The organism is Streptomyces sp. NPDC058796, assembly GCF_042745235.1.
GTDB lineage: Bacteria > Actinomycetota > Actinomycetes > Streptomycetales > Streptomycetaceae > Streptomyces.
Genome location: NZ_JBHYOP010000005.1, coordinates 365001 through 480343, shown reverse-complemented (window position 1 = coordinate 480343; position 115343 = coordinate 365001). Strand labels below are relative to the sequence as shown.

General features: G+C 73.3%; 93 protein-coding genes and 2 pseudogenes (2 of these 95 cut by a window edge). 63 read left to right on the top strand and 32 right to left on the bottom strand.

The annotated features are described in order from the left end of the window. The 9 genes from ACFW47_RS16270 to ACFW47_RS16230 form a co-directional block, all read left to right on the top strand. Nucleotides 1-316, top strand: partial view of a cation:proton antiporter gene (locus tag ACFW47_RS16270; protein ID WP_386306099.1) — the end only. The gene continues 944 nt to the left of window position 1, outside the view; 316 of the gene's 1260 nt are visible here — the last part of the coding sequence; its start codon lies off the left edge, out of view; it ends in the stop codon at nt 314-316. 23 nt (nt 317-339) lie between these two features. Further along, nucleotides 340-3141 carry an AAA family ATPase gene (locus ACFW47_RS16265; RefSeq protein ID WP_386306098.1) on the top strand — a complete coding sequence of 934 codons (2802 nt, stop codon included), beginning with the start codon at nt 340-342 and terminating at the stop codon, nt 3139-3141. A gap of 47 nt (nt 3142-3188) precedes the next feature. Continuing rightward, the gene (locus tag ACFW47_RS16260) at nt 3189-4868 is read left to right on the top strand and encodes a tryptophan 7-halogenase (RefSeq protein WP_386306097.1); all 1680 of its coding nucleotides are present in this window, start codon (nt 3189-3191) and stop codon (nt 4866-4868) included. 171 nt (nt 4869-5039) lie between these two features. Further along, the gene (locus ACFW47_RS16255; RefSeq protein ID WP_386306096.1) at nt 5040-11348 is read left to right on the top strand and encodes an SDR family NAD(P)-dependent oxidoreductase; all 6309 of its coding nucleotides are present in this window, start codon (nt 5040-5042) and stop codon (nt 11346-11348) included. A 60-nt stretch (nt 11349-11408) separates the two neighbouring features. Continuing rightward, nucleotides 11409-20768, top strand: coding sequence for an SDR family NAD(P)-dependent oxidoreductase (locus ACFW47_RS16250; protein ID WP_386306095.1), 9360 nt, complete (start codon nt 11409-11411; stop codon nt 20766-20768). A 3-nt stretch (nt 20769-20771) separates the two neighbouring features. Then, nucleotides 20772-23249 (top strand): beta-ketoacyl synthase N-terminal-like domain-containing protein, encoded by a 2478-nt coding sequence (locus tag ACFW47_RS16245; RefSeq protein WP_386306094.1) that lies wholly within the window; start codon nt 20772-20774, stop codon nt 23247-23249. Beyond that, nucleotides 23246-24040 (top strand): thioesterase II family protein, encoded by a 795-nt coding sequence (locus tag ACFW47_RS16240; protein ID WP_386306093.1) that lies wholly within the window; start codon nt 23246-23248, stop codon nt 24038-24040. Before ACFW47_RS16245 ends, ACFW47_RS16240 begins: the two co-directional genes overlap by 4 nt. Nucleotides 24041-24099: 59 nt before the next feature. After that, a complete protein-coding gene (locus tag ACFW47_RS16235) occupies nt 24100-24669 on the top strand; it encodes a flavin reductase family protein (RefSeq protein WP_386306092.1) in 570 nt (189 codons plus the stop codon). Nucleotides 24670-24709: 40 nt separating this feature from the next. Continuing rightward, the gene (locus ACFW47_RS16230) at nt 24710-26014 is read left to right on the top strand and encodes an AMP-binding protein (protein ID WP_386306091.1); all 1305 of its coding nucleotides are present in this window, start codon (nt 24710-24712) and stop codon (nt 26012-26014) included. 957 nt (nt 26015-26971) lie between these two features. Here ACFW47_RS16230 and ACFW47_RS16225 read toward each other — a convergent pair. From ACFW47_RS16225 to ACFW47_RS16215, 3 genes and pseudogenes are all read right to left on the bottom strand, one after another. Next, nucleotides 26972-27340 (bottom strand): hypothetical protein, encoded by a 369-nt coding sequence (locus tag ACFW47_RS16225; RefSeq protein ID WP_386306090.1) that lies wholly within the window; start codon nt 27338-27340, stop codon nt 26972-26974. Then, on the bottom strand, nt 27253-27696 hold the full coding sequence (locus ACFW47_RS16220; RefSeq protein WP_386306089.1) for a recombinase family protein: 444 nt from the start codon (nt 27694-27696) through the stop codon (nt 27253-27255). The genes ACFW47_RS16225 and ACFW47_RS16220 overlap by 88 nt, the downstream gene beginning before the upstream one ends. Nucleotides 27697-27809: 113 nt before the next feature. Further along, nucleotides 27810-28349: pseudogene (locus tag ACFW47_RS16215) on the bottom strand (biotin/lipoate A/B protein ligase family protein); the annotation flags it as partial. A gap of 122 nt (nt 28350-28471) precedes the next feature. On the opposite strand from ACFW47_RS16215, the gene ACFW47_RS16210 reads away from it, so the two are divergent. The 9 genes from ACFW47_RS16210 (at nt 28472) to ACFW47_RS16170 (ending at nt 38609) form a co-directional block, all read left to right on the top strand. Then, nucleotides 28472-29242: an AraC family transcriptional regulator gene (locus ACFW47_RS16210; protein WP_386287467.1), complete on the top strand. Its 771-nt coding sequence runs from the start codon at nt 28472-28474 to the stop codon at nt 29240-29242. Nucleotides 29243-29466: 224 nt separating this feature from the next. Continuing rightward, the gene (locus ACFW47_RS16205) at nt 29467-30516 is read left to right on the top strand and encodes an iron-siderophore ABC transporter substrate-binding protein (RefSeq protein WP_386287469.1); all 1050 of its coding nucleotides are present in this window, start codon (nt 29467-29469) and stop codon (nt 30514-30516) included. Next, on the top strand, nt 30513-31556 hold the full coding sequence (locus ACFW47_RS16200; RefSeq protein ID WP_386287471.1) for a FecCD family ABC transporter permease: 1044 nt from the start codon (nt 30513-30515) through the stop codon (nt 31554-31556). Before ACFW47_RS16205 ends, ACFW47_RS16200 begins: the two co-directional genes overlap by 4 nt. Further along, nucleotides 31553-32605: a FecCD family ABC transporter permease gene (locus ACFW47_RS16195; protein ID WP_386287473.1), complete on the top strand. Its 1053-nt coding sequence runs from the start codon at nt 31553-31555 to the stop codon at nt 32603-32605. Before ACFW47_RS16200 ends, ACFW47_RS16195 begins: the two co-directional genes overlap by 4 nt. After that, complete coding sequence (locus ACFW47_RS16190; RefSeq protein ID WP_386306088.1) at nt 32602-33468, top strand: ABC transporter ATP-binding protein; 867 nt, start codon at nt 32602-32604, stop codon at nt 33466-33468. The genes ACFW47_RS16195 and ACFW47_RS16190 overlap by 4 nt, the downstream gene beginning before the upstream one ends. Before the next feature lie 3 nt (nt 33469-33471). Beyond that, on the top strand, nt 33472-34761 hold the full coding sequence (locus ACFW47_RS16185; protein ID WP_386287477.1) for an MFS transporter: 1290 nt from the start codon (nt 33472-33474) through the stop codon (nt 34759-34761). Nucleotides 34762-34832: 71 nt separating this feature from the next. Further along, entirely contained in the window at nt 34833-36671 is a 1839-nt protein-coding gene (locus tag ACFW47_RS16180; protein WP_386306087.1) for a gamma-glutamyltransferase family protein, read from the top strand. 84 nt (nt 36672-36755) lie between these two features. Beyond that, complete coding sequence (locus tag ACFW47_RS16175; RefSeq protein WP_386306086.1) at nt 36756-37601, top strand: inositol monophosphatase family protein; 846 nt, start codon at nt 36756-36758, stop codon at nt 37599-37601. Nucleotides 37602-37718: 117 nt separating this feature from the next. Beyond that, a complete protein-coding gene (locus tag ACFW47_RS16170; protein ID WP_386287482.1) occupies nt 37719-38609 on the top strand; it encodes a GNAT family N-acetyltransferase in 891 nt (296 codons plus the stop codon). Between the two features lie 43 nt (nt 38610-38652). Here the strand turns inward: ACFW47_RS16170 and ACFW47_RS16165 are convergent, their stop codons facing one another. Next, the gene (locus ACFW47_RS16165) at nt 38653-39333 is read right to left on the bottom strand and encodes an NAD(P)H oxidoreductase (RefSeq protein ID WP_386306085.1); all 681 of its coding nucleotides are present in this window, start codon (nt 39331-39333) and stop codon (nt 38653-38655) included. Between the two features lie 119 nt (nt 39334-39452). Here ACFW47_RS16165 and ACFW47_RS16160 point away from each other — a divergent pair, with 119 nt between their 5' ends. The 3 genes from ACFW47_RS16160 to ACFW47_RS16150 all read left to right on the top strand — a co-directional run bounded on the left by ACFW47_RS16160 (nt 39453) and on the right by ACFW47_RS16150 (nt 42450). Continuing rightward, nucleotides 39453-40394: an AraC family transcriptional regulator gene (locus tag ACFW47_RS16160; protein WP_386306084.1), complete on the top strand. Its 942-nt coding sequence runs from the start codon at nt 39453-39455 to the stop codon at nt 40392-40394. Nucleotides 40395-40483: 89 nt separating this feature from the next. After that, entirely contained in the window at nt 40484-41893 is a 1410-nt protein-coding gene (locus tag ACFW47_RS16155; RefSeq protein ID WP_386306083.1) for a phytoene desaturase family protein, read from the top strand. A 47-nt stretch (nt 41894-41940) separates the two neighbouring features. Then, the gene (locus tag ACFW47_RS16150) at nt 41941-42450 is read left to right on the top strand and encodes an O-acetyl-ADP-ribose deacetylase (protein ID WP_386306082.1); all 510 of its coding nucleotides are present in this window, start codon (nt 41941-41943) and stop codon (nt 42448-42450) included. Nucleotides 42451-42556: 106 nt separating this feature from the next. Here the strand turns inward: ACFW47_RS16150 and ACFW47_RS16145 are convergent, their stop codons facing one another. Beyond that, complete coding sequence (locus tag ACFW47_RS16145) at nt 42557-43390, bottom strand: hypothetical protein (protein ID WP_386306081.1); 834 nt, start codon at nt 43388-43390, stop codon at nt 42557-42559. A gap of 9 nt (nt 43391-43399) precedes the next feature. Between ACFW47_RS16145 and ACFW47_RS16140 the strand changes: the two genes are divergently transcribed. Next, entirely contained in the window at nt 43400-43810 is a 411-nt protein-coding gene (locus tag ACFW47_RS16140) for a hypothetical protein (RefSeq protein ID WP_386287494.1), read from the top strand. Between the two features lie 153 nt (nt 43811-43963). Next, nucleotides 43964-44187, top strand: a pseudogene (locus tag ACFW47_RS16135) (hypothetical protein); the annotation flags it as partial. Nucleotides 44188-44196: 9 nt separating this feature from the next. Here ACFW47_RS16135 and ACFW47_RS16130 read toward each other — a convergent pair. Beyond that, entirely contained in the window at nt 44197-45327 is a 1131-nt protein-coding gene (locus tag ACFW47_RS16130; RefSeq protein WP_386306080.1) for a hypothetical protein, read from the bottom strand. 505 nt (nt 45328-45832) lie between these two features. Between ACFW47_RS16130 and ACFW47_RS16125 the strand changes: the two genes are divergently transcribed. From ACFW47_RS16125 to ACFW47_RS16085, 9 genes are all read left to right on the top strand, one after another. Continuing rightward, a complete protein-coding gene (locus ACFW47_RS16125; protein WP_386306115.1) occupies nt 45833-46021 on the top strand; it encodes a hypothetical protein in 189 nt (62 codons plus the stop codon). 106 nt (nt 46022-46127) lie between these two features. Then, complete coding sequence (locus ACFW47_RS16120; protein ID WP_386306079.1) at nt 46128-47720, top strand: ABC transporter substrate-binding protein; 1593 nt, start codon at nt 46128-46130, stop codon at nt 47718-47720. 32 nt (nt 47721-47752) lie between these two features. Then, nucleotides 47753-48721 carry an ABC transporter permease gene (locus ACFW47_RS16115; RefSeq protein ID WP_386306114.1) on the top strand — a complete coding sequence of 323 codons (969 nt, stop codon included), beginning with the start codon at nt 47753-47755 and terminating at the stop codon, nt 48719-48721. 5 nt (nt 48722-48726) lie between these two features. Beyond that, nucleotides 48727-49623, top strand: a complete 897-nt coding sequence (locus ACFW47_RS16110) for an ABC transporter permease (RefSeq protein ID WP_386287498.1) — start codon at nt 48727-48729, stop codon at nt 49621-49623. Then, nucleotides 49620-50606: an ABC transporter ATP-binding protein gene (locus ACFW47_RS16105; protein WP_386306078.1), complete on the top strand. Its 987-nt coding sequence runs from the start codon at nt 49620-49622 to the stop codon at nt 50604-50606. Before ACFW47_RS16110 ends, ACFW47_RS16105 begins: the two co-directional genes overlap by 4 nt. Next, nucleotides 50599-51258, top strand: a complete 660-nt coding sequence (locus ACFW47_RS16100) for an ABC transporter ATP-binding protein (RefSeq protein ID WP_386306077.1) — start codon at nt 50599-50601, stop codon at nt 51256-51258. The genes ACFW47_RS16105 and ACFW47_RS16100 overlap by 8 nt, the downstream gene beginning before the upstream one ends. Nucleotides 51259-51391: 133 nt before the next feature. Next, entirely contained in the window at nt 51392-52987 is a 1596-nt protein-coding gene (locus ACFW47_RS16095; protein ID WP_386287503.1) for an alkaline phosphatase D family protein, read from the top strand. Between the two features lie 185 nt (nt 52988-53172). After that, complete coding sequence (locus ACFW47_RS16090; RefSeq protein WP_386306076.1) at nt 53173-57090, top strand: glycoside hydrolase family 2 TIM barrel-domain containing protein; 3918 nt, start codon at nt 53173-53175, stop codon at nt 57088-57090. A 38-nt stretch (nt 57091-57128) separates the two neighbouring features. After that, on the top strand, nt 57129-58007 hold the full coding sequence (locus ACFW47_RS16085) for a DUF72 domain-containing protein (protein ID WP_386287507.1): 879 nt from the start codon (nt 57129-57131) through the stop codon (nt 58005-58007). On the opposite strand, the gene ACFW47_RS16080 is transcribed toward ACFW47_RS16085, so the two are convergent. Continuing rightward, nucleotides 57988-58350, bottom strand: coding sequence for a metalloregulator ArsR/SmtB family transcription factor (locus ACFW47_RS16080; protein WP_019328613.1), 363 nt, complete (start codon nt 58348-58350; stop codon nt 57988-57990). The two genes, ACFW47_RS16085 and ACFW47_RS16080, sit on opposite strands and share 20 nt — an antisense overlap. 56 nt (nt 58351-58406) lie before the next feature. Between ACFW47_RS16080 and ACFW47_RS16075 the strand changes: the two genes are divergently transcribed. From ACFW47_RS16075 to ACFW47_RS16065, 3 genes are read left to right on the top strand one after another with little or no spacing between them, the layout of a single operon-like run. After that, nucleotides 58407-60341, top strand: a complete 1935-nt coding sequence (locus ACFW47_RS16075; RefSeq protein ID WP_386306075.1) for a heavy metal translocating P-type ATPase — start codon at nt 58407-58409, stop codon at nt 60339-60341. A gap of 55 nt (nt 60342-60396) precedes the next feature. Then, on the top strand, nt 60397-61881 hold the full coding sequence (locus tag ACFW47_RS16070) for an AlkA N-terminal domain-containing protein (RefSeq protein ID WP_386306074.1): 1485 nt from the start codon (nt 60397-60399) through the stop codon (nt 61879-61881). A gap of 29 nt (nt 61882-61910) precedes the next feature. Beyond that, entirely contained in the window at nt 61911-62393 is a 483-nt protein-coding gene (locus tag ACFW47_RS16065; RefSeq protein WP_386306073.1) for a methylated-DNA--[protein]-cysteine S-methyltransferase, read from the top strand. On the opposite strand, the gene ACFW47_RS16060 is transcribed toward ACFW47_RS16065, so the two are convergent. The 4 genes from ACFW47_RS16060 to ACFW47_RS16045 all read right to left on the bottom strand — a co-directional run bounded on the left by ACFW47_RS16060 (nt 62390) and on the right by ACFW47_RS16045 (nt 64523). Beyond that, nucleotides 62390-62866: an SAM-dependent methyltransferase gene (locus ACFW47_RS16060; protein WP_386287515.1), complete on the bottom strand. Its 477-nt coding sequence runs from the start codon at nt 62864-62866 to the stop codon at nt 62390-62392. The genes ACFW47_RS16065 and ACFW47_RS16060 overlap by 4 nt on opposite strands. Before the next feature lie 11 nt (nt 62867-62877). After that, nucleotides 62878-63210 (bottom strand): glyoxalase superfamily protein, encoded by a 333-nt coding sequence (locus ACFW47_RS16055; protein WP_386306113.1) that lies wholly within the window; start codon nt 63208-63210, stop codon nt 62878-62880. Between the two features lie 4 nt (nt 63211-63214). Continuing rightward, nucleotides 63215-63964 carry an NAD-dependent deacetylase gene (locus ACFW47_RS16050; RefSeq protein ID WP_386306072.1) on the bottom strand — a complete coding sequence of 250 codons (750 nt, stop codon included), beginning with the start codon at nt 63962-63964 and terminating at the stop codon, nt 63215-63217. A 64-nt stretch (nt 63965-64028) separates the two neighbouring features. After that, nucleotides 64029-64523, bottom strand: coding sequence for an NUDIX domain-containing protein (locus ACFW47_RS16045; RefSeq protein ID WP_386306071.1), 495 nt, complete (start codon nt 64521-64523; stop codon nt 64029-64031). 142 nt (nt 64524-64665) lie between these two features. On the opposite strand from ACFW47_RS16045, the gene ACFW47_RS16040 reads away from it, so the two are divergent. Beyond that, on the top strand, nt 64666-65808 hold the full coding sequence (locus ACFW47_RS16040; protein WP_386287557.1) for a glycerate kinase: 1143 nt from the start codon (nt 64666-64668) through the stop codon (nt 65806-65808). 178 nt (nt 65809-65986) lie between these two features. On the opposite strand, the gene pssA is transcribed toward ACFW47_RS16040, so the two are convergent. The 9 genes from pssA to ACFW47_RS15995 all read right to left on the bottom strand — a co-directional run bounded on the left by pssA (nt 65987) and on the right by ACFW47_RS15995 (nt 76836). Next, nucleotides 65987-66769, bottom strand: coding sequence for a CDP-diacylglycerol--serine O-phosphatidyltransferase (gene pssA / locus ACFW47_RS16035; protein WP_386287559.1), 783 nt, complete (start codon nt 66767-66769; stop codon nt 65987-65989). Nucleotides 66770-66827: 58 nt separating this feature from the next. Next, on the bottom strand, nt 66828-67484 hold the full coding sequence (locus ACFW47_RS16030) for a phosphatidylserine decarboxylase (RefSeq protein WP_383421876.1): 657 nt from the start codon (nt 67482-67484) through the stop codon (nt 66828-66830). A gap of 170 nt (nt 67485-67654) precedes the next feature. Continuing rightward, entirely contained in the window at nt 67655-68860 is a 1206-nt protein-coding gene (locus ACFW47_RS16025) for an acyl-CoA dehydrogenase family protein (protein WP_386287519.1), read from the bottom strand. Continuing rightward, the gene (locus ACFW47_RS16020; protein ID WP_073730559.1) at nt 68861-69373 is read right to left on the bottom strand and encodes a MaoC family dehydratase; all 513 of its coding nucleotides are present in this window, start codon (nt 69371-69373) and stop codon (nt 68861-68863) included. It lies immediately after the preceding gene. A 5-nt stretch (nt 69374-69378) separates the two neighbouring features. Next, on the bottom strand, nt 69379-70341 hold the full coding sequence (locus ACFW47_RS16015) for an HpcH/HpaI aldolase/citrate lyase family protein (protein ID WP_386306070.1): 963 nt from the start codon (nt 70339-70341) through the stop codon (nt 69379-69381). Further along, a complete protein-coding gene (locus ACFW47_RS16010; protein ID WP_386287523.1) occupies nt 70338-72365 on the bottom strand; it encodes a protein meaA in 2028 nt (675 codons plus the stop codon). The genes ACFW47_RS16015 and ACFW47_RS16010 overlap by 4 nt, the downstream gene beginning before the upstream one ends. A gap of 18 nt (nt 72366-72383) precedes the next feature. Beyond that, the gene (ccrA, locus tag ACFW47_RS16005) at nt 72384-73727 is read right to left on the bottom strand and encodes a crotonyl-CoA carboxylase/reductase (RefSeq protein WP_386287524.1); all 1344 of its coding nucleotides are present in this window, start codon (nt 73725-73727) and stop codon (nt 72384-72386) included. A 327-nt stretch (nt 73728-74054) separates the two neighbouring features. Next, nucleotides 74055-74870 (bottom strand): TetR family transcriptional regulator, encoded by an 816-nt coding sequence (locus tag ACFW47_RS16000; protein ID WP_386287525.1) that lies wholly within the window; start codon nt 74868-74870, stop codon nt 74055-74057. Nucleotides 74871-75030: 160 nt separating this feature from the next. After that, entirely contained in the window at nt 75031-76836 is a 1806-nt protein-coding gene (locus ACFW47_RS15995) for a 3-hydroxyacyl-CoA dehydrogenase family protein (protein ID WP_386287526.1), read from the bottom strand. 387 nt (nt 76837-77223) lie between these two features. Here ACFW47_RS15995 and ACFW47_RS15990 point away from each other — a divergent pair, with 387 nt between their 5' ends. Next, nucleotides 77224-77817 (top strand): adenylosuccinate lyase, encoded by a 594-nt coding sequence (locus ACFW47_RS15990; RefSeq protein ID WP_386287527.1) that lies wholly within the window; start codon nt 77224-77226, stop codon nt 77815-77817. Between the two features lie 60 nt (nt 77818-77877). Here the strand turns inward: ACFW47_RS15990 and ACFW47_RS15985 are convergent, their stop codons facing one another. The 4 genes from ACFW47_RS15985 to ACFW47_RS15970 form a co-directional block, all read right to left on the bottom strand. Then, on the bottom strand, nt 77878-78381 hold the full coding sequence (locus ACFW47_RS15985; protein ID WP_386287561.1) for a GNAT family N-acetyltransferase: 504 nt from the start codon (nt 78379-78381) through the stop codon (nt 77878-77880). A 26-nt stretch (nt 78382-78407) separates the two neighbouring features. Continuing rightward, complete coding sequence (locus ACFW47_RS15980; RefSeq protein WP_386306069.1) at nt 78408-78806, bottom strand: RidA family protein; 399 nt, start codon at nt 78804-78806, stop codon at nt 78408-78410. A gap of 39 nt (nt 78807-78845) precedes the next feature. Next, on the bottom strand, nt 78846-80429 hold the full coding sequence (locus ACFW47_RS15975) for an alpha/beta hydrolase (RefSeq protein ID WP_386306068.1): 1584 nt from the start codon (nt 80427-80429) through the stop codon (nt 78846-78848). Nucleotides 80430-80508: 79 nt separating this feature from the next. Next, nucleotides 80509-81543, bottom strand: coding sequence for an Rv2578c family radical SAM protein (locus ACFW47_RS15970; protein WP_386306067.1), 1035 nt, complete (start codon nt 81541-81543; stop codon nt 80509-80511). Nucleotides 81544-81739: 196 nt separating this feature from the next. On the opposite strand from ACFW47_RS15970, the gene ACFW47_RS15965 reads away from it, so the two are divergent. The 10 genes from ACFW47_RS15965 (at nt 81740) to ACFW47_RS15920 (ending at nt 96221) form a co-directional block, all read left to right on the top strand. Further along, a complete protein-coding gene (locus ACFW47_RS15965) occupies nt 81740-82183 on the top strand; it encodes an SRPBCC family protein (RefSeq protein WP_073730570.1) in 444 nt (147 codons plus the stop codon). A 150-nt stretch (nt 82184-82333) separates the two neighbouring features. Continuing rightward, nucleotides 82334-84742: an MFS transporter gene (locus tag ACFW47_RS15960; RefSeq protein WP_386306066.1), complete on the top strand. Its 2409-nt coding sequence runs from the start codon at nt 82334-82336 to the stop codon at nt 84740-84742. A 145-nt stretch (nt 84743-84887) separates the two neighbouring features. Beyond that, nucleotides 84888-87386, top strand: coding sequence for a SpoIIE family protein phosphatase (locus ACFW47_RS15955; protein WP_386306065.1), 2499 nt, complete (start codon nt 84888-84890; stop codon nt 87384-87386). A gap of 165 nt (nt 87387-87551) precedes the next feature. Then, the gene (locus ACFW47_RS15950; RefSeq protein ID WP_386287536.1) at nt 87552-88277 is read left to right on the top strand and encodes a methyltransferase domain-containing protein; all 726 of its coding nucleotides are present in this window, start codon (nt 87552-87554) and stop codon (nt 88275-88277) included. A 98-nt stretch (nt 88278-88375) separates the two neighbouring features. Continuing rightward, complete coding sequence (locus ACFW47_RS15945) at nt 88376-89209, top strand: M55 family metallopeptidase (RefSeq protein ID WP_386287538.1); 834 nt, start codon at nt 88376-88378, stop codon at nt 89207-89209. Beyond that, nucleotides 89202-90527, top strand: a complete 1326-nt coding sequence (locus tag ACFW47_RS15940) for a M20/M25/M40 family metallo-hydrolase (RefSeq protein ID WP_386287539.1) — start codon at nt 89202-89204, stop codon at nt 90525-90527. Before ACFW47_RS15945 ends, ACFW47_RS15940 begins: the two co-directional genes overlap by 8 nt. A 42-nt stretch (nt 90528-90569) precedes the next feature. Continuing rightward, entirely contained in the window at nt 90570-92537 is a 1968-nt protein-coding gene (locus ACFW47_RS15935) for a prolyl oligopeptidase family serine peptidase (protein ID WP_386306064.1), read from the top strand. Beyond that, the gene (locus ACFW47_RS15930; RefSeq protein ID WP_386287543.1) at nt 92534-93457 is read left to right on the top strand and encodes an LD-carboxypeptidase; all 924 of its coding nucleotides are present in this window, start codon (nt 92534-92536) and stop codon (nt 93455-93457) included. The genes ACFW47_RS15935 and ACFW47_RS15930 overlap by 4 nt, the downstream gene beginning before the upstream one ends. Nucleotides 93458-93493: 36 nt before the next feature. Next, nucleotides 93494-94060 (top strand): GNAT family N-acetyltransferase, encoded by a 567-nt coding sequence (locus ACFW47_RS15925; protein WP_386306063.1) that lies wholly within the window; start codon nt 93494-93496, stop codon nt 94058-94060. Nucleotides 94061-94127: 67 nt separating this feature from the next. Then, nucleotides 94128-96221 carry a DUF5107 domain-containing protein gene (locus tag ACFW47_RS15920; RefSeq protein ID WP_386306062.1) on the top strand — a complete coding sequence of 698 codons (2094 nt, stop codon included), beginning with the start codon at nt 94128-94130 and terminating at the stop codon, nt 96219-96221. An 18-nt stretch (nt 96222-96239) separates the two neighbouring features. On the opposite strand, the gene ACFW47_RS15915 is transcribed toward ACFW47_RS15920, so the two are convergent. Further along, nucleotides 96240-96587 (bottom strand): VOC family protein, encoded by a 348-nt coding sequence (locus ACFW47_RS15915; protein WP_386287549.1) that lies wholly within the window; start codon nt 96585-96587, stop codon nt 96240-96242. Between the two features lie 82 nt (nt 96588-96669). On the opposite strand from ACFW47_RS15915, the gene ACFW47_RS15910 reads away from it, so the two are divergent. Next, nucleotides 96670-97185 carry a phage holin family protein gene (locus tag ACFW47_RS15910; protein WP_386306061.1) on the top strand — a complete coding sequence of 172 codons (516 nt, stop codon included), beginning with the start codon at nt 96670-96672 and terminating at the stop codon, nt 97183-97185. A 71-nt stretch (nt 97186-97256) separates the two neighbouring features. Here ACFW47_RS15910 and ACFW47_RS15905 read toward each other — a convergent pair whose 3' ends face one another. Next, on the bottom strand, nt 97257-98219 hold the full coding sequence (locus tag ACFW47_RS15905; RefSeq protein WP_386278561.1) for an LLM class F420-dependent oxidoreductase: 963 nt from the start codon (nt 98217-98219) through the stop codon (nt 97257-97259). Nucleotides 98220-98378: 159 nt separating this feature from the next. Here ACFW47_RS15905 and ACFW47_RS15900 point away from each other — a divergent pair, with 159 nt between their 5' ends. The 13 genes from ACFW47_RS15900 (at nt 98379) to ACFW47_RS15840 (ending at nt 108446) form a co-directional block, all read left to right on the top strand. Further along, entirely contained in the window at nt 98379-100274 is a 1896-nt protein-coding gene (locus ACFW47_RS15900; RefSeq protein ID WP_386278559.1) for an FAD-dependent oxidoreductase, read from the top strand. Further along, nucleotides 100271-102118 (top strand): transketolase, encoded by a 1848-nt coding sequence (locus ACFW47_RS15895; RefSeq protein WP_386278557.1) that lies wholly within the window; start codon nt 100271-100273, stop codon nt 102116-102118. Before ACFW47_RS15900 ends, ACFW47_RS15895 begins: the two co-directional genes overlap by 4 nt. Then, nucleotides 102115-103044: a non-homologous end-joining DNA ligase gene (gene ligD / locus ACFW47_RS15890; protein WP_386278555.1), complete on the top strand. Its 930-nt coding sequence runs from the start codon at nt 102115-102117 to the stop codon at nt 103042-103044. The genes ACFW47_RS15895 and ligD overlap by 4 nt, the downstream gene beginning before the upstream one ends. Nucleotides 103045-103147: 103 nt before the next feature. After that, nucleotides 103148-103576, top strand: coding sequence for a gas vesicle protein (locus ACFW47_RS15885; RefSeq protein WP_386306060.1), 429 nt, complete (start codon nt 103148-103150; stop codon nt 103574-103576). 64 nt (nt 103577-103640) lie between these two features. Then, entirely contained in the window at nt 103641-104078 is a 438-nt protein-coding gene (locus ACFW47_RS15880; protein WP_073730585.1) for a gas vesicle structural protein GvpA, read from the top strand. Further along, the gene (locus tag ACFW47_RS15875; protein ID WP_386278550.1) at nt 104075-104848 is read left to right on the top strand and encodes a GvpL/GvpF family gas vesicle protein; all 774 of its coding nucleotides are present in this window, start codon (nt 104075-104077) and stop codon (nt 104846-104848) included. The genes ACFW47_RS15880 and ACFW47_RS15875 overlap by 4 nt, the downstream gene beginning before the upstream one ends. Before the next feature lie 4 nt (nt 104849-104852). Then, a complete protein-coding gene (locus ACFW47_RS15870; protein WP_073730587.1) occupies nt 104853-105116 on the top strand; it encodes a gas vesicle protein GvpG in 264 nt (87 codons plus the stop codon). Beyond that, the gene (locus ACFW47_RS15865; protein ID WP_386278548.1) at nt 105113-105772 is read left to right on the top strand and encodes a DNA primase; all 660 of its coding nucleotides are present in this window, start codon (nt 105113-105115) and stop codon (nt 105770-105772) included. Before ACFW47_RS15870 ends, ACFW47_RS15865 begins: the two co-directional genes overlap by 4 nt. Continuing rightward, entirely contained in the window at nt 105769-106878 is a 1110-nt protein-coding gene (locus ACFW47_RS15860; protein WP_386278546.1) for an SRPBCC family protein, read from the top strand. Before ACFW47_RS15865 ends, ACFW47_RS15860 begins: the two co-directional genes overlap by 4 nt. Then, entirely contained in the window at nt 106875-107201 is a 327-nt protein-coding gene (locus ACFW47_RS15855) for a gas vesicle protein (RefSeq protein WP_386278544.1), read from the top strand. The genes ACFW47_RS15860 and ACFW47_RS15855 overlap by 4 nt, the downstream gene beginning before the upstream one ends. Beyond that, a complete protein-coding gene (locus tag ACFW47_RS15850) occupies nt 107198-107977 on the top strand; it encodes a GvpL/GvpF family gas vesicle protein (protein ID WP_386278542.1) in 780 nt (259 codons plus the stop codon). The genes ACFW47_RS15855 and ACFW47_RS15850 overlap by 4 nt, the downstream gene beginning before the upstream one ends. After that, nucleotides 107974-108156 (top strand): gas vesicle protein, encoded by a 183-nt coding sequence (locus tag ACFW47_RS15845; RefSeq protein ID WP_003972471.1) that lies wholly within the window; start codon nt 107974-107976, stop codon nt 108154-108156. The genes ACFW47_RS15850 and ACFW47_RS15845 overlap by 4 nt, the downstream gene beginning before the upstream one ends. Before the next feature lie 5 nt (nt 108157-108161). Further along, nucleotides 108162-108446, top strand: a complete 285-nt coding sequence (locus tag ACFW47_RS15840; protein ID WP_241847091.1) for a gas vesicle protein K — start codon at nt 108162-108164, stop codon at nt 108444-108446. 33 nt (nt 108447-108479) lie between these two features. Here ACFW47_RS15840 and ACFW47_RS15835 read toward each other — a convergent pair whose 3' ends face one another. From ACFW47_RS15835 to ACFW47_RS15825, 3 genes are all read right to left on the bottom strand, one after another. Further along, a complete protein-coding gene (locus ACFW47_RS15835) occupies nt 108480-108650 on the bottom strand; it encodes a hydrophobic protein (RefSeq protein WP_073730593.1) in 171 nt (56 codons plus the stop codon). Between the two features lie 60 nt (nt 108651-108710). Next, nucleotides 108711-109526: a methyltransferase domain-containing protein gene (locus ACFW47_RS15830; RefSeq protein ID WP_386278538.1), complete on the bottom strand. Its 816-nt coding sequence runs from the start codon at nt 109524-109526 to the stop codon at nt 108711-108713. A gap of 106 nt (nt 109527-109632) precedes the next feature. Then, the gene (locus tag ACFW47_RS15825; RefSeq protein WP_386278536.1) at nt 109633-111138 is read right to left on the bottom strand and encodes a bifunctional phosphatase PAP2/diacylglycerol kinase family protein; all 1506 of its coding nucleotides are present in this window, start codon (nt 111136-111138) and stop codon (nt 109633-109635) included. Nucleotides 111139-111248: 110 nt separating this feature from the next. Between ACFW47_RS15825 and ACFW47_RS15820 the strand changes: the two genes are divergently transcribed. Continuing rightward, complete coding sequence (locus ACFW47_RS15820; protein WP_386278534.1) at nt 111249-112868, top strand: ABC-F family ATP-binding cassette domain-containing protein; 1620 nt, start codon at nt 111249-111251, stop codon at nt 112866-112868. An 84-nt stretch (nt 112869-112952) separates the two neighbouring features. On the opposite strand, the gene ACFW47_RS15815 is transcribed toward ACFW47_RS15820, so the two are convergent. Then, the gene (locus tag ACFW47_RS15815; protein WP_386278532.1) at nt 112953-114074 is read right to left on the bottom strand and encodes a Vms1/Ankzf1 family peptidyl-tRNA hydrolase; all 1122 of its coding nucleotides are present in this window, start codon (nt 114072-114074) and stop codon (nt 112953-112955) included. Nucleotides 114075-114136: 62 nt separating this feature from the next. On the opposite strand from ACFW47_RS15815, the gene ACFW47_RS15810 reads away from it, so the two are divergent. After that, nucleotides 114137-114415, top strand: a complete 279-nt coding sequence (locus tag ACFW47_RS15810) for a DUF6158 family protein (protein WP_217253986.1) — start codon at nt 114137-114139, stop codon at nt 114413-114415. A gap of 105 nt (nt 114416-114520) precedes the next feature. Here the strand turns inward: ACFW47_RS15810 and ACFW47_RS15805 are convergent, their stop codons facing one another. Continuing rightward, nucleotides 114521-115063: a type 1 glutamine amidotransferase domain-containing protein gene (locus tag ACFW47_RS15805; protein ID WP_386278530.1), complete on the bottom strand. Its 543-nt coding sequence runs from the start codon at nt 115061-115063 to the stop codon at nt 114521-114523. A gap of 58 nt (nt 115064-115121) precedes the next feature. Beyond that, nucleotides 115122-115343, bottom strand: the 3' portion of a protein-coding gene (locus ACFW47_RS15800) for a CBS domain-containing protein (RefSeq protein WP_386278528.1). The gene runs 231 nt beyond the window's last position; 222 of the gene's 453 nt are visible here — the last part of the coding sequence; the start codon falls outside the window, past its right edge — the gene reads right to left on this strand; its stop codon occupies nt 115122-115124.

Genomic DNA, 115343 nt, shown 5'->3' with positions numbered 1-115343 from the left:
GATCCTGCTGGTCGCCATCGCCGGCAAGTTCGGCGGCACCTACCTGGGCGCGCGCACCCAGGGCCTGCCGGCCCGCCCCTCCGCTGCCCTGGCCGCGCTCATGAACACCCGCGGCCTGACGGAGCTGGTCATCCTCGGCGTCGGCCTCCAACTCGGCCTGCTGGACGACTCCCTGTACTCGCTGATGGTCGTCATGGCCGTCGTGACGACCGCCATGACCGGGCCGCTGCTGGCCCGGATCTACACCAAGCCCGTGGAGGTACCCGCGGCCGGCCGGCGGCAGGCCGCGGACAGCTCGGCCGCCTCGTCCGTCTAGGACGCGCAGGAGGAGACACACAGATGCACCTGGTCGAACGCGACGGAGAACTCGCCGCCCTGCTAGGCATGCTCGACGACCGCTCGACCGGCGGCGGATCCACCGCCCTGATCAGCGGCGGCATCGGCTGCGGCAAGACGGAACTGATGCGCAGGGTGCTCAGCGGCGCCGAGCAGTCGGGCTGGACCGTGCTCAGCGCCGTCGGCACCCGAGCCGAGCGGCACTCGCCGGGCAGCGTCCTCGGCCAGCTGCTGCGCTATGCCGACGTGACCCTGGAGGACGGCAGCTCGGCCGCCGAGCTGCTGGAGGGCCTGGTCGGGGCCGGCCGCAGCGCCGGCGACGGCCCGACGCCGGACTACGACGACAGCGCGCTGGACGCGGCCGCCACGACGGCCCTGCACCGGCTGTGCACGGCCGTGCTGCAGCGCACCGAGCACACCCCGGTGCTGGTGTGCGTGGACGACGTCCAGTTCACCGACCCGCTCAGCCTGCACTGGCTGCTGCACCTGCTGCACCGCCTGCCGGACAGCCGCCTCACCGTCGTACTCGCCGAGTGCACCCTGTCCGGGCCGGCCCACCCCCGGCTGCACGCGGAACTGCTGCGCCGGGCCGATCACCGCCGCATCACGCTGGGCACGCTCTCCCCACCGGGCGTCGAGACGCTGCTCGCCGAGCAGCTCGGCGCCGGCCCGGCCGCGCGCCTGGCCGCCGGGGTCCACGCGATCAGCGGCGGCAATCCGCTGATCGTCCGGGCGCTGGCGGAGGACTCCCGCCCGGCCGTGGACGCGGCGGCCGCGACCGACGAGCCCACCGTCGGCGACGCCTACGGCGACACGGTCCTCAGCTGTCTGCACAGCGGCCGCCCGCTGCTGCTGCGCCTGGCCCAGGTCCTCGCCGAACTCGACGACGGCACCGCCGTCGCCGCGCGGGCCGCACGAGTGCTGGAGCAGGAACCCGCCCGGGTCGAACGCGCCGTACGCGCCCTGGAGACCGCGGGACTCACCCATGACGGCCGGCTGCGCCACCCGGTGGCGCGACAGGCCGTACGGGACGGCATGAGCCCGCGGCGGCGCTCCGACCTGAACCGGCGCATCGCCGAGCTGCTGTACGCACAGGGCGCGCCCGCCACGCAGGTGGCCCGGCACCTGTCGGCCGTCGAAGGGCCGGTGCCCGCCTGGGCGGTTCCCCTGCTGCGCGAGGCCGCGGAACGCTTCCTCGCCGCCAACCGGGCCGCGGAGGCCCACGAGTGCGTGGTGACCGCCCTGCGGCACTGCACCGACGACTGCGACCGCGTCGGCCTGAAGGCGCTGCTCGCCGGCACCGCCTGGCTGCTCAACCCGTCGATCAGCGCCCGCCACCTCGGCGAGCTGGCGTCCGCCCTGCACCAGGGCCGGCTGCCGGAGCGGCACGCCCTGATGCTGGCCAAGTACCTGATGTGGCACGGGCGGTTCGACGAGGCGGTGGTGGCCCTGGACCGCATCGGCGCGCGGGCCGGCCGGCTGGAGCGGCGCGAGGCCGCCGAGATTCACGCCACCCGGGAGCTGCTGTCCGCCACCTACCCCGGGCTGGTGCGGCGCGCAGGCGACACGACGGCGGCGCCCGGGCGCGCCGGGGCCGCCGCCGATCCGCGCGTCAGGGGAGTGGCCGCCCTGTCCAGGATCCTCACGCACGGGCCGGACGGCGAGGCGGCCGCCGCCGCGGAGGCTGCCATGCGCGGCATGCAGCTGACCAAGCACACCCAGGAGTGGCTCACCTGCGCCGTGGCCGCGCTCTTCTTCGCCGACCGGCTGGAGGAGGCGAGCACCTGGTGCGACCACTGGCTCGCCGAAGCCCGGCACCGCAACGTGCCGTTGTGGACGGCCGAGTTCGCCTCCCTGCGCGCCGGCATCGCGGTGCGCAGGGGCGACCTGGCCGAGGCCCGCCGGCTGGCCGAGTCCGCGCTGGCCCTGGTGCCCGCGGAGAGCTGGGGCGTGTGCCTGGGCGGACCGCTCGCGCACTTGGTCCACGCCGGCACCGAGGCCGGCGACCTCGCCGCGGCCGCCGCCTACCTGGACGTGCCCGTGCCGGAGGGGATGTTCGAGAGCCGCTTCGGGCTGTACTACCTGCACGCCAGGGGCCGTTACCGGCTCGCGGCGGGACAGCCGCACGCCGCCCTGGGCGACTTCCTCGCCTGCGGCGATCTGGTGCGGCGGTGGCACTTCGACCAGCCCACCCTGGTGCCCTGGCGCTCGGAGGCGGCCCACGCCCACCTGGCGCTGGGCGACACCGACCGGGCGCGCGCCCTGGCCCGGGAGCAGCTGGCGCTCGCGGGGGAGCACCCGAGCTGGGCCCGCGCCGTGTCGCTGCGCGCCGTCGCGGCGGCCAGTGCGTGGCAGGAGCGCCCGGCGCTGCTGACGGAGGCCGTGGAACTGCTGGAGGGCATCGGGGACCGGGTGCAGCTGGCCGGGGCGCTCGCCGACCTGGGCCTCGCCTACGGCAGGATCCGGCGCCTGGGACGCATGCGGCCGGTGCTGGACCTGGCCGCGCGGATGGCGGAGGAGACCGGCGCCCTGCCCCTGCTGCGGACCGTCCGGGAGGCCGGCGGCACGAGCGGACGGCGCCCGTACGCGGGCCAGGGCACCGCCGGTGAGGCCTGCGGGGTGCTGACGCGGCTGAGCGCCGCCGAACGCCGGGTCGCCGCCCTCGCGGCCCGTGGCCACACCAACCGGGAGATCGCCGAGAAACTCACGATCACCACGAGCACGGTCGAACAGCACCTCACCCGGGTCTTCCGGAAGCTGGGGGTGCGGGCGCGCAAGGAATTGCCCGCCGCGAGTCTTCTCTGACCGCCCGGAATTCTCCGGACGGACCCGGGACGTTCATTTCGGAAGGAATGGTGAGTGGTTTGCCGCAAAAGAAGAGCACTACACCGCGTCGGGGCGAGCAGTACGACGTCGCGATACTCGGCAGCGGCATGGCAGGAGGAATGCTCGGCGCCGTGCTCGCACGAAACGGGGTGCGCGTCCTGTTGCTGGACGCGGGCACCCATCCGCGGTTTGCGGTCGGCGAGTCCACGATTCCCTACACATCGGGAATGACACGGGTCATCGCCGACCGCTACAACGTGCCTGAACTACTGGCTCTTTCCAGCCACAAGGGCATCATGGCCAAGGTGTCCAGGAACTGCGGCCAGAAGCAGAACTTCGGGTTCGTCTACCACCGCGAGGGACGCGCGCAGGACCCCCGCGAGATCAACCAGCTGGTCGTGCCCTCCGCCATCCGTACCGAGACCCACCTGTTCCGGCAGGACACCGATTCCTACCTGTTCAACGTGGCGGTGAGGTACGGGGCGCACCCGCAGCTGAACACCCGGGTCACCGACATCGACATCGACCCCGACAGCGGCGCCGTGCTGCGCACCGACAAGGGCGAGGAGTTCCGGGCCCACTACGTCGTGGACGGCAGCGGGTTCCGCTCGCCGCTGGCGGAGAAGTTCGAACTGCGGGAGACGCCCACGCGGGCCGCCACCCACTCCCGCACCCTGTTCACACACATGATCGGGGTGCGCCCCTTCGACCGGGCGCCGGGCGCCCGTCGGCACGACCAGCCCAACCCCTGGCACCACGGCACCCTGCACCACGTCTTCGACGGCGGCTGGCTGTGGGTCATCCCCTTCGACAACCATCCCGACTCGATCAACCCGCTGTGCAGCGTCGGCCTCACTCTCGACCCGCGCAAGTTCCCCAAGGACGACACCCCGCCGCAGCGGGAGTTCGACGACTTCCTGGCGCGGTTCCCGGAGATCGCCTGGCAGTTCCAGCAGGCCACCCCGGTACGCCCCTGGGTGTCGACGGGCCGGTTGCAGTACTCCGCCAAGCAGGTCGTGGGTGAGCGGTTCTGCCTCACCTCGCACGCGGCCGGGTTCATCGACGCGCTCTACTCACGGGGCCTGACCAACACCATGGAAGTGGTCAACGCCCTCGGCTGGCGGCTCATCGCCGCCTCCCGCGACGGCAACTGGTCCAGCGAGCGCTTCTCCTACGTCGAGGCGCTGCAGCAGGGGCTGTTCGACTTCCACGACGACCTCGTGTACAGCTCCTTCGTCGGGTTCGGCGACTACGAGCTGTGGAACGCGGTCAACCGCACCTGGATGCTCGGCACCATGCTCGGCAACGTCATGCTGGAGGACGCCCACTTCCGGTTCCGGCGCAGCGGCTCCGAACAGGTCTTCCGCGAACTGGAGGACTCACCGCTGCCCGGCTCGCCCCTGCCGGTGAGCGACGGGTTCAACGCCATGAGCGCCCTCACTCGCGACCTGTGCCGGCAGGTGGAGGCCGGCACGACCAGCCCGAAGGACGCGGCGGACAGGATCCTCGGCCACATCCGGAACGCGGACTTCATCGCCCCGTCCTTCCGTCTCGGAGAGCGCGACACCCGCTGCTTCAACATGTCCCCCGGCAAGATGGCGCGAAATGCTGTCTGGTGCCGCCGGGAAGCGCCGCCGGAAATCGGACCGCGCATGATCAACGCCAGCAAGGGTCTGGTGCGTATGCGGCTGAGCAGCCGGATATGAGGAAGCACCGGACTGCACCCCCTACCGTGCGATAGGGGGCCCAGGGCGGGAACGCCCCCGAAAAATAGGGGGTGTTCCCGCAAAATGTGTCCCCCATAGGATCCGAATGGCCCGGAGTTCGACACATCAGGGTTTTGGTTCAGTATTCGCGTCCAACGGGGAAGGCGGGATATGAACGCGATGGATGCTCACGGCCATGGGGAACCGATCGCCGTTGTCGGCATGGCGGGCCGCTTCCCCGGCGCACCCGACGCCGACGCCCTGTGGTCCCTGCTGATCGAGGGCAAGGACGCCATCGGGCCGGTGCCCGAGGACCGCTGGGACACCACGGCCCCGCTCGACCCCGAGCGCGAGATCCAGGCCGTGGGCGGCTTCCTGGACGGAGTCGACCTGTTCGACGCGGAATTCTTCGGAGTGTCGCCCCGGGAGGCCGCCGCCATCGACCCCCAGCAGCGGCTGCTGCTGGAGGTCGCCTGGCGCGCCCTGGAGGACGCGGGGCAGCCGGCCGCGGCGCTCGCCGGCAGCAGGACGGGGGTGTACGTCGGAGCCTCCTGGCACGACTACGAACTGCTGCGCATGGCGCACGGAGCCCGCCCCACCCCGCACAGCCTCCCGGGCAACGCCCTGGACGTGATCGCCGCCCGCCTGTCGTACTTCCTCGGGCTGCGCGGCCCCAGCATGACCGTCGAGACGGGCTGCTCCTCCTCCCTCGTCGCCCTCCACCTCGCGGTGCAGGCACTGCGGCAGGGCGAGATAGACGCCGCCGTCGTCGGCGGCACCAACCTCATGCTCGACCCCCATGTCACCGTCGGACTCACCCACTTCGGGGCCCTGTCGCCCGACGGCCGGTGCGCCACCTTCTCCGCGCGCGCCAACGGATTCGTGCGCGGCGAGTGCGTGGCCGCGCTCCACCTCAAGACACTCGGCCGGGCCCTGGCCGACGGCGACCGCATCCACGGGCTCGTCCTGCGCACCGTCGTCAACAACGACGGCGGCGGCGACAGCCTGGTCACCCCCAGCCTCGACGGCCAGATCGACCTGCTCGACCGCGCCTACGGCGACGGCATCGTGCCGGCCGGCGCACTCTCCTACATCGAGGCGCACGGCACCGGCACCGGACGCGGCGACCCCATCGAGACCACGGCGATCGGCCGGGTCCTGGGCCGGGACCGCACCGGCGACCCGCTGCTGATCGGCTCGGTGAAGACCAACATCGGCCACCTGGAGGCCGGCGCAGGCCTCGCCGGGCTCTTCAAGCTGCTGCTCGCCCTGCGCCACCGGGCCGTGCCGCCGAGCCTGCACAGCGAGGAGCTCAACCCCGAGATCCCCTTCGGTGACCTGGGCCTGAGCGTCGTACGCGAACCGGTCGAGCTGCCCGCCGACGGCCCGCTCTACATGGGCGTCAACTCCTTCGGCTGGGGCGGGACCAACGCCCACACCGTCGTCACCGGCCCGCCGCCCGCCCAGCTGCCCGAGGAACCCCGGCCGGCCCGCCGTACCGGGCTGCCGCTGGTGGTGCCGCTCTCGGCCAAGCAGGCGCCGGCCCTCGCGCGACGCGCCGCCGAACTCGCCGACGCGCTCGCCGCGCCCGCGGACCACGCCCGCACCCCGGCGCACCCGCGCGACGACGACGCCCGGCTCCCGGCCGTCGCAGGCACCCTGGCCTGGCGCCGCGACCACTTCCCCGTACGGGCCGCGCTCCCCGCCTCACGGACCGGCGAACTGCAAGCCGCCCTGGAAGCCGTCGCGGCCGCCTCCGACCCGGAGCAGGAGATAGCGGGAGCCGTCACGGGACGGGCCGTCCCGCGCGGCCGGACCGTGTTCGTCTTCCCCGGGCAGGGCTCCCAGTGGAGCGGCATGGGCCGCGACCTGTACCGGCACAGCCCGCACTTCGCCGACGTCATCGGCCGCTGCGCGAACGCCCTGCGGCCGCACGTCGACTGGGACCTGCGCGCCATCTTCGCCGGCGAGGCCGACGACACCTGGATGACCCGCATCGACATGCTCCAGCCGACCCTGTGGGCGATGTCCCTCGGCCTGGCCGAGCTGTGGCGGGCCTCGGGCGTCGAACCGGACGTCGTCCTCGGCCACAGCCAGGGCGAGATCACCGCGGCCACCCTCGCCGGAATCCTGTCGTACGAGGACGCGGCCCTGGTCATGGCCCGGCGCAGCGCCATCGCCCGCAAGACCTCCGGGCGCGGGCGGATGCTCGCCGTCGACCTGGACCGCGACGCGGCCCTGGAGGCCCTGGCGGGCTTCGAGGACACCGTCGCGCTGGCCGTGCACAACGGCCCCCGCTCCTGCGTGCTCTCCGGCGACGAGCAGGACGTGCTGGATCTGAAGGAACTGCTGGAGGCCGAGGACGTCTACTGCCGACTGGTCAACGTCGACTACGCCTCGCACAGCCCCCAGATGGATCCGCTGCGCGACGACCTGCTCACCGCGCTCGCCCCCGCCCGGCCCCGCGCCGGATCCATCCCGCTGATGTCCACGGTCCGCGTGGCGCCGGTCGACGGCCCCGAGATGGACGCCGCCTACTGGACGGAGAACCTGCGCCGGCCGGTCCTGTTCGCCGACGCCATGAGCAGGCTGTTCGACGAGGGCGTCACCCACGTCGTCGAGATCAGCCCGCACCCCGTCCTGGCCCCGGCGGTCGAACAGCTCGCCGCGGCCCGGCCCGAACCCCCGGTCGTCCTGCCCACGCTCCGCCGCCACCACGGCACCCCCGACGACATGGCCCGCGCCCTGGCCCGCGCCTACGTCACCGGGCTCGAACCCTTCGGCGAACTGCCCCGCCACCACACCACCACCGTGCCCGGCTATCCGCTGCGCCCCGACCGCCACTGGATCCCGCCGCGCACCGGCCGCAGCGGCGCCGCCCCCGGCTTCGCACCGCAGCTCACCCCGGCCCCCGGCGAACGCGGCAGCTGGACGGGCCAGGTCGAGCTGTCCGTCACCGACCTGCCCTGGCTCGCCGACCACGAGGTGTACGGCACGGCCGTGCTGCCCGGCGCCGCGATGCTGACGCTGGCCGTCAACGCCGTACTGGCCCGGACCGGCAGCACACCCGCCCGCCTGCACGACATCGCCTTCCGCAAGGAGATCGCGCTCACCGGGAACGGCACCCGGCTGACCGCCGAGTGGCGCGACTACGGCAGCGGCCCGGCCGCCGCCCGGACCGGCACCTTCCGGCTGCTGGCGCTGCCCGAGGGCGCCACCGACTGGGAGACCAGCATGACCGCCCAGGCCGACGCCACGGCGGAGCGCCGCGCCACGGCACCGGCCGCCCCGCCGTTCCCCGACTGGCACACCGGCACCGACCCGGTGCCCGCCGACACCTTCTACCGCGCCTGCGCCGAGCGCGGCCTCGACTACGGGCCCGCCTTCCAGGGCGTACGGCGGCTGTACACCCACCCGTCCGGGCGGCAGACCCTCGGCGAGGTCGTCCTGGACGACCGGCTGCACGCCGGCAACCGGCCCCATGTCCTGCACCCCGCCCTGTGGGACGGCGCCCTGCAGGTGTCCCTCCCGCTGCACGACGGTCCGCGCGCCGTGGTGCCCACCGGGGTGCGCCAGGTGTGGCTGCCGGCCACACCCGAGGAACCGGTCACCACCGTGTGGTCGCACGCGGTGCGCCGCGACGACGGGCTGGTCGACCTGTGCCTCTACGACGCCGGCCGGCGGCCGCTCGCGCTGATGGAAGGGCTCGAACTCCGGCAGCTGCCCGGGGCCGCCGGCACCGGCCCCGACGACGCCCGCCTGCACCATCTCGCCTGGACGGACATCACCGCTCCGGACCAGGCCGGACAGGCCGCGGAAACCGCGGACGCCGGGCACTGGCTGGTGTGCGGCCCGGGCGGGCGCCGGACCGAGGCACTCGTGGCGGCCCTTACCGCGGCCGGGGCCCGGCCGGAGCACCACGACACCGGCGGCTGGGACGAACCCGCCGCCGTGACCCCCGCGTTGGACGGCACCGCGGCGCCGGACGGCGTGCTTTTCCTCGCCCCGCCCGCGGACACCCCAGACGCCGCGCGGCGCGGCCTGCTCGCCCTCTCCCACCTCGCGCGGGCCTGCGCCGACCTCGGCACGACACCCCGCCTGTGCGTGCTGACCCGGCTCGCCCAGGCCGCGACCGCCGACGACCTGCCCGACTCCGACGCCGCCCTCTACTGGGGCTTCACCCGGACCCTGCGCCGCGAGCACGGCGAACTCGAGCCCCGGCTCGTCGACGTCGACGACTCCGACCCCGACTGGGCCACGGCCTGCGCCGGGCTCCTGTTGCACGGGCCCGGCACCGAGGACCAGCTGGCGCTGCGCCGGGGACGGCTGTTCGCGGCCCGCCTGACCCGCGGCCTGCCGGCCGAGGAGGCGGGCGGCACCCTGCCCGTGCCGCGCACCCCGCGCCAGCCGTTCCGCGTGGCGCGCGCGTCCCGGCCCGGACGCGCCGGGGACGTGCGCTGCATACCGCTGACCCGCAGGGACCCCGGACCCGGCGAGATCGAGATCGAGGTCGCCGCCGGTGCCCTCGCCGACCCCGAACTGGCCGGGCCCGACCGGCTTGCGGCCGAGTGCGCCGGACGCGTCACCGCCGTAGGACCCGGGGTGAGCGGACTGTCGGTGGGAGACCGGGTGGCGGCCTGTGCGCCGGACGCGCTCGCCAGCCACGTCACGGTGCGCGCCGACCACGCGCGGCCCGTCCCGGACGACCTCGACGACGCGCGGGCGGCCACCCTGCCAGTGACCATGGCGGCCGCCTGGTACGCGCTGCACGACCTCGCCCATGTCGAGCCCGAGGACACCGTGCTGATCCACGCCGCGGCCGGCGGCATCGGCCACGCCGCGCTCGGGATCGCCCGCGCCCTCGGGGCCCGCGTGCTCGTCACCGCGGACAGCGAGGCCGGACGCCGGCTGCTGCGCGACCGCGGACTGACCGACGTGTTCGACTGCGCCGACCCGTCCTGGGCGTCCGAGGTCCGTGCCGCGACCGCCGGGCGGGGCGTCGACCTCGTCCTCAACACCCTCCCCGGGGACGCCGTCACCCTCGGCCTGGGCGTACTCGCCGAGGGCGGCCGGTTCGTCCACGTCGGCCGGGCCGACGCACAGGCCGGACGCCGCCTCGGCCTGGAGGCGCTCGGCCGCGGCGTGAGCCTGCTCGCCGTCGAGCCGCTCGACCTGCCCCGAAGCCGGCCCGAACGGTTCGCGCGCGCCCTCCGCGCCGTGTGGGAGCTCGTCATCGCCGACAAACTCGAGGCCCAAGAGGTCCAGGGCATGCCATTCGCCGCGGCCGGCGAGGCCCTGCGCCTGCTCACCGACGGGGACCGCACCGGCCGGATCTGCCTGACCGACCCGCACACCGTGCACCAGGTCGCCGCCGAACCGCTGCCCGGAGGCCGGCTGCGGCCGGACGGCACCTACCTCGTCACCGGCGGCCTGGGCGCCCTCGGCCTGTCCCTGGCCGAGTACTTCGCCGAGCACGGCGCCCGCACCCTGGTGCTCCTCGGACGCTCCGGGCCGCGCCCCGAGGCCGAACCGAGGCTCGCCGCGCTGCGCGAGCGGGGCGTCACGGTGCACACGCCCGCCTGCGACGTCAGCGACGCCGCCGCCCTGCACGCCGCCCTGGACGCCGTACGCGCCGAACTGCCGCCGCTGCGCGGCGTCGTGCACGCAGCCGGTCTGCTCGCCGACGCCACGGTGCGCAACCTCACCGGGCAGCAGCTCGCCGCCGTCCTGGCGCCCAAGACGACCGGCGCCCGCCTGCTGGACGCCGCGACCGAGCAGGACCCGCTCGACTTCTTCGTCCTGTTCTCCTCGGCCGCCGCGCTCGTCGGCAACGCCGGACAGGCCGCGTACGCCGCGGCCAACGCCGGTCTGGACGCGCTTGCCGAGTCCCGCAGGCGGCGCGGACTGCCCGCGCTGAGCGTCCAGTGGGGCCCGTTCAGCGACGTCGGACTGGCCGCCACCGACGAACGCCGCGGCGCCCGGCTCGAAGAGCGGGGCATGGGCGGCTTCCCCACCCACGAGGCGTGGCAGGCGCTGCTGCGCCTGCTGGAACGCGACACGCCCGTCGCCGGATACGTGCCGATCAACGCCCGCCAGTGGTTCGACGCCTACCCCGACACCGCGGCGCTCGGCAGCTGGCAGCGGCTGCGCGCGGCCGCCGAGGACGCGGGCGCGGCGCAGGGCGGCGAATTCCTCGCCCGGCTGCTCGACACCCCGGCCGAGGAGCGCGCGGAGCTGGTCGAGGGCAGGGTGCGCGAACTGTCCGGACGCGTGCTCAGGCTCGACGCCGCACGCATCGACCGCGACACCCCGTTCAAGGCCCTGGGACTGGACTCGCTGATGAGCCTGGAACTGCGCAACCGGCTGGAGGCGGTGTTCGGCCTGCGGCTGTCGCCGACCGTGCTGTGGGCCTACGGCAGCCCGAAGGCGCTCTCCGCATACCTGTGCGAACAGCTCGCCCCCGCGCCGGACGGCACCTGACCGCACCACGCCGACCGCATCCCCGTACCCGCCATCCCCGGAACGCGAGGACCCCTGTACATGGAACAGACCAGCACCAGCCAGCAGGAAGGGCAGGAAGGGACGACCGCGCCCGCGGCGAGGAACACCCGGCTCAGCCGTGCCATGGACACCATCCGCGCCCTGCGGCAGCAACTCGCCGAGGCGCGCGGCGACCAGCCGATCGCCGTGATCGGCGTCGGCCTCCGGCTGCCCGGCGGCATCGACACGCTGGACGCCTACTGGGACGCGCTGGCCGCCGGCCGCGACCTGGTCCGCACCCTGCCCGAAGAACGCAAGGGCCCCTTCCGGGACGCCTGGCGGGGATTGCCCCAGCGCGGCGGCTTCCTGGACGAGGTACTCGACTTCGACGCCGCGTTCTTCGGCATCAGCCCCCGCGAGGCACGCCACCTCGACCCACAGCACCGCCTGCTGCTCGAAGTGGCCTGGGAGGCACTGGAGAACGCGGCCCTGCCCGCCGCCGGCCTCGGCACCGCCCGCACCGGGCTGTACCTGGGCATCATGTGGCAGGACTACCGCGACTGGCTGGCCGGCGAACCCGACGCGTACTGGACGACCGGCAACGGCCACAACTTCGCCGCCGGCCGCATCGCCTACGCACTCGGCCTGACCGGACCCACCCTCGCGGTCGACACCGCCTGCTCCTCGTCCCTGGTCGCCGTGCACCTCGCGGCCCAGGCGCTGCGCCGCGACGAGTGCGACGTCGCCTTCGCCGCGGGCGCCAACCTCATCATGTCCCCCCGGTCGATGCGGCTGGTCCAGGAGACCCGGTCGCTGGCACCCGACGGCCTGTGCAAGACCTTCGACGCCCGCGCCAACGGCTTCACCCGCGGTGAAGGGGTCGGCGTCGTCGTGCTCAAACGGCTCGACCGGGCCCTGGCGGACGGCGACCGCATCCACGGCGTCATCCGCGGCACCGCCGTCAACCAGGACGGACGCTCCGGTGGCTTCACCGCCCCCAACGTCCTGTCCCAGGCCGCGCTCATCGAGACCGCGCTCGCCGAGGCCGGCCTGGAGCCCGCCGACATCGGCTACGTGGAAGCCCACGGCACCGGCACCGCGCTCGGCGACCCCATCGAGATGGAGGCGCTGGCCACCGTCCTCGGCCGGCGCAACGGTGACGCCCCGCTGCCGGTCGGCGCCGTCAAGACCAACGTCGGGCACCTGGAGGGCGCGGCCGGCGTCGCCGGCCTGATCAAGGCGATGCTGTGCGTACGGCACCGCAAGATCCCGCCCGTGGTGCACTTCCGCACCCTCAACCCCCGCATCGACCTGTCCGGCACCCGCATCCTGGTCCCCACCGAGCTGCAGGACTGGGACCCGGCCGGCGGCCGCTGGGCCGGGGTGAGCTCCTTCGGCATGAGCGGCACCAACGCGCACGTCATCCTCGGCCTGCCGGACGAGGTCCGGCGGGAGGCGAGGAACAGCGACGGATCCGCCGCCCGCGCCGAGGGCTTCGAGATCTCGGCCAGGAGCCCGCAGGCGCTGCGGGAACTGGCCGCGCGCCACGCCGACGCCCTCGACCGCCTCGACACCGACCGCTACCCGGCGTTCTGCTACACCGTCAGCCGGGGCCGGGACCGGCACGAGACCGGGGCGCGCGTGCGGGCCGCCGATCCGCGCGCGGCCCGCGCGGCGCTGCGCGCCCTGGCCTCCGGCGTCCCCGCACCCGAGGTGACGGTGTGGGACGGCCCGGACGGGGCCCCGGCAGCGGAGGCCGGGCCCGCCGACGCGCTGCCCCGCGAGGTCGTCGACCTGCCGTCGTATCCGTGGCAGCGGGTGCGGTTCGCGCCGGAGACGCTGCCCGACGCCCCGCCGCCCGGCACGGCCGCGGCCACCGCCGACGGGGCGGCGCGGGGTGCCGGGGCCGGGCCGGACGCCGTCGGCCAGGCCCCGGACGGCCAGGCCCATGTCCCCACCGCGGGCCCCGCCCTGCCGGTCGACCACGAGATCGTCTGGGAGCAGCTGCCGGCACCCGCGGTACGCGCCGACGGCCCCCTCGTCCTGGCGGGCGACGACGTCGCGCTGCTGGCCCGGCTGTGCGCGCAGGCCGCCGCCCTGGGGCTGCGCGGCACCGTGCTCACCCCGGAGCCGCCGACCCCGTCGCCCGACGGCTGGTCCACCGCCGCCCTGCCCGCCGACTCCGCGGCCTGGGACCGCTTCTGGGCCGGACAGGACACCGCCGAACCCGCCACCGTGCTGCTGGCGTTCGCCGCCGGACCGCTGCCCGCGACCCTGGACGCCGCCCTGGCCGGAGGGCGCGATCCGGCCGCCGAGGGCGCCTCGCTGTGCACCGCCGTCTGCCGGGCCGTGGCCGCGCTGCCGACGGCGGGCCGCCCGGGCAGCCGGGCCTTCGCCCTCACCCGTGCCGCCCGCCGCACCGCCGAGGACGACCCTGTCGCCCCCACCGTGCACGGCGCCCTGCACGGCCTGGCCGCCGTGCTCGGCCTGGAACTCGGCACCGCCTGGGGCGGAGTCGTCGACCTGCCGGACCAGGCCTCGCCCGCGGACCTCCGGACGCTCCTGGCCTTCTGCACGGCGCAGCGGCACGCCGCCACCGACTCCACCGCCACCGTCGAGGACAGCGCCGCCGTGCGCAACGCGACGGTCAGGGTGGCTCGGCTCCGACCCGCGCCGCGGCCGGGCGGCGGGACGACCGTACGGGCCGACGGCACCTATCTCGTCACCGGCGGCCTCGGCGCCGTCGGCCGCGAGCTGAGCGCCGAACTCGTGGCGCGCGGCGCCCGCCATCTGATGATCGTGGGACGCCGGCCGCATGCCGAACTCGGCACCGCGGCGCTGGCCGCGCTCGACGCGCTGCGCGCGGCCGGCGCGGAGGTCGTTTACCGGGGCGGCGGCTGCGAGACCTCCGAGGCAGTGACCGCGCTCACCGCCGCGCTGGCGGACCTGCCGCCCGTCCGGGGCGTCCTGCACCTGGCCGGCACGGTGGAGCGCGCCCCGGCCGCCGAGGCGGGACAGGAGCGGTTCGCCGCCGCGCTCGCCGCCAAGCCCGCCGCCGCGTGGTGGCTCCACCTGGCCGCCGCCGACTGGCCGCTGGACTTCTTCGTCCTGGCCTCGTCGGTCTCCGCGCTCTGGGGCACCGACGGGCACGCGGCCTACTCCGCGGCCAACGGCGCGCTCGACACCGTCGCCGCCCACCGCCGCGGCCTCGGCCTGCCCGCGGTGAGCCTGGCGTACGGCCCCTGGGCCCTGGAGGGGGAGGGGATGGCCGACGACGCCTCCCGCGCCCGCTTCAGCCGCCTGGGCGTCCGGGCCCTGGACGCGCGGACCGGGCGTGCGGCCCTGACCGCGCACGTCTCCTCGCCCGCGGGGCACGTCGTGGCCTGCCCGCTGGACACCTCCCGCCTGGCCCAGGTGATGGCGGGGGTGCGCCGCCGTGGGCTGTTCACCGGTGCCGCCGACGCGGCCGCCGCGCCGGGCCCCACGACCGCCGGGCCGGCCGCCGTCGAGCCGTCCGTGGCCGGGGAGTTGAGCCGGCTGCCGGAGCGGGCCCGGCCCGCCGCTGCGCGCGCCCATGTCCGGCGCGTCGTCGCCGACCTGCTCGGGCACGACGACGCCGGGGCGGTCCGCGAGGACGCCGGGTTCCTGAGCCTGGGCCTCGACTCGATCATGGCGGTCGACCTCGCGGCCCGGCTGACGTCCGCCTTCGGCGTGACGGTCCAGTCGGCCGACGTCTTCGACCATCCCACGGTCGCGGAACTGGCCGCCGTCCTGCTGACCAGGCCCTCCGCACACCCCGCACCGGCCGCCACGACACCGGCACCCGCACCGCAGCCGGGCCCGGCCGAGGCCGCGTCGCAGGGTGCCCCCGCGTCCGCGTCCCCGGCCGACGCCGCGTCGTACGACGTCCCCGCGTCCCCGGCCGACGCCGCGTCGTACGCCGACCCCGCGTCCCCGGCCGAGCCGGTGTCCTTCCCGGCCGGCGCCTCGGGGCCGGACGCGACCGCGACACCCCCCGCCGCCGTCCACGAGCCGATCGCGATCGTCGGGCTCGCCGGACGGTTCCCGCAGGCGGACACCGTGGAGGAGCTGTGGGACCTGCTCATCTCCGGCCGCGACGGCGTCGGTCCCGTCCCCGAGGACCGCTGGGACACCACCGCGTTCCACGGTGCCGACGGCACCGCGCGCATCACCACGGACCAGGGCGGCTTCCTGCGCGACATCGCCTCGTTCGACGCCTCCTTCTTCGGCATCCCGGCCCGCGAGGCCGACCACCTCGACCCGCAGCAGCGGCTGCTGCTGGAGACGGCGTGGCACGCCCTGGAGGACAGCGGCACCGACCCGCACGCGCTGCGCAACTCCCGTACCGGCGTCTTCGTCGGCATCAGCTCCACCGACTACGCGCACCTCCTCGCCCAGGCGGGCCCCGACGGCATCGACGCCTACTACGGCACCGGCACGGCACTGAACGCCGCCGCCGGACGCCTCGCCTACACCCTGGGCCTGACCGGCCCCGCCGTGGCCGTGGACACCGCCTGCTCCTCGTCACTGGTGGCCGTGCACCTCGCGGTGCGGTCGCTGCGCAGCGGGGAGAGCGACACGGTGCTCGCGGGCGGCGTCAACGTCCTGCTGGATCCCTCCTCGTCGATCGCCGTGAGCCGGGCACACATGCTCTCGCCCGACGGCAGGTGCCGTACCTTCTCCGCCGACGCCAACGGGTTCGTCCGCGCCGAGGGCTGCGGTGTGCTGGTGCTGAAGCGGCTCAGCGACGCGCGGCGCGACGGGGACCGCGTGCACGCCGTCATCCGGGGGTCCGCCGTCAACCAGGACGGCGCCTCCTCCGGGCTGACGGCGCCCAGCGGCCGGGCCCAGGCGGCGATGCTGCAGGACGCGCTGCGTGACGCCGGCGTCGCGGGCCACGAGGTGTCCTACCTGGAGGCGCACGGCACCGGCACCGTGCTCGGCGACCCGGTCGAACTCGGTGCCGCCTGGCGGGTGCTGGGCCCCGGCAGGCGCCCCGGCGAGCCGCTGCTCGTCGGCGCGGTCAAGAGCAACATCGGCCACTGCGAGTCGGCGGCCGGCATGGCCGGGATCATCAAGACCGTGCTGGCGCTGCGCCACGGCACCGTCCCGGCCAACCTGCACTACACCGAGCCCAACCCGCACGTGGCCTGGGCCGACATGAACATCCGGGTGGCGGACGCGCCGGTCCGCTGGCGGCGCGGCGACACACCACGGATCGCCGGTGTGTCCGGCTTCGGCTTCACCGGCACCAACGCCCATGCGGTGCTCGCCGATCCGCCCCCGGACCCGCGTCCCCCGGCCGCCGGCTCCAGACCCGCCGACACCTGCCTCGTCCCGCTGTCGGCCCCGGACGCCGCGGGGCTGGAACGGCTCTGCGCGGCCTGGGAGCAGCGGCTGGCCGGTGCCGCCGAGGACGAACTGGCCTCGCTCGCCGCCGTGTCCGGGCGGGGCCGCGCCCACCACGCGCACCGCCGCGCCCTGCTCGGCCGGACCCGCGAGGAACTGCTGGCCGGCCTGACCGAACCGGCGTCCGGCCCCGCCTCGGCGCCGCCGCGCATCGCCTTCCTCTTCGCCGGACAGGGCAGCCAGTTCTTCGGCATGGGCCGGGAGCTGTACGAGACGCAGCCCGTCTTCCGGGAGATGTTCGACCGCTGCGACCGGGTCCTGGCCCCCGCCCTGGGCGCCTCCCTGGCCGACCTGGTCTTCCGCGGGGACGACCGGGACGCCGTGCACGAGACCCGCGTCACCCAGCCGGCCCTGGTCACCCTCGAGGTCTGTCTGGCCGCGCTGTGGCAGTCGTGGGGCGTCGAACCCGCCGTCGTCATGGGGCACAGCGTCGGTGAGATCGCCGCCGCGCTGCACGCCGGGGTGATGGACCTGGAGGCCGGCCTCACGCTCGTCGCCGAACGGGCCCGGCTGATGCAGGGCACCGAGCGGGGCGCGATGCTCTCCGTCGTCGCGCCGGAGGACGCCGTCACCGAGTGGATCACCGGCCGGGCCCTCGACATCGCCGCCGTCAACGGGCCGGAGGCCACCGTCGTCGCGGGCGCCCCCGAGGAGGTCGACGCGCTCGCCGCCCTCCTTGCCGAGCGGAAGGTGCGGCACCGCCGGCTGACCGTCTCACACGCCTTCCACTCCCGGCTGCTCGACCCGGTCCTCGACGAGTTCGCCGGCACCGCCGCCGCCCTGCGGTTCCACGCCCCGCAGATTCCGGTCGTCTCCAACCTCACCGGCCGGCCGGCCCAGCCGGACACCTACGACGCCGACTACTGGCGGCGGCACGCCCGGCACGCGGTGCGGTTCCACGACGGCGCCCGGCGGCTGGCCGACCTCGGCGTCGACCTGTGCCTGGAGATCGGGCCCGACCGCACCCTCGTCAACCTGGTCCGGGCCGCTGGACTCGAGCCGGCCGGCGGGGTCGCCACGTCCCTGCGCCGGGGCACCGGCGACCGGGCCGCGCTGCTGGCCGCGGCACGCCGGCTCTACCTGCTCGGCCAGGACCTCGACTGGCGGCAGGTGCCGACGGCGCATCCCGTGCCGCGTGCCGACGCGCCCCGCTACCCCTTCGCCCGGGAACGGCACTGGGCCCCCGACCACGCGCGCCCGCGCACCGCCCCCGTCGCCCTCGCGGCGGTACACGACGCGCCCGCCTGGGGCACACCACTGCACTCCCCGGCCCTGCGCGGCCGCGTGTTCGTCACGGAACGCAGCACCGAGTTCCCCGCCCACCTCACCGACCACCGGCTCTTCGGCACCGTCTCCGTCCCGGGCGCCTCCCAGACCGCCACCGTGCTGTCCGCGCTCGGCCGGGGCGGACGCCCCGTCGCCCTGGCGGACCTGCACTTCCCGCGCGCCTTGGTGCTGCGGGAGGGCGAGCGGTACGAGGTGCAGATCATCGAGTCCGAACAGGACCACGGCACCCGCACCGTCACCGTGCAGAGCCTCCTCGACCCGGAGCGCGGCACCTGGCAGGAGCACCTCGCCGCCCGGGTCGTGGACGACACCGGCGCAACCGCTCAGCCGGCGCCGCCCGACCCGGACGCCTTCGTCGCCGCGAGCGAACACCACCTGACCGGTGCGGACTTCTACCGGCATCTGCGCGCGCTCGGCTACCACCTCGGCCCGTCCTTCCGCTGGATCGGCGACATCTGGCTGCGCGGTGACGAGGCACTCGTCCGCTTCCGCGAGCCGCTGGAGATGAACGAGAGCCCGGACGGCTACGAGATCCACCCCGGCCTGCTCGACTCGTGCCTGCAGAGCACGGTCGCCTTCGCGGTGGCCGCGGCCGGCGCGGCGGACCCGGCGGAGGCGACGGCGCTGGCGGTGCCCTTCGCGGCCGCCCGGGTGTCCTTCCCGGGCCGTCCGGCCCGGCACGGGGGACTGTGGGGGCACGTGCGTGCCCAGGTCGCCGACGCGGCCTCGCCCGGCGACTTCGCCCGGGTGCGCTCGGCCGACCTGCGCCTGTTCGACGACGGCGGCGCCACCGTGCTGGCGGTCGACGACTTCCGCTTCCGCAGCGCGCCGCGCGCACTGCTCGAGGCGTCCCTGCGCGAAGGCGTGCCGCACGCCCACGAACTGGCCTGGACCGAGCTGCCCGAGGCGGCAGCGGCCCATGACCGGACGCCACAGCAGCGGCACCTGGTCCTCGTCGGGCCGGAGGGCGACCTGACCGCCGCCGTCCGCAAGGCCTGCGAGGCATTCGGCCACCGCGTCACCGAGGCGGGCGCCGGCGACCCGGTCCCGGCCGAGGCCGACCTGGTCGTCGACACCCGGTTCTCCGCCGCGCCGGCCGGCCCCGCGCACGAGGACGCGCTCACCGCCGTACTCACCCTCACCGACACCCTCAGGCCGACCGCCCCGCACGTCCCCTACGCGGTGCTGTGTCCCACCGGCCCGGCCGCCGCCCCGCGGCGCGAGGCCCTGTGGGGACTGGTCGCCGCGCTGGAGGCCGAACAGCCGCAGCGGCGGCTGCTGCGGATCGAGCTCGACCGGGACTGGGCCGCCGACACCCTGGTGCACACCCTGACCCGGGCCCTGGCCGAGGACCGGCCCGGCCACCGCTTCCGGCTCACGGGCGGCCACGTGCGCACCGCGCGCCTCGTGCCGTACACCGGCACAGGCATCGGCACCGGTCTGCCCGGCGGGTCCCGCCGGACGCGGGGCGCCGCGCTGATCACCGGCGGCCTCGGGGCGCTCGGCCTCAGCGCGGCCGAGTTCCTCGGCCGCGAAGGCATCGAGGACATCACCCTGATGGCCCGGTCCGAGCCGGACGACGTCGCCCGCGCGGCCATCGCCGACCTCACCGCCGGCGGCATCCGCGTCCGGGTGGTACGGGGCGATGTCACGCGAGGCGACGACTGCCGTCGCGCCGTCGCCGAGGCCGGCGCCGACCGGCCGTTGACCACCGTGCTGCACCTCGCGGGCAGCAACCAGGACGGCCCGTTCGAGGAGTTGACGCGCGCCTCCTTCGACGCGGTGTTCGCGGCGAAGGCCCAGGGGGCGGAGAACCTGGCGGCCGCCGTGCGCGGCCGGGACCTGGACGCCTTCGTGCTCTTCTCCTCCGCCTCCAGCGTCATCGGTGCCGCCGGCCAGAGCAACTACGCGGCCGCCAACGGCTTCCTGGCCGGGCTCGCCCAGGCGCTGCGCGCCCAGGCCATCCCCGCCGTCGGCGTCGACTGGGGCCCCTGGCGGCCGCGCCGCCGCGCCGGGCTGGCCGGCACCGAGACGGTCGCCCGGGCCGCGGAGCGGAGGGGCGTGCGGCTGCTGACGGACGAGCAGGCCGAACCGCTGCTGCGGCTGGCCCTCACGGACCGGCCCGAACGCTTGGTGGCCCTCGCGCTGGACCCCGCCCCCACCGGAGGGCAGTCCGCCGGACACCCCCTCGGGGCGCTGCTGCGGGACGGTCCCGGCCGCACCGCTCCCGGCGGCGCCACCGCGGCCCCCGCCGCGCCGCGCGGCTGGCTGCGCGACCTCCTCGCCGGCCTGGACCCCGACGAGCGGCATGACCGGATGTGCGCGAAGGTGCGCGAGGTCGTGGGCGAGACCCTCGGCGATCCGGCGGCCGTCGACGACGAACTCGGCTTCGGCGACCTGGGCCTGGACTCGATCATGGTGATCGATCTGCGCACCCGCCTGTCCCACGCGCTCGGCGTCGATCTGCCCGCCACCGTCGCCCTGGACCACCCCACCGTCGTCCGGATCTCCGACCACCTCCTGCACCGGCTGTTCCGGCAGGAGCCGGCCCCCGTGGACGACGCCCCACCACGGCCGCCCGCCGCGCCGGCCGCCGAGCCCGCACCGGCCGCCGAGCCCGCGCCGGACGCCGCCGACCCGGCGGACCTGTCGTTCGAGGAACTGATCGAAGCCGTGCGCAACGACGTCGCGGCCGAGAAGTGAGAGATGAGGACGGACACCATGGACCCCGCGGAGATACGGACGTTGATGGAGGAGCAGCTGCGGCTGTCCCGTCAACTGCGCGAGCGCATCAGGGAACTGGAGGAGGAAAAGCACGCGCCGCTGGCCGTCGTGGGCATGGGCCTGCGCCTGCCCGGGGGTCTCGACACACCGGAGTCGTACTGGGATTTCCTGCGCGGCGAGGGCATCGCGCTGTCCGGACTCCCGCCCGAGCGGCCCGGACTGCGCGCCGTCTACGACCCCACACCCGGCACACCCGGCCGCTCCTACGTCGACCGGGCCGGATTCCTGCGCGACATCGCCCACTTCGACGCCGCCTTCTTCGGCATCTCCCAGCGCGAGGCCAGGATGCTCGACCCGCAGCAGCGCCTGCTGCTGGAGACCGCGTGGGAGGCGCTGGAGCGGGCCGGGATCGCCGTGCGCAGGTCCGACCGGCTCGACGTCGGCGTCTACCTGGGGATGATGGCCTCCGAGTACAGCGAACGGCTGGAGGACCGGCTCGACACCAGCCGCATCGACCCCTATTACACCACCGGCGGCGGCCTGTGCTTCGGAGCCGGCCGGATCAGCTACGTCATGGGCTTCTCCGGCCCCGTCGTCAGTGTGGACACCGCCTGTTCCTCGTCCATGTCCGCGCTGCACCTCGCCGTGCAGGGACTGCGCCGGGGCGAGTGCCGCTACGCCCTGGTCTGCGGCTCCAACCTGCTGCTGTCGGCGAACCTCATGGTCTCGCTCTGCCAGACCCGCGCCCTGTCGCCCGACGGCCGCTCCAAGTCGTTCCTGGCCACCGCCGACGGATACGGCCGGGGCGAGGGCGTGGGTGCCGTCGCGCTGATGCGGCTCGCCGACGCCGAACGCGAGGGGCGGCCCGTCCTCGCGGTGGTGCGCGGCTCCGCGCTCAACCACGACGGCGCCGCCTCCGGGCTCACCGCGCCCAACGGCCCCGCCCAGCAGGAGGTCATCCGCGCCGCCCTGGCCGACGCCGGTGTCACCGCCGAGGAGATCGGCTGGGTCGAGGCGCACGGCACCGGCACCGTGCTCGGCGACCCCATCGAGATCGGCGCGCTGGACGCCGTGCTCGGCGAGGCGGTCCGCCGACGCGGTGTCCCGCTGGGCGTCGGCAGCGTCAAGTCCCGTATCGGGCACCTGGAGGCCGCCTCCGGTATCGCCGCCCTGATCAAGGCCGTACTGATGCTCCGGCACGGGGAGATCCCCGCCGCCGCCTCCGACAGCGACGGCGAGCTCAACCCGCACATCCCCTGGGACGACCTGTCGTTCACCGTGCCGCGCCGCAACCGGCTTTGGCCCGCGCAGCTGGCGCGCCGGATCGTGGGCATCAACTCCTTCGGCATGAGCGGCACCAACGCGCACGCCGTCCTGGAGGCCTACCGGCCGGCGGCCTCCACCGCACCGGCGGACGTGCCCCCGCGCCGGGAACTGCTCACCCTCTCGGCCCGGGACCCGCAGGCCCTGGCCGAACTCACGGCCCGGGTCGCGGACCGCCTCCGCAAGGCGGACCCGGCCGAACTCCCCTCGCTCTGCCACACCCTGCGCGTCGGCCGGGCCCCCTTCGCCCACCGCGTCGCGGTCACCGGCACCAGCCCCGAGCAGCTGGCCGACGCCCTCACCGAGGCCCTGGACGAGGCGCGCCGCGCGCCCGCCGGCACCGCCGTACGGTCGGTCACCCTGAGCGCCGGCAGCGGCGGGGACGACGGCCTGGCCGCCGCCGTCACCGCGCTCACCGGCGCCTTCCCCGGCCTGGCCCGGAGCGCACCGGACCCGGCCGAACCGCCCGCCCGGTGGCTGGCCGGGCTGCTGCGCGGCCTCGGCCTGCGCGTCGACATCACCACCCCCGAGCCGCACGACCGCCCCGCGGCCGGCGCCACCACCCCCGCCGTCCTGACCTGGCAGGCGCACGGGCGGACCCGTACCGCGCCGCTGGTGGCTGCGGAGCCGGGCCGCGCCCCCGGCCTGCTGCAGGACGCGCTCGCGGCGCTCTACCGGGACGGCGCCGACCCGCGCATGGACGGCCTGTGCCCGCCCGGCACCCGGCTCACCGGAGACCTGCCCACCTACCCCTTCCAGCGCCGCCGCCACTGGGTCGACGAACCCGACGCGGGCGCAGTCGGCGAACCCGGCACGACCACGGGCGGCGCGGCCCGCGCGCGGGTGCCCGTCCCGGCCTCCCGCACCAGGCAGGACATCGCGGCCTACCTGGAGGCCGAACTGAAGGACGCCCTGCAGGCCCCCCAGGACCAGTCCCTCGACCACGAGCAGTCGCTGCTCGACGCCGGCGGCGACTCCTTCATCTCCACCCTGTTCATCACCCGGGTCGAGGAGAACTTCGCCGTCGGCCTGAGCCCCGAGGACCTCCCCGTGGACCTGCCCATGGGCGAGCTGATCGGCAGGCTGGCCGACGACATCGCCGGTTCCGCCGGCACCGACCAGGAGGCATCCGCATGAACACCGGCCCCTTCGTGCGGCCCCGCCGCGTGACCGCCCCGCCCGTACGCCTGGTCGTGATCCCGCACGCCGGCGCCTCCGGAGTCGCCTACCACTCGCTCGGCCGCGGCCTCCCGGAGACCTGGGACCTGCTGTTGCTCGACCTGCCGGGCCGCGGCCGGCGCCACACCCGGCCCGCGCTGGAGAACATGGCCGACGTCGTCGCCCTGGTCACCGATGACGTCGCGGCCTGGGCCGACGGCACTCCGCTGGCCCTGTTCGGGCACAGCCTCGGCGGCGCGGTCGCCTTCGAGGTGGCCAGGGAGCTGGAGCGGCGGGGGCTGCCCCCGGTGTGGACCGGCGTGTCCGGCCGGGTGGCACCCGACCGCCGTGCCGCCCCCGGCCGGCTGCGCCCCGAACTGCCCGACGAGGAGCTGATGGCGGAACTCGCGGCGATGGGCGGGCTGCCGCAGCGGATCCACGAACTGCCCGACTTTCAGGACAGGTTCCTCGGCGTGCTCCGCAGCGACCTGCGCGTCCTTGCCGACTACCGGCCCGCCCCCGCCCGGCCGCCCCTGAACGGGCCGCTCACCGTGTTCGGCGGCACCGAGGACCCGCTCGCCCCGCCGTACGCCCTGGAGGGCTGGGCCCGGCTGACCCGCGGCGACCACCGCAGGATCCTGTGCCGGGGAGGCCACTTCCACTTCCTCGGCCCCGCCTTCGAGCCCTTCGCGCGGACGCTCGCCCAGGAGATCCAGCGCGCCCTGCGCGCGTCGGACCTCGCACGCGAGCCGGTCCCCGAGGCGGGATGAAGGCCCACACCGGCCTGGCACCGGCCCATCGGACGGACAACGAAGGGAAGAGGCACCTCATGCCCGACCGGACCGACACACCGCACACCGGAGGAACCCCCGGCACCGCACCCCCGCCGGTCGACATGCGGCCCCTCATGGCGGGGTTCCCCACCGGCGTCTCCATCGTCACCGCCACCGCGCCGGACGGACAGCCCTGGGGGATGACCTGCACCTCGCTGTGCAGCGTCTCCCTCGACCCGCCCACCCTCCTGGTCTGTCTGCGCCGGGGCAGCCCCACCCTCGACGCCATCACGGCCGGCGGCGCCTTCGCGCTGAACCTGCTGCACGACGCGGCACGGCAAACCGCCGAGCTGTTCGCCTCCGGGGACGCCGACCGGTTCCGGCGCGTGGTGTGGCAGGACGGCGTGGACCAGGCCGGACCGCATCTGACGGAGGCCGCCCACAGCATCGCCGACTGCGCGGTGGTGGACGCCTCCGACGTGGGCACGCACACGGTCGTCATGGGCCGGGTGCAACGGGTGCGCCGACTGCGCCCCCAAGAGCCCCTGCTGTACGGGATGCGGCGCTTCGCATCCTGGACGGAGGTGGCCGAGGACGGCCACCTGTTCTACGACTTCATTTCCTGAGGCACCGCACCGACGACGGCCGCGACGACGGGGGAGTGGCATGACCACGGATCAGCTGACACGCACGGGCGCGGCCCGCCCGCCGCGGCCTGCCGCGCGCCCCCTGGCCGCCGGCACACTCGACGGCCTGTTCACGGCCACGGCACGGCACCGCCCGGGCGCCGTCGCGGTCCACGAGGGACAGCAGCACCTCACCTACGCCCGCGCCGACGCCCGCTCGGCCCAGCTGGCGACGGCGCTGCTGCGCGAGGGCCTCCAGCTCGGAGACCCGGTGATCGTGCACTGCTCCGACCACCGCCAGTCCGTGGTGGCCCAGTTGGCCGTGCTCAAGGCGGGCGGGGTGTGCGTCCCCGTCGGCCGGGACGCCTCACCCCGGCAGCGGGAGGGCACAGCTCTGCTCAGCGGCGCCCACATGGTGCTGTGCAGCCTCGCGACCCGGGACCGCTGGCAGGGCCGCGGGCCGCGGCTCGTCCTGGACGCCCCCGCGCTGTGGCGGTGGGTCGGCGCGCTGCGCGCCGACCGCTCGCTGCCCCTGTCCGGACCCACCGACGCGGCCTACCTGCTGACCGCCGCCGAGGGGGACGGCGAGCCCGTGGGCCATCTGGTCGACCACCGGGCCTGGTGCCTCGCGCTGGCCGCGCGCACCGCGCAGGCCGGAAGCGCGCCACCGGCGGTATCCCTGGCGGAGAAGGCCACCGGCACCCGGACCCTGTCGGCCATGTGGTGGGCCTTCGCGGCCGGCAGCACCCTGTCCGCACGGCCGTCCGCGACGGCCCTGTTCGACGCCACCACCGGGCACGGTCCGGGGGCGATCGTGTGCGGCCCCGAGGAGTACGCGCGCGCCCTGGACCACCTCGGCCGCACGGAGTCCTACCACCGGCCCCGGATGACCCTGCTCGTCGGCGGGCCCTGCTCGGCCGGGCTCGCCGCCCGCCACCTGGAACTGCTGCCGAACACCCGGCTGCGCGCGGAGTTCGTCCCGGTCGACGGCGTACTGCCCTGGACCGTACGGGAGTTCACCCAGGAGTCTGTCGCCGAGCCCGAGGGAGCGGTGGGCGCGCCGCTGCCCGACGTGCGGCTGACGGTGATGGACGCGCTGGGGCGGCCCCTGGGCACCGGACGGACGGGCGAGATCTGCGCGACGGGCCGACCGCTGCCCTTCGACGTCATCGGCGGCCGGGGCCGCATCGTGCCCGGCGGCGACGGCGCGGCTCTGCTGCGATCGGGTCTGACCGGCCGATGGAGGCTCGACGGCACCCTGGAGATCACCCCCCGCACCTCCCGCGGCCGCCGCCACACCATCCTGCACCCACTCGACACGGTGGCCGCTCCGAACGCCCTGTGACTGGGGGCCCGGTCGGTGACCGAACGCCCTGTGACGGGACAGCGGTTCGCCGGAGTCGCCCGGGCGCTTGAAAGTGGATCAGGTCTCGCGTCCCGCATGAGGTCATCGGTGTGACCGGCGACAGCAGGATCGGCCGGGGCGTCATCGCTGCCTCGCTGCGCGGGTGGCCCTGTTGGAGGCGGTGGCTGTAGCCGCGTCGCGTGGGTACGTGTGCAGGGCTCGCAGCCCCAGCAGCCCAGCTGCGGTGACCGGGGCGAGGCCGAGGAGGAGGGTCCATCTGAGGCCGTTGCTGGGAAAAACCCTGGCCGACATGTACCCGAAGAGCAGAGGAGCCGCTAGTTCTCCCAGCGTGCGCATCGTGGTGCGGGCTGATTCAGACGTTCCCCACAAGCCGAATGGGACCACATCGAGGCGGGCGGCGTCCAGCGGTGGGTTGGCGGCCGTCACCGTTATGCCGCCCAGGAACAGCAGAGGGACCGCTGTCAGGGGTGAGGTGGCGAGAAGCGCGGGCGCGAGTATTAGCGGCGATACGAGCAGCCATACCAGGGGGACAAGGATGCGTCCATTCAAGTTGTCGGCTCCCAGCAACCGGGCCGCCCCGTGACCGCCGAGATACAGGCCGATGATGCCCCCCCCGCTCCGATGACGATGGCCATCGCGCTGGCTGCCGATCGAGGGATGCATATTGCTGGGTGGCGAAGAGAACGCCGAACGTCCGTACGCCTGCACAGAAGAAGTAGCCCAATGACGATGCCGTGATCATGATCAGGACGGTGGGGATCCGGAGCACATACACGAAGGCCCGGCTCACCGGCATGTGGCGTGGGTCCTGCCGGAGAACCCCCTTGGGCCGTGGAGGGGTCTCGTGCTCGAGGACGAGGCTCCCGGCTTTGTCGCCGGGAGGGGACTCACCCGTTCGCTTAGCGAGCGAGTCCTGTGCGGGAGATCCGTTGTCAGTCAGATCGGCCGGCGTTCCGCACAGTGACTGCTGGCTGCCACGCTGCGGCTCCCGAGGAGCTGGGCCAACACGGGGCCGGTCACCGGATCGACCTTCAGGATCCCGTTGCGGCACTTCGGGCACGTCTCCAGCTTCTCGCCGAACTCCCACTTGGGGCAGGTCTCGCAGCGGTAGTACCCGAACCGGCCGCGGTTGGAGTGGGGGAGCCCCTTGTTCCGCCGGCGCTCGAAGGTGTCGCGCCAGGAGTCGGCCTTCTGGTTTGACTCCAGCTCGGCGATGTTCAGCATCTGGGCGATGGCGAAGCGGCCGATGGTGGTCTTGCCGTCGAAGTCCTCCTTGGCGGCCCGTACTTCGACGCCGTAGTCCATGAGCGCGTCGAGGTGCTGGAAGGATCGCGGAGGTTGCGTCCGAAGCGGGACCAGATCCACAGGATGAGCACGTCGAACTGCTTGTCGCGCGCCATCTGTTTGATCTCTTCGATCCGGCGCTCTTCGAACTGGCGGCCCGACTCGCCGAGGTCCATGATGGGGTCGGCGATGACGTCGATGTTCTCCGACCTGGCGAGGGCCAGGGCGTGGCCGACCTGGAGTTCGGGACTGATCATGTCGTCACGGGCCTTTGAGACCCGGATGTAGATCAGGCCGCGCCTGCGGCGGCAGACGGAGGCGGGCTGCTCCTCCAAGGGACGCAGCCGGAGTGGTGCGGTTGTCACGGTGGTGCTCACAATCGCGCAGAGTAGGTCGCTTTTCCGGCCGACCTTTGTCGCGATTGCCGCACTTGTGGTGCTTGAGTGCCGTGTGGGGGCTAGGCAGCGAGGCAGTAGTGCCTTCGCGTTGCGACGAACATCGCGCCGCCGCCGGAGATCCGGCGCGCCACCTCGATGCCGTGACGGGCGGCGCCCTCGGCGTCCACCTCGTTGCGCAGCGACTGGAAGCTGCCGATGATCACCGCCGGTGCGCCCCACTCCCACACCCGCAGCGTCGGCGGACGCCGGCCCGCGGCGACCTCGGCGGTCAGCACCTCGTCCAGCGCCATGTGCAGGGCGGGCGGCTGCGGGCCCTCGTGGATCAGCTGCCAGTCGTAGTCCGTCCAGTCGGTGGCGTGCGCGAGCGCGCGGCGCACGGCGATCCCGACGCCCTCCGAGGTCAGCCCGTACATCACGGTGCCCTCGGGCAGCGCCGCGTCGATCCGGGCGGCCAGTCCCGCCGCGTCGGTGTCGGCCGGGGCGCCCTCCAGCGCACGGTTCACGGCGTCCAGCGCCTCGTCCGGCTCGAGGAAGAAGTCGCCCGCCACGCGCACGTGCCGCAGCACACCCTTCTCGGCCTCCACGTCCACGACGACCAGCTTGCCGCCGGGGATCTTGTATTCACCGTGCACCGATCTGCCTCCGTTTCCGTACCTCGGGGCAACAGCGGCACGGGCCGTGCTGTTCCCCGGGGGGCGGGCGCGGCCCCGGAACGGGCGGCCGGCCGCGGACCCGCTCCGGCTAGCCTGACCGCATGCGTGTCACCAGGGACCTGCCGACGCTCGCCGCGGGCGAGGTGGCCGTGTCCTTCGTGATCAAGGCGTACGAGGAGGTCGTCACCACCGACACGGCGTGGAACGAGCACTCCCACCCGTGGCACGAGCTCCTCTGGAACGAGCACGGCACCTCGACGGCCGTGGTGGGCTCCCAGGTGTGGTGCATCACGCCGACCCTCGGGCTGTGGATGCCGGCCGGGCAGCTGCACTCCGCCTCCGCGGTAGCCGGCACCGCCTATCGCGCCCACTTCTTCCGCCACGGCACGGTCTCGGCCCTGCCCGACGTGCCGGTGGCCGTGGAGATCACTCCGCTGCTCCGGCTCCTCATGGAGCGGCTCGAGGAGCCGGACCTGTCGACGGCCTCCCGGGCGGTGACCGAGGCGATGGTCCTCGACGTGCTGCGGCCGTCGCCCCGGGCGCTGCTGGTGCAGCTGCCCACCTCGTCGTTGCTGCGGCCCATCGTGGACGTGGTGCGTGCCGACCCCGCCGACCAGCGGACGCTGACCGGCTGGGCGACCGCGCTCGGGTGCAGCACGCGCACGCTGACCCGTGCGTTCCGGGCGGAGACCGGCACGACCTTCGCCCGCTGGGTCGCCTCGGTACGCGCCCAGCACGCCGTCCGGCTCCTGGCCCGGGGTTTCGAAGTCGACGTGGTGGCCGAAGCGGTCGGATACCGCTCGGCGAGTGCCTTCGGCGCCGCCTTCCGGCGGACGACCGGCATGACGCCCGGCAGGTTCCGGGCGCTCTGAAGAAGGCGAGTGGCGGGAAGGAACGGGGACGGGTGCTCCCTGGCTGTCCCGATCGCTACAAGGGCTGTCAAAAAGCCTCGATTGATCCGGTCGACCCTGCTCCATACGCTATACAGGCAAGCCTTACCTAACTGCCGTAGCAGTCCGGTGTCCTGCCCCACGCCCCGTCCCCGCGTTCCCGGGCGTGCGGGCCCGGCACCCCGACCGAAAGTGGAACAGGGTCGATGAGAACCCCACGCCTGCGTGTACTCGCCCTCGCGGCGACCCTCCTGTTCGGACTCACCGCGTGCGGCGGTGAGTCCGGTGACAAGGACGCCGGCGCCGCCGCCGGCGCGGGCGCCGACGGCACCGGCCAGTTCCCCGTGACGATCGAGCACGCGCTCGGGACCACCGTCATCCCCGAGAAGCCCGAACGCGTCGCCGCCGTCAACTGGGCCAACGACGAGGTGCCGCTCGCCCTCGGCGTCGTCCCCGTCGGCATGGCCAAGGCCAACTTCGGCGACGACGACGGGGACGGCGTGCTCCCCTGGGTGGAGAAGCGCCTCGAGGAACTCGACGCCAAGACGCCGGTCCTCTTCGACGAGACCGACGGCATCGACTTCGAGGCGGTCGCCGACACCAGGCCGGACGTCATCCTCGCCTCGTACTCGGGACTGACCGAGCAGGACTACGAGACCCTCAGCCAGATCGCCCCCGTGGTCGCCTACCCCGAGGCCGCCTGGGCGACCCCGTGGCGCGACATCATCCGCCTCAACAGCAAGGCCATCGGACTCGCCGAAGAGGGCGACAAGCTGATCACCGACCTGGAGGGGCGGATCGAGCAGGCCGTCGCCGAACGTCCCCTGCTCAAGGGGAAGTCGGCGATGTTCATGACGCACGTGTCGGCGAAGGACGTCAGCCAGGTCGGCTTCTACACCACCCACGACACCCGCACCCAGTTCTTCACCGACCTCGGCATGAGGATCCCCGCCAGCGTCTCCGAGCCGTCCGAGTCGACGAAGAAGTTCGTCCTCACCAAGAGCGCCGAGCGCATCGACGACTTCAACGACGTCGACATCATCGTCGGCTACGGGGACGGCAAGGGCGAACTGCTCAAGGCGCTCAAGAACGACCCGCTCACCTCCAAGCTGGCCGCCGTGAAGCGGGACTCCGTGTACCTCCTGCCCGGAAGCACTCCGCTCGCCACCGCCGCCAACCCGACCCCGCTGTCCATCCCGTACGTCCTGGACGACTACGTGACGGCGCTCGCCGAGGCCGCGGACAAGGTCAAGTGACCCTCACCGAAACCCCGCCCGCGCCGGACGCCGCCCCCGTACGGCGTCCGGCGGGCACGCGGGTGACCTGGCTCCTCGTGGTCATCGCGGTCCTGGCCGCCGCCATGACGGCCTCCCTCGCCTTCGGCTCCCGCGACGTCGCCTGGGCCGACGTGTGGTCGGCGCTCGGCGGGGCCGAGGACACGCTGGCCGAGGCGGCGGTCGCCAAGCGCATCCCGCGCACCCTCCTGGCCGTCGTCGTGGGCGCCGCCCTCGGGCTCTCCGGCGCGGTCATGCAGGGGGTGACCCGCAACCCGCTGGCCGACCCCGGCATCCTCGGCGTCAACATGGGCGCCTCCCTGGCCGTGGTCGCCGCCATCGCGTACTTCGGCCTGTCGTCGGCGTCCGGATACATCTGGGTGGCGATGGCCGGAGCGGCCCTGACCGCAGGGTTCGTGTACGCCGTCGGCTCGCTGGGACGCGGCGGCGCCACGCCGCTGAAGCTGGCCCTGGCCGGGGCCGCCATCTCGGCCGCCCTCGCCTCCCTGGTCAGCGCCGTGGTCCTGCCGCGCAACGACATCTCCGACACTTTCCGGCTGTGGCAGATCGGCGGTGTCGGAGGCGCCACCTACGCGCAGCTCGGCAGCGTCGTACCGTTCCTCGCCGCCGGGTTCCTGATCTGCCTGGCCGCCGCCCGCGCGCTCAACTCGCTGGCCCTCGGCGACGACCTCGCCGCCGGGCTCGGTGAACGGGTGGCCCTCGTCCGGGCCGGCGCCGCGCTCGGCGCGGTCGTCCTGTGCGGCGCGTCCACCGCAGTCGCCGGACCGGTCGTCTTCGTCGGACTCGTCGTGCCCCACACCTTCCGGCTGCTGGTCGGCGTGGACCACCGCTGGCTGCTGCCGTTCTCCGCGCTGGGCGGCGCCGTCCTGCTGACGGCCGCGGACGTGGCGGGCCGGGTCGTGGCCCGGCCGGCGGAGATCGACGTGGGCATCGTGACCGCCATCGTCGGCGCGCCCTTCTTCATCCACATCGTCCGCCGGCAGAAGGTCAGATCCCTGTGAGCGCCCCCGTCGTCCCCGCCGCGCCCACCCTGCGCGCCGTCACGCGCGCCCGGGTCCGCCGCGCGTACCGGCGGCGGCTGCTCGTGCTGACGCTGCTGCTCCTCGTCGTCGCCGCCTTCGTCACGACCCTCATGGCCGGGCACACCTTCTACCCGCCCGAAGACGTGCTGCGGGTCGTGATGGGCGAGCAGGTGCCCGGCGCGTCGTTCACCGTCGGCACGCTGCGGCTGCCGCGGGCGGTGCTCGCGCTCACCGCCGGGTTCAGCTTCGGCATGGCCGGCGTGACCTTCCAGACAATGCTCCGCAACCCGCTCGCCAGCCCCGACATCATCGGCATCAGCGCGGGGGCGAGCGCGGCGGCGGCCATCGGCATCGTGACCTTCTCGCTGAGCGGGACGGAGGTGTCCGCCCTGGCGATCGCCGCCGCGCTCGGGGTGGCCCTGCTCGTCTACACCCTCGCCTTCCGCGACGGGGTCGCCGGCACCCGGCTCATCCTGATCGGCATCGGCGTCGCCGCCCTGCTCGACAGCGTCACCTCCTACGTCCTGTCGCAGGCCGCCGAATGGGACCTCCAGGAGGCGATGCGCTGGCTCACCGGCAGCCTCAACGGCACCACCTGGGAGGAGACCGTGCCCGCCGTCCTGGCCGTGCTCGTCCTCGCCCCGGTACTGCTGTCCAAGGGACGCGACCTGAGCGCGCTCGGCCTCGGCGACGACACGGCATCCGCGCTCGGCGTCCGCGTCGAACGCACCCGCGTCACGGTCATCGTGGCGGCCGTAGGCCTGATCGCCTTCGCCACGGCGGCCGCCGGACCGATCGCCTTCGTCGCGTTCCTCTCCGGCCCGATCGCCGCCCGGCTCACCGGAACCGGCGGCTCCCTGCTGGTCCCCGCCGGCCTGGTCGGCGCCCTGCTCGTCCTGGTCGCCGACTTCACCGGCCAGTACGCCTTCGACACCCGCTACCCGGTCGGCGTCGTCACCGGCGTCCTCGGCGCCCCCTACCTCGTCTACCTGATCGTCCGCACCAACCGGGCCGGAGGCTCACTGTGACCGCGTCCCACACCCTCGCCACCGAGGCCCTGACCCTCGGCTACGGCGACCGTGCCGTCATCGAGGGCCTGGACCTGACCCTGACGGCCGGGAGCATCACCGTGATCGTCGGCGCCAACGCCTGCGGCAAGTCGACGCTGCTGCGCTCGATGTCCCGGCTGCTCGTCCCGCGCGCCGGCCGGGTGGTCCTGGACGGCAAGGAGGTGCACCGCACCCCCGCCAAGGAACTCGCCCGCACCCTGGGCCTGTTGCCGCAGTCACCGGTCACCCCCGAGGGCATCACCGTCCTCGACCTGGTCGGCCGGGGCCGCCACCCCCACCAGCGCGCCTTCGCCCGCTGGACGGCCAAGGACGACGCCGCGGTCGCCGCCGCGCTGGAGGCCACCCGCACGACGGACCTGGTGGACCGGTCGGTCGACGAACTCTCCGGCGGCCAGCGCCAGCGCGTGTGGATCGCGATGGCCCTGGCCCAGCAGACCGACCTGCTGCTGCTCGACGAGCCCACGACGTTCCTCGACGTCAGCCACCAGATCGAGGTCCTCGACCTGCTGACCGACCTCAACCGGGCCCGCGGCACCACGATCGTCATGGTCCTGCACGACCTCAACCTGGCCGCCCGCTACGCGGACCGCCTCGTCGCCCTGGCGTCCGGACGCCTGCACGCCGCCGGCACGCCCGCCGAGGTGATGACCGAGGACACCGTACGGGCCGTGTACGGGATGGACAGCCGTGTCATCGAGGACCCGGTGTCGGGCAAACCCCTCGTCCTGCCGATCGGCCGCCACCACTCGTCCGCCCACGAAGCCGGGGCGGCCGCACAGCCGGTGCGGTCGCCCGCGTTCCGGCCCGCAGGGAGCCGCTGAACCATGACCGCCAAGCTCGCCGCGGTGCTGCCCGACCTCGCACCCTGGCGCTCCTCCCGCGGCTTCCGCCTCCTGTGGGTGCAGGGCCTGGTCACCTACCTCGGCAGCGTGATGGCGCTGATCGCGCTGCCGCTCCAGATCAAGGACCTGACCGGTTCCCCGCTCGCCGTGGGCGCCATGGGAGCCGTCGAACTCGTCCCGCTCGTGGTCTTCGGCCTGTACGGCGGCGCGCTCGCGGACGCGGTGGACCGCCGCAAGGTCATCGTCCTGACCGAGGCGGGACTCGGCCTGCTCGCCGTCATCCTGCTGCTGAACACCCTGCTGCCGAACCCCATGCTCTGGCCGCTGTACGTGGTCGCCGCCGGCGTCGCCGCACTCGCCGGACTCCAACGGCCCGCCATGGACTCACTGCTGGCCCGCATCGTCCCGCACGACCAGCTCGCCGCGGCCGCCGCGCTGAACGCCCTGCGCTGGCAGGCCGGCGCCATCGCCGGACCCGCGCTGGCCGGGCTGGTCGTGGCGTACGCGGGCAACGGCCCCGCGTACGCCACCACCGTGGTCTGCTTCGCCGCGTCGGTCCTGATGTGCCGCCGCCTCTCACCCGTGCCGCCCCTCCAGAAGGCGGCCCGCCCCTCCCTGCGCGGCATCGTCGAAGGCGCCCGCTACGCCTGGTCCAGGCCGGTGCTGCTGGGCACGTACGCCATCGACCTCGCCGCGATGTTCTTCGCCTTCCCCAACACCATCTTCCCGTTCCTCGCCGACGAACTGGACGCCGACTGGTCGCTGGGCCTGATGTACGCGGCGGGCTCCGTCGGCTCCCTGCTGGTCAGCCTGACCAGCGGCTGGGTGTCCCGCACCCGGCGGCACGGCCTGCTCGTGGTGTTCGGCGCCGCCGGCTGGGGCCTGGCCATGGCGGCGGCCGGCTGGACGTCGGACGTGTGGCTGGTGCTGGCGTGCCTCGGCCTCGCGGGCGCGGGGGACATGCTGAGCGGACTGGGCCGCTCCACCATCTGGAACCAGACCATCCCGGACCGGCTGCGCGGCCGGCTCGCCGGCATCGAGGTCCTCTCCTACAGCGTCGGTCCGCAGCTCGGCCAGGTCCGCGCCGGAGCCATGGCCGGCTGGACCGGTGCCCGCCCGGCGATCTGGAGCGGCGGACTCGCCTGCGTCGCCGCGGTGGGCCTGCTCACCGCCGCCCTGCCCCGGCTCGTCGCCTACGACGCGCGCACCGACGAGGACGCCCTCCGCCGCGCCGCCGAGGCCGTCCCGGGGGAGGAACCGTCACGATCCTGACCCGGCCGGTGTTCGGACTCCCGAGTGGGTACGGAAGACCAGTGCGACCCGACGACGCCCCGAGGTGAGAAATGCAGCACACGACCCGCCCGACCCTCCAGGGCACCTTCGGCATGGTCTCCTCCACCCACTGGCTGGCCTCGCAGTCGGCCATGGCGGTGCTGGAGGACGGCGGCAACGCCTACGACGCCGCCGTGGCCGGTGCCTTCGTGCTGCATGTCGTCGAGCCGCACCTGAACGGGCCCGCCGGGGAGGTGCCGGTCCTGCTCGCGCCGGCGGGCGGCGAGGTGCGGGTGCTGTGCGGGCAGGGCGTGGCACCGGCCGGGGCGACGGTCGCGCACTACAAGGGGCTCGGCCTCGACCTCGTCCCCGGCACCGGCCCGCTCGCCGCCGCGGTTCCCGGCGCCTTCGACGCCTGGATGACGCTGCTGCGCGACCACGGCACCAAGCCGCTCGCCGACGTGCTGAAGTACGCCATCGGGTACGCCGAACACGGGCACCCGCCCGTGGAGCGGATGACGGAGACCGTCGAGACCGTGCGGGAGCTGTTCGGGACGGAGTGGACGTCCTCGGCCGAGATCTACCTCCCGGACGGCCGTCCGCCCCGCCCCGGCGTGCCCTTCCGCAACCCCGCCCTCGCCGCCACCTGGAAGCGGCTGCTCGCCGAGACCGCCGGTGCGGGGGACCGCGAGGCGCGGATCGACGCGGCCCGGGAGGTCTGGCGCAGCGGGTTCGTCGCCGAGGCCCTCGTACGGCAGGCCGACCGGCCCACCATGGACACCAGCGGCGTCCGCCACACCGGCACCCTCACGGCCGCCGACCTCGCCGGCTGGTCCGCGCGCTACGAGGCTCCGGCCACCTACGACTGGAACGGCTGGACCCTGTGCAAGGCCGGGCCCTGGAGCCAGGGCCCCGTCCTGCTCCAGCAACTGGCGCTGCTCCCGTCCGAGCTGCCGCGGTACGGCTCAGCCGACTACGTCCACCTGCTGATCGAGGGCTGCAAGCTCGCCATGGCCGACCGGGAGGCCTGGTACGGGGACGCGGCCGGCGCGGACGGGGTGCCGCTCGACGACCTGCTCTCGCCCGAGTACAACGCGGCACGGCGGGCGCTCGTCGGTGAGAAGGCCTCCTTCGAGCTGCGGCCCGGCAGCCCGGGCGGGCGCGTTCCGCGGCTCAGCGCGCACGCGCGCGTGGCGGCCGTGGAGGGGGAGGGCCTCGACGCCCTGGGCGTCGGTGAGCCGACGGTGGCCAAGAGCCCGACGTCGCCAGTGCCGGGCGAACCGGACGTCGCCGCCGACGGGGGCACCCGTGGCGACACCTGCCACCTGGACATAGTCGACCGCTGGGGCAACATGGTCTCGGCCACCCCCAGCGGCGGCTGGCTCCAGTCCAACCCGGTCGTGCCCGAACTGGGCTTCCCGCTCGGCACCCGGCTGCAGATGACCTGGCTGGAGGAAGGCCTGCCCAACTCCCTCACGCCGGGCCGCCGGCCGCGCACCACGCTCACGCCCTCCGTCGCGCTGCGCGACGGGGTGCCGGTCATGGCCTTCGGTACCCCCGGCGGAGACCAGCAGGACCAGTGGCAGACGCACTTCTTCCTGGCGGTCGCCCTGCGCGCGCACGTGCGCGGCGGCCTCGACCTCCAGGGCGCCATCGACGCCCCGAACTGGCACAACGACAGTTTCCCCGGTTCCTTCTTCCCGCGCGGCATGCGGGCGGGCAGCGTCACGGTGGAGTCCCGTATGCCGGCGGAGGTCGTCGAGGAGCTGCGGCGGCGCGGGCACGACGTGACGGTCGGCGAGGCCTGGTCGGAGGGCCGGCTGTGCGCCGTCGCCCGGGACCCCGGGACGGGCGTGCTCGCGGCGGCGGCGAACCCGCGCGGCATGCAGGGGTACGCGGTGGGGCGCTGACCCCGCACCGCCTGTTCGCGCCGATTCCACCCGGAGTACACCACCCGGGTGGGGATTGTCAGTGGCGCGTGCTCTCATGGAGCCATGATCGAGAACAACGAAACCATCGACGAGTTTCTCGCCCGGCACGCCGACGACGTGGCGGAGGCCGTCCGCAAGGCGGCCGCCCAGGAGATCATGCCGCGCCGGCGCCGGCTGGCGGCCCACGAGATCGACGAGAAGGCCGGCCCGCACGACCTGGTCACGGACGCCGACCGCCAGGCCGAGCTCTTCCTCACCGACGCCCTGTCCGCACTGCTGCCCGGCTCCGTGGTGGTCGGGGAGGAGGCGGTGCACGCCAACCCGGCCTCGTACGAGGCGATACGCGGCCAGGCGCCGGTCTGGATCGTCGACCCGGTCGACGGGACGCGGCAGTTCGTGCACGGCGACCCCGGCTTCTGCACCCTGGTCGCCCTCGCCCACCACGGGGTCGTGCGGGCCTCGTGGACCTACGCCCCGGTCCACGACCAGCTGGCCACGGCGGTACGCGGCCAGGGCGCCTTCCTGGACGGCGAGCGCCTGCACGCCGGACCGCCCGAGCCCGGCCGCGAGCTGAACGTCGCCACCTCCCACCCGGACTACACGACCGACGAGCAGAAGCACGCCCTGCTCGGCCTGCGCACCCCGGGCGTGGCCCCCCGCCCCTGTGGCTCGGCGGGCCTGGAGTACCTGGCCGTGGCCCGCGGCGAGCTGGACGCCACGGCGTTCAGCTGGGAAGCGGCGTGGGACCACGCGGCCGGCCTGCTCCTGGTGGAAGAGGCGGGCGGCACCCACCTCACCCGCACCGGCGAGCCCTTCCGCATCACGGGCGGCAACGAGCTGCCGTTCACCGCGGCCCGCGACGCGGCCACGGCCCGCCGGGTGGTGGCACTGCTGGCGGGCGAGGCCTGACCGCCCGGGCAAGGGGCGCCCCTCCGCCCGGCAGATCGGCGAATCCCCGTGCCCCGGTGATCCGTCGCGTGATCGACTGTCGGCCCAGCAGTCATCACCGGACGGACCGGAGTCACCTTGCCCATACACGTCACCGCTCTCACCGACCCCGACCGCACCCCGTCCAGCCGTCGCCTCGCGTGGCTGGCCTGCGGGGACGACGGCGACCCACTCGGTTACGCGTTCCTGCGCCTGTTCACCAAGGAAGGTCAGGAACACCTGGCCGAGCTGACGCTGCACGTGCACCCCGCCGAGCGGCGCAGAGGGGCCGGTACGCGGCTCCTCGACACGGCGGTGGCCGCCGCGCGGGAGGACGGCCGACGGTCGGTGGTCGCGCAGGCCGACGCTGAAACGCCCGGCGACCACTTCCTCGCCGCAAGCGGATTCCGCGCGGTGCTGGGACTGACCTACGCCCGGCTCGCCCTGGACGAGCTCGACACCGGCCGGTCCGACGAGATCGACGCGATCGCCGGCCGGCCGCACCCCGGCTACCGCCTCGTGTCCTGGCGCGGCACCGTCCCCGACGAGCTCGCGCGGACCTTCGCCGCCTCACGCCGCGCGCTGGACGACATGCCGATGGGGGGCACCGACTACGGCGTCGTGGTCTGGGACGTCGAACGGGTCCTGGCCGCCGCCCGGGCCGTCGCGGACCGCGGCGACCTGCTCACCACGGTGGTCGCCGTCGACGAGGCGGACGGCTCGATCGCCGGCTTCTCGGAGCTCGTCGTGCCGGGCGACGGCAAGGGCGACGGACTCCACTACGGCACCGGCGTACTGCCCGAGCACCGCGGCCACGGCCTCGCCCGCTGGATGAAGGCCGAGTCGATCCGCCTCGCCCGCACCCGGCACCCCGAACTCGCCGGCCTGGTCACCGACACGGCCGACGACAACACCCGCATGCGGCGCGTCAACGACGCCCTGGGATACGTCCCCACCCACAAGGCCCTGGAGTACCAGCTCGACCTGTGACGGCCTGAGCCGGTACCCGGTCCGCCTCCCGGGTGCCGGCCCGTCAGGCCGCCACCGCCTCCTCGGCGAGGAACTTCTCCACGTACTCCCGAGCGCGACGGTCGAAGTCGGCGTACTGCGCCTCACGCTCGGCCCCCGTGACCGCGTCGCCGACCAGCAGGTTGCCCTCGGCGTCCACGCGCTGCGGGCGCTCCTCCGCGTCGGTGAGCAGGCCGACGGCGGAGTGGGAGAAGCCGCAGTAGTAGGCGATGCCTTCACTGAGGTTGGTCTCCAGGACCGACCGCATGCCCTCCACGACGGCGTCCTCGGCGGTGGCGCCGGCCAGACCCAGCCACAGGATGCGCTTGCCCGCGAGAGGGGGCTTGCTGCGGCCGTAGGCGAACCCGTAGTTCCACACGCGGTCGATCCACCCCTTGAGGATGGCGGGCACGCTCTGCCAGTACACGGGGAAGACGGCGACGACGACCTCGGCGGCGAGGATGCGCCGCATGTGGGCGTGCGTCTCGTCCGAGTACGGCTTCTCCCGGTTGCCCCAGTCCGGCTGGTCCGCCACGTTCATCCGCGGGTCGAACCCCTCGGCGTGCAGGTCGAGCAGGTCGACCCGGTACCCGGCGGCCTCCAGCCGGTCGGCGGTGCGACGGGCGGTGTGCGCGGTGAGGGAGTCGGTGCGGTGGTGGGCGACGACCACGAGGGCCGTCCGGGCGTCGCTGCTGTGCTGCGTCACGGTGTCTCCCGGCTGTTTGCGATCAGTTCGTTCTCGATCGGTTCGACGAGTCCAGTACAGCCGTGGTCACGTGGATGATCCATGGTGGAAACTCTCCGAAACATAGGAGATCGTCTACGATGTCTTCCGTGGATCCCCTGAGTTCGCTGCTGAGCGGCATCCGGGCCGAGGGCTCGGTCGTCAGCCACGCCGTACTGGCGGCGCCCTGGACCGTCCGCTTCGCCGACGGCGCGCCGCTCACCATGGTCAGTGTGCTGCGCGGCGGCGGCACCCTGCTGCTGCCCGACGGCACCGAGCGGACCGTCGGCGTGGGCGACACGGCCGTCGTGCGCGGTCCCGCACCGTTCTGCCTCGCGGACCGTGCCGACACCGTCCACCGCCCGCGCGCCGAGTACGAGATCGCCTGCTTCACCCCGGAAGCCGAATGCACGGCCCGGGAACTCGGCGGCATCCGCTGGGGCACCGACCCGGACGGGGCGACCGCGCTGATCGTGGGCGCCTACCGAGCCTCCGGCCACCGCCACGAACGGCTCCTGCGCGCCCTGCCGCCGGTCCTGGTGATCAACGAGGACGTCGAGGTCTGCGCCTGGCTGGAGACGGCCGCCGCCGACGCCGCCCAGCGCTCGGCCGGCTCCCAGGCGCTGATGGACCGGCTCCTGGACTGGGCTCTGGTGTGCACCCTGCGGAACTGGTTCGACCAGGCCGGCGCCGCCGCGCCCAGCTGGTACCGCGGCCTCGCCGACCCGGTCCTCGCCCCCGCCCTCCAGGCCTTCCACGACCGGCCCGCCGAGCCCTGGACGGTGGCGTCGCTGGCCGCGCGGGCCGGCGTCTCCCGGGCGCTGTTCGCCAAGCGCTTCACCCAGGTGATGGACCGGCCGCCCCTCGCCTACCTCACCGAATGCCGCATGGCCGACGCCGAGGCGCTGCTGGCCGACACCGACCTCGGCATCGCCGAGATCGCCAAGTCCGTCGGCTACGCCGACGCCTTCGGCTTCAGCGCCGCCTTCAAACGCCACCGGGGACTGAGCCCCAGCGGGTTCCGGGCCGCCGCGGCGGCGTGAGCCCACCCGCGGCCGCGGGCTGTCGGACCCCGGGCATATCCTGATCCCCAGTGGCCATCGGCTGACGAAGGGGTCCGAAGGTGCCGTCGATGCTCGATGCGGTCGTGGTGGGAGCGGGGCCGAACGGGCTGACCGCTGCCGTGGAGCTGGCCCGCCGCGGCTTCTCGGTGGCCGTGTTCGAGGCCCAGGGCGCCGTGGGCGGTGGAGCTCGCACCGAGGAGCTGACCCTGCCGGGCTTCCGGCACGACCCGTGCTCCGCAGCGCACCCGCTCGGGATCAACTCACCCGCCTTCCGCGACCTGCCCCTGGAGCGGTACGGGCTCCAGTGGCTGCACGCCGCGCTGCCCATGGCGCACCCCTTCCCGGACGGTTCGGCGGCCGTGCTCTCCCGGTCGGTCGGCGAGACCGCCGCCTCCTTCGGGGCGCGCGACGCCGGCGCCTACCGCAGGCTCGTCGAGCGCTTCCTGCCCCACTGGGACACCCTGGCCCGCGACTTCATGTCCCTGCCGCTCACCGCGCTGCCCCGCGACCCCGTCACCCTCGCCCGCTTCGGCCTGGTCGGCCTGCCACCGTCCACGTGGCTGATGCGCCGCTTCCGCGACGACAAGGCCAAGACCCTCTTCGCCGGGCTCGTCGCGCACGTCATGGCCCCGCTCGGCGGCTTCGCCACCAGCGCCATAGGCATGGTCTTCGCCCTCGCCGCGCACGCCCGCGGCTGGCCCGTGGCCCGCGGCGGCTCCCAGGCCATCTCGGACGCCCTCGCCGCCTATCTCATGGACTTGGGCGGTACCGTCCACACCGACTACGAGGTCAAGCGCCTCGACGACCTGCCGCCCGCCCGCGCCTACGTCTTCGACACCTCGCCCACCGCCCTGGCCCGCATCGCCGGCCTCGGCGACCACTACGCCGGCTACCGGTACGGGCCCGGCGTCTTCAAGATCGACTACGCGCTCGACGGCCCCGTCCCCTGGACCGCCGAGGAGCCCCGCACCGCCGGCACCGTGCAGATCGGCGCCGACAGCGCGGAGGTCGGCGCCGCACTGAACGCCGCCTCCCGCGAGGACCGCGCCCCCGACACGCCGTTCCTCATCACCACGCAGCCCAGCGTCGCCGACCCCACCCGGGCCCCGGAGGGCAAGCACGTCTTCTGGGCGTACGGACACGTTCCCAACGGCTGGACCGGCGACCTCACCGACGCCATCGAACGCCAACTGGAGCGCTTCGCACCCGGCTTCCGCGACCGGATCCTGGCCCGCGCCACCGCCGGCCCGCCCCAACTGGCCGCCCGCAACGCCAACTACGTCGGCGGGGACATCGCGGCCGGCGCTGTCTCCGGCCTCCAGCTCCTGCTGCGCCCCAAGCTGTCCCTGTTCCCGTACGCCACCCCGCACCCGGCCGTCTACATCTGCTCGTCGGCCACGCCGCCGGGCCCCGGCGTGCACGGCATGTCGGGGCACAACGCGGCGAAGGCCGTCTGGCGCAGGCTGCGGCAGACCTGACCGCGGACCGGAGCCGATGGGAGACCGCCAATGACCGGGGACCGGACATGACCACCATCACCCTCGTACAGGGCGACATCACCCGCGAGAGCGCCGACGCGATCGTCAACGCGGCCAACTCCTCGCTCCTCGGCGGAGGCGGCGTCGACGGCGCCATCCACCGGCGCGGCGGCCCCTCCGTCCTCGCGGAGTGCCGCAGACTCCGCGCCTCGCACTACGGCAAGGGCCTCCCCACCGGCCAGGCGGTCGCCACCACCGCGGGCGACCTGGACGCCCGCTGGGTGATCCACACGGTCGGGCCGGTGCACCAGGCCTCGGGCGGCGACCCCGAGCTGCTCGCCTCCTGCTACCGGGAGTCGCTGCGTGTGGCCGACGAGCTGGGCGCCCGTACGGTCGCGTTCCCGGCGATCTCCACCGGCGTGTACCGGTGGCCGATGGACGTCGCGGCCCGCATCGCCGTCGATACGGTGCGGCACACGCCGACCGCCGTCGAAGAGGTGAGATTCGTGCTCTTCGACGACCGGGCGTACGAGGCGTTCTCCCGGCAACTCGGCTGAGGGGGGGGCGACGACTCGGAACACGCGCCGAGCGCTCGGAAGGCGCTGGGCCGGACCTCCACACGCCATTCGGCGGGAGGCGCAGGCCGACCACTGCCGTGGCGTACTACTCGCTCAGTCCCACGACGCACCACCCTCGCTGCACCGCTTCGGTCAGGACCTGTCCCCACTGTGTCAGCAGGTCCAGGAATGCGTCGAAGTCATGAACCCATCCGTCGGGGACCGCGGCGTGCTCGGCGAAGGGCCCCCGCACCCCGCCCAGGTGAGGAAGCGCTCGATCCCAGGCCGCAGCCAGTTCCCGGACGCGCTCTGGTGACCGTGCGAGCAACACGCCGTAACCGTCCGCGCCGAAGAAGGCCGTATCGGTGTGCGGGGCCTCGCCGTCCGGTCCGTCCCAGATGAGCCCGCGAAGCAACGCGTCCAACTCGGCGCGCAGCAAGGGGTCAACATGGCCGCGGACGCGTTCCCACCGCTGCCCGGCCCAGAAGTGCGCCTTGAAGGAGCCGCAGGTGCGCAAGAAGTCGTACACGGCGAAGAAGGAGCCGTTCGGTCCCAGCGGCCACGCCCAACCTTCCTCGCCCGTCACTGCTTCGTGGTCCCACAGTCCCGTCTCGTCGGCGTACCAGGCGTCCCTCAGCCGCGGCAGCCGCTCGCACGGCGGGACCTGTGCCAGCCATGAACGGTCGGCGATCATCACGGTGATGTCGAGCCCCATGACGGGGAGGGTACCTACCGTGCGCAGCAGGAGGTGCTCGGTCGACTGCTGACGGGCTTCGACCGTCACCCATACGATGACGCTCGCGGGGGCCGACGCCACCAGCGCTGCCAGCGAGCCCTGCTGGGCCGAACGACGGGAAAGGGGTTCATGGAAAGGTTCGAGACGGAGAGTCTGGCGCTCATGCCCGGCCAGAAGGTGCGGGCCAGGGTCCTCGGTCATCATCCATGGGGTGTGACCGTTGAAATCGTCGGTTACGAGAACGCCGGTCTGTCGGCCTCTGTCGACATGATCCAGCAGTTCTCCCGGACCACGAGCAGTTACGACGAACTGCTCGCGCTCTTTCCGCCCACCGGTTCACAGATCGACGCGGTGATCGAGCAGATCGGCCGCTGGCACCCGCCGGTATCGGTACGGCTCAGCATCCGGGCTGCCGACCTGGAGTCGTTCGTCTGGAGCTGTGACTTCTGTGGCGAACCCGTCACGTTGAGCCCAGGCGGAGACGCCCTCGTCCTGGACTCGCGGAGCAACGACGGCCCGGGAAGCCACACCCTCGTTTCCCACCGGCACTGCCTGGCCGAGCGAATCCACCCGGAGAACGGCGGAGAGCGGGCACGAGCGCTGACGATCGGGAAGACGCACTGAGGAGACGTCAGGCCCGTGCCTGACGGCATCACGGCCGGGCGGCGGCGGAGTGTGCCTGGACCAGCACGACCACCGGTTCGGGGTGGAGCGGCGGCTCACCGAGGCCGACGTCCGCCGCCGTTCCACGGCCCGCAGGCGGGCCTCTGGCGCGGCCGGGCCTGCCCGGGCGCCCCGGCCCTCGTCGACGGCGGCTACCGAGGCACTGGTCGCCACGTCCCGCACCGCAAACGACGAGGCCGGAGCCACCTCAGCCCATCGCAGCAGGCAGGGAACGCTGTCCATCGCGACGAGTTCACCAGGCCGTGCTCGGCATCGCCCGGCTGCACTACCTGGCCCGAGGCCGAGTAGATCCTCCTGGCGGGGGATCAGACGCGTGAGGTGCTGAGTCAGTCATTGGGCACCAGCATGAAGGCGCGTACCGGAGCCGTCTTGTCGGAGGGGCAGTTATGGCTGCACGTGGTCCCGACGACGGTTCCGTCGTTGCTGATCGCCCGTGCGTCACTCAGCAGGACACCGGTGGGCAGGTTCGCCACCCGCTCGTTCAGGTCGATCATCCTGTCGCCGTTCCACAGGAACGCCCGCGCCGGGCCCGTGAGCGTCTGCCCGGACTGGCCGACCACCTGGCCGCGGTCGTTGATCCCGAAGGCGTAACTGCTGTTCTCCTTGCCGCCGAGCGCCCCCAGGTCACGCATCACGCCCTCCTTCCACAGAAAAGCGTGCATGCGGCCGTCAACGGTCTGGGAGTTGCCGACGATCTGACCGGCGGTGTTGATGTCACGCGCCTCGGTGGCCTCAGCGTTGCCCCCCAGGGTCCCGAGGTCCCGCATGACGCCGTTCTCCCACACGAAGCCGTGCAGCGGGTGCCCGGACTCCGGCAGCGCCGCCCCGACGACCTGGCCGCCGTCGTTGACGGCGTAGGCGACGCTCTCCGTGTCGTAGGGACTCCCGGTCCGGCCGCCGAGAGTGCCGAGGTCACGTATGGTCCCGTTCTCCCAGAGGACCGCCCGCCGGGGCGCCTCCGGGGCAGCCGACCGGACCCCGACGACCTGGCCGGCGGAGTTGATGTCCTCCGCACTGCTCATGCTGCCCGGCCCGTACCCCGTCCCCAGGTCGATCGTCGAGCCGTCGCGGCGGAGGAACGCGTGGGACGGGTCGGTGGAGGTGACGCTCGTGTGTCCGACGACGTGGCCGGCGTCATTGAGGCCGTTGGCGGAACTTCCGGCGTACGGATCGTCCAGGATCGGTGCGAGGTCGCTCATGGTCCCGGCCTTCCACGTGAACCCGTGGCGGGACGGCCCCGCGGTGGTGGAATGGCCGATGGCCTGTCGTGAGTCGTTGACGTCCACGCCGACACTGATACTGACGCCGTACCTGTTGGTGCCCAGCACTCCGAGGTCGACGTACGTGTACGTCGTGACGTCCGAGGGCACCGGGAGCGCCGCGTGAGCGGCCGGGGCCGTGGCGAGCGTCGCCGACGCCACCGTGAGCAGGGCAAGGAATCGAGATCTCCGTCGCATGACCCCAGCCTTCAGCAACGCTGCCGGTGCGCACAGGGGTTGATCCCTTACGAAACGCTTACCGATCACGTGCGAATACCGGGCAGTTTCCGTCTGCCCGCGGAAAAGCGGCTGCTGCGGCTGCGTGGGGCCCCGGTGCGCCGATCCACTTCGGCCGTGTTCCGCCGAACAGCGCCTACTCGTCAGGTGCTCGCGGGCCTGCGCGCGCGACGCCAGCCTGCTGTGCTCCCACCACCGTGCTGCACCCGTCACCCCGCTGCTGCTGCCCTTCGACAACCACCACCAGGAGCAGCGAAGGTCCCTGCTGCGCATCCTCGCCGCGCGGGTGCCGTTCGCATGGCCGACCGCCGACGAAGCGTACGGCCAGGTCAAGGGCTTGCGGTACTGGCTCCAGGGTGTCCCCACGCGCGAGGAGGGGGCCGCCGGTGCGGCGGCAGGCGTCCGAGCGGCGGGAACCGTGCGACCGGGGCGCGTGGCGTTGGGGTGCCAGACGGTCGATGCGGCCATGGCGTTCGGACCGGAGGGTGACCTCAGGGGCGAGGACTGGCTCGCCGTCGAGCACCCTGAGCGGGGCGCCGGAGTGCTGTTCGTCCCCAATGGCCGGTTCTACGCCGGTCAGACCTGCGAAGACGACATAAAGGACGGCGGCGGGCCGCATCCGCCGGAACCGGCCCGCGTGGGGGACCAGTTGTAGGGGGGGCGAGGTGCCCGTACGCCCCGCACGCTTCCCCACCTGGCTTGACGCTTCTCTTGCGACTGATGTGCAATAACCCCGCACCAACAACAAGCGTGGGGGAGACATGGCAACCCGTCGGATACGAAGTGCCGCCGCCGTGGCGGCGTTTGCCGCGGGCGTCACCGCCTGCTCCGCGCCCGGGGGCGGCGGGGCGGGCGGCGACGCCAAGGCGGCCGAGTCCGTGGTGATCGGGGTGGCCTCCGAGCCGGACACCCTCAGCCCGCTGCTCGGCTACGGCAAGGACGGAAACTCCAAGATCTTCGACGGGCTGCTGGCCCGCGACACCGACCTGAAACTGAAGCCCGCGCTCGCGACCGCGCTGCCGGAGATCTCCGACGGCGGCAGGACGTACACGTACACCCTGCGCGACGGCGTGAAGTTCAGCGACGGCGAACCGCTGACGGCCCAGGACGTGGTCTACACGTACCGCACCGTCCTCGACGAGAAGACCAACAACACCGCCCGCAGCGAGCTGGACGCCGTCAAGGAGGTCCGCGCCGAGGGCGACGACACCGTCGTCTTCTCCCTCAAGTACCCGTACGCGGCCTTCGCCGCCCGCACGGTGCTGCCCATCGTCCCCGAGCACGTCGCGGGCGGTCAGGACCCCAACACCGGTGACTTCAACACCGAGCCGGTCGGCACCGGGCCGTACGTCCTCGCCGACTGGAGCAAGGGCGAGAAGCTCACCTTCAAGGCCAACCCGCACTACTGGGGCGGCAAGCCCGCGGTGAAGTCGTTCACCATGGCGATCATCGCCGACGACAACGTGCGCGCCACCCGGCTGCGTTCCGGCGACCTCGACGGCGCCGTCCTGCCGCCCAACCTCGCCGCCACCTTCGACAAGGACGACGGCAGGCGCACCTACCGGGCGCGGTCGTACGACTTCCGGGCCGTCACCCTGCCCACCGCCGGCAAGGTCACCGGCGACCGCGCGATCCGGCGGGCCCTGGACGCGGCCGTGGACCGCCAGGCCATGGTCGACAAGATCCTCGACGGCGCCGGCCGGCCGGCGTACGGACCGCTGCCCGTCGACGACCCCTGGTACGAGCGCGGCATCGAGCGCCCGCACGACCTCGCCGAGGCCAAGCGCATCCTGGACGAGGCCGGCTGGAAGGCAGGCTCCGACGGCGTCCGCGCCAAGGACGGACAGCGGGCCTCCTTCACCCTCTACTACCCCTCGGGCGACAAGGTCCGCCAGGACCACGCCCTCGCCTACGCCTCCGACGCCAAGAAGGCCGGCATCGAGGTGAAGGTGGAGGGCGCCACCTGGGAGGTCATCGAGCCGCGGATGAAGAACGACGCCGTCCTCGCGGGTTTCGGCAGCGTCGGCGACCCGGACTTCGGCCTCTACACCCTGCTGCACTCCTCCCTGGCGGGCGACGGCTTCAACAACATGGCCGGCTACGACAACCCGGCGGTGGACGAGGCGCTGGACGCCGGCCGCCGCAGCCAGGACCCGGAGCAGCGCGCGGCCGCGTACGACAAGATCCAGCAGGCCCTGGTCGACGACCCCGGCTACACCTTCCTCACCCACATCGACCACCTCTACGTCCTCGCCGACCGCTGGGACGGGCTGACCACGCAGCTGGAGCCGCACGAACACGGCTTCGCCAGCGGTCCCTGGTGGAACATCGAGGACTGGCAGCCGAAGAAGTGACCCGATCCGCCCGCAGGCTGCCCTGGGGAGCGATGGCACGGCTGGCGGGGCGGCGGGCGCTGTTCGCGGTCCCCGTCGTCCTCGTGGTCACCTTCGGCGTCTTCGCCATCGCCGCCGCCTCCCCGTTCGACCCCGTCAAGGCCTACGCCGGCACCGCCGCGCTCGGCGCCGACCAGGAGACCCTGGACCGGCTGCGCGACAACCTCGGCGTGGACCAGTCGTTCGTCGTGCGCTGGTGGGACTGGCTGACCGCCGCCCTCACCGGCGACCTCGGCCACTCCCCGGTGATGCGCCAGCCGGTGGCCGAGGTGATCGGTGAACGGCTCGTCTGGTCCGCGCTGCTGTGCGCCGTCGCCTTCGCTGTCGCCGTCCTGGCCGGCACGCTCCTCGGTGTGCTGGCCGCCCGCCGCCCCGGCTCGATGCTCGACCGGGCGGTCACCTCCCTCGCGTACGTCCTGGAGGCGGCACCGGTCTTCTGGATCGCGCTGCTCGCGGTGTGGCTGTTCGCCCTGCAGTGGGACGTCCTGCCGGCGGGCGGACTCACGGACACGGCCAGCGAACAGGTCACCCCGGGACAGGTCGCGAGCCACATCGTGCTGCCCGCCGGCGTGCTGGCCGTGTCCCAACTGCCGTGGTTCACGCTCTACGTGCGCCAAGGGGTCGGCGACGCCCTCGCCGAGGACCCGGTGCGCGGCGCGCGGGCCCGCGGCATCGGAGAGGGCACCGTCCTGTTCGGGCACGCCCTGCGCTCCGGGCTGCTGCCGGTGCTCACCCTGATCGGCTCCCGCGTCCCCGAACTCATCACCGGGGCCCTGCTGGTGGAGACCGTCTTCAGCTGGCCGGGCATCGCCGCGGCCACCGTCGAGGCGGCCACCGCCGTCGACTTCCCGCTGCTGGCCGCCCTGACCGTCCTCGCCACCGCCGCCGTCCTCGCCGGCAACCTGCTCGCCGACCTGCTCTACGGACTGTTCGACCCGAGGGTGAAGCTCAGTGAAATGTGACTCCCATGGCTGACATCGCCGCGCAGAAGGCCGAGAAGACCGGCACCGTGTGGCGCGCCCACGGCACCGACCGGCGCTCCACCCGCACCCTGCGCCTGCGCTTTTCCGCCGCCGTGCTCACCCTGACGGTCCTCGCCGTGCTGCTCGTGCCGCCGCTGGCGCAGCTCGACCAGCAGGCCGTCGACCTCGCCGCCAAGCTCCAGGCGCCCAGCTGGGCCCATCCCTTCGGCACCGACGACGTCGGCCGGGACCTGCTGCTGCGCTGCGTCTACGGCCTGCGCGTCTCGCTGCTCGTCGGGGTCGCCGCGGCCCTGACGGCGACGGTCGTCGGCACCGCCGTGGGCGCCACCGCGGGGGCGCTGGGCGGCTGGGTCGACCGCGCCGTCATGCGGGTCGTCGACACCATCTCCTCCGTGCCCCACCTGCTCCTCGGCATCTTCATCGTCGCGATGTTCCGGCCGGGCGTGTGGCCGGTGGTGATCTCCGTGGCCCTCACCCACTGGCTCTCCACCGCCCGCATCGTCCGCGCCGAGGTGCTGTCCCTGCGCTCGCGCCCCTACGTCGACGCGGCCGTCTCGGGCGGCGCCTCCCGGTGGCGGGTGGCCGTACGGCACCTGCTGCCGGGCGTGCTGCCCCAGGCCGCGCTGGCCGCCGTACTGATGGTGCCGCACGCCATGTGGCACGAGTCGGCGCTGTCCTTCCTCGGGCTCGGCCTGCCCACCCACACCGCGAGCCTCGGCAACCTCATCCAGGAGGCGCGCGGTTCGCTGCTCGCCGGGCAGTGGTGGCCGACCCTCTTCCCGGGCCTGTTCCTCATCGTCCCCACCCTCGCCGTCGCCGGTCTCGCGGGCGCCTGGCGGGAGCGGATCAACCCCCGTCGCCGATCGGAGCTGATGCTGTGACCGAGCGAGCCCCCGTGCTGTCGGTGCGCGGTCTGTCGGTGCGCTTCCTGATGCCGGGCGGGCGCTCCGTCGCCGCCGTCACCGACGCGCACTTCGACGTGGCGGCCGGCGAGTGCCTGGCCCTGATCGGCGAGAGCGGCTGCGGCAAGTCCGTCCTCGCCTCCGCCCTGCTGGGCCTGCTGCCCGGCAACGCCCGGACCGCGGGCGCAGCCCACCTCGGCGACCTCGACCTGCTCACCGCCGACGAGCGCACCTTCGCCCGCACCGTACGGGGCCGGCTGATCGGCCTCGTCCCGCAGAGCCCGGCCGCCCACCTCACCCCCGTGCGCACCGTCCGCTCCCAACTGGAGGAGACGGTCGCGGAGCTCACCGGCGTCCGCGGCCGCGGCGCCCTGCGGGCCGCCGCCGAGGCCGCCGCCGAGCGCGCCGCCTTCCCGGTGGACCACCTCGGCCACCACCCGCACGAACTCTCCGGCGGCCTTGCCCAGCGCGCCGCCACCGCCCTGGCCCTCGTCGGCGACGCCCCGCTGCTGCTCGCCGACGAACCGACCACCGGACTCGACCGGGACCTGGTGGACCGCACCGTCGACGAGCTGAGGCGACATGTCGACAAGAAGACGGATGACCAGAGCCGTGCCCTGCTGATGATCACCCACGACCTCGCCGCCGCCGAACGCATCGCCGACCGGATCGCCGTGATGTACGCCGGCCGCATCGTCGAACTCGCCGACGCGGCCGACTTCTTCGGCACCCCCGGCCCCCGCCACCCCTACAGCCGGGGTCTGCTCGACGCCCTGCCCGACCGCGCCTTCACCCCCATCCCCGGCCTGCCGCCGGAACTCGGCGCCCTTCCCGACGGCTGCGCCTTCGCCGCCCGCTGCGACCGCGCCACCGACGCCTGCGCCGCGCTGCCCCCGCTGACCGCCACGGTCGCCTGCCACCACCCGCACGCCGCGCTCACGGAGGCCGCCGACCGTGCTTGAACTGAACGCCATCACCGCCGGATACGCACGGAACAACCCCGTGTTCCGGGACGTGTCCCTGTCCGTCGAGCCTGGCGAGGCCGTCGGGCTGCTCGGCCCCAGCGGCTGCGGCAAGTCCACCCTCGCCCGCGTCGCGGCCCTGCTGCACCACCCCGACTCCGGTGCCCTGGTGGTCGACGGCACCCCCGTGCGCCGCTGGCGCTACCGCGCCCCGCGTGCCCAGCGCACCGCCTTCGGCGTCGTCTTCCAGCAGGCGAGGCTCTCCGCCGACCCCCGCCTCACGCTCACCGACCTGATCGCCGAGCCGCTGCGGGCCACCGGCCGGCGCGAGGAGGCCGCCGGCCGGGTCGCCGAACTCGCCGCCACCGTGGGGCTCACCGCCGACCTCCTCGGCAGGCGCCCGCACGAGGTCAGCGACGGCCAGTTGCAGCGCGCCTGTCTCGCCCGCGCCCTCGTGCTGCGCCCGCGCTGGCTGGTGTGCGACGAGATGACGGCGATGCTCGACGCCTCGACCACCGCCGCGCTGGTCCGCGCCGTGGAGGACTACCGCGCCGAGACCGGCGCGGGACTGCTCGCCGTCGGCCACGACCGCGTCCTCCTCGACCGCTGGTGCGACCGCACCGCCGAGTGGGGCACCCTGACGCTCCCCTGACCCGCCCCTGAGCCCGAATCCGAGCCTCCGCTCGTCATGCATCGGTCAAGCGCGGTCCACGAGCACAGCAGCCGGGGTTCACCCGGCGCCGTTTGCCTGGTTGTCGTCCGGCCGTCCGTCCACTGGAGGTTCGATGACCCCGCCGCGCACCAGCTCCCCGAACTCGTTGAAGAGAAGGGGCTTCCTCGGCATCGCGGGTGCCGCCGGCGCCGGTGCGGTGCTGCTCGGCACCGGTGCCGCGCCCGTCGCTTCCGCCGCACCGGGACGCGTCCCCGGCGACCCGTTCCAGCTCGGCGTAGCATCCGGCGACCCGCTCCCCGACGGCGTGGTGCTGTGGACCCGCCTCGCCCCCAGGCCGCTCGACGAGGACGGCGGCATGCCCCGGCGTCCCGTCGCCGTGCGCTGGGAGATCGCTCTCGACGAGCGGTTCCGCAAGGTCGTCCGGCGCGGCGTCGAGCACGCCGTGCCCGCCGAGGCGCACACCGTCCACGCCGACGTACGGGGCCTGCGCCCGCACCACGAGTACTACTACCGCTTCCGCGTCGGAAACGCCCTCTCGCCCGTCGGCCGCACCCGCACCGCACCGGCCCCCGGCACCTCGCCCACCGTCGACTTCGCCTTCGCCTCCTGCGCCAACTGGGAACAGGGTCACTTCACGGCGTACCGGCACATGGCCGAGGAGCGCCCCGACGTGGTCTTCCACCTCGGCGACTACCTCTACGAGTACGCCGCCGGCGTCAACGGCAAGGTGCGCACCCACCACGGCGACGAGATGAACACCCTCGCCGAGTACCGCGCGCGCCACGCCCAGTACAAGACCGACCCCGACCTCAGGCTGCTGCACGCCACCGCACCCTTCGTCGTCACCTGGGACGACCACGAGACCGACAACAACTACGCCGACCTGAGCCCGGAGAACAACGACGCCGGCCAGGGCAACGACACCACCGCGCACTTCGCCGCCCGCCGCCGGGCCGCCTACCAGGCGTACTGGGAGCACATGCCGCTGCGCCGCTTCCGCAAGCCGGTGGACACGGCGCTGCCGCTGTACCGGCGCCTGGAGTACGGGTCCACCGCGACCTTCAGCGTGCTGGACACCCGCCAGTACCGCACCAACCAGCCCTATGGCGACAAGTGGCAGGTCTCCGGCCCGGACCAGTGGGACCCGAAGGCCACCATCCTCGGCGACGAGCAGCACGCCTGGCTGGAGCGGAGCCTCGCCCGGTCGCGCTCCACCTGGAACGTGGTCCCGCAGCAGATCTACTTCGCCAACTGGGACGCCGTCGCCGGCCCGGACGACGGCGGCTACAACGACGGCTGGGACGGCTACCGTGCCTCCCGCGACCGGGTCCTCGGCTACGTCGACGAACGCCGGATCGACAACTTCGTGGTCCTCACCGGCGACGTGCACAACAACTGGACCAACGACCTGCGCCGCGACTTCGAGCGCCCCGAGACCCGGCTGCTGGGCAGCGAGTTCGTCACCACCTCGATCACCTCGGGCGGCGACGGCTCGGCCACCCACGACCCCGGCCAGGTGTACTGGGACGAGAACCCGCACACCAAGTACTACAGCAGCCGCCGGGGCTACGTCCGCTGCTCCGTCTCCAAGCGGCAGTACACGGCCGACTACCGCGTGGTCGACTACGTCACCCGGCCCGGCGCCCCGGTCCGCACCGACAAGTCGTTCGTGATCGAGGCGGGCGTGCCCGGCGTCCAGGACGCCTGAACGCCGACCCCCCATCAGGAACCAACAAAGTCCGACGGGGTAATTGATTCGGTTGTGTTCGGGTCCTAGGGTGTGCCTGACTCAGTAGCCGCTGCGTCACCGGCAGTTGTGAACCATCCCCATGCCAACTGCTCTCACAGCACCGTGCGTTGAGCCGCCCCCTGAGCCCACGGAAGGCCACGGTCATGCCGCACTCGCCCGTGTCACCCGCCGGACTCCCGGCCCCCCGCCCCCGGCCGCTCGTCAGCCGCCGCCGCCTCCTGGAGGGCGGTGCCGCCGTCCTCGGCGCGTTCGCCCTGTCCGCAGCCCCCGTCGCGACCCGGGCGGCCGGCCGGCGGGCGGCGGCCGAGGGGACCCCGGAGTGGAACGACTTCGGCGTCTTCCGCGTCGGCACCGAGCCGCCGCACACCACGCTCATGCCGTACGCCGACGTGCGGCAGGCCCTCGCCGCCGACCGCACCCGCTCGCCGTACCGGCTCAGCCTCGACGGCAAGTGGAAGTTCGCCTACGCCGACCGCCCCGAGGACCGGGACGCCGACTTCCACCGCACCGACCTGGACGACGGCGACTGGGGGACCATCCCCGTGCCGTCCGTCTGGCAGCTGCACGGCCACGACTACCCGATCTACCTCAACATCACCTACCCGTACTGGGGTCCCAACGGCCGCGGCGAGGACCCGCAGCCGCCCGCCGCACCGACCCGCTACAGCCCGGTCGGCCAGTACCGGCGCACGTTCACCGTGCCCCGCGGCTGGAAGGGCCGCCGCACCTTCCTCCACTTCGAGGGCGTCAAGTCCGCCCACTACGTGTGGATCAACGGCGAGCTGGTCGGCTATGACGAGGACTCGTTCACCCCGTCCGAGTACGACATCACCGACCACCTGAAGCCCGGCACCAACCAGATCGCCGTGGAGGTCTACCGGTACGCCGACGGCGACTGGCTGGAGGACCAGGACATGATCCGGCTGAGCGGCATCTTCCGCTCGGTCCACCTCTACTCCACCCCGGCCGTGCACCTGCGCGACTTCAAGCTGGACACCCCGCTGAACGGCACGTACACGGCCGCCGAGCTGGCGGTCACCGCGAGCGTGCGGGCCTACGGTGACGCGGTGCAGGACGCCGGGCGGTACACCGTCGAGACCCAGCTGTACGACGCCCGCGGCCACGCCGTCTGGTCCCGGCCGCTGGAGCAGCCCGCCGACCTCACCGGGGCGGGCGCCGGCCAGGACGTCACCGTACGGGCGGCGAAAGCCGTGCCGGAGCCGAAGCTGTGGTCGGCGGAGCACCCGCACCTCTACACGGCCGTCCTGCGCCTGCGCGACCCGGCCGGCAAGGTGATCGAGACCCTGTCCCACCGGGTCGGCATCCGCGAGTTCGCCCTGAAGGACGGGCTGATGCGGATCAACGGCAAACCCGTCTCCTTGCGCGGCACCAACCGCCACGAGATGCACCCGGACCGCGGCATCGCGCTCACCCGCGAGGACATGATCGAGGACATCGAGATCATCAAGCGGCTGAACATGAACAGCGTCCGCACCTCCCACTACCCGAACAACCCGCTGTGGTACGAGCTCGCCGACGCGTACGGCCTCTACCTCGTCGACGAGACCAATCTGGAGACCCACGGCATCCGCGACGAGTACCCCGGCGACCACCCGGAGTGGACGAAGGCCTGCGTGGCCCGCGCTCAGAACATGGTCCACCGGGACAAGAACCACGCCTCGGTCGTCATCTGGTCGCTGGGCAACGAGGCGGGCGGCGGCTCCACCTTCACCGCCATGCACGACTGGATCCGCTCCTACGACCCGACCCGCGTCATCCAGTACGAGGGCGACGACCGCCCGGGCGTCAGCGACATCCGCTCCGAGATGTACGACAGCCCGCAGCGCGTCGAGCAGCGGGCCGGGGACACCTCCGACACGCGGCCGTACGTGATGATCGAGTACGCCCACGCGATGGGGAACTCCAACGGCAACTTCAAGAAGTACTGGGACCTGATCCGCCGCTACGACGTGCTCCAGGGCGGCTGGATCTGGGACTTCGTCGACCAGTCGCTGACCTGGCCCGTCCCGCGGCGCACCCTGCTGACCGAGGAGGGGCCCGCCGGGCTGCGCGGTGAGATCCTCGCCGCCTCCGGCACGTTCGAGCGCGGCAGGGGCCTGTCCGGCGGCACGGTCTTCGCCCGCGACGAGAGCCTGGACCTCACCGGCTCGCTGACCCTGGAGGCCTGGGCCACCCCGCACTTCACCGGCTACCACCAGCCGATCATCGCCAAGGGCGACACGCAGTACGCCCTGAAGCAGAACGACCGCACCCTGGAGTTCTTCATCCACTCCGGCGGCCAGTGGATCACCGCCACCTGGACCGTGCCCGACGACTGGACCGGCCGCGAACACCACGTCGCGGGCGTCTTCGACGCGGACTCCGGCACCCTCACCCTGTACGTCGACGGCGAACGCCGGGCGACCCGTACCACCGACAGGCGGCCCGCCAGCAACACGGCCTCCCTGTCCCTGGCGACCGACTCGGACAACCAGGTCCGCGAGTTCAGCGGCACCATCCGCCGGGCCCGCGTCTACGCCCGCGCGCTGACCGCCGGCGAACTGGCCGACGCGGACCGGGAGCCCGACGACGACGGGGTGCGGTTCTGGTTCGACGCGGAGACCGTCGAGGTCGAGAGGAAGCGGACGAAGGAGAAGAACTTCCTCGCGTACGGCGGCGACTGGGGCGACAACCCCAACGACGGCAACTTCGTCGCCGACGGCGTCGTCCTCGCCGACCGCGGCCACACCGGCAAGGCCGCCGAGGTCAAGCGCGTGTACCAGGCGGTCGGCGTCGAGCGGCGGTCCGGCGGCGCGGGCGCGGTCACCCTCGTCAACGAGTACCTGTTCACCAACCTCCGCGAGTTCGACGGCCACTGGGAACTCGTCGCCGACGGCAAGTCCGTGCGGCGCGGGCGGCTCACCCGCGACCAGCTGGACGTGGAGCCGCTGTCCCGGAAGGACGTCACCCTGCCCGTACGGCTGCCGGGCGACCCGGCGCCGGGCACCGAGTACTTCCTGGAGCTGTCCTTCACCACCAAGGACGACACCCCCTGGGCGAAGGCGGGCTTCGAGGTCGCCCGGCAGCAGCTCGCCCTCGACACGGACGTCCCCGCCGTGACCCCCGTGCCCCTGGACCGGGTGCCGTCCCTGCGCCACCGGGAGCGCGACGACGAGGTCGACGTCGACGGCCGCGACTTCTCGGTCACCGTCCACAAGCGCACCGGCACCATCACCTCGTACGAGGCGCACGGCAGGCGGCTGATCACCTCCGGCCCGGTGCCCAACTTCTGGCGGGCGCCCACCGACAACGACCGCGGCAACGGTCAGCACACCCGCAACCGGACCTGGCGCGACGCGGGCACCCGGCGCCGGGTCACGGACGTCACCGTGCGGGCCCTGGACGACCGGGCGGTCGAGATCAAGGTCGAGGGCACCCTGCCCACCACGGTGGAGTCGGCGTACACCACCACGTACACGGTGTTCGGCAACGGCGAGATCAAGGTCGGCAACACCCTGCGCCCCGGCGCCGCGAGCCTGCCCTACCTCCCCGAGGTCGGGACGATGCTGTTCCTGCCGCGCGGTCTGGACCGGATGCACTGGTACGGCCGCGGGCCCGAGGAGAACCACTGGGACCGCAACACCGGGACCGACGTAGGCCTCCACTCCGGGACCGTCGCCGAGCAGTGGACGCCCTACATCCGCCCGCAGGAGAACGGCAACAAGACCGACGTCCGCTGGGTCGCCCTCACCGACCGGCACGGCGTGGGCCTGCTCGCCTCCGGTGAGCCGCTGCTGGAGGTCAACGCCTCGCACTTCACCCCGGAGGACCTGTCCGGCGGGGTGCGGCACGACTACCAGCTCACGCCGAGGGACGCGGTCGTACTGCGGCTCAGCCACCGGCAGATGGGGGTGGGCGGTGACAACAGCTGGGGCGCGCACACGCACGACGAGTTCAAGCTCTTCGCCGACCGGGACTACTCCTATACCTACCGGCTGCGCCCGCTGACGGACGTCAAGGAGGCGATGGCGGCCTCGCGGCGGCCCACGGCGACCGAATAGCGGTTCCGTCGGCCCGGGGCCCGGGTAACCGGGCCCTCATGGGTGACGTACTGGTCGGAGCGTGTTCCTGGACGGACCGGCAACTTGTCGCGAGCGGCTGGTACCCGCGCGGACGGCGGGACGCCGAGGGGCGATTGCGGCACTACGCCTCACGGCTGCCCGTCGTCGAGGTGGACGCCGGGTACTACGCGCTGCCGAGCCGGCGCAACAGCGAACTGTGGCTGGAGCGCACCCCCGAGGGCTTCCGCTTCGACGTCAAGGCCTTCTCCCTGCTGACCGGCCACCCCACCCGCCCCGAGGCGCTCCCCGCCGACCTGCGCGGGGCCGACTTGGGCCGGCTGCGGCGCGGGCAGGCGGGTGACGGCCTGCTGGACGAGGTGTGGGGACGTTTCGCCGAGGCGGTCGAGCCGCTGCGCAAGGACGGGCGGCTCGGCACCGTGCTGTTCCAGTTCCCGCCGTGGTTCGCACCGGGTTCCCCGGCCGAGGCGGCGCTCGAAGCGTGCGCCGGGCGCACGGAGGGCTGGCCGATCGCCGTGGAGTTCCGGCACCCCGGGTGGTGGGAGGCGGAACGGGCGGACACCACCCATGCCCTGCTGTGCGCACTGGGCGTCTCGGCCGTCGGCACCGACATGGCCCAGGGGCTGCCGTCGTCGCTGCCGCCCGTCGCGCCGGTCACCCGGCGGTCCCTCGCCGTGGTCCGCTTCCACGGGCGCAGCCCGGCGTGGGGCAGGGGGACCAAGGAGGACCGCTTCCGGTACGACTACTCAGCCGCCGAACTGGGCGCCCGGGTGCCCCGCTTGCGACGCGCCGCCGAACAGACTGACGAGCTGCACGTGCTCTTCAACAACTGCTGCGCCGACGCCGCCGTGCGCGCGGCCGAGACCATGGGGGAGCTGCTCACTCCGCCGCGTCGCTGATCCCCAGCCGCAGGTGCTCCACGTGGTACACGGCCTGGTCGAGCAGCCCGGCGACATGGTCGTCGTGCAGCGCGTACACCACCGAACGGCCGCGCCGCTCACCCACCACCAGGCCGAGGTTGCGCAGCAGCCGCAACTGGTGCGAGCAGGCAGACTGCTCCATCCCGACCTCCGCCGCCAACTCGGTCGCGGGCAGCGGGCCTTCGCGCAGGCGGGCCAGGATCAGCAGCCGGGAGGGCGTGGACAGGGCCTGGAGCGTGGTGGCGACCTTGGCGACGTTGTCCGCGTCCAGCCGCACGCGTGCGGCGGCGTCCTGCGCGGTGGTGGCGGCTCCGTGACCCATGCGCTCATCCTACTCACCACACATGAACGCATGAATGAGTCTTCATCTGTTCCTGTATGGTGTGCCGCGTGTCCACCACGCTCGCCCCCGCACCCGCCCCCGCGCCCGTCAGCCGGGCGCCCCGCCGCCGCACCCGCGTCCTCGCCCTGCCCGAGGCCCGCTGGGCGCTCGTCTCGCTCGTCGCGTTCCTGCTCGCGCTGCCCCTCGACCTCGGCGGCGCCTCCGCCTGGACGTACGGACCGCTGTACGCGGTCGCCTACGCCGCCGGCGGCTGGGAGCCCGCCCTGGAGGGCCTGCGGGCGCTGCGCGAGAAGACCCTGGACGTCGACCTGCTGATGATCGTCGCGGCGCTCGGCGCGGCCTCCATCGGACAGGTCCTCGACGGAGCCCTGCTGATCGTCATCTTCGCCACCTCCGGCGCCCTGGAAGCCCTGGCCACCGCGCGCACCGCCGACTCCGTGCGCGGCCTGCTCGACCTCGCGCCCACCACGGCGACCCGGGTGACGGGCGAGCGCGAGGAGACCGTCCCCACCGCCGACCTCGCCGTGGGCGACGTCCTCCTGGTCAGGCCGGGGGAGCGGATCGGCGCCGACGGCACGGTCCTCGCCGGCGAGGGCGAGGTCGACCAGGCCACCATCACCGGCGAGTCCGTCCCCGTCCTCAAGCGCTCCGGCGACGACGTCTTCGCCGGCACCCTCAACGGCACCGGTTCCCTGCGTGTCCGCGTCGACCGCGACCCCGCCGACTCGGTCATCGCCCGCATCGTCACCCTCGTCGAGGAGGCGTCCCGCACCAAGGCGCCGACGCAGCTGTTCATCGAGAAGATCGAGCAGCGCTACGCGGTCGGCATCGTCGCCGCCACCCTCGCGGTCTTCGGCATCCCGCTCGCCTTCGGGGCAGACCTCACGAACGCCCTGCTGCGCGCGATGACCTTCATGATCGTCGCGTCCCCCTGCGCGGTCGTCCTCGCGACCATGCCGCCCCTGCTCTCCGCCATCGCCAACGCCGGCCGGCACGGCGTCCTGGTGAAATCGGCGGTCGCGATGGAACGCCTCGGCGAGACCGACGCCGCCGCCCTCGACAAGACCGGCACCCTCACCGAAGGCACCCCCGAGGTCACCGCCGTACGCCCGCTGCCCGGCACCGGCCTGGACGAGGACGCCCTCCTCGCCCTCGCCGCGGCGGCCGAGCACCCCAGCGAGCACCCGCTGGCCCGCGCGATCGTGGCCGCCGCCCGCGCCCGTGACCTGCCCGTCGCCCCCGCCGAGGACTTCACGGCGACCCCGGGCCGCGGCGTCACCGCCGTCGTCGACGGCCACGAGGTGCGCGTCGGCCGCGCCGAGGCCCCCGAGGGCGCCGAGACCGCCGTCCAGGTCACCCGCGACGGCACCCCGGTGGGCACCCTCGCCCTCACCGACCGCCTGCGCGCCGACGCCGCCGGGGCCACCGCCGCGCTCACCGCCCTCACCGGCACCCCTCCCACCCTCCTCACGGGCGACAACGCGCCCGCCGCCGCCCGCGTCGCCGACGCGACCGGCATCACGGACGTCCGCGCCGGCCTGCTGCCCGAGGGCAAGGTCGAGGCCGTACGGGAACTGGAGCGGACCGGCCGCAGGGTGCTCTTCGTCGGCGACGGCGTCAACGACGCACCCGCCCTCGCCGCCGCGCACGCCGGCGTCGCCATGGGCCGGGCCGGCTCCGACCTCGCCCTGGAGACGGCGGACGCGGTCGTGGTGCGCGACGAGCTGACGGCCGTACCCGCCGTCGTGGACCTCTCCCGCCGTGCGCGCAGACTGGTCGTCCAGAACCTGGTCATCGCCGGTACGTTCATCACCGTCCTCGTCCTGTGGGACCTGATCGGACACCTCCCGCTGCCGCTCGGCGTCGCCGGCCACGAGGGATCGACCGTGCTGGTCGGCCTCAACGGGCTGCGGCTGCTGCGCGAGTCGGCCTGGCGGCCCGGGCGATCCGCGGGAGCCCTGGAAGCGTGACGTCCATGTCGGATACCCGCCAGCCCTCACCCGGCCGGTGGGCCATCCTGGACCCATGCAGACGGGAATGCACACCGACACCGAGCGCTGCGTGCGCGCCGTGCGGTCGAAGGACGCGCGGTTCGACGGCTGGTTCTTCACCGCCGTACTGACGACCCGCATCTACTGCCGGCCCAGCTGCCCGGTGGTGCCGCCCAAGCCCGCCAACATGACCTTCTACCCGAGCGCGGCGGCCTGCCAGCAGGCCGGGTTCCGGGCGTGCAAGCGCTGCCGCCCGGACACCAGCCCCGGCTCCCCGCAGTGGAACGAGCGCGCCGACCTCACCGCCCGCGCCATGCGCCTGATCGCCGACGGCGTCGTGGACCGCGAGGGCGTGCCCGGCCTCGCCGCCCGCCTCGGCTACAGCACCCGGCAGGTCGAGCGCCAGCTCCTCGCCGAACTGGGCGCGGGCCCGCTCGCCCTCGCCCGCGCCCAGCGCGCCCAGACCGCCCGGCTGCTCATCGAGACCACCACGCTGCCGATGGCGGACATCGCCTTCGCGGCCGGCTTCTCCTCCGTCCGCACCTTCAACGACACGGTCCGCGAGGTCTACGCCCTCTCGCCGAGCGAACTGCGCACCCGCGCCCCGAAGAGCCGGCCCGCAGACCACGCGCCCGGCACACTGACCCTCCGGCTCCCCTTCCGCACCCCCCTCAACCCCGACAACCTCTTCGGCCACCTCGCCGCCACCGCCGTGCCCGGTGTGGAGGAGTGGAGGGGCGGCGCGTACCGGCGCACCCTGCGCCTCCCGTACGGTCACGGCATCGTGGCCCTCACCCCGACCCCCGACCACATCGCCTGCCGCCTCACCCTCAGCGACCCGCGCGACCTGACCGTCGCCATCAGCCGCTGCCGCCGCCTGCTCGACCTGGACGCCGACCCGACGGCCATCGACGGCCAGCTGCGCGCCGACCCGCTGCTCGCGCCCCTCGTCGACAAGGCCCCCGGACGGCGCGTGCCGCGCACGGTCGACGAGGCGGAGTTCGCCGTACGGGCCGTGCTCGGCCAGCAGGTCTCCACCGCCGCCGCCCGCACCCACGCCGCCCGCCTGGTCACCGCACACGGCGACCCGGTCGACGACCCCGAGGGCGGCCTGACCCACCTCTTCCCGTCACCGGCGGCGCTGGCCTCGGTGGACCCCGAGGCCCTGGCCATGCCCCGCAGCCGCCGCACGACCCTCACCACCCTCGTCTCCCACCTGGCCGACGGCTCGCTCAACCTGGGTGTCGAGACCGACTGGACCGAGACCCGCGCCCAGCTCCTCGCCCTGCCCGGCTTCGGTCCCTGGACCGCCGACGTCATCGCCATGCGCGCCCTCGGCGACCCCGACGCCTTCCTCCCCACCGACCTCGGCATCCGCCGCGCCGCCGGGCAACTGGGCCTGCCCTCGACGCCGGCGGCGCTCACCGCCCGCGCGGCGGCCTGGCGGCCCTGGCGGGCGTACGCCGTCCAGTACCTGTGGGCGACCGACGACCACCCGATCAACTTCCTGCCCGTGTAAGCCGCCGCGAGCCCGTACGAGGAACCGACGTGAAACAGCACACCGTGATCGACAGCCCCTACGGCGCCCTCACCCTCGTCGCCGAGGACGGCGCCCTGTGCGGCCTCTACATGACCGACCAGCGCCACCGCCCGCCGGAGGAGACCTTCGGCCCGGCCGACGACGGACCGTTCGCGCAGGCGGAGGAGCAACTGACGGCGTACTTCGCCGGCGAACTGAAGGACTTCACCCTCGACCTGCGCCTCAACGGCACCCCGTTCCAGCGCACGGTCTGGGACCAGCTCCGGAAGATCCCCTACGGCGAGACCCGCACCTACGGCGAACTCGCCGACGCCCTCGGCAACCCGGCCGCCTCCCGCGCGGTGGGCCTCGCCAACGGCCGCAACCCGATCGGCATCATCGTCCCCTGCCATCGCGTCATCGGCGCGAGCGGCAGCCTGACCGGCTACGGCGGCGGCCTGGAACGCAAGCGGCGGCTGCTGGACTTCGAACGGGGGACGGCGCTGTTCTAGCCACGAGGCGTCCCGAGGGCCCCGTCCGGCTCAGTGGGCGGGCGGGGCCGGACGGCGATCTCCCGCAGCGGGTCCCCGCCGTCGACGAACAGCCGGCCGCCCGGCGCCAGCGCGGCTGCGACCCGCTCCAGCACGCGCCGTCCGGCCTCCGGATGACGACCGTCGAGCGCCCCGACGCGGACGGCGAACACCAGGTCGAACGGCCCCTCACCGGGCTCCCGTACGAAGTCCTCCGCCGCGACGCACCGCACACTCATCCGGCCCGAGGCGATCTCGCGGGCCGAACCGGCCTGTGCCTGCGCGACCGCCCGCGCCGAACGGTCGACGGCCACGACGTGCCCCGTCACCAGCCGCGCGGCGACGGCCCGCGCGGTGGCCCCGGGCCCGCACCCGATCTCCAGCACCCGCGCCCCGGGCGTCAGCGGCAGCGCCTCCACGATCGCCGCGAGGCGGGGCGAGAGCTCCGACGGCACGGCCGGTCACCTCATCCGCTCGGGGTGCCGACGCGGAGGCGGTTGCCGTCCGGGTCGCGCAACTCGACCTCGCGCGCCCAGGGCGCCTCCTCGATCCGCACGCCGAACTCGGCGGCGACCGCGTCGACGTCGGTCACCCGCAGATACACCAGCGTGTCCGGCCGGGCGTCCCCGGCGTGCTCCGACAGGAACAGCCGCACCCGCCCGCGCGCCACCTCCACAAAGGCGGGCAGCCCCGGCTCGAAGCGGTGCTCCCACCGCAGGGCGAAGCCCAGCCGCGCGTACCAGCGCACGGCCGCGGCGGCGTCGGCCACGCGCAGGACCGGGATCGCCCCCTCGCCCACGTGATCAGTCACCCGTCCCGTCCTCTCCGGCAACCAGCCCGCGCAGCAGCGCGGGCAGGGCCGTGCCGATGGGCTCCCGGACGACCTCGTCCGCGAGGTCGTCGTACGGCGTCGGCTCGGCGTTGACGACGATCAGCCGGGCACCGTGGTCGGCGGCCACGCCGGCCAGTCCGGCGGCGGGCTGGACCTGGAGGCTGGTGCCGACGGCGACGAACACCTGGCACGCCTTGGTGATGGCGACCGCCTCGGCGAGCACGGCCGGGTCGAGCCGCTCGCCGAACATCACGGTCGCCGGCTTCAGGATGCCGCCGCACTCCAGGCACGGCGGATCGTCCTTGCCCGCGTCGAGGCGGGCCAGCGTGTCCTCCATCGGCCCCCGCACGTGGCAGCCGGTGCACACGCAGCTCCGCGCGGTGCCGTGCAGTTCCAGCACCTTGCGGGCGGGCAGCCCGGCGAGCTGGTGCAGCCCGTCCACGTTCTGCGTGATCACCCGCACCGGCACCCCGGACCGCTCCAGCTCGGCCACCGCGCGGTGCGCGGCGTTCGGCTCGGCCCGCAGCGCCCCGGACTCCCGCCGCATCCGCCAGGAGCGGCGCCGGATGTCCGGGTCGCCCATGTAGTACTCGTACGTGACGAGCTTCTCGGCCTCCGGGTCGCTCCGCCACAGTCCCTTGGGCCCGCGGTAGTCGGGGATGCCGGAGTCGGTCGAGACGCCGGCACCGCTGAGGATGGCGACGAGGGGCTTGCCGGTCATGCGGTCGAGGGTAGGACGCGCGGGTCCGGCGGGCGAGCGGATTGTTCCGGCACGGTACGCGCCGTCACACGTCGACCCGGCGGCCGTTCTCCAGCTCGGCGGTGCCCGCCCCCTGCGCCAGCACGTCCAGTGCGGCGAGGACCCGGCCGCGCAGGGAACCGAGCAGGTGGTCGCCGAGCTCCTCGCGCGGCACCAGCCGCCAGGACAGCAGCTCCTCCTCCTGCAACCGGATCGCCTTGAGGTCGTCATCGGTCAGGACGCCGCCGTCGTACAGGTACGCCACGATCGGCGGCCGGTCCGGGCCGTGCGACCAGTCCACCACGAGCAGCCGTCCGAGCCGGACGTCCAGCCCGATCTCCTCGGCGGTCTCGCGCCGCGCTCCCTGCCGCGGTGTCTCCCCGTCCTCCGACTCGATCGTCCCGCCGGGCAGCGTCCAGCCCTCGCGGTAGTTCGGCTCGACGAGCAGCACCCGTCCCTCGGCGTCCCGGAAGACCGCGGCGGCGCCCGCCAGGACGCGGGGGAGGCCGGCGATGTAGGTGGCGTAGTCAGGAGTGGTCATCGATGAAGGGTAACGAGCCGTTCCATGTGGTGGGCGGGGCATGACGGCGCGGGTGTCCTCCGGTTAAGGTCGCAGCGGCGCGACTGCCTTGACGTGCGCAAGGCTCGGAGAGCAAGGGGAGATCAAGGTGGCTGACGCTGCAGTGGACGGGGCCCGCCGGGTGCTCGTCGCCGCGGACAAGTTCAAGGGTTCGCTGACGGCCGTCGAGGTCGCCGAGCGGGTGACGGCCGGTCTGCGCCGGGTCGTGCCGGACCTCGCCGTGGAGGCGCTGCCCGTCGCCGACGGCGGTGACGGCACGGTGGCCGCGGCGGTCGCGGCCGGGTTCGAGCGCCGCCAGGTGCGGGTCGCCGGGCCCCTCGGTGACGAGGTGACGGCGGCCTACGCGCTGCGCGACGGCACCGCGGTGGTGGAGATGGCCGAGGCCAGTGGGCTCCAGCGGCTCCCGGAGGGTGTCCTCGCGCCGCTGACGTCGTCCACGTACGGCTCCGGCGAGCTGCTGCGGGCCGCGCTGGACGCGGGGGCGCGGACGATCGTGTTCGGGGTCGGCGGCAGCGCGACCACGGACGGCGGCGCCGGGATGCTGTCCGCGCTGGGCGCGCGGTTCCTGGACGGGGACGGGGAGCCGGTCGCCCCGGGCGGGGGCGGTCTCGCCGAGGTGGCCTCGGCCGACCTGTCGGGCCTGGACGCGAGGCTTTCCGACGTCGAGCTGGTGCTCGCGAGCGACGTCGACAATCCGCTGACCGGGCCGAAGGGCGCGCCCGCCGTGTACGGCCCGCAGAAGGGCGCCTCGCCGCAGGACGTGGAGGCCCTGGACGCGGCCCTCGCGCACTTCGCGAAGGTCCTGGAGGGCACGGAGACCGTGGGCGCGCGGGCCGCCGGGTACGCCGCCTCCGCGGGGGCCGGTGCGGCGGGCGGCATCGGGTTCGGCGCGATGCTGCTGGGGGCGCGGTTCCGCCCCGGCATCGAGGTGATGCTGGACGTGCTGGGCTTCGCGCCGGCGCTGGAGCGGGCGGACCTCGTGATCACGGGCGAGGGCTCGCTGGACGAGCAGACCCTGCACGGCAAGGCACCGGCGGGTGTCGCCGCGGCCGCGCGGGCGGCGGGCAAGGACGTCGTCGCGGTGTGCGGGCGGCTGGCGCTGGCGCCGGAGGTGCTGGGGCGGGCCGGGATCCGGCGGGCGTATCCGCTGACGGATGTGGAGCCGGACGTGGCGAAGTGCATCGCGGACGCGGGGCCGATCCTGGAGCGGGTCGCGGAGCGCATCGCGCGGGACTTCGTGGCGTAGGGGAGTCCCACCCCCGGACCTGAACGGCACCTCTCGGCCCACCGAGTCGTGTGGCGGGCGGGCACAGGCCCGGAGGTCTGGGGGCGGAGCCCCCAGCGAGGCCCGCACCGACGCCGGGCACGCACAAAGGAAAGGGCCCCGAACCCTTACCCGGGTCCGGGGCCCACTCAGCGGAGCGCTACGGCAGCTGCGCCGCCCGCGCCTCCCGCCGGTTGTCACGGAAATTGTTCACCCGGCGAGCCGTGGCGAACAGCGGAATCACCGCCCCCATCACCAGCTGCAGCGCACACCCCGTCTGCAGCAGCAGCTGCCCGCTCGGCGCGTCGAACGCCCACGCGGCCAGCAGCCCCATCGACAGGACGATCCACGAAAGCATCGCCACCGCGAGACGCCCCCGCGGCTTCGGGTACTCGACCCGGCTCACCATCAGCCAGGCGGTACCGATGATCGCCAGCAGCGTCGCCACGAAGGGCAGCTCCAGCAGCACGATCGACACCACCGTCAGCGCCCCGAAGGGCGACGGCATGCCCTGGAAGGTGCCGTCCTTGACGGTGACGCAGGAGAACCGGGCAAGCCGCAGCACCACCGCCAGCAGCACCACGATCGCCCCCACCGCCGCCACCCGCTGGTAGGCGTCGTCGGCGACCATGCCGTAGACGAGGACGAAGTACGCCGGCGCCAGCCCGAAGCTGATCAGGTCGGACAGGTTGTCCAGCTCCGCCCCCATGGGGGACGAGCGCAGCTTGCGGGCGACCAGGCCGTCGAACAGGTCGAAGACCGCCGCGCACAGCATCAGGATGACCGCCGTGGCCGCGCTGTGGCGGGCCATGCCGGACTCCTCGCTGCCCGTGAGGTGCGGGATGAGGATGCCGGTGGTGGTGAAGTACACCGCCATGAAGCCGCACGTGGCGTTGCCGAGGGTGAGGGTGTCCGCTATCGACAGGCGGAGCGAGAGCGGCATCTCCTCCTCTTCGTCCACCTCGTCGGCCTCCGGTACCCATCCGGCCTGGGTCTGCGGATCAATCACGGTCAATTCGAGTCACCCCAGCCACCGTCTTCTGGCCCACCTCGACATCCACCTCGACGCCCTCCGGCAGGTACAGGTCGACGCGCGAGCCGAAGCGGATCAGACCGACCCGCTCGCCCTGCTCGACCTTGGTGCCCTGCGGCACGTAGGGGACGATGCGGCGGGCCACCGCGCCGGCGATCTGGATCATCTCGATGTCGCCCAGCTCGGTGTCGAAGTGCCACACGACCCGCTCGTTGTTCTCGCTCTCCTTGTTGAAGGCGGGAACGAAGCCACCGGGAACGTGCTCGACCGACGTCACCGTGCCCGCCAGCGGGGCGCGGTTCACGTGGACGTTGAGCGGGCTCATGAAGATCGCGACGCGGGTGCGACCGTCCTTCCACGGCATGATGCTCTGCACCACTCCGTCGGCGGGCGAGACGACCCGGCCCCGGGTGATCTCGCGCTCGGGGTCGCGGAAGAACCACAGCATCCCCGCCGCGAGCGCGGTGGCGGGTACGGCGACGGCCTTGGCCACGCCCGAGCGGCGGGCACGGACCAGGCTGACGGCTGCGGTGGCGACGGTCGGCAGAAGCCACGGCGATGCTCCGCGCGCGAGGCGTACGCCGGCCAGGCTGTCGCGAGATGCAGAGGTTTGGCTGTGGGGCATGGATGACCTTCGTAGCGGATGATGCCGCACACTGACGGGGGACGGCGGCTTTCCGGCGATCGTAGCGGCTTCCTGCCGCAACTGGGTAAGCCAGGAAGCCGAGTCGGCGGCCGAACACTGCCTACGGGGTGTGACCTTGTTCTCCAAGAAAACACCCCGTATCCGGACATCTAACCCTGGAATCGATACTCTTCGAGCAGTCGGCGGCCGATGATCATTTTCTGGATCTCGGCGGTGCCTTCACCGATCAGGAGCATCGGGGCCTCGCGATAGAGGCGCTCGATCTCGTACTCCTTGGAGAAGCCGTACCCGCCGTGGATCCGGAAGGCGTCCTCCACGACCTCCTTGCAATACTCGGATGCGAGGTACTTGGCCATCCCCGCTTCCAGGTCGTTTCGTTCGCCCGAGTCCTTTTTGCGTGCAGCGTTCACCATCATCGCATGCGCTGCCTCGACCTTGGTAGCCATCTCCGCGAGCTTGAACTGGATGGCCTGGTGCTGGGCGATCTGCTTGCCGAAAGTGTGACGCTGCTGGGCGTACCGGACGCCGAGCTCGAAGGCACGCTGAGCGACCCCGCAGCCACGTGCCGCCACATTGACGCGGCCCACCTCGACGCCGTCCATCATTTGGTAAAAACCTCGGCCGGTGACCCCGCCGAGCACCCGGTCGGCCGGAATGCGCAGGTCGTCCATGACGAGCTCGGTCGTGTCGACGCCCTTGTAGCCCATCTTGTCGATCTTGCCGGGGATGGTGAGGCCGGGACGGACCTCGCCGAACCCGGGCTCCTTCTCCACCAGGAAGGTCGTCATCGACTTGTGCGGGGCCGAGCCCTCGGGGTGACCCTCGTCACTCTTCACCAGTACGGCCACCAGAGACGACGTACCGCCGTTCGTCAGCCACATCTTCTGGCCGTTCAGGACGTACTCGTCGCCGTCCTTCACCGCCTTCGAGGAGATCGCCGACACGTCCGAGCCGAGCGCCGGCTCGGACATGGAGAAGGCGCCCCGGATGTCGCCGGCGGCCATCCGGGGCAGGAAGTGGTCCTTCTGCTCCCGCGTGCCGTGCTGCTTGAGCATGTACGCCACGATGAAGTGCGTGTTGATGATGCCGGACACCGACATCCAGCCGCGGGCGATCTCCTCCACGCACAGGGCGTAGGTGAGGAGCGACTCGCCCAGGCCTCCGTACTCCTCCGGGATCATCAGGCCGAACAGGCCGAGTTCCTTCAGCCCGTCGACGATGTCCTGCGGGTACTCGTCCCGGTGCTCCAGCTCGGTGGCGACCGGGATGATCTCCTTGTCCACGAAGTCGCGGACGGTGGAGAGGATCTCCCGCTGGACGTCCGTGAGGCCGTGGGTCTGGGCGAGGCGGCTCATCTACTTCCCCTGTTCCTTCAGCTCGGGCCGGCCGGGCTGCTCGCCGCCGCGCTCCTTGATGTACGTCTCGGTGGGCACCATCACCTTGCGGCGGAAGACGCACACGAGCGTGCCGTCCTGCTTGTAGCCCTTGGTCTCGACGTGCACGATGCCGCGGTCGTTCTTCGACTTCGACGGCCACTTGTCGAGCACGGTCGTCTGGCCGTAGATCGTGTCGCCGTGGAAGGTCGGTGCCACGTGCTTGAGCGACTCGATCTCCAGGTTGGCGATCGCCTTGCCGGAGATGTCGGGGACCGACATGCCGAGCAGGAGCGAGTAGACGTAGTTGCCGACCACCACGTTCTTGCCGAAGTCCGTCGTCTTCTCGGCGTAGTTCGTGTCCATGTGGAGCGGGTGGTGGTTCATGGTGAGGAGGCAGAAGAGGTGGTCGTCGTACTCCGTGACCGTCTTGCCCGGCCAGTGCTTGTACGTCGCACCGACCTCGAACTCCTCGTAGGTGCGTCCGAACTGCATCGCCCTCAGCCCTCCGGGATCTCGAACTTCGACGTGCGCCGCATGCCCGCCGCACGGCCCTTGCCCGCGATGACCAGGGCCATCTTGCGGCTGGCCTCGTCGATCATCTCGTCGCCGAGCATCGCGGAGCCCTTCTTGCCGCCCGCCTCGGACGTGCAGTACTCGTAGGCGTCCAGGATCAGCTCGGCGTGGTCGTAGTCCTCCTGCGAGGGCGAGAAGACCTCGTTGGCGGCGTCGACCTGGCCCGGGTGCAGCACCCACTTGCCGTCGAAGCCGAGCGCCGCGGCACGGCCGGCGACCTCGCGGAAGCCGTCCACGTTGCGGATCTGGAGGTAGGGGCCGTCGATCGCCTGGAGGTCGTTGGCGCGGGCGGCCATCAGGATCTTCATCAGGATGTAGTGGTAGGCGTCCGCCGGGTAACCGGGCGGCTGCTCGCCCACGACCAGGGACTTCATGTTGATGGACGCCATGAAGTCGGCCGGGCCGAAGATGATGGTCTCGGTGCGCTGGCTCGCCTGCGCGATCTCGTTGACGTTGTTCAGGCCCTGCGCGTTCTCGATCTGCGCCTCGATGCCGATCCGGCCGACCTCGAAGCCCATCGTCTTCTCGATCTGGGTGAGCAGGAGGTCGAGGGCGACGATCTGCTGGGCGTCCTGGACCTTGGGCAGCATGATGCAGTCCAGGTTCGGGCCGGCGCCCTCGACGACCGTCACGACGTCGCGGTACGTCCACTCGGTCGTCCAGTCGTTGACGCGCACGACGCGGGTCTTGCCGGTCCAGTCGCCCTCGTTGAGGAACTTGACGATGGTGTGCCGTGCCTCGGGCTTGGCCAGCGGCGCGCAGGCGTCCTCCAGGTCCAGGAAGACCTGGTCCGCGGGGAGGCCCTGGGCCTTCTCCAGGAAGCGCGGGTTGCTTCCCGGGACCGCCAGGCAGGAGCGGCGGGCGCGAAGGCGGTCGACTGTCGTCATGCGGGGACCTCCAGGGGGTCGAGCTTGTTCGCGTTCCGGATCTCGTCGACGATCCGGCCGATGATGCCGGTGATGTCGAAATCCTTCGGGGTGAAGACCGCGGCCACTCCCGCGGCCCGCAGTTCTTCGGCGTCACCGTTCGGGATGATGCCACCGGCGATCACCGGGATGTCTGTGGCACCGGCCACACGGAGCCGTTCCAGCACGTCCGGGACGAGCTGGGCGTGCGAGCCGGAGAGGATGGACAGGCCCACCGCGTGCACGTCCTCGGCGAGGGCGGCGTCCACGATCTGCTCCGGGGTGAGCCGGATGCCCTGGTAGACCACCTCGAACCCGGCGTCGCGGGCCCGCACGGCGATCTGCTCGGCGCCGTTGGAGTGGCCGTCCAGGCCGGGCTTGCCGACCAGGAAGCGCAGCTTGCCGACGCCCAGGTCCTTCGCCGTCAGGTCCACCTTGCGGCGCACCTCGGACAGGGCCGAGCCCTCCTCCGCGGCGACCGCGACCGGAGCCGACGACACACCCGTGGGCGCCCGGAACTCGCCGAACACCTCGCGCAGCGCCCCGGCCCACTCGCCGGTGGTGACGCCGGCGCGGGCGCACTCCAGGGTGGCCTCCATGAGGTTGTCGGTGCCCTTGGCGGCCTCCTTCAGCTTCTCCAGCGCCTTGCAGGGGCGAGGGTGGTTGAAGGGCGGCTGGTAGCGGGTGTCCCGCCAGTGCTGGAGCGAGGCGATGACACGGGCTTCCACCGCCGGGTCCACCGTCTGGATCGCGGTGTCCAGGTCGGCGGTCAGCGGGTTGGGCTCGGTGCCCTCGAAGGCGTTGACACCGATGATCTTCTCCTCGCCGGACTCGATCCGGGCCCGGCGCTCGGCGTGCGAGGCGACCAGCTGCGACTTGAGGTAGCCGGACTCGACGGCCGCCATCGCGCCGCCCATCTCCTGGATGCGCTCGATCTCCGCGAACGCCTCCTGCACCAGCTCGTCCACCTTCGCCTCGACCACCTTCGAGCCCTCGAAGAGGTCGCCGTACTCCAGCAGGTCGCTCTCGTACGCCAGCACCTGCTGGATGCGCAGCGACCACTGCTGGTCCCAGGGCCGGGGCAGGCCCAGCGCCTCGTTCCAGGCCGGCAGCTGCACGGCACGCGCGCGTGCGTCCTTGGAGAGGGTGACCGCCAGCATCTCCAGCACGATCCGCTGGACGTTGTTCTCCGGCTGGGCCTCGGTCAGGCCGAGGGAGTTGACCTGGACGCCGTAGCGGAAGCGGCGGTGCTTCGGGTTCTCGATGCCGTACCGCTCGCGCGTGATGCGGTCCCAGATCCGCCCGAAGGCCCGCATCTTGCACATCTCCTCGACGAAGCGGACACCCGCGTTCACGAAGAAGGAGATGCGGCCGACCACGTCGCCCATGCGCTCCTGGGGCACCTGCCCGCTGTCGCGCACCGCGTCGAGCACGGCGATCGCGGTGGACATCGCGTACGCGATCTCCTGCACCGGCGTGGCGCCCGCCTCCTGCAGGTGGTAGCTGCAGATGTTGATCGGGTTCCACTTCGGGAGGTGGGAGACCGTGTACGCGATCATGTCGGTCGTCAGGCGGAGCGAGGGCCCCGGCGGGAAGACGTGCGTGCCGCGGGACAGGTACTCCTTGACGATGTCGTTCTGGGTCGTGCCGCTGAGCTTGGTGATGTCCGCGCCCTGCTCCTCGGCGACGACCTGGTAGAGCGCCAGCAGCCACATGGCCGTGGCGTTGATGGTCATCGAGGTGTTCATCTGCTCCAGTGGGATGTCCTGGAACAGCCGGCGCATGTCACCGAGGTGCGCGACCGGCACGCCGACCCGCCCCACCTCGCCGCGGGCGAGGACGTGGTCGGAGTCGTAGCCGGTCTGGGTCGGCAGGTCGAAGGCGACCGACAGGCCCGTCTGCCCCTTGGCGAGGTTGCGCCGGTACAGCTCGTTGGACGCCTCGGCCGTGGAGTGACCGGCGTAGGTGCGCATGAGCCACGGCCGGTCCTTCTGACGCTCAGTCATGTGTGGCCTCCGCCGTCCTCAGATGTTCCGGAAGCGGTTGATGGCGTCGAGGTGCTGGGCCCGCTTCTCGTGGTCGCGCACGCCCAGTCCCTCCTCGGGGGCCATGCAGAGCACGCCGACCTTGCCCTGGTGGGCGTTGCGGTGGACGTCGTGGGCGGCCTGGCCGGTGTCCTCCAGGGAGTACACCTTGGAGAGGGTCGGGTGGATCTTGCCCTTGGCGATGAGGCGGTTGGCCTCCCAGGCCTCGCGGTAGTTGGCGAAGTGGGAGCCGATGATGCGCTTCAGGGACATCCACAGGTAGCGGTTGTCGTACTCGTGCATGTAGCCCGAGGTAGAGGCGCAGGTGGTGATGGTGCCGCCCTTGCGGGTGACGAAGACGGAGGCGCCGAAGGTCTCGCGGCCGGGGTGCTCGAAGACGATGTCGATGTCCTCGCCGCCGGTGAGTTCGCGGATGCGCTTGCCGAAGCGCTTCCACTCCTTCGGGTCCTGGGTCTGCTCGTCCTTCCAGAACTTGTAGCCCTCGGCACTGCGGTCGATGATCGCCTCGGCGCCCATGGACCGGCAGATGTCGGCCTTCTGCTCGCTGGAGACGACGCAGATCGGGTTGGCGCCGCCGGCCAGCGCGAACTGGGTGGCGTAGGAGCCGAGACCGCCGCTCGCGCCCCAGATGAGCACGTTGTCGCCCTGCTTCATGCCGGCGCCGTTGCGGGAGACCAGCTGCCGGTAGGCCGTGGAGTTGACCAGGCCCGGGGCGGCGGCCTCCTCCCAGCTGAGGTGGTCCGGCTTCGGCATGAGCTGGTTGGACTTGACGAGGGCGATCTCGGCGAGGCCGCCGAAGTTGGTCTCGAAGCCCCAGATGCGCTGCTCGGGGTCGAGCATCGTGTCGTTGTGGCCGTCCGAGGACTCCAGCTCGACGGACAGGCAGTGCGCGACGACCTCGTCACCGGGCTGCCAGGCGTTGACGCCCGGGCCGGTGCGCAGGACGACGCCCGCGAGGTCGGAGCCGATGATGTGGTACGGCAGGTCGTGGCGCTTGGCGAGGTCGTTGGTGCGGCCGTAGCGCTCCAGGAACCCGAACGTCGACAGCGGCTCGAAGATCGAGGTCCACACGGAGTTGTAGTTGACCGAGGAGGCCATGACGGCCACCAGGGCCTCGCCCGGGCCCAGCTCGGGCACCGGCACCTCGTCGAGGTGGATCGACTTGCGCGGGTCCTTGTCGCGGGTCTCCAGGCCCGCGAACATCTCCGTCTCGTCCTTGTGCACGGTGATCGCGCGGTACGACTCGGGGATCGGCAGGGCGGCGATGTCGGCCGGCGTGGATTCGGGCGACTGGATCGCGTCCAGGATGTCCTTCACGGTCACGGTGTTGCCTCCGGCGAAGAGCGCCCTGAGGGAGGGGCGCTGGGGGTCACGTCGGTGCTGCTGGGATTCGGTGTGAAAGTGCCTGTGACGCAGGCGTTCGGGCGCGCAGGGGATGAGTGCGGGGACAGCCCGGACACCTTCAACGTATGACACCGCGTGTCACCCCGCAAGGCACTGAGTGCCAGAAGTTCCACTCAGATGAAATCTTTACGCTACAGATGAGCGATGATCGATCGTATGGGGGTCGACGGAGGGTGGGAAAGGGGCGTTGACATGCAAAAACGGCCACCCGGTGGGTGGCCGTCGTCACAGACGCGGAGGGGAGGCTCAGCGCTCCTTGAGGGCCTGTTCGATGGTGCGCATGACCTCGTGCAGCGGTGCGTCGGTGCGCGCGACCGTCACCAGCACCTCGCCCTGCACGGAGGCCGAAGGGGCGGCCGACCGCGTGCCGGCGGCCGTGGAGCGGCCGGCACCGATGCCGGTTCCGAACGTCCGGCGCACGATCGCGAACGCGTGGTCCAGCTGCGCCTCCACGTCTCCCTGCCCGCCCGCCCTGAGCCAGCGCCGCAGCACGTGGTTGTGCGCGGTGACCACGGCCGAGGCGGCGACCTCGGCCAGCAGCGGGTCGTCGTTGGCGTCGTCGTCGTGCGCGTGCTCGTCGAAGTGGCCGAGGAGATAGCGGGTGAACAGGCGCTCGTAGCGGGCCACCGAGGCGATCTCCGCCTCGCGCAGGGTGGGCACCTCACGGGTCAGCTTGTAGCGGGCGACCGAGATCTCCGGCCGGGCCGCGTACATCTTCATGACTTCCTTGATGCCGCGGCACACCGTGTCGAGCGGGTGCTCGTGCGCGGGCGCGGCGTTGAGCACGGCCTCGGCGCGGACCAGGGTGTCGTCGTGGTCCGGGAAGATCGCCTCTTCCTTGGAGCGGAAGTGCCGGAAGAAGGTACGGCGCGCGACCCCTGCCTGGGCCGCGATCTCGTCGACGGTGGTCGCCTCGTACCCCTTGGTCGCGAACAGCTCCATCGCCGCCGCCGCCAGTTCCCGGCGCATTTTGAGCCGCTGGGCGGCGGCTCGGTTGCCGGCCGCGCTCTCCGGCGCGTCGGGCGTGGCTGGTGTACGTGAGGACTTGGCGGGCTGGGACATGCCATGAACGTACTGCATGCGCCCGCAATCATGCGCGTGACCGGGGATCCCCCCGCCCGCGGGGGGCGGGGGAGAGCCGGCCGGGGAGGGCGGGGGGAAGCCGGCCGGATCGAGCAGTCCGCCCCAGTCCTCCTCCGTACGGAACCAGTCGCCCACTCCGTCAGCGGCGGGCATACTCGCGGAAGCCGCGGCCCGTCTTGCGGCCGAGGCAGCCCGCGGCCACCAGGTGCTCGAGGAGCGGCGCCGGGGCCAGGCCCGGGTCGCGGAACTCGCGGTGCAGCACCTTCTCGATGGCGAGCGAGACGTCCAGCCCCACCACGTCCAGCAGCTCGAAGGGGCCCATCGGGTATCCGCCGCCCAGCTTCATCGCCGCGTCGATGTCGTCGAGCGTGGCGTAGTGCTCCTGGACCATCTTCACGGCGTTGTTGAGGTACGGGAACAGCAGCGCGTTCACGATGAACCCGGCCCGGTCGCCGCAGTCCACGGCGTGCTTGCGGATCTTCGCGCAGACCTCCCGGACGGTGGCGTGCACGTCGTCCGCCGTCAGCACCGTGCGGACCACCTCGACCAGCTTCATGGCCGGCGCCGGGTTGAAGAAGTGCATGCCGATCACGTCCTGCGGGCGCGAGGTGGCGCGGGCGCAGGCGACCACGGGCAGCGAGGAGGTGGTGGTGGCCAGCACCGCGCCGGGCTTGCACACCTTGTCCAGCGTGGCGAACAGCTGCCGCTTGACCTCCAGGTCCTCGGCGACCGCCTCCACGGCCAGGTCCACGTCGGCGAAGTCGTCGTAGGTGCCCGTCGGTGTGATCCGCTCCAGCGTCCGCGCGGCGGCCTCGGCCGTCAGCCGGCCCTTGTCCACGCTGCGGGCCAGGGACTTCCCGATGCGGGCCTTGGCCGTCTGCGCCTTCTCGGTACTGCGGGCGGCGAGCACCACCTCGTAGCCGGCCTTGGCGAACACCTCCGCGATGCCGGACGCCATGGTGCCCGACCCGGCGACGCCCACGGCGCGGACGGGGCGTCCGGGGACCTCGGTGCCGCCCGTGCCAGGCGTCAGGGTGTCCGGCACCACGACCGCGCTGCCCGGCGCCTCGTACGTGTAGAAGCCGCGTCCCGTCTTGCGTCCCGTCAGGCCCGCCTCGCTGAGCTGCCGCAGGATCGGGGCGGGCGCGTGCAGACGGTCGTGGGAGGCGGCGTACATGGCCTCCAGCACCGTGCGCGCGGTGTCCACACCGATCAGGTCGAGCAGGGCCAGCGGGCCCATCGGCAGCCCGCAGCCGAGCCGCATCGCGGCGTCGATGTCCTCGCGGGAGGCGTAGTTCGCCTCGTACATCGCCGCGGCCTGGTTCAGATACCCGAACAGCAGCCCGTCGGCCACGAACCCGGGCCGGTCACCGACCGCGACGGGCTCCTTGCCGAGGTCCAGGGCGAGATTGGTGACCGCGGTGACGGCCCCCGGCGCGGTCAGCACCGAGGAGACGACCTCCACCAGCTTCATCGCCGGCGCCGGGTTGAAGAAGTGCAGGCCCAGGACCCGCTCCGGACGGGCCGAGTCGGCGGCCAGCCGCGTCACGGACAGCGCGTTGGTGCCGGTCGCCAGGATCGTCTCGGGGCGCACGATCCCGTCCAGCTCCCGGAAGACCTGCTGCTTGATCTCGTACGACTCCGGGACCACCTCGATCACCAGATCGGCGTCGGCCGCCGCGCCCAGGTCGGTGGAGGTGCGGACGCGGGCCAGGGCGTCGGCGCGTTCCTGTGCCGTGAGGCGTCCGCGCTCGACGGCACGGGCGGTGGAGGCTTCCAGCGCGGCGACGGCCGTCGCGGCCTGCGCCTCACTGACGTCGATGCCGACGACGTCGCGGCCGGCCCTGGCGAGCACTTCGGCGATGCCGGTGCCCATCGTGCCGAGGCCGACGACGGCTATGGTCCGCAGCGGGGACAGAGGGGTGTCGGACAGGGGAGTGGCCATCGCGGGACTCCAGGAATGAGGGTGACGACGGGAACACGCCCGGGTGCGCCGAGGGGCGCACCGGGTGCGTGTGGGAGGAAGTGCGGGTGTTGCCGGGCCGACTGCGCACACGCCCGGTGCCGAAGCGGGGGGCGTGCACACGCCCGCCCGACGGCGGTTGCCGACCGGCCCTGTCCCGAGGCCGAGTCGCACTGCGGTACCCGAGGATCCGGTACCGAACCGACTGCTCTGCCGCCTCACGCCGGCCGCGTCACCAGACCGTTGTGAGGAGTTGCGCGAGTGGGTGACTCGCTCGTCTGAGATTAACTCGCGGGTAACGAGCGCGCCAGCCCCCGGTGTTCGTGATGTACGTCCCAAGGGTGCTGTGACGCCCCTAACCTCGGTGCCATGGACGAAGAGTTGCGATCGCTCACCGAGCGTTTACGGGCCGAGTCGGCGGCAGCGGGCGTGCCGGGCGCCCCGGCGGCGTACGAACGTCTGGTGGCGACCGGGGACCAGGACGAGCTGGCGGCGGTGCTCACCGAGCCGGGGCAGCCGCTGTGGGCACGGGAACTGGCGGCGTTCCGGCTGGGTGTGGCGGGGGACCGGCGGGCCTTCGAGTCCCTCGTGCTGCTCCTCAACCACCGCGACCCGCCGCGCTGCGCCTCCGCCGCCCACGCCCTCGCTCGTCTCGGCGACCCCCGCACCGCCCGCGCCGCCGCCGCCCTCGCCACCAATGAACTCAGGGTCGCCTACGCCCTGTACCCGGTACGGCTGCTGGTCGAGCTGCGGGCCCCCGAGGCGGTGCCCGCCCTGATCACCACGCTGGAACGGCGGCTGCGCCCGCACGACCCGTACCGGCGCGTGGCCCTCGCCTGCGTCGAAGGGCTCGGCGCGCTCGGCGACGACCGGGCCGCCCCCGTCCTCAACGACGCCCTGGCCCACCCCGCGCTGGCCGAGGCGGCGGTGCGGGCGCTGGCGCGGATCCCGGGGCAGCGGTGACCGTGCCTCCGGCGGCGGACGTCGTGGCCGGCCGGGGCGGGCCCGGGCGGCGGTGAGCCGTCAGCCGGTCAGGTCCCTCGCGTACCGCACCTCGGGCACCACCGCCCCCGCCACCTCGAAGGGCTCCTCGGCGCCGTCCGCACGGAAACCCGCCCGCTCGTAGAAGCGCCGGGCGCGGGCGTTGCCCTCGACCACCCACAGGAGCATGCGCCCGTGCCCGGCCTCCGCGCACCGGCGTACCGACTCCCGCAGCAGGGCCCGTCCGACGCCGGTGCCGAAGCGTGCGGCGTCCACGTACAGCGCGTACAACTCCGCCTCCTCGGTGTGCACTTCCCCGTCCCGGTACGGACCGTGGCAGGCCCAGCCGACAACCTCGCCGCCCTGGTCCTCGGCGACCAGGTTCACCATGTCGCCCGGGGTCCGGGCGAAGAGCGCGCGGCGCCGCCCGGCGTCCTCGGCGGCGTCCAGCCCGTCGAGGTACGACTGCGGCATGAGGCCGCGGTAGGCGGCGCGCCAGCCCCGGACGCGGATGTCGGACACACGGTCGCAGTCCGCGAGCGTCATCTCCCGTACCAGGAGCCCGTCCCCGCTCACGAGGGCACGACCGCGAACGCCTCGATCTCCATCAGGAACTCGGGCCGGACCAGCGCCGCGACCTGTACCGCGGAGGCGGCGGGCAGGCGGTCGTCGGATATGTGCTCGGCGCGCGCCGCGCGGATCGCGGACATGTGCGCCATGTCCGTGACGAAGAAGGTCAGCTTCACCACGTCGTCGAAGGTCGCGCCGGCCGCAGCCAGGCACCGGCGCAGGTTCTCGAAGACCTGTCGGGCCTGGGCCGCCGCGTCGCCGTCACCGACCAGCTTGCCGTCCTCGTCCAGGGCGAGCTGGCCGGAGACGGCCACGAACCGTCCGGTGCCGAGGATGACATGGGTGTACTGGGCGGCGGGCGCGACGCCCTCGGGGGCGGGGATCCTGGTCAGCTCACTCATGCCCCCATGGTGGACCACGGCACTGACGACGCCCCGGCATTATTTCCGGAAGCCGAGCAGCCCGTGCAGCGTCGACCCGCGCGACGACGCCGACGCCGCCTTGGACTCCAGCGGCTTCGGGTCGGGCAGCGCCGCGCAGACCGCGTCCGCCTCGCCGGTGCCCCCACCGTCCGGCACGGTGCCGTCGGCCAAGTAGGCGGCCAGGTGCCGGTCCAGGCAGGCGTTCCCGCTCAGCGTGATGCCGTGGTTGCCGCCGCCCTCCTCGACCACCAGGCTCGAGCCACGCAGCAGACGGTGCACGGTGACGCCGCCCTCGTACGGCGTGGCCGCGTCGTCCGTCGCCTGGAACAACAGGGCGGGCGGCAGCGCGCCGTTGGCGACGTCCACCGGTTCTCGGGACTCCGTGGGCCAGAACGCGCACGGCGCGTTGTACCAGGCGTTGTTCCAGGCCATGAAGGGGGCCTTCTCGTACACGGCCCAGTTGTCGTCGCGCCACTCGTCCCAGTCACGCGGCCAGTTCGCGTCGCGGCACAGCACCGAGGTGTAGACGCTGTAGCCGTTCTCCCCGGAGGCGTCCACGGCACCGAAGTTCTCGTACGCCTCGACCAGCGGACCGGTGTCCGCGTCGTTCGCGTACGCGGCGAACGCCTCCGCCAGATAGGGCCAGTAGCCGTTGTAGTAACCGCCCGGGATGAAGGTGTCCTCCAGCTCCGAGGCGCCCACCTTCCCGCCCGCGGGCTCCTTGGACAGCGCAGTCCGCATGGCGTACCAGGCGTCCTCCACCCGCTCCGGGTCGGTGCCCAGCCCGTACGTTCCGTCGTGCCGGGCGATCCAGGCCAGGAAGGCGCGGTGGCGGTCGTTGAAGACGAGGTCCTGGTTGAGGTTGGCGTCGTGCCAGACCTCGGTCGGGTCGACGACGGAGTCCAGGACCAGGCGCCGTACCCGCTCCGGGTACAGCTTGGCGTAGACGGCGCCGAGGTAGGTGCCGTACGAGTAGCCGAAGTAGTTCACCTTCTCGGCGCCGAGCGCCGCGCGGATGGCGTCCACGTCCCGCGCGGCGCTCACCGTGTCGATGTACGGCAGCACGTCCCCGTACTTCTCGCCGCACGCCCCGGCGAAGGACTTCGCGCGCGCGAGATTGGCCTCCTCGACGCCGGGGGCGGCCGGCAGGGAGTCGGGGCGCACCGGGTCGAAGTGGCCGGGCCGGCAGTTCAGCGCGGGCTCGCTCCTGCCCACGCCGCGCGGGTCGAAGCCGATCACGTCGTACTGGGCGGCCACCTCCCCGGGCAGCGAGGACGCCACGAACCCGGCGAGCGTCAGCCCGCTGCCGCCCGGCCCGCCGGGGTTGACCAGCAGCGGTCCCTGGTACTCGTCGGCGGTGTGCGGGACGCGGGACAGCGCCAGCGTGATCCGCTCCCCCTCCGGACGGGCGTGGTCCAGCGGCACCGTGAGGGACGCGCACTGGAGCGTCGGGTAGTCGGCCGTGCCGCACTCGCTCCAGTCGAGTGCCGGGGCGCCCTGGGCCGCGTCGGAGCGCGGCGCGCTCGCCTCGGCGGGTACGGCCGCGACCGTCGCGGCGGCGATCACTGCGGCGCCGCACAGCGCGGCTGCGCGTTGTCTCATGGCGTTCATCGTCCCGGGGAGCGTCGCCGGATGAACGCGTTGTGTTCATACTTGACCCAATTGGGCCGGTAGGTGCGCCTCAGATGAGCGAAAGCTGCACCGGTTCACTCGGAGCGGATTCCACCCGCGGCTCCGCGATCCGCCTGGGCGTCCCGGCGTGCGTGGGACCGATGCCGTACTCCCTTGCGAGACCGTGCACCTGGCGTGTGATCCGGCGCTGGTACCACTTCGGGGCGTACGCGCCCTCCGCGTACAGCCGCTCGTAGCGGCGCACCAGGTGCGGGTGGTGCCGGCCGAGCCAGGCCATGAACCACTCCCGGGCGCCGGGCCGCAGGTGCAGTACCAGGGGCGTCACCGAGGTGGCGCCGGCGGCGGCGATCGCCCGCACGGTCGCGCGCAGTTGGGCCGGTTCGTCGCTCAGGAAGGGGATGACCGGCGCCATCAGCACGCCGCAGCCGATTCCGCGCTCGCCGAGGGCCCTGACGACCTCCAGGCGGCGCTCCGGCGCGGGTGTGCCCGGCTCGACGGTGCGCCACAGCTCGGGATCGGTGAAGCCGACCGAGACCGAGATCCCCACGTCCGTTACCCGTGCCGCCCGCGTCAGCAGGTCCAGGTCGCGCAGGATCAGCGTGCCCTTGGTCAGGATCGAGAAGGGGTTCGCCCGCTCGGTGAGCGCCTCGACGATGCCCGGCATCAGCCGGTAGCGGCCCTCCGCGCGCTGGTAGCAGTCGACGTTGGTGCCCATCGCGACGTGCTCGCCCTGCCAGCGCCGCGAGGCCAGCTGGCGGCGCAGCAGCTCCGGCGCGTTCACCTTGACGACGATCTGGGAGTCGAAGCCGAGGCCGGTGTCGAGGTCCAGGTAGCTGTGCGTCTTGCGCGCAAAACAGTAGACGCACGCGTGCGAACAGCCGCGGTACGGATTGACCGTCCACTCGAACGGCATGCGCGAGGCGCCCGGCACCCGGTTGAGGATCGAGCGGGCCCGCACCTCGTGGAAGGTGATGCCGCGGAACTCGGGCGTGTCGAACGTGCGGGTGGTGACCGCGTCCGCGCCGAAGAGCGCGGGGTCGGCGGCCCGGGCGTGGTCGGAGTCCGTGAGGTTCTCCCAGCGCATGGCGCCTCCTCGGTAGTGCTGCGACCGCCACAATAGAACACTTGTTCCCTTGATCGTGCGGGCCGATCGTGGACCAGGTGAGGGGCCGGCCGCGGGACCAGTCGCACGGGGTCGCTTCACGCCCCCCGATTTGGTGGCCGGGCGGCGGGGTGGTTGGCTTGCCCCGACCCCGAGAACCAGGCCCTGGAGGAACCCGATGGCGCAGGTCGAGGCGGAGACGGAGCGGATCGTCGCGGCGGACGCGGAGACGGTGTTCGACACCCTCGCCGACTACAGCGGCACCCGCGCGAAGCTGCTGCCCGAGCACTTCAGCGAGTACGAGGTCCGCGAGGGCGGTGACGGCGAGGGCACCCTCGTGCACTGGAAGCTCCAGGCGACCAGCAAGCGCGTCCGTGACTGCCTGCTGGAGGTCACCGAGCCGTCCGACGGTGAGCTGGTGGAGAAGGACCGCAACTCCTCCATGGTCACCACCTGGCGGGTCACGCCGGCGGGCGAGGGCAAGTCCCGGGTGGTCGTCCACACCGCCTGGCAGGGTGCGGGCGGCGTCGGCGGCTTCTTCGAGAAGACCTTCGCTCCCAAGGGGCTGGCCCGCATCTACGACGCCATGCTCGCCAAGCTCGCGGCCGAGGTCGAGAAGTAGCCAAGAGGCGGGCGCAGGGCGGTCGTTGGCCGCCTCACCGGTTCGAGTGATCTCCGCCCGAAACCGCCGTACTTCCGTAACTCGTCGCACTTGTTCGCAGTTGCCGCATCAGGCGGCAATTGTGAGCAGGTGTGACGAGGGGAGCGGAACATGGGCGGGATCACTCTGGTGCAGGACGAACCGGTCACCGCACCAGCCACGCCTCCCGAGCCCCCCGCACCCGGGCCCGAGCCGGGAGCCGGGATGAGCCCGCGCCGGGTGCGGCTGGTCTTCGTCGGACTGATGCTGGCGCTGCTGCTCGCCGCGCTGGAGCAGATGATCGTCGCCACCGCGCTGCCGAAGATCGTCGGCGAGCTGCACGGCCTGGACAAGATGTCCTGGGCGATCACCGCCTACCTGCTCACCTCCACCGTCGGCCTGCCGATCTACGGCAAGCTCGGCGACCTCTTCGGCCGCAAGGGCGTCTTCCAGTTCGCCATCCTGGTGTTCGTCGTCGGCTCGGCACTCGCCGGCCGCGCCCAGACCATGGACCAGCTGATCGCCTTCCGCGCGGTGCAGGGCGTCGGCGCGGGCGGCCTGATGATCGGCGTGCAGGCGATCATCGCGGACATCGTGCCGCCCCGCGAACGCGGCCGGTTCATGGGCCTGATCGGCGCCGCCTTCGGACTCGCCTCGGTCGCCGGCCCCCTGCTGGGCGGCTACTTCACCGACCACCTCTCCTGGCGCTGGTGCTTCTACATCAACGTCCCCTTCGGCCTGGTCACCATGGCCGTCGTGGCCGTGGTCCTCAAGCTGCCCAGGCCGACGGCCAAACCCCGCCTCGACATCCTCGGCGCCCTGCTTCTCGCCGCCGCCTCCACCTGCCTGGTGCTGCTGACCAGCTGGGGCGGCACCGAGTACGAGTGGGGTTCCAGCGTCATCCTCGGCCTTGCCGCCGGAGCGGTCGCCGCCACCGTCCTCTTCCTGATCGCCGAACGCTTCGCGCCCGAACCCCTGATCCCGCTGCGGCTGTTCCGGGACTCCGTCTTCAACGTCACCGGCCTGGTGGGCCTCGTCGTCGGCATCGCCCTCTTCGGCGCCGCCAGCTACCTGCCGACCTTCCTCCAGATGGTCGACGGCGCCACCGCCACCGAGTCCGGCCTGCTGATGCTGCCGATGATGGGCGGCATCGTCGGCACTTCGATCATCTCCGGACAACTCATCAGCCGCACTGGGCGCTACCGGTCCCACCCGATCATCGGCAGCGCGCTGTCCGTGGCCGGCATGTGGCTGCTGTCCCGGCTCGACGCGGACACGCCCCGGCTCCACTACAGCATCTGGATGGCCGTCCTCGGCGCCGGCATCGGCATGGTGATGCCCGTCCTGGTCCTCGCCGTGCAGAACTCCGTACGCCCCGCCGACCTCGGCACCGCCACCAGTGCCAACAACTACTTCCGGCAGATCGGCGGCAGTGTCGGCGCGGCCGTCTTCGGCACCCTCTTCGCCGACCGCCTCACGGACGCCCTGGCCGACCGCGTGCCCGTCGAGGCGGGCACCGGGCTGCCCGACGCGGAGGCCATCACCCCACAGCTCGTCCACTCCCTGCCCCCGGCGCTGCGCGACGCCTACATCGGGGCGTACGCCGACGCCATGCCGCGGATCTTCCTCTACCTGGTGCCCGTCCTCGCCCTCGGCCTGCTCATCGCCTTCTTCCTCAAGGAGAAACCCCTGGTGTCCCACAACGCCTCCGTCACCGACCCGGAAACCGCGCAGCCCGCCCCGTCCGTCGCGCCCGTCCCGCAGGCCAGGTCGCCGTACGCCGCGGGCATCCCGGTCTGCGGCACCGTGCAGCACCCGGACGGCACCGTCGTGCCCCGCGCGGCACTCACCCTCATCGACGTCGGCGGCCAGCAGATCGGCCGTGGCGCCAGCGGCGACGACGGACGGTACGCGCTGGCCACACCCGGCTCGGGGTCGTACGTCCTGATCGCCGCGGCCGGCGGCCACCAGCCGCAGGCGGTCTCCGTGACCGTCGGCGAACGGCCGGTGGAGCTGGACGTCGTGCTCGGCGGGGCCGGCCGCCTCGCCGGCAGCGTGCTCACCGCGGACGGCAGCCCCGTGCGCGACGCGATCGTCACGCTGACCAACGTCCACGGCGAGGTCGTCTCCACCACCCGCAGCGGCCGGGAGGGCGGTTACGTCATCACCGAGCTGGTGGCCGGCGAGTACACCCTCGCCGCCAGCGCCCCCGCCTTCCGCCCGGCCGCGCTGCCGGTCAGCGTCCAGGCGGCCCGGGAGACCCGCCAGGACGTCGAACTGGCCGGTGGCGCCGTGCTGCGCGGCACTGTGCGCGCCGGTGGCGGACGCGTGGTCGAGGACGCGCGCGTGACACTGCTGGACGCGGCGGGCAACGTCGTGGACACCCTGACCACCGGCCCCGACGGCACCTTCCGGTTCGTCGACCTCTCGTCCGGCGAGTACACCGTCATCGCCGCCGGATACCCGCCCGTCGCCACGGTCCTCCAGGTGGCCGGCGGCGGCCGTACGGAACGCGACCTCCAGCTCGGACACGAGGACTGAGACCGGACACCGGCGCGCGGACGCGCGCCGGTGTGTTCGCGCGCCACCGATTCCCCCGTTGCCGCACATGGTCACCGGCCACCACCGTACGGTGGTGACGGCGACACAGATCTCGCGGAGCCGTGGGGAGAGAGGGCCTGACGCCATGGACCATGGCACCGAACGGGACGCACCTCCCGGCCGCGGAGCCGGATCCGGCGCCGTGCGGGCCGACCCCGTGGCGGGCCGCGTCCCACTGGCCGTGGTCGTGGTCGACCGCGACGGGCTGGTCTCCCACTGGAGCCGGGGCGCACGGCGGCTGTTCGCCCTGCCCAAGGAAGAGGCCATCGGGCGGCCCGCCCCCGACCTGCTCCCCGTCTCCGGCGTGCTGCCCGGAACCGAGGACGCCGGTGACGACCACGGCTCCTGGGCGGCGTACGACGGTCTCGGACCGGGGCTGGAGTCCTCCCTCGACGGACGGCTGTCCTACCCGGCGGCGGGCCGGGCCCGACTGACCGTGCCGGACGACGACCGTGTCGACGTGCTCTGGTGGGCCTACCCCCTGGTCGGCCCCGGCCCCGAGCGCCTGCTCGTACTGGCGGCCGACGCGGACGCGCTGCGGCGGGACCACGCCACCGGCGAGCCCGGCGAGGACCGGAACGGGGCCGCCGCCCCGACGACCGTCGAACGGATCGCCCCCGGCTTCGCCCTGCACACCGACTTCCCCGGAGCAGACGAGCTCGCCCGCCGCCTCCCCGAGATCCTGCCCAGCATGAGCGTCGGCGAGAGCGCCCGCATCGTCGCGCAGGTCCTGGAACTCGGCTACCCGGTGCTGGAGTTCAGCCAGAACGACCGGGTGCCCGTCACCCCCGACTGGGGCGTGCCCCGGCGCGCCGGGCGCAGGGCGCGCCGGGAGCGGGCGGCACGTGCCCTCGCGGCCGGTGAACCGGTCCCCGAGGACGTGCGCGAGGAGGCCGAGGACCTCGAGTACGCCGCCGTCCGCGAACGCCTGGAGTTCCTCAACGAGGTCAGCGGACGGATCGGCACCTCCCTGGACCTCTCACGGACCATCGTGGAGGTGAGCCGGGCCGTCGTCCCCCGCTTCACCGACGTCGCCGGCACCTACCTGCGCGAACAGATCGTCGCCGGTGAGGGCTTCCCCGACGGCGTGCCGGACACCACCACGATGTGGCACCGGGTGGCCCTGGAACACACCGACGAACCCGGCCGCTGGGACGACGTCGTACCGGTCGGCGAGGCCATGCCCTTTCCGGCGCACACCCCGTTCTTCCAGTGCATGACCAGCGGTGAACCCGTCCTGGTGCCGCGCATCACCGAGGAGATGGGCCACGCCATCGCCTCGCAGTTCGAGAAGCGGGACATCAGGCCGCTCATCACGGGCCGCTCGATGCTCCTGGTGCCGCTGAAGGCGCGCAACGTCGTCCTCGGCTTCATGATCCTGCTGCGCCACCCGGAGCGGCCCGTCTTCAACGACATGGACCGCGTCACCGGCGCGGAGCTCGCCGCCCGCGCGGGGCTCGTGCTCGACAACGCGCGCATGTACACGTACCAGGAGAACGTCGCGGAGACGCTCCAGGACAGCATGCTGCCGCACATCCCCGCGCGCATGGCGGGCTGCGACATCGCCACCCGCTACCTGCCCGGCACGCTGCTCGGCCGGGTCGGCGGCGACTGGTTCGACGCGGTGAAACTGCCCGGCGCCCGCACCGCACTCGTCGTCGGCGACGTCATGGGCCACGGACTGGGCTCCGCCGCCATGATGGGGCAACTGCGCACCGCCGTGCAGACCATGGCCGGACTCGACCTGCCGCCCGCCCAGTTGCTGCGCAACCTCGACGACCTCGCCCAGCGGCTCGGCGACACCTATCTGGCGACCTGCCTGTACGCCGTCTACGACCCCATCGCCGGGGAACTGCACCTCGCCAACGCGGGCCACATCCCGCCCGTCCTGGTCCGCGCGGCCGACGGGGGCAGCGAGCTGATCGAGCTGCCCACGGGGGCACCCGTCGGCGTCGGCGGGGTGCCCTTCGAGGCGGTGCGGGTGCCGGTGGCGCCCGGCGACCGGCTGGTGATGTGCACCGACGGTCTGGTGGAGGTGCGCGGCGCGGACATCGGCACCGGCCTGGCGACCCTGTGCGAGTCCGCCGCCCACCCGGCCGCCTCCATGGACGACGCCTGCGACACCATCATCCGCGCGCTGGGCACCCGCGGCGGCCGCAAGGACGACGTGGCCCTGCTGATGGCCAGGCTCAGCGGCGTCGACACCGACGCCGTCGCCGAGTGGCGCCTCGCCCGCGACCCCGTCGAGGTCGGCCGGGCCCGCGCGGCCGTCCGCGAGCAGCTCCACGACTGGGGCCTCGCGAAACTGGCCGACGCCGCCGAGCTGATGGCCGGCGAACTCGTCACCAACGCCGTACGGCACGCCCACGCCCGGCCCGTGGAACTGCGTCTGGTACGCGCCGACACGCTGCTGTGCGAGGTGGACGACGACGACCACGACCTGCCGGCGCTGCGCGGCGCCGGCCCCACCGACGAGGCCGGCCGAGGCCTGCGCGTGGTCAGCACCCTCGCCCGCGAATGGGGCGCGAGCCGTACGAAGACCGGCAAGACCGTCTGGTTCGAACTGACGCTGCCGCGTCGCTGAGCCGTCCCGTACCGCCGGGCCGTCGCGCGTCGACGGGGGCGCGCGACGTTCGCACGTCCGGTGAAGGAACGCGCCGGGCGCTTGTGGCCGTGCGCCGGGCGCGGTACACCGTACGAGCCCGTCACCGCCGACGGGCCGTACGTCGTCGCACCTGGGGAGACGCGCATGAGCGTGACGAGTCGGTACCGGAACGCCTGGGAGAGCTTCTGGAGCGAGGCACCCGAGGGACAGGGGGCGGTGTTCTGGGACGCGGAGCCGATGCTGACCGCCGGCCGTCACCTGGCCCACTTCGAGCCCCACCTCGTCGACCCGGGCCTGCCCATGATCGACCTCGGCTGCGGCAACGGCACCCAGACCCGCTACCTCGCCGAGCGCTTCGGGCACGTCGTCGGCGCCGATCTGTCCGCCGCCGCCCTCGACCGTGCCCGCCGCGCCGACCCCGCCGGTCAGGCGGCCTACCGGCAACTGGACGCCGCGGACAAGGCGGAGGCCGAGACGCTGCACGCCGAGCTGGGCGACGCCAACGTCTACGTGCGGGGCGTCCTGCACCAGTGCGAGCCGGACGACCGTCAGCCACTGGCCGACGCCCTCGCCGCTCTCCTCGGCGAGCGCGGCCGGGCCTTCCTGGTGGAGCCCTGCCAGGCCGCCAAGACCGTCCTCATGGGGCTGGCCCAGGGGCCCGACGGCCCGCCGGGCAAGCTCGCGCCCGTCCTCCGCCACGGACTGACGCCCGGTGCCGCCCCCGACGACGCGGTACCGGAGCACCTGCGCGCCGCCGGCCTCGCCGTCCTGGCGAGCGGTGAACTCCCGCTGGTCAGCACGGAGTACACGGCGGACGGCACGCGGATCGAACTGCCGTCGGCCTGGGTGGTGGCGGGAAGGGGGCGATGAGGGCGGCCGAGCGCCCCCGACCAGCCATTGGTCTGGGCCGGTGAGAGTTTTCCACAGGCCTGGCTGGGGGTCGGCGCGACCGCGTAACGTGGCGCAGCATGAAGATCCTCATCAGCGCCGACATGGAAGGCGCCACCGGTGTCACCTGGCCGGCCGACGTGCTGCCGGGGACCCCCCAGTGGGAGCGGTGCCGGTCGATGTTCACCTCGGACGTGAACGCGGCCGTCCTGGGTTTCCTCGACGGCGGGGCCGACGAGGTGCTGGTCAACGAGGCGCACTGGACGATGCGCAACCTGCTCCTGGAGCAGCTCGACGAGCGGACGCAGATGCTCACCGGCCGGCACAAGGCGCTGTCCATGGTGGAGGGCGTCCAGCACGGGGACGTGGACGGCATCGCCTTCATCGGGTACCACGCGGGCGCGGGCATGGAGGGCGTCCTCGCGCACACCTTCCTCGCCAACCAGATCACCGGTGTCTGGCTGAACGACGTACGGGCCAGTGAGGGTCTGCTCAACGCGCACGTCGTCGCCGAGTACGGGGTGCCGGTGGTGCTGGTCACCGGCGACGACGTGGCCTGCGAGGACGCGCTCGGGTACGCGCCGCAGGCGCTGAAGGTCGCGGTCAAGGACCATGTGTCGCGGTACGCGGCCGTGTGCCGTACGCCGGCCAGGACCGCCGCCGACATCCGGGCGGCGGCCAAGGAGGCGGCGGCGCTCGCGGTGCGGCACGAGCCGGTGAGCGGCGGGCCCTTCACCGTCGCCGTGGAGTTCGACGCCGAGCACCTGGCGGCGGCCTCGACCGTCGTGCCGGGTGTGGCCCGCGTCGGGGAACGCAAGGTGGCGTACACCCACGAGACCATGTTCGAGGCGATCCGTACTTTCAAGGCGGTCACCACGATCGCCTCGGCCGCCGTGGAGGAGCAGTATGGCTGAGCAGCAGTCCGGGCGGACGGGCGCACAGGCGCTGGACGAGGTCGTGCGGTTCACGTCCGACCTCATCCGGATCGACACGACGAACCGGGGCGGCGGCGACTGCCGGGAGCGCCCGGCCGCCGAGTACGCCGCCGCGCGGCTCGCCGAGGCCGGGATCGAGCCCACGCTGCTGGAGCGGACCGAGGGCCGGACCAACGTCGTCGCCCGCGTCGAGGGCACCGACCCGTCGGCCGGCGCGCTCCTCGTGCACGGGCACCTGGACGTGGTGCCCGCCGAGGCCGCCGACTGGAGCGTGGACCCCTTCTCCGGGGAGATCCGCGACGGGGTCGTCTGGGGTCGCGGCGCCGTCGACATGAAGAACATGGACGCGATGATCCTGGCCGTCGTGCGCGACTGGGCCCGGCGGGGAGTACGGCCCCGGCGGGACATCGTGATCGCGTTCACCGCGGACGAGGAGGCCAGTGCCGAGGACGGCTCCGGCTTCCTCGCCGACCGGCACGCCGCCCTGTTCGAGGGCTGCACCGAGGGCGTCAGCGAGTCCGGGGCGTTCACCTTCCACGACGGCGCCGGTCGGCAGTTCTACCCCATCGCCGCCGGTGAGCGCGGCACGGGCTGGCTCAAGCTCACCGCGCGCGGACGGGCCGGCCACGGGTCCAAGGTGAACGCGGAGAACGCCGTCACGCGGCTCGCCGCGGCGGTCACCCGCATCGGCGACCACGAGTGGCCGCTGCGCCTGACCCCGACCGTGCGCGCCGCGCTGAGCGAACTCGCCGCCGTCTACGGCATCGAGACCGACCTGCACGACGTGGACGCGCTGCTGGACAAGCTCGGCCCCGCGGCCAAGCTGGTCGAGGCCACCGTCCGCAACAGCAGCAACCCGACGATGCTCGACGCCGGTTACAAGGTCAACGTCATCCCCGGCGAGGCCGTCGCGTACGTCGACGGGAGGTTCCTGCACGGCTGCGAGGACGAGTTCCGCGCCACCCTCGACCGGCTCACCGGCCCGGACGTCGCCTGGGAGTTCGCCCACCGCGAGGTCGCCCTCCAGGCGCCGGTGGACTCGCCGACGTACGCCAGGATGCGCGCCGCTGTCGAGGAGTTCGCCCCGGAGGGACACGTGGTGCCGTACTGCATGTCCGGCGGCACGGACGCCAAGCAGTTCTCCCGGCTGGGGATCACCGGCTACGGGTTCGCGCCGCTGAAGCTGCCCGAGGGCTTCGACTACCAGGCGCTCTTCCACGGCGTCGACGAACGCGTGCCCGTCGAGGCGCTGCACTTCGGGGTGCGTGTCCTCGACCGTTTCCTGCGCACGGCCTAGCGGACGGCCGGGGACCGCGCCGAGAAGGAGCTGGAGGAAAGAGTGGGGGAGTCAGTGCAGACCCTGCCGTACGGATCGTGGCCGTCGCCGGTCGACGCGGCCCTCGCCGCCGCGCACGACGGGCGGCCCGACGACGTGGCCTTCGTCGGCGACGAGGTGTGGTGGACCGCGCCCCGGCCCGCCGAGGGCGGTCGGCGCACGCTGGTGCGGCGGCTTCCCGACGGCAGGGAGGAGCCGGTGCTGCCCGCGCCGTGGAACGTGCGCAGCCGCGTCCTGGAGTACGGCGGCCGGCCCTGGGCGGCCCACATGACCGACGCGGGGCCGCTGGTCGTCTTCGTGAACTTCGCCGACCAGCGGCTGTACTCCTACGAGCCGGGCGTCGGCGAGCCGCGTCCGCTGACGCCCGTCTCCGCGGTGGGGGGCGGGCTGCGCTGGGCCGAGCCGGAGCTGCGGCCCGAGCGCGGCGAGGTGTGGTGCGTCCTGGAGGAGTTCACCGGTGACCGGCCCACCGACGTGCGCCGGGTCCCCGTGGCGGTGCCGCTGGACGGCTCGGCGGCCGGTGACCGGAGCGCGGTGCGCGAACTCGTCGGCGAACGCCACCGGTTCGTCACCGGCCCCCGAGTCTCGCCCGACGGGCGGCGCGCGGCGTGGCTCGCCTGGGACCACCCCCGCATGCCCTGGGACGGCACCGAGCTGATCGTCGCGGAGATCGGCGCCGACGGCACCTTCCTGGACGCCCGGCCCGTCGCCGGCGGGCCCGAGGAGTCGATCGCCCAGGTCGACTGGGCGCCCGACGGCGCCCTGCTGTACGCCTCGGACCGCACCGGCTGGTGGAACCTCTACCGCGACGGACGGCCGCTGTGCGCCCGAGAGGAGGAGTTCGGCGGACCGCTGTGGAAGCTCGGCCAGCGCTGGTTCGCGCCGCTGGACAGCGGCCTGCTCGCCGTCGTGCACGGCCGTGGCGCCACCGCCCTCGGCATACTCGACCCCGAGACCGGCGAAGTCGTCGACGCGGCCGGTCCCTGGACCGAGTTCGCCACGACCCTCGCCGTCCACGGCGAGCGCGTCGCCGCCGTCGGTGCCGGCCCGCGCAGCGCCTTCGAGGTGGTCGAGCTGGACGCCCGCACCGGCCGGACCCGGGTCATCGGCGCCCCGCACGAGGACGCCGTCGACCCGGCGTACTACCCCGAGCCGCACAGCCGCACCTTCACCGGACCCGACGGCCGCGAGATCCACGCGCACGTCCATCCGCCTCACAACCCCGGCTTCCACGCACCGGACGGCGAGCTGCCGCCGTACGTGATCTGGGCACACGGCGGCCCCACCAGCCGCTCGCCCCTCGTGCTGGACTTGGAGATCGCCTACTTCACCTCCCGCGGCATCGGCGTCGCCGAGGTCGACTACGGCGGCTCCACCGGGTACGGCCGGGAGTACCGCGACCGGCTGCGCGGGCAGTGGGGCGTGGTCGACGTCGAGGACTGCGCCGCCGTCGCCCTCGCCCTCGCCGACGAGGGCGCCGCCGACCGGAGGCGGCTCGCCGTACGCGGCGGCAGCGCGGGCGGCTGGACCACCGCCGCATCCCTGGCCACCACCGACGTCTACGCCTGCGGCACCGTCATCTACCCGGTCCTCGACCTGACCGGCTGGGCCACGGGAGGGACCCACGACTTCGAGTCGCAGTACCTGGAGAGCCTGATCGGACCCCACGCCGAGGTGCCCGGCCGGTACGCCGAGCGGTCGCCCGTCACGCACGTCGACCGGATCACCGCGCCCTTCCTGCTGCTCCAGGGCCTGGACGACGTGATCTGCCCGCCGGTGCAGTGCGAGCGGTTCCTCGACCGCATGGCGGGCCGGGGAGTGCCGCACGCGTACCTCGCCTTCGAGGGCGAGGGACACGGATTCCGGCGCGCGGAGACCATGGTGCGCGCCCTGGAGGCGGAACTCTCCCTCTACGCCCAGGTCTTCGGTCTGAACCGGCCGGACGTCCCCACCCTGGAGCTGACCCGGTGAAGCCATTGAACCGGCCGGTCAGGCTCGCCCCCGGGGCCCGGGTGGCGGTCGTCGCGCCCAGCGGGCCCGTGCCGGAGGAGCGGCTGCAGGCGGGACTGGACGTGCTGCGCGGCTGGGACCTGGACCCGGTCGTGGCCCCGCACGTCCTGGACCGGCACCCGTCCTTCGACTACCTCGCGGGCACCGACGCGGACCGTGCCGCCGACCTCCAGTCCGCCTGGTGCGACCCGTCCGTCGACGCCGTGCTGTGCGCCCGCGGCGGGTACGGCGTCCAGCGCATGGCCGACCTGCTCGACTGGGAGGCGATGCGGGCGGCCGGGCCGAAGGTGTTCGTCGGCTTCAGCGACATCACCGCGCTGCACGAGGCCTTCGCCACCCGCCTCGGCCTGGTCACCCTGCACGGGCCGATGGCCGCCGGGACCGACTTCCTCAAGAACGCCCGGGCACAGGAGCACCTGAAGGCCACCCTGTTCGCGCCGGAGACGGTCCGCGTGATCGCCTCCGACGGCACCCCCATGGTCCCGGGCCGGGCCCGGGGCGTCACCCTCGGCGGCTGCCTCGCCCTGCTCGCCGCCGAGATCGGTACCCCGCACGCCCGCACCTCCGCGCGAGGCGGGCTGCTGTGCCTGGAGGACGTGGGGGAGGAGACGTACCGGCTGGACCGCTACCTCACCCAGTTGCTGCGGGCCGGCCTGCTCGACGGCGCCGCCGGGGTGCTGCTCGGATCCTGGCACGAGTGCGAGCCACGCGAGCGGCTGCGGCCGATGCTGGCCGACCGGCTCGGCGGCCTCGGCGTGCCGGTCGCCGAGGACTTCGGCTTCGGGCACTGCGAGGGCGCGCTGACCGTTCCGTTCGGCGTGGCGGCGGAACTCGACGCGGACGCGGGCACCCTCACGCTGGAGGAACCGGCCCTGCGCTGAACCGCGCCCCGCACCCGCCCGTCGTAGGCTGGCGGAATGCCGCACAACGCATCCCGCCACCTCGCCGAGGGCCCGCGCGTGGGCATACGGCACTTCACCTACGAGGACGGCGCCGAGTTCACCGCCCGCGCCCGGGAGAGCAAGGACCTGCACCACCCGTGGCTCTTCCCGCCGGACAGCCTTCAGGCGTACGAGGCGTACGCGGCCCGGCTCATCGAGGACCCCACCAAGGCCGGGTTCCTGATCTGCGAGAAGGGCGCGGGCACGGCGGACGGCGGCGCCATCGCCGGGTTCGTCAACATCAACAACATCGTGCACGGCGGCTTCCTCAGCGGCACGCTCGGCTACGGCGCGTTCGCCCACGCCGCCGGGCGGGGGCTGATGCGCGAAGGGCTGGGCCTCGTCGTGCGGTACGCCTTCGGGCCGATGCGGCTGCACCGGCTGGAGATCAACGTGCAGCCGGGCAACGCCGCCTCCATCGCGCTGGCCCGTGCCTGCGGCTTCCACCTGGAGGGCTTCTCGCCGCGGATGCTCCACATCGACGGCGCGTGGCGGGACCACCAGCGCTGGGCGATCACCGCCGAGACCGTGACCTCCGGTTGATCTGCCGCGCCGAATGTCCGTGGGGCGCCCTGTTCAGCGGGCCCGGGAGGGGCTTCCATGGGGAAGCGTGACGACGATCCGACGTGAGGTACTGACGCTGCCCGCCGCCCCGCTGGGGCCGGACAACCCCCTGCCGCCGCTGCGCCCCCTGGACGAGGCCCACCGCATCGACGAACGCGACCGGGCCGGCCTGCCCCGGGACATGGCCCGCCAGGTCGGTTACGCACCCCTGCGCAGCCTGCTGCCCGCGCCGGTCCGGGACGGTTACGGGCGGGTGCGCGAGCCCCGCGAGTTCGACGCCCTCGTCCTCGAGAACGACCGGCTGCGGGCCACCGTCCTGCCGGCCCTGGGCGGCCGCGTCACCTCCCTCTTCCACAAGCCGACCGACCGCGAGCTGCTCTACGTCAACCCAGTGCTCCAGCCCGCCAACTTCGCCCTCAACGGCGCCTGGTTCTCCGGCGGCATCGAGTGGAACATCGGCGCCACCGGGCACACCACCCTCTCCTGCTCGCCCGTGCACGCCGCGCGCGTGCCCGCCCCCGACGGCGGTCAGATGCTGCGCCTGTGGGAGTGGGAGCGGCTGCGCGACCTGCCCTTCCAGGTCGACCTGTGGCTTCCGGAGGGCTCGGACTTCCTCCACGTGGGCGTCCGCGTCCGCAACCCGCACGAGCGCCCGGTCCCCACGTACTGGTGGTCCAACATCGCCGTCCCCGAGGACCGCCGCGTCCTCGCCCCCGCCGACGAGGCCTGGCTCTTCGGCTACGAGAGGCGGCTGCGCCGCGTCCCCGTCCCGTCCCACGACGGCGCCGACCGCACCTACCCGCGCAACAGCACCCACCCCGCCGACTTCTTCTACGAGGTGCCGGACGGGCGGCGCCGCTGGATCGCCGCGCTCGCCGAACACGGGCACGGGCTGGTGCAGACGTCGACCGACGTGCTGCGCGGCCGGAAGCTGTTCGTGTGGGGCACCGGGCCGGGCGGACGGCGCTGGCAGGAGTGGCTCACCGAGCCCGGCACCGGCGGCTACTGCGAGATCCAGGCCGGACTCGCCCGCACCCAGCTGGAACACGTCAAGCTGGAGGCGGAGAGCGAGGTGTCCTGGCTGGAGGCGTACGGGCCGCTCGACGCGGATCCGCGGGGGGAGTGGCACACCGTGCTGGGCCGGGCCGAGGACCGGCTGGAGGCCGTCCTGCCGCGCACCGGCGTGGACGCGGCGTACGAGGCCTGGCGGCCCTGTGCCGACGCCGAGCCCGGCGAGCGCCTGGCCACCGGATCGGGGTGGGGTGCCCTCGAAGTGCTCCGCGCGGGCTGGAAGCTGCCCGGCACCCCCTTCGAGGAGACCACCCTCGGCGACGAGCAGCGGCCCTGGCTGCACCTCCTGCACGCCGGGTCGCTGCCCGAGCCCGACTCCGGTGCGCCGCCCGGCGGCACGCTGGTCGCCCGGCCCTGGCGCGACATGCTGGAGACCACGGCCGCCACACCCGTCGCCGAGTACCACCTCGGAGTCGCCCAGTGGCACGGCGACGACCGGGCGCAGGCGGTGCGCAGCTGGGAGCGCGGCCTGAAGAACGCCGCCACCCGCTGGCCGCTGCTGCGCTGCCTCGCCGTAGCCGACCGGGAGGACGGCCACCACGAGCGGGCCGCCGACCGGTACGCGGAGGCCTTCGACGACCTGTGCGCACGGGTACGGGACGGTGCGCCCGCCCCCCGGCCCGAGCGGGACCCGGCGGGCTCCGGGGAGACGGGCCGGCTGCCGGTCGGGACGGCGCGCGCTGCGGGGAGGGCCGGTGCGGAGACGCGGACGCCCGGTGCGGGGGCGGCCGGTGCCGCGGACGGCCGCGCGTCCTGGACGGCGGTCACGGCCGCGCTCGGCGGCGAGGCGATCGCAGCGCTGCTCGCGGTCGGACGCACGGCGGACGCCCGGTCCGTGTGGGAGCGACTGGATCCCGCCGTCCGGGCCCGCGGCCGGTTCCGGCTCACCGAGGCGGCGCTGCTGGCCGCCGAGGGCCGGAACGCTGAGGCACGGGCCGTCTTCGACGAGGGCTTCGAGGTCGCCGACCTGCGCGAGGGCGACGAGGTCATCGGCCGGCTGTGGTCCCGGCTCACCGACGAACCGCTTCCCGCCCGGCACGACTTCAGGATGCGGCCGGACGGGGACTGAGCCCCGCCCGGCCCGGGGCTATGCCCGCCGGTCCACGTACTCGTAGATCGTGCCGTCCGGGTGCCGGGCGATCAGATTGCGGCCCGCGGGCGTCGGGACCGGTCCCGCGATGATGTCCGCGCCCAGCGAGCTGAGCACCCGGTGGGTCTCCTCGACGTCGGTCACGGCGACCGTCGCGGTCACCTTGCGCAACACCTCGAGCTGGGACTCGGGGCCGCTCATCAGCAGGAAGCAGCCGACGGCGGCGACTTGGACGCCGCCGCGTTCGAAACGGTGCGCCTGGCCGCCGGCCAGGCCTTCGTAGAAGGGGATCGCCTTCTCCAGGTCGTCGACGTAGATGCGCAGTGTGGCTCCCAGAATGTCCATGCGGACGAGCCTAGTTGGGACTCGTGCGGCCCCGGGCCACCGTCCCGCCCATGGAATCCGTGGCCGCGGGTACCCGCAACGCATGGACCGCATGGATCACTTGGAACACCTGGACAAGCATCTGGTCGACGAACTGGCGCAGGTGGCACGCGAGACCGTGCGCGACGAGCTGCGGGAACAGACACGCAAGCAGCGCCGCAAGGCCACGCTGTACGCCGCGTCCGGTGCCGCCGCCCTGTACGCGGGCGCGGCCCTCGCGCTCACCGTGGGCCTGGCCCTCGCCGTCGGCCTGCCGGACTGGGCCGCCGCGCTGATCACGGCCGCCCTCCTGGGCGTCGCGGCCTACCTGCTGCGCGGTGCGGCCCGGCCGGGGACCGCCCACGGCGAGGGACACGGCCACACCCTCAGTGGTGGCGCGCCGGCCGCTCCGCCGAACGGGCTCGGCGTGCCGTACCCGCCGATGCCGCCGGTCGCGCCCGGCGGTGCCGGCGGCGCGACCGGCGCCCCGGGGGCGGGCACGCCCGCACCGGGCGCCACCGGGCCGGTGGCACCGCGCCAGGACGACATCGACCCCGAAGCCCCGCACCGCCGGGGCTGACCGGCCCCGGAACCGGACGGCACGGCACGGCACCCCCCGAACGCGGTTCGGGGGGTGCCGTGCCGTGCCGGTCAGGCGCTCTGCTGCAACTGCGGCAGCACCTTGGTGCGGTAGAAGTCGAAGAAGCCGCGCAGGTCGGGACCGATCTGGTTGACGTAGACCCGGTCGAAGCCGGCGTCGGCGAACTGCCTGAGCTCCGCGACGTGCTCGTCCGCGTCGTCGCCGCAGACCCGGTTGTCCCGGACCATGTCCTCGGTGACGAGGGTCTGGGCCTGCTCGAAGTGCTTCGGTGACGGCAGCACCTGGCCCAGCTCGCCCGGCAGCAACTCGTTGGCCCACAGCCGGTGCACGGTCCGTACCGCCTCGTCCCGGTCGGTGTCGTAGCAGACCTTGGTGCCCCCGCTGACCAGTTTCCCGCCGCCCCCGCCCTTGCGGTACTGCTCCACCATCGAGCTGTCCGGCATCATCGTGATGTAGCCGTCGCCCACCCGCGAGGCGAGCTTTGTCGCCGCCGGGCCGAAGCCGGAGATGTCGATCGGGACGGGCTCGTCCGGGACCGTGTAGAGGCGGGCGTTCTCCACCGTGTAGTGCGTGCCGTGGTGGTTGACCTCCTCACCGGTGAACAGCCGGCGCATGATGAGGATGGCCTCCTCCAGCATCTCCAGGCGTACGTGAGCGGCCGGCCACGCGTCCCCGAGGATGTGCTCGTTGAGCGCCTCCCCGGTGCCGACGCCGAGCCGGAATCGGCCGTCCGTCATCACCGCGCTGGTCGCCGCGGCCTGCGCCACCACCGCCGGGTGGATGCGCACGGTCGGGCAGGTCACCGCCGTCTCGACGGGCAGGGACACCGCGTCGGACAGCGCGCCGATCACCGACCACACGAACGGGCTCTGCCCCTGCTCACCGTTCCACGGGTGGTAGTGGTCCGAGATCCACAGCGCCTGGAAGCCGGCCTGCTCGGCCATCCGCGCCTGTTCGATCAGCTCCGCGGGACCGTACTGCTCGCAGGAGAGGAAATAGCCGTACTCGGGCATGGGGGGTTGCCTCCGGAACATGGGGCGGGTGGGTCCCGGGCCGAGTACCCGGGCGTACGCGGGGAAACCGGGGGCGGCGGCCGTCCGCCGGACGTTTGGGCGTCCTGGTCAAGGGGACGCGGAAGGCTCCCGAGGTACGCGACAGCCCGGAGGCGAACCGTGAGCCGACCCCGCATCGTGATCGTCGGTGCCGGCTTCGCCGGGTACCGGACGGCCCGCACCCTGTCCCGGCTCACCCGGCACCAGGCCGACATCACCCTGCTCAACCCGACCGACTACTTCCTCTACCTGCCCCTGCTCCCGCAGGTCGCCGCCGGAGTCCTGGAACCGCGCCGGGTCAGCGTGTCCCTGTCCGGCACCCTGCCGCGCGTCCGGCTGGTGCTCGGCGAGGCCGACGGCATCGACCTCGACGGACGCACCGTGCACTACACGGACCCGGAGGGCGGCGGGGGCACCCTGTCCTACGACCGGCTGGTCCTCGCCGCGGGCAGCGTCAACAAGCTGCTGCCCATCCCCGGCGTCGCCGAGCACGCCCACGGCTTCCGCGGGCTGCCGGAGGCGCTCTACCTGCGCGACCACGTGACCCGGCAGGTGGAGCTGGCCGCCGCGGCGGGCGACCGCGCCGAGTGCGCCGCCCGGTGCACCTTCGTCGTGGTCGGTGCGGGGTACACCGGTACGGAGGTCGCCGCGCACGGCCAGATGTACACCGACGCCCAGGTCCGCAGGCATCCGATGCGGACCGGCATGCGGCCCCGCTGGATGCTGCTGGACGTGGCGGAACGGGTGCTGCCCGAGATGGACGAACGGCTCTCCCGCACCGCCGAGCGGGTGCTGCGGCAGCGGGGCGTCGACGTCCGGATGGGGACCTCCGTGAAGGAGGCCACGCACGACGGGGTCCTGCTGACCGACGGTACGACCGTGGACACCCGCACGCTGGTGTGGTGCGTGGGCGTGCGGCCCGACCCGCTGGTGGAGTCCCTGGGGCTGCCCATGGAACGCGGCCGGCTCCTCGTCGACCCGCACCTCCAGGTGCCGGGGCGGCCCGAGCTGTTCGCCTGCGGTGACGTGGCGGCGGTGCCCGACCTGTACCAGCCCGGCCAGTACACGCCGATGACCGCGCAGCACGCCTGGCGGCACGGCAAGGTCTGCGCCCAGAACGTCGCCGCGTCACTCGGCATCGGCGGCGAGCGGCGGGCCTACCGCCACCGCGACATGGGGTTCGTGGTCGACCTGGGCGGCGCGAAGGCCGCCGCCAACCCGCTGGGGGTGCCGATGTCCGGCCCGGCGGCGGGCGCGGTCACCCGGGGCTACCACCTCGCGGCGATGCCGGGCAACCGGGTGCGGGTGGCCGCGGACTGGCTGCTCGACGCGGTGCTGCCCCGGCAGGCGGTCCAGCTGGGCCTCGTACGCTCCTGGTCCGTGCCCCTGGAGTCGGCGTCGCCGGAGGTGGCGCGGGTACCGGGACGGCCGGACGTTGAACCCGCCGGCACCCGGGCAGGCGGTGACTCGACCGCGCGGCGGCCCGAGGCCGGCGCCGCGGAGGACCGGCCGGGTGGGGACTCCGCGAAGGGGCAGCCCGATGCTGAGCGGGCCAAGGCACATCTCAGCGGTGAGCCTGCGAAGAATCAGCCGGGTGGTGAACCTGCGAAGGGGCAGCCGGGTGGTGAGCCCGCGAAGAATCAGCCGGGTGGTGAGCCCGCGAAGAATCAGCCCGGTGCGGACACCACAGCAGAGGCCCGCCCCGGCGGGGAGTCCGCCAAGGCCGCCGGACCCCGTCCGGCCGCCCACGCGCCCGGCAAGCCGCGGAAGACGTCCAAGCCGTCCACCGCTCCGAAGCCCTCCGCCGTGGCCCAGCAGGCCGAGCGGGCCAAGCCCGCAGGGGCTTCCGGCGCCACCCGGTCGGGGTCCCCCGGCAGCCGCGCGCCGAGCCGCTCCGCCGGCCCGCCCGCCGACCCCGGACCCGAACCCCCGGCGAACCAGCCGCCCCCCGGACCCGACATCGCCCCCGGCCCCGTCAAGCGAACCGACGGCCGCGCCGCGGAAGGAGACTCATGAACACCGGTGAACTCGTCGACCTCGGACAGCAGCTGCGCGTCGACAGTGTACGGACGTCCGCCGCCGCGGGCTCCGGGCACCCGACGTCCTCGATGTCCGCCGCGGACCTGATGGCCGTACTCCTCGCCAACCACCTCCGCTACGACTTCGAGCGCCCCGCCCACCCCGGCAACGACCGCTTCGTCCTCTCCAAGGGCCACGCGTCGCCCCTCCTCTACTCCGCCTACAAGGCGGCCGGCGCCATCGACGACGAGGAGCTGCTCACCTTCCGCAAGCTGGGCAGCCGCCTGGAGGGACACCCCACGCCGCAGCGGCTGCCGTGGGTGGAGACGGCCACCGGGTCGCTCGGCCAGGGGCTGCCCGTGGGCGTGGGCATCGCGCTGTCCGGCAAGCGGCTGGACCGCAGCGACTACCGCGTGTGGGTGCTGTGCGGTGACAGCGAGATGGCCGAGGGATCGGTGTGGGAGGCCGCGGAGCACGCCGGGTACGAGCAGCTCGACAACCTCACCGTGATCGTCGACGTCAACCGGCTCGGCCAGCGCGGTCCGACCCGGCACGGCCACGACCTCGACGCGTACGCGCGCCGGTTCCGGGCCTTCGGCTGGCACACCGTCGAGATCGACGGCCACGACGTGGACGCCATCGACCGTGCCTACGGCGAAGCACTGTCCACCAAGGGCCAGCCCACGGCCGTCATCGCCCGCACGCTGAAGGGCAAGGGCGTGCAGGCCGTCGAGGACCGTGAGGGCCAGCACGGCAAGCCGCTCCCGGAGGCCGAGGAGGCGATCGCCGAGCTCGGCGGGGAGCGCGACCTCACGGTACGGGTGCAGGAGCCGCCCGCAGCCCGGGCGCTGCACTCGGCCGGCACCGGGGAGATCGAACTGCCGCGCTACGACAGGGACGACGAGGTCGCCACCCGCAACGCCTTCGGCGAGGCGCTCGCCGCGCTCGGCACCGCCCGGGGCGACGTGGTCGCCCTCGACGGCGAGGTCGGCGACTCCACGCGCGCCGAGTTCTTCGCCAAGGAACACCCCGAGCGGTACTTCGAGTGCTACATCGCCGAGCAGCAGATGGTCGCCACGGCGGTCGGGATGGCGGCGCGCGGCTGGGTGCCGTTCGCCACCTCGTTCGCCGCCTTCCTGACCCGGGCGTACGACTTCGTGCGCATGGCGTCCGTCAGCGGCTCCGGCATCAACCTCGTCGGATCGCACGCGGGCGTCGCGATCGGCCAGGACGGGCCCAGTCAGATGGGCCTGGAGGACATCGCGATGATGCGGGCCATCCACGGCTCGACCGTGCTGTACCCGTGCGACGCCAACCAGACCGCCCGGCTCGTCGCCGAGATGGCAGGCCTGGAGGGCATCCGCTACCTGCGCACTTCGCGCGGCGGCAGCAAGGTGATCTACGGCCCCGACGAGGAGTTCCCCGTCGGCGGCAGCAAGGTCCTGCGCTCCTCCGACCGCGACCGGCTCACCGTCGTCGCGGCCGGTGTCACGGTGCACGAGGCGCTCGCCGCGGCCGACGCGCTGGCGCAGGACGGCATCCAGGTCCGGGTGATCGACCTCTACTCGGTCAAGCCCGTCGACCGGGCCACCCTGCGCCGGGCCGCCGAGGAGACCGGCTGCCTGCTCACCGTGGAGGACCACCGCCGGGAGGGCGGGATCGGGGACGCGGTCCTCGACGCCTTCGCCGACGGGCGGCCCGTGCCCCGCCTGGTCCGGCTCGCCGTCGAGATGATGCCGGGCTCCGCGAGCCCGGCCGAGGAGCTGCACGCCGCGGGGATCGACGCCGAGTCCATCGAGGCGGCCGGACGGATGCTGGTGGAGCAGGCGATCGTCCCGTGAGCCGTGACGCCGTACGGACCGTCCGGGCCGGCCGGCGCGCGGTGGAGGTGCACCGGCCGGACAAGGTGCTGTTCCCGAAGGGGGAGAGCGGTGAAGACGAGTACACCAAGGCCGACCTCGTCGACTACTACCACGCAGTCGCCCCCTTCATGCTGCCGCACCTGCGGGGCCGTCCGCTGATGCTGGAGCGGCACCCGGAGGGTGTGGACGGCCCCCGCTTCATGCAGAAGAACACGCCGGAGCACTACCCGGACTGGATCGGCCGTGTGGAGGTGGGCAAGGAGGGCGGCACCGTCTGCCACACCGTCTGCGACGACACCGCCACCCTCCTCCACCTCGCCGACCAGGCAGCCATCACCCTGCACCGCTGGCTGTCCCGGGCCGGGGACGTGGACCGGCCCGACCGCATGGTCTTCGACCTCGACCCGGCCGGCGACGACTTCCCGGCGGTCCGGGAGGCTGCCGGGCTGCTGGGTGAACTGCTCGACGAGCTGAAGCTGCCCTCGGCACTCATGACCACCGGGTCCCGGGGGCTCCACGTGGTCGTCCCGCTGAGCGGCCGTCAGGACTTCGACGAGGTCCGGGAGTTCGCCCGGGACGTCGCCGACGTGCTGGCCGCCGACCGGCCCGAGCGGCTCACCACCGCCGCCCGGAAGAAGGACCGGGGCGACCGGCTCTACCTCGACATCCAGCGCAACGCCTACGCGCAGACCGCGGTCGCCCCCTTCACCGTGCGGGCCCTGCCCGGCGCCCCTGTCGCCACCCCGATCTCCCGGGACCAGTTGGACGACCCCGCGCTGCACGCCCGCCGCTGGACGATCGCCGACGCCGCCGACCAGGCACGTACCCGGCCCTGGGCCGCGATCGCCGGCCGTGGCAGGGACCTGGGTCCCGCCCGGCGGCGGCTGGACGCCCTGCGCGGCTGAGCCGGCCGCGGCGGGGTGCGCGGGGGACGGGGGGGCGGGCACATGCCTGCGCCGGTGGAGGTTTGGCGAACACTCTTGCGGCCACACGGAGGGGGAGGTGGCCATGTCGAACACGAACAACACGTCCGAATCGCAAGGCTCACAACAGAGTTCACAGAGCCCACAGAACTCACGCAAATCAGAAAAGCCGCAGAAGTCACACAACTCACGTGACTCACACAACTCGCAGCAGTCACAGCAGTCACAAGAAGCACAGGAGCCGCGTAGGCCCCGGCCGATGGAGGTGCTGCGTGAGGCCCGCGCCCAGCTCGCGGAACTCACCGGCATGACCGCGGAGACCGTGTCGTCCTTCGAGAAGACGGCGGAGGGCTGGTCGCTGGAGGTCGAGGTGCTCGAACTCGAGCGCGTGCCCGACACGATGAGCCTGATGGGGAGCTATCAGGTGGAACTCGACTCCGAGGGGCAGCTCACGGGCTACCGACGCGTCCGGCGTTACGAACGCGGACGGGCCGACTCGCGCGGCGGCCGCTAGGCCGTCGGGCCGGTCGGACCGCACCCGAACCCACACCCACAGACAAGACGGAGGAACAGCTGGCATGACTGTCGTACCGGCACAACAGACCGGCGGCGGAGGCGGCAGCAGCGGCCTTTACGACGTGCTCGAGCTTGTTCTGGACAGGGGGCTCGTCATCGACGCATTCGTGCGCGTCTCCCTGGTCGGCATCGAGATTCTGAAGATCGACGTCCGCGTCGTCGTCGCCAGCGTCGACACCTATCTGCGCTTCGCCGAGGCGTGCAACCGGCTCGACCTGGAGGCCGGGCCCCGCAAGGACCCGGGGCTGCCCGACCTGGTCGGGGAGATGACCGAGTCCGGCGCCCGCGGCAAGTCCAAGGGGGCGCTGTCCGGCGCCGCCGAGACCATCTCCGACGCGTTCAAGCAGGCCCGTGACGAGGGCGGCTCCGAGCGCGAGACCGCTTCCCGTCCGCGCGCCCGCAAGGCCGCGCCCTCGCGCCGGAAGGAGGAGCAGGAGTGAGTACGTACGTCTACGGCATCACCGCCGGCTCGCACCCCTCGCCGCCCGCGGAGCTGACCGGGGTCGGCGACCCGCCGTGCAAGGTGCGCGTCCTGAAGGCGGGCGAGCTGACGGCCGTGGTCAGCGACGCGCCCGAGGGGCTGCGTCCCAAGCGCCGGGAACTGCTCGCCCACCAGAACGTGCTCAGCGAGGTGGGTGCGGCCGGCTGCGTGCTGCCCATGCGCTTCGGCAGCGTCGCCCCGGACGACGACGCGGTCACCGCCGTGCTCGCCGAGCGCGCGGAGCACTACCGGGAACGCCTCGGGGCGCTGGACGGCCGGGTCGAGTACAACATCAAGGCCAACCACGTGGAGGAGGCCGTCCTGCACCACGTGATGGCCGAGAACCCGGAGATCCGCGCCCTCGCCGAGTCCAACCGGCAGCAGGGCGGCGGAAGTTACGAGGACAAGATCCAGCTCGGTGAGATGGTCGCGGCCGCGGTGAAGGGCAAGGAGGCGCAGGACGCCGCGGCGCTGGAGCGCGCCCTGGAGCCCGCCGCCGACGCCGTGAGCACGGGCCCCGAGTCCACCGGCTGGCTGGCCAACGTGTCGTTCCTGGTGAACCGGGAGTCGGCCGAGGAGTTCCTGGCCGCCGTGGAGCGGGCCCGCGCGGACATGCCGCACCTGGAGGTGCGGGTGAACGGCCCGCTGCCGCCGTACAGCTTCGTCGAGCCCGGCCCCGCCGAGCCCGCGGGCACCGCGGCCGGCGGAATGGACGCCGGAACGGAGTGAGGACGTGGGACTGATCTCGGAGGTCCTGCTGCTGCCGTTCGCCCCGGTGCGCGGCAGCGCCTGGGCCATCAGACAGGTGTTGAACGAGGCCGAGCGGATCTACTACGACCCCGCCACGGTCCGAGCCGAACTGGCCCGCCTGGAGGAGCAGCTGGAGGCCGGTGAGATCACCGAGGAGGAGTTCGACCGACAGGAGGACGGGCTTCTGGACCGGCTGGAGATCGCTTCGCGCACGAGCGCGGGATTGGGCAACGGGACGGCACCATGAACCGAGTCGGACTGGGCCTCGCAGTAGGGGCCGGATATCTGCTGGGACGCACGAAGAAACTGAAACTCGCGGTCGCCGTGGGCACCATGGTGGCCGGCAAGAAGCTGAACCTGACGCCGAAGGGCATCGCGGAGCTGGTCAACTCGCAGCTGCAGAGCAACCCCCAGTTCAAGGAGATCGGGGACCAGCTGCGCACCGATCTGCAGGGCGTCGGCAAGGCGGCCTCCGGGGCGCTGGTCGAGCGGCAGATAGACGCGCTGGCCGATCGCCTGCACGGGCGCACGGCACAGGTCCGCGACCAGCTCTCGGGCGTGGCGTCGAAGGCACCGGGTGTCGGCTCCGACGACTTCTCCCGCGACTCCGAGGCCTCGGAGGACTCGGAGCCGTACGAGGAGCGCGAGGACCACGAGGACGAGGAGCCGGGGGAGCCCGAGGAGCGGAGCGAGCGAGCCCCGAAGAAGGCCCCGCCTCCGGAGCGCAAGGCCGCCAAGAAGACGCCCGCGAAGAAGGCGGCGGCCAAGGCCCCCGCCAAGAAGGCGGCGGCGAAGCGGGCCCAGCCCGCCAGGAAGGCGGCCGGCAGGAAGACCGCCGGAGCCAGGAGTGCCGCGCGCGGCGCCACCGGCGACCGGCAGTCGAAGGGCGGTGATGAGCGATGACCGACACCCTCGGTTCCGCGGCCTCCACGGCGGGCAAGGCCGCGAAGAAGAACCCGCTCGCCGACGTGGCGCAGAGCGAGGCGGCCGACCGTCTCAAGGCGGAGGTGCAGGACTACCTGGCCGCCCAGGTCACACGGCTGCTGACCGGTGTCGGCACCAAGCTCGGCGAGACCACCGGCAAGCTGAACGACATCGCCGAGGGAAACAGCCCCGGTTTCGCCAAGCTAGCCCTCGACGGCGGACGCAAGCTCGCCGAGGGCAAGAGCCCCGTGCGGGCCGCGTTCGAGGCAGGCGCCGGCAAGGTGAAGGACAACGTGGTCGGCGCGTTCAAGAACCTCGGCGGCGGCAAGGGCCGGAAGAAGGGCGGCGGCGGTCAGAAGCCGACGGTCATCATCGAGTACGTCGACGTCGGCGTGCCGCTGCGCACGGCCTACGACCAGTGGACCCAGTACCAGGAGTTCAGCACCTTCGCCAAGGGCGTCAAGAGCGCGAACCGCGCCGACGACACGTCGTCCGACTGGCAGCTGAAGGTCTTCTGGTCCAACCGCAGCTGGAAGGCGAAGACGACCGAGCAGGTCCCCGACGACCGGATCTCCTGGACGTCGGAGGGCGCCAAGGGCACCACCAAGGGCGTCGTCAGCTTCCACCGGCTCGCGGAGAACCTCACCCGGGTCGTCCTGGTCGTCGAGTACTACCCCAAGGGCCTGTTCGAGAAGACCGGCAACATCTGGCGCGCCCAGGGACGCCGGGCCCGTCTCGACCTCAAGAACTACGTCCGGCACATCACCTTCAAGGGCGAGGCCGACGACGGCTGGCGCGGCGAGATCCGTGACGGCGAGGTCGTCCGCAGCCACGAGGACGTCCTCGCGGAGGAACAGGAAGAGCAGGAGGGGCAGGAGGAACAGGAGGCCCCCGAGGCGGAGGAGGAGCCCGAGGGCGAGTACGAAGACGAGTACGAGGAGGAGCCCGAGGGCGGGGAAGAGCCCGAGGGCGAGTACGAGGAGGAGGACAACAAGGAAGCCGGGGAGGACGAATACGCGTCCGGTGACGACGAGTACGACGAGTACGACGAGCCCGAGGACGCCGACCGCGGGAGCCGTCGATGACCACCCCCAGCCGACTGCCCGATCCCTACGGCCAGGGACAGAGCGCCAACCTCGCCGACATCCTGGAGCGGGTGCTCGACAAGGGAGTCGTGATCGCGGGCGACATCAAGATCAACCTGCTCGACATAGAGCTGCTCACCATCAAGCTGCGGCTCGTCGTCGCCTCCGTGGACAAGGCCAAGGAGATGGGCATCGACTGGTGGGAGAGCGACCCCGCGCTCTCCTCGCGCGCCCGGCACGACGAGCTGACCCGGGAGAACGCCGCGCTGCGCGAACGCCTGCGCGAGCTGGACCCGGGCCGGGTACCGAGGGAGGCGCAGTGACCGGACTGCGGTACGTCTATGCGGTCTGCCGCCCCTTCGACGCGGCCCTCCAGTCCCAGCTGACCGGGGTGGCGGGCGACCCGCCCCGGCTGCTGGCCCACGGCGGGCTGGTCGCCGTCGTCAGCCATGTGCCGGAGGCCGACTTCAGCGAGGAGCCGCTGCGGGCCCACCTTGAGGACCTGGACTGGCTCGCCGCGACCGCCCGCGCCCACCAGCAGGTCATCGACGCGCTCACTGTCGTCACCACCCCGCTGCCGCTCCGGCTGGCCACCGTCTTCCGGGACGACAGCGGCGTACGCGTGATGATGGAGGAGCGGGAAGAGGCCTTCCGGCGCACGCTCGGCCGGCTGGAGGGGCGAGTGGAATGGGGCGTCAAGATCTTCGTCGAGGCCGGCCCCGAACAGCCCGCCGAGCGGGCCGAACCCGCCCCGAAGCCCACCTCGGGCCGGGACTACCTGCGGCAGCGGCGGCGGCAGACGCGGGCCAATGAGGACCTGTGGAGCAGGGCCGAGGAGTTCGCGACCCGCCTGCACGAGTCGCTGTCCGCGCGGGCCGACGACGCACGCCTGCACGCGCCGCAGAATCCCAGCCTTTCCGGTGCCACCGGACGGAACGTGCTCAACGCCGCCTATCTGGTGCGGCGCGAAACGTCCGAGGAATTCGTGGAAATGGTGGACCGTACCAAGGATGACGCCCCCGGAATTCGTGTGGAACTCACCGGTCCGTGGGCGGCCTATTCGTTCGCCGGCGAAGAAGGAACGGGGGGAGGGTCATGACCGTCGTCGAACGCCGTGAGATCGCCCTCGTGGACCTGCTCGACCGGCTCCTGGCCGGCGGCGTGGTCATCACCGGCGACGTCACGCTGCGCATCGCGGACGTCGACCTGGTCCGCATCGACCTCAACGCGCTGATCAGCTCGGTCAACCGCAATGTCCCGTCGCCGTTCGGAGACTGATCGACGTGACCGAACCCCGCAAACGCCTCGAACTGGAGCCCGACACGGTCGAGCGCGACCTGATCAAGCTGGTGCTGACCGTCGTCGAGCTGCTGCGCCAGCTCATGGAGCGCCAGGCGCTGCGCCGCGTCGACGAGGGCGACCTGAGCGAGGACCAGGAGGAGCGGATCGGGCTCACCCTGATGCTCCTCGACGACCGCATGACCGAGCTGCGCGACCGCTACGGACTGCGGCCCGAGGACCTGAACCTGGACCTCGGGCCGCTGGGACCGCTGCTGCCCCGGGAGTGAGCCTCCCGGGGCAGCAGCCTCGTCACGCGTCGTTCACCACCTGTACCAGCGGCCCCTTCCGCCGCCGGCCGTCGTCCCGCGGGCCAGGAAGCCCACCAGCCACAGGACCAGGACTGCCAGGGCAATCCACCAGAGGATCTTCACGGCGAATCCGGCGCCGAAAAGAATGATTGCGAGAAGCAGTACGAGCAGAAGCGGAACCATAATGTTGAACCTCCTGCCGTACTGGTTTCCCGGAGTTCACCGATCAGACGTGGCCGGGGCCTATTTTCGGCACAGAATTTCGCCGTGCAGAACGCTGAACCAGCCGTCCGGCCGCTTTCCCCATTCCCGCCAGGCCGCCGACACGGCGCGCAGCTCCTCCTCCGTCGCGTGGCCGCCCCCGGTGGCCTGCTCCGCGTACGCCGACGCGAGGGTGCGGTCCGCCCACAGGCCGCTCCACCACTCCCGCTCCTCGGGCGTGGTGAAGGTCCAGGTGGCGGAGGTCGCCGTGATGTCCGTGAAGCCCGCCTCCAGCGCCCAGGCCTTCAGCCGCCGTCCGGCGTCCGGCTCGCCGCCGTTGGCGCGGGCCACCCGGTCGTACAGGGCCAGCCAGTCGTCCATGCCCCGGGAGGCGGGGTGCCAGGTCATGGCGCCGTAGTCCGAGTCGCGGACGGCGACGACGCCGTCCGGCTTCGCCACCCTGCGCATCTCTCGCAGGGCCCGCACCGGGTCGCCCACGTGCTGGAGCACCTGGTGGGCGTGGACCACGCAGAAGGTGTCGTCCGGGTAGTCCAGCGCGTGCACGTCCGCGACCGCGAAGTCGGTGTTGGCCAGGCCGCGTCCGGCCGCCGTGGCCCGGGCCCGGTCCACGATCTCCGGAGCCCGGTCCACGCCGGTGACGTGTCCGTCCGGAACCAGCTCCGCCAGGTCCGCGGTGATGGTGCCCGGCCCGCAGCCGATGTCCAGGACGCGCATGTGGGGCTTCAGGGATCCGAGCAGGTACGCGGCGGAGTTGGCGGCGGTGCGCCAGGTGTGCGAGCGGAGCACGGACTCGTGGTGTCCGTGCGTGTATACGGCGGTCTCCCGCGGCTTCGGCATGATGGCCCCTCTTCCGGCTCTCCCGACGGTGAGGTCACCGTACGTCCATCGGCCACATCATGAGACCTGGGTATCAGCATGTGGGCTGACGGTGCATCAGGCGCAGTCAGGGGAGCAGCCCGTCACCGGGCAGCGGGCGGTACACCGTGAGCGCCTCGGGCAGCTTCTCCAGCGTCAGGTCGCCCTCCGTCTCGGTGAGTTCACCGTCGTACGCCATCAGCGTGCCGGGCGCGACACCGGACAGCCGCAACCGGTGCACCTGCACCGCCGCGTGGGCGGGGGAGCGGGTCAGCGGACCCGCGAGCGCCGCGGACAGCAGCCGCAGGGCGGGCCGGCGGCCACCGTGCACCACCCGCACGTCCAACTGCCCGTCCGCCAGGTCGAGGCGGCGGCCGGAGGCGATGCCCCTGCGGTGGTACGTGCCGTTGCCCGCGAACAGCATCCACAGCGGACGCCGGCGCCCCCGTACCTCCGCCTCCAGCGGGTGCCGGTCGGCGCGCAGCACCCGCACCGCCGCCAGCACCCCCGCCGGCCAGCCGCCGATCCGGGACGACCAGCGCTCCCGCTCGTTGACCAGCTCGGGGTAGACACCGAGGCTGAACGTGTTGAGGAAGATCCCGCGCTGCCCGCCAGAGACGAACCGGCCCACGTCCACCCGCACGCCCTCGCCGCGCTCCAGCGCCCGGCACAGATCCCGGACGTCCTCCACGCCGAGGTCATAGGCGAAGTGGTTGAGCGTGCCGCCCGGCAGCACGGCCAGCGGCAGCCCGTGGCGCAGGGCGGACTCGGCGGCGGCGTTCACGGTGCCGTCGCCGCCGCACACGCCGAGCACCCGGGCGTGGCCCGCGGCCCGCTCCAGCTCCGACCGGACGTCCTTGGGGTCGCACTCCACGACCTCGGCGTCGGGCAGCGCGTCGCACAGCGCCCGCACCCGGTCCGAGGTGCCCGAGCCGACGTTGGCCACCATGACCAGGCCCTCACCCTTGGGCAGCGCCGGCACGTCGGCGCGCGGCCGGGCCGGCGGGGTGTGCTGGGCACGCGTCGGCACCATGCCCCGTACGGCGAACGCGGCCCCCGCCCCGAGCGCCGCACCCGCCAGCACGTCACTCGGGAAGTGGACGCCGGTGTAGACGCGGGAGAGGGCGACCGCGGCGGCCACCGGAGCCACCGCAGCACCCCACGCCGGGGACTCCAGGGCGACGCCGGTCGCGAACGCGGCGGCCGAAGCGGCGTGCCCCGACGGGAAGGACGTGGTGATCGGCTGCCGCTTCAGCTGCCGGACCAGCGGCACCGGGTCGAGGACCGGCCGGGAGCGGCGCACCGACCGCTTGCCGAGCGTGTTGATCGTCAGCGAGGCCAGGCCCAGCGAGGCGAGCCCACGGGCGGCGGCGCGCCGCGCCCTCGGAGTGCGGGACGCGGCCAGCGCGGCCGCCGCCCCGAACCACAGCACGCCGTGGTTGGCGCTGCGGCTCAGCCGGGGCAGCAGCGGGTCGGCGCCGGGCCAGGCACGGGCGGCGACGGCCTCGAACATCCGCTGGTCCAGTCGCAGGAAGCCGTTGCGGACCGGATGCGGGCCGGGCGTCGGGGCGGTGAGGTCTACGTCGGGGCTCATGCCCACCGCATACCCTGCCGACGGCGTTTCCTGCGGCCGGCGTGCCCCGCGTCACGGCACCGGGAAATGCGTTTGCTCCGAGCCCGGCCGGAGCTGGAGAATCCGGTCGCATGGGACACCTTGAAGCCGCGCACCTGGAGTACTACCTCCCCGACGGGAGAGCGCTGCTCGGCGACGTCTCCTTCCGGGTGGGGGAGGGGGCGGTCGTGGCCCTCGTGGGTCCCAACGGAGCGGGCAAGACCACCCTGCTGCGCCTGCTGTCCGGGGAGCTGAAACCGCACGGCGGCACCGTCACCGTCGGCGGCGGCCTCGGGGTGATGCGGCAGTTCGTCGGCTCCGTCCGCGACGAGACGACCGTGCGCGACCTGCTGGTGTCCGTGGCGCCTCGCCGCATACGCGAGGCCGCCCGCGCCGTCGACGCGGCCGAGCACGCGATCATGACGGTCGACGACGAGGCCGCACAGATGCGCTATGCCCAGGCGCTCGCGGACTGGGCCGAAGCCCAGGGCTACGAGGCCGAGACGCTGTGGGACATCTGCACCACGGCCGCGCTGGGCGTGCCCTACGACAAGGCCCAGTGGCGGCAGGTGAGCACCCTGTCCGGCGGCGAGCAGAAGCGGCTCGTGCTGGAGGCGCTGCTGCGCGGCAACGACGAGGTGCTGCTGCTCGACGAGCCGGACAACTACCTCGACGTACCCGGCAAGCGCTGGCTCGAGGAGCGGCTGAAGGAGACCCGCAAGACGGTGCTCTTCGTCTCCCACGACCGGGAACTCCTCGCCCGTTCCGCCCAGAAGATCGTCTCGGTCGAGCCCGGTCCCGCGGGCGCCGACGCCTGGGTGCACGGTGGCGGCTTCGCCACCTTCCACGAGGCCAGGCGCGAGCGCTTCGCCCGCTTCGAGGAGCTGCGCCGCCGCTGGGACGAGAAGCACGCTCAGCTGAAGAAGCTTGTGCTGACCCTGCGTCAGGCGGCCGCGGTGAGCCACGAGATGGCCTCCCGCTACGCCGCCGCCCAGACCCGGCTGCGCAAGTTCGAGGAGGCCGGCCCGCCGCCCGAGCCGCCGCGCGAGCAGGACATCCGGATGCGCCTGAAGGGCGGCCGCACCGGCGTCCGCGCCGTCACCTGCGAGCAGCTGGAACTGACCGGCCTGATGAAACCCTTCGACCTGGAGGTCTTCTACGGGGAGCGGGTCGCCGTCCTCGGCTCCAACGGCTCGGGCAAGTCGCACTTCCTGCGGCTGCTGGCCGGCGACGACGTGGCCCACACCGGGCAGTGGAAGCTCGGCGCGCGCGTGGTGCCCGGACACTTCGCGCAGACCCACGCCCACCCCGAGCTGCTGGGCCGCACCCTCCTGGACATCCTGTGGACCGAACACGCCCAGGACCGGGGCGCCGCCATGTCCAGGCTGCGCCGCTACGAACTGACCCAGCAGGCCGAGCAGACATTCGACCGCCTCTCCGGCGGCCAGCAGGCCCGCTTCCAGATCCTCCTGCTGGAACTCCAGGGCGTCACCGCCCTGCTGCTCGACGAGCCGACCGACAACCTCGACCTGGAGTCGGCCGAAGCCCTCCAGGAAGGCCTGGAGGGCTTCGAGGGCACCGTCCTCGCGGTCACCCACGACCGCTGGTTCGCCCGCTCCTTCGACCGGTACCTCGTCTTCGGCAGCGACGGGCGCGTGCGCGAGACGCCGGAGCCGGTCTGGGACGAACGGCGGGTGGAGCGGGCTCGCTGACGCTCACGCGGGGCAGGGGCAGGGGCAGGGGCAGGGGCAGGGGCCGGGGCCGGGGCGCGCGGGCCGGGGACCGGGGGCCGGAGGTCACTTCCAGCGCAACAGCGCCCCCAGTCCGCCCACCGGCGCGTCCTCGGACGCCTTGGACGGCAGCGCCGGCGTCACCGAGATCGCCGGGGCGCCGGTCATCACCGCCGAGCGCAGCAGCGCGTCGTCCGCGCGGGCCGACCAGGAGTTCTGCTCGCCGAGCGTCTTCAGCTCCGTGCGGCGCATCGCCAGCTGGTCGGCGTCCTCGCCGATCCACACCTCGCGGTGGGTGTCGGGGGCGTCCGGGATGACCAGAAGCTCGTCGATGCGGTGCTCCCGCGCCGCCTCGACCAGCGCGGGCACGCCCTCCGCCGCACCGGCCCGGCCCTCGCCGTCCGGTGTACGGGCGGCCAGGAAGCGGCCCAGGTCCTCCCGCGCCCGCGAACGGACGTGATCGTCGCGCAGCTGCTCCACCTCGTCGTCCAGCAGCCTGCTGCCGGCACCGCGCGAGGCCTCCGCGATCCGCTCCTGCAGCCGCTTGGGAAGCCGCTCGTGCACGGACCGCCGCTCCCGGTCGTCCCCCACGAGGATCAGCAGGTCCGCGCCGGTCTCCTCCTGGCACACGGCGAGCGCGTCGGCGATCTCCGCCGCGTTGTGCTCCCAGGTGTTCTCCACCCGCAGCTGGAAGTGGCGCTCCGACCAGTCGACGCTGCTGGTGCGGTGCACCGGCCACTGCCGGCCGGTCACGCCGCCCGCGTCCGAGCTGCCCAGCGCGCTGCGCAGCTCGAAGTCGGCGCCCTTGCGGTCGATGTACGCCACCACGCACACCGGGTCCTCGCCGGCCAGGTCCAGCAGCGGCGTCACGTGCGGCAGCGGCGCCCAGTCGGCGGTGGTCCCGCCGTACGGGGGCCGGGCCAGCGGCGGGTCGAGGACCACCTGTCCGGCGCAGGCGAACAGGGCCCGCCCGTGCGGGTCGGTGGCGTGGCGCAGTCCCTCCACCGCCTCCCGCACGGCCCGGCAGGTCGCGTCGTCCGCGCCCTGCTCCGCCAGCTCCCGGGCCACCGCGGCGGCCGTCAGCTCACGCTCGTGGGGGGTGTCCTCCGTGTGCCGGGACAGGTCCACGTACACGGAGGCCCAGGGGCCCTGATGGTCGTAGAGGGGGTGTAGAAACGCGAGATCCATGGTGGCTCCCTCCCGGGTGCCGCTCGGGGGTGGTAGTGCTGCGGGGCGGGTACCCGGCCCGCATGAACGAACACGACACACGGGACGACACCATGACCGGAGTGGACCCGGGCCGCCTGGACGACCAGCAGCTCATGAAGGAGCTGGAGACCATCCACCGCACGCGCCACGACACCCTGCTCCACGGGTCGAACGACGCGCTGCGGGCCCACAACGAGCGCATGGCGCAGCTCGAGGGCGAGTGGCTGCGCCGCAACCCGCGTCGCGCGGTGGCCGCGGGCCGCACCCGCGAGGGGGCCAGGGAACGGGGCTGCGGGGAGTCGGCGGCGCCCGGCGGCTGAGCCGGGGCACCGGCCCGCACGGCGCCGGTCGCACGCCGAAGCCCGGCCCGTGGACGCCGATGGGGGTGCGTCCGGGGCCGGGCTCCGGTGTGACGGCGGGGCCGCTCAGCCGCCCGCCTTGGCGAACTCCGCGAGGAAGGTCTCGCAGAACGCCTTGAGATCGTCCGGCTTGCGGCTGGTGACCAGCACGTTGTTCCCGTGGTCGCAGACCTTCACCTGTTCGTCGACCCAGGTGGCGCCCGCGTTGCGGAGATCCGTCTGCAGGCTGGGCCACGACGTGACGACCCGGCCGCGTACGACGTCGGCCTCCACGAGGGTCCACGGAGCGTGGCAGATGGCGGCCACCGGACGCCCCTGCTCGAAGAAGTCCTTGACGAACGCCACCGCCTTCTCGTCCATCCGCAGGAAGTCCGGGTTGGCCACCCCGCCGGGCAGCACCAGTCCGCCGAACGAGTCGGCCGACGTGTCGCCCACCACCTCGTCCACCGGGAACGTGTCCGCCTTGTCGAGGTGGTTGAAGCCCTGGATCTCCCCGGACTGCGTGGAGACCAGCACGGGCTCGTGGCCCGCGTCCTTCGCGGCCTGCCACGGCTCGGTCAGTTCGACCTGCTCCACGCCCTCGGGCGCGGTCAGAAATGCGATGCGCATGTGGTTTCCGAGTCCTTTCCCTGCGCGCCGGCCGTGGTCGCCGTCCGGCGCGCGTGCGTCATTCGGTCGGCGCGGGCCGGTCCGGCCCGCAGCGGGCGTCCGGTTCCGCGCGGCTGATGTCGGCGAGCGCCGAGGCCGGGTCGCGGGCCTCGGCGAGATCGCCGAGGCTCACCACCCCGACCGGCAGCCCGTTCTCCACGACCGGCAGCCGGCGCACGGTGTGCTCGCGCATCAGCGCGACCGCGTCGGCCACCGGATCGTCCGGGGAGACCAGCAACGG

Coding starts and splice junctions, on each gene's coding strand:
- ACFW47_RS16265 (WP_386306098.1), top strand. CDS start 340: ATGCACCTGGTCGAACGCGACGGAGAACTCGCCGCCCTGCTAGGCATG.
- ACFW47_RS16260 (WP_386306097.1), top strand. CDS start 3,189: ATGGTGAGTGGTTTGCCGCAAAAGAAGAGCACTACACCGCGTCGGGGC.
- ACFW47_RS16255 (WP_386306096.1), top strand. CDS start 5,040: ATGAACGCGATGGATGCTCACGGCCATGGGGAACCGATCGCCGTTGTC.
- ACFW47_RS16250 (WP_386306095.1), top strand. CDS start 11,409: ATGGAACAGACCAGCACCAGCCAGCAGGAAGGGCAGGAAGGGACGACC.
- ACFW47_RS16245 (WP_386306094.1), top strand. CDS start 20,772: ATGAGGACGGACACCATGGACCCCGCGGAGATACGGACGTTGATGGAG.
- ACFW47_RS16240 (WP_386306093.1), top strand. CDS start 23,246: ATGAACACCGGCCCCTTCGTGCGGCCCCGCCGCGTGACCGCCCCGCCC.
- ACFW47_RS16235 (WP_386306092.1), top strand. CDS start 24,100: ATGCCCGACCGGACCGACACACCGCACACCGGAGGAACCCCCGGCACC.
- ACFW47_RS16230 (WP_386306091.1), top strand. CDS start 24,710: ATGACCACGGATCAGCTGACACGCACGGGCGCGGCCCGCCCGCCGCGG.
- ACFW47_RS16225 (WP_386306090.1), bottom strand. CDS start 27,340: ATGGACTACGGCGTCGAAGTACGGGCCGCCAAGGAGGACTTCGACGGC.
- ACFW47_RS16210 (WP_386287467.1), top strand. CDS start 28,472: ATGCGTGTCACCAGGGACCTGCCGACGCTCGCCGCGGGCGAGGTGGCC.
- ACFW47_RS16205 (WP_386287469.1), top strand. CDS start 29,467: ATGAGAACCCCACGCCTGCGTGTACTCGCCCTCGCGGCGACCCTCCTG.
- ACFW47_RS16185 (WP_386287477.1), top strand. CDS start 33,472: ATGACCGCCAAGCTCGCCGCGGTGCTGCCCGACCTCGCACCCTGGCGC.
- ACFW47_RS16180 (WP_386306087.1), top strand. CDS start 34,833: ATGCAGCACACGACCCGCCCGACCCTCCAGGGCACCTTCGGCATGGTC.
- ACFW47_RS16175 (WP_386306086.1), top strand. CDS start 36,756: ATGATCGAGAACAACGAAACCATCGACGAGTTTCTCGCCCGGCACGCC.
- ACFW47_RS16160 (WP_386306084.1), top strand. CDS start 39,453: ATGTCTTCCGTGGATCCCCTGAGTTCGCTGCTGAGCGGCATCCGGGCC.
- ACFW47_RS16155 (WP_386306083.1), top strand. CDS start 40,484: ATGCTCGATGCGGTCGTGGTGGGAGCGGGGCCGAACGGGCTGACCGCT.
- ACFW47_RS16150 (WP_386306082.1), top strand. CDS start 41,941: ATGACCACCATCACCCTCGTACAGGGCGACATCACCCGCGAGAGCGCC.
- ACFW47_RS16145 (WP_386306081.1), bottom strand. CDS start 43,390: ATGATGACCGAGGACCCTGGCCCGCACCTTCTGGCCGGGCATGAGCGC.
- ACFW47_RS16130 (WP_386306080.1), bottom strand. CDS start 45,327: ATGCGACGGAGATCTCGATTCCTTGCCCTGCTCACGGTGGCGTCGGCG.
- ACFW47_RS16125 (WP_386306115.1), top strand. CDS start 45,833: ATGGCGTTCGGACCGGAGGGTGACCTCAGGGGCGAGGACTGGCTCGCC.
- ACFW47_RS16120 (WP_386306079.1), top strand. CDS start 46,128: ATGGCAACCCGTCGGATACGAAGTGCCGCCGCCGTGGCGGCGTTTGCC.
- ACFW47_RS16115 (WP_386306114.1), top strand. CDS start 47,753: ATGGCACGGCTGGCGGGGCGGCGGGCGCTGTTCGCGGTCCCCGTCGTC.
- ACFW47_RS16110 (WP_386287498.1), top strand. CDS start 48,727: ATGGCTGACATCGCCGCGCAGAAGGCCGAGAAGACCGGCACCGTGTGG.
- ACFW47_RS16095 (WP_386287503.1), top strand. CDS start 51,392: ATGACCCCGCCGCGCACCAGCTCCCCGAACTCGTTGAAGAGAAGGGGC.
- ACFW47_RS16090 (WP_386306076.1), top strand. CDS start 53,173: ATGCCGCACTCGCCCGTGTCACCCGCCGGACTCCCGGCCCCCCGCCCC.
- ACFW47_RS16085 (WP_386287507.1), top strand. CDS start 57,129: ATGGGTGACGTACTGGTCGGAGCGTGTTCCTGGACGGACCGGCAACTT.
- ACFW47_RS16080 (WP_019328613.1), bottom strand. CDS start 58,350: ATGGGTCACGGAGCCGCCACCACCGCGCAGGACGCCGCCGCACGCGTG.
- ACFW47_RS16075 (WP_386306075.1), top strand. CDS start 58,407: ATGGTGTGCCGCGTGTCCACCACGCTCGCCCCCGCACCCGCCCCCGCG.
- ACFW47_RS16070 (WP_386306074.1), top strand. CDS start 60,397: ATGCAGACGGGAATGCACACCGACACCGAGCGCTGCGTGCGCGCCGTG.
- ACFW47_RS16050 (WP_386306072.1), bottom strand. CDS start 63,964: ATGACCGGCAAGCCCCTCGTCGCCATCCTCAGCGGTGCCGGCGTCTCG.
- ACFW47_RS16045 (WP_386306071.1), bottom strand. CDS start 64,523: ATGACCACTCCTGACTACGCCACCTACATCGCCGGCCTCCCCCGCGTC.
- pssA (WP_386287559.1), bottom strand. CDS start 66,769: ATGCCGCTCTCGCTCCGCCTGTCGATAGCGGACACCCTCACCCTCGGC.
- ACFW47_RS16030 (WP_383421876.1), bottom strand. CDS start 67,484: ATGCCCCACAGCCAAACCTCTGCATCTCGCGACAGCCTGGCCGGCGTA.
- ACFW47_RS16025 (WP_386287519.1), bottom strand. CDS start 68,860: ATGAGCCGCCTCGCCCAGACCCACGGCCTCACGGACGTCCAGCGGGAG.
- ACFW47_RS16020 (WP_073730559.1), bottom strand. CDS start 69,373: ATGCAGTTCGGACGCACCTACGAGGAGTTCGAGGTCGGTGCGACGTAC.
- ACFW47_RS16015 (WP_386306070.1), bottom strand. CDS start 70,341: ATGACGACAGTCGACCGCCTTCGCGCCCGCCGCTCCTGCCTGGCGGTC.
- ACFW47_RS16010 (WP_386287523.1), bottom strand. CDS start 72,365: ATGACTGAGCGTCAGAAGGACCGGCCGTGGCTCATGCGCACCTACGCC.
- ACFW47_RS16000 (WP_386287525.1), bottom strand. CDS start 74,870: ATGTCCCAGCCCGCCAAGTCCTCACGTACACCAGCCACGCCCGACGCG.
- ACFW47_RS15995 (WP_386287526.1), bottom strand. CDS start 76,836: ATGGCCACTCCCCTGTCCGACACCCCTCTGTCCCCGCTGCGGACCATA.
- ACFW47_RS15990 (WP_386287527.1), top strand. CDS start 77,224: ATGGACGAAGAGTTGCGATCGCTCACCGAGCGTTTACGGGCCGAGTCG.
- ACFW47_RS15985 (WP_386287561.1), bottom strand. CDS start 78,381: ATGACGCTCGCGGACTGCGACCGTGTGTCCGACATCCGCGTCCGGGGC.
- ACFW47_RS15980 (WP_386306069.1), bottom strand. CDS start 78,806: ATGAGTGAGCTGACCAGGATCCCCGCCCCCGAGGGCGTCGCGCCCGCC.
- ACFW47_RS15975 (WP_386306068.1), bottom strand. CDS start 80,429: ATGAGACAACGCGCAGCCGCGCTGTGCGGCGCCGCAGTGATCGCCGCC.
- ACFW47_RS15970 (WP_386306067.1), bottom strand. CDS start 81,543: ATGCGCTGGGAGAACCTCACGGACTCCGACCACGCCCGGGCCGCCGAC.
- ACFW47_RS15965 (WP_073730570.1), top strand. CDS start 81,740: ATGGCGCAGGTCGAGGCGGAGACGGAGCGGATCGTCGCGGCGGACGCG.
- ACFW47_RS15960 (WP_386306066.1), top strand. CDS start 82,334: ATGGGCGGGATCACTCTGGTGCAGGACGAACCGGTCACCGCACCAGCC.
- ACFW47_RS15955 (WP_386306065.1), top strand. CDS start 84,888: ATGGACCATGGCACCGAACGGGACGCACCTCCCGGCCGCGGAGCCGGA.
- ACFW47_RS15950 (WP_386287536.1), top strand. CDS start 87,552: ATGAGCGTGACGAGTCGGTACCGGAACGCCTGGGAGAGCTTCTGGAGC.
- ACFW47_RS15945 (WP_386287538.1), top strand. CDS start 88,376: ATGAAGATCCTCATCAGCGCCGACATGGAAGGCGCCACCGGTGTCACC.
- ACFW47_RS15940 (WP_386287539.1), top strand. CDS start 89,202: ATGGCTGAGCAGCAGTCCGGGCGGACGGGCGCACAGGCGCTGGACGAG.
- ACFW47_RS15925 (WP_386306063.1), top strand. CDS start 93,494: ATGCCGCACAACGCATCCCGCCACCTCGCCGAGGGCCCGCGCGTGGGC.
- ACFW47_RS15915 (WP_386287549.1), bottom strand. CDS start 96,587: ATGGACATTCTGGGAGCCACACTGCGCATCTACGTCGACGACCTGGAG.
- ACFW47_RS15910 (WP_386306061.1), top strand. CDS start 96,670: ATGGACCGCATGGATCACTTGGAACACCTGGACAAGCATCTGGTCGAC.
- ACFW47_RS15905 (WP_386278561.1), bottom strand. CDS start 98,219: ATGCCCGAGTACGGCTATTTCCTCTCCTGCGAGCAGTACGGTCCCGCG.
- ACFW47_RS15895 (WP_386278557.1), top strand. CDS start 100,271: ATGAACACCGGTGAACTCGTCGACCTCGGACAGCAGCTGCGCGTCGAC.
- ACFW47_RS15885 (WP_386306060.1), top strand. CDS start 103,148: ATGTCGAACACGAACAACACGTCCGAATCGCAAGGCTCACAACAGAGT.
- ACFW47_RS15880 (WP_073730585.1), top strand. CDS start 103,641: ATGACTGTCGTACCGGCACAACAGACCGGCGGCGGAGGCGGCAGCAGC.
- ACFW47_RS15865 (WP_386278548.1), top strand. CDS start 105,113: ATGAACCGAGTCGGACTGGGCCTCGCAGTAGGGGCCGGATATCTGCTG.
- ACFW47_RS15860 (WP_386278546.1), top strand. CDS start 105,769: ATGACCGACACCCTCGGTTCCGCGGCCTCCACGGCGGGCAAGGCCGCG.
- ACFW47_RS15855 (WP_386278544.1), top strand. CDS start 106,875: ATGACCACCCCCAGCCGACTGCCCGATCCCTACGGCCAGGGACAGAGC.
- ACFW47_RS15845 (WP_003972471.1), top strand. CDS start 107,974: ATGACCGTCGTCGAACGCCGTGAGATCGCCCTCGTGGACCTGCTCGAC.
- ACFW47_RS15835 (WP_073730593.1), bottom strand. CDS start 108,650: ATGGTTCCGCTTCTGCTCGTACTGCTTCTCGCAATCATTCTTTTCGGC.
- ACFW47_RS15830 (WP_386278538.1), bottom strand. CDS start 109,526: ATGCCGAAGCCGCGGGAGACCGCCGTATACACGCACGGACACCACGAG.
- ACFW47_RS15825 (WP_386278536.1), bottom strand. CDS start 111,138: ATGAGCCCCGACGTAGACCTCACCGCCCCGACGCCCGGCCCGCATCCG.
- ACFW47_RS15820 (WP_386278534.1), top strand. CDS start 111,249: ATGGGACACCTTGAAGCCGCGCACCTGGAGTACTACCTCCCCGACGGG.
- ACFW47_RS15815 (WP_386278532.1), bottom strand. CDS start 114,074: ATGGATCTCGCGTTTCTACACCCCCTCTACGACCATCAGGGCCCCTGG.
- ACFW47_RS15810 (WP_217253986.1), top strand. CDS start 114,137: ATGAACGAACACGACACACGGGACGACACCATGACCGGAGTGGACCCG.
- ACFW47_RS15805 (WP_386278530.1), bottom strand. CDS start 115,063: ATGCGCATCGCATTTCTGACCGCGCCCGAGGGCGTGGAGCAGGTCGAA.